Annotated in this window: 111 protein-coding genes; 50 read left to right on the forward strand and 61 right to left on the reverse strand. The window is 59.2% G+C overall.

Annotated features, from left to right (window positions below; all coding sequences use genetic code 11):
• Positions 1-32: 32 nt before the first annotated feature.
• The 3 genes from ACR0NA_RS10885 to ACR0NA_RS10895 form a co-directional block, all read right to left on the reverse strand.
• Entirely contained in the window at positions 33-395 is a 363-nt protein-coding gene (locus ACR0NA_RS10885) for a RidA family protein (RefSeq protein ID WP_480728805.1), read from the reverse strand.
• Positions 396-613: 218 nt separating this feature from the next.
• Complete coding sequence (gene clpX / locus ACR0NA_RS10890) at positions 614-1,882, reverse strand: ATP-dependent Clp protease ATP-binding subunit ClpX (protein ID WP_170651495.1); 1,269 nt, start codon at positions 1,880-1,882, stop codon at positions 614-616.
• A 139-nt stretch (positions 1,883-2,021) separates the two neighbouring features.
• Positions 2,022-2,654 carry an ATP-dependent Clp protease proteolytic subunit gene (locus ACR0NA_RS10895; protein WP_480451026.1) on the reverse strand — a complete coding sequence of 211 codons (633 nt, stop codon included), beginning with the start codon at positions 2,652-2,654 and terminating at the stop codon, positions 2,022-2,024.
• A 356-nt stretch (positions 2,655-3,010) separates the two neighbouring features.
• Between ACR0NA_RS10895 and ACR0NA_RS10900 the strand changes: the two genes are divergently transcribed.
• The 3 genes from ACR0NA_RS10900 (at position 3,011) to ACR0NA_RS10910 (ending at position 5,068) form a co-directional block, all read left to right on the forward strand.
• Positions 3,011-3,352, forward strand: coding sequence for an ArsR/SmtB family transcription factor (locus ACR0NA_RS10900; RefSeq protein ID WP_480728808.1), 342 nt, complete (start codon positions 3,011-3,013; stop codon positions 3,350-3,352).
• A 338-nt stretch (positions 3,353-3,690) separates the two neighbouring features.
• Positions 3,691-3,828 (forward strand): entericidin A/B family lipoprotein, encoded by a 138-nt coding sequence (locus ACR0NA_RS10905; protein WP_480728810.1) that lies wholly within the window; start codon positions 3,691-3,693, stop codon positions 3,826-3,828.
• Between the two features lie 823 nt (positions 3,829-4,651).
• Positions 4,652-5,068: a type II toxin-antitoxin system Phd/YefM family antitoxin gene (locus tag ACR0NA_RS10910; protein ID WP_480728812.1), complete on the forward strand. Its 417-nt coding sequence runs from the start codon at positions 4,652-4,654 to the stop codon at positions 5,066-5,068.
• A 100-nt stretch (positions 5,069-5,168) separates the two neighbouring features.
• On the opposite strand, the gene ACR0NA_RS10915 is transcribed toward ACR0NA_RS10910, so the two are convergent.
• From ACR0NA_RS10915 to lepA, 5 genes are all read right to left on the reverse strand, one after another.
• Positions 5,169-5,621 (reverse strand): hypothetical protein, encoded by a 453-nt coding sequence (locus ACR0NA_RS10915; protein ID WP_480728814.1) that lies wholly within the window; start codon positions 5,619-5,621, stop codon positions 5,169-5,171.
• 180 nt (positions 5,622-5,801) lie between these two features.
• Positions 5,802-6,155: a hypothetical protein gene (locus ACR0NA_RS10920; protein WP_480728815.1), complete on the reverse strand. Its 354-nt coding sequence runs from the start codon at positions 6,153-6,155 to the stop codon at positions 5,802-5,804.
• 144 nt (positions 6,156-6,299) lie between these two features.
• Positions 6,300-6,542: a hypothetical protein gene (locus ACR0NA_RS10925; RefSeq protein ID WP_480728817.1), complete on the reverse strand. Its 243-nt coding sequence runs from the start codon at positions 6,540-6,542 to the stop codon at positions 6,300-6,302.
• 224 nt (positions 6,543-6,766) lie between these two features.
• Positions 6,767-7,816 (reverse strand): hypothetical protein, encoded by a 1,050-nt coding sequence (locus ACR0NA_RS10930; RefSeq protein ID WP_480728819.1) that lies wholly within the window; start codon positions 7,814-7,816, stop codon positions 6,767-6,769.
• 4 nt (positions 7,817-7,820) lie between these two features.
• The gene (lepA, locus tag ACR0NA_RS10935; protein ID WP_170651486.1) at positions 7,821-9,620 is read right to left on the reverse strand and encodes a translation elongation factor 4; all 1,800 of its coding nucleotides are present in this window, start codon (positions 9,618-9,620) and stop codon (positions 7,821-7,823) included.
• A gap of 163 nt (positions 9,621-9,783) precedes the next feature.
• Between lepA and ACR0NA_RS10940 the strand changes: the two genes are divergently transcribed.
• From ACR0NA_RS10940 to ACR0NA_RS10950, 3 genes are all read left to right on the forward strand, one after another.
• Entirely contained in the window at positions 9,784-10,884 is a 1,101-nt protein-coding gene (locus ACR0NA_RS10940; protein ID WP_480728822.1) for a Hint domain-containing protein, read from the forward strand.
• A gap of 2 nt (positions 10,885-10,886) precedes the next feature.
• Positions 10,887-11,198, forward strand: coding sequence for a hypothetical protein (locus tag ACR0NA_RS10945; RefSeq protein WP_480728824.1), 312 nt, complete (start codon positions 10,887-10,889; stop codon positions 11,196-11,198).
• Positions 11,199-11,328: 130 nt separating this feature from the next.
• On the forward strand, positions 11,329-12,294 hold the full coding sequence (locus ACR0NA_RS10950; RefSeq protein ID WP_480728826.1) for a LysR family transcriptional regulator: 966 nt from the start codon (positions 11,329-11,331) through the stop codon (positions 12,292-12,294).
• Here the strand turns inward: ACR0NA_RS10950 and ACR0NA_RS10955 are convergent.
• Complete coding sequence (locus ACR0NA_RS10955) at positions 12,291-12,734, reverse strand: low molecular weight protein-tyrosine-phosphatase (protein ID WP_480728828.1); 444 nt, start codon at positions 12,732-12,734, stop codon at positions 12,291-12,293. The genes ACR0NA_RS10950 and ACR0NA_RS10955 overlap by 4 nt on opposite strands.
• A gap of 27 nt (positions 12,735-12,761) precedes the next feature.
• On the opposite strand from ACR0NA_RS10955, the gene ACR0NA_RS10960 reads away from it, so the two are divergent.
• Both ACR0NA_RS10960 and ACR0NA_RS10965 read left to right on the forward strand, forming a co-directional pair.
• Positions 12,762-13,457 carry an NAD-dependent deacylase gene (locus ACR0NA_RS10960; protein WP_480728829.1) on the forward strand — a complete coding sequence of 232 codons (696 nt, stop codon included), beginning with the start codon at positions 12,762-12,764 and terminating at the stop codon, positions 13,455-13,457.
• A 77-nt stretch (positions 13,458-13,534) separates the two neighbouring features.
• Positions 13,535-14,143 carry an HdeD family acid-resistance protein gene (locus tag ACR0NA_RS10965; RefSeq protein WP_480728831.1) on the forward strand — a complete coding sequence of 203 codons (609 nt, stop codon included), beginning with the start codon at positions 13,535-13,537 and terminating at the stop codon, positions 14,141-14,143.
• A 105-nt stretch (positions 14,144-14,248) separates the two neighbouring features.
• Here the strand turns inward: ACR0NA_RS10965 and ACR0NA_RS10970 are convergent, their stop codons facing one another.
• The 4 genes from ACR0NA_RS10970 to meaB form a co-directional block, all read right to left on the reverse strand.
• Entirely contained in the window at positions 14,249-14,722 is a 474-nt protein-coding gene (locus tag ACR0NA_RS10970) for a copper chaperone PCu(A)C (protein ID WP_480728833.1), read from the reverse strand.
• Positions 14,723-14,764: 42 nt separating this feature from the next.
• Entirely contained in the window at positions 14,765-15,109 is a 345-nt protein-coding gene (locus tag ACR0NA_RS10975) for a hypothetical protein (RefSeq protein ID WP_480728835.1), read from the reverse strand.
• Positions 15,110-15,617: 508 nt separating this feature from the next.
• Positions 15,618-15,905, reverse strand: a complete 288-nt coding sequence (gene rpmB, locus ACR0NA_RS10980) for a 50S ribosomal protein L28 (protein WP_039532366.1) — start codon at positions 15,903-15,905, stop codon at positions 15,618-15,620.
• Between the two features lie 245 nt (positions 15,906-16,150).
• A complete protein-coding gene (meaB, locus tag ACR0NA_RS10985) occupies positions 16,151-17,128 on the reverse strand; it encodes a methylmalonyl Co-A mutase-associated GTPase MeaB (RefSeq protein WP_480728836.1) in 978 nt (325 codons plus the stop codon).
• A gap of 115 nt (positions 17,129-17,243) precedes the next feature.
• Here meaB and ACR0NA_RS10990 point away from each other — a divergent pair, with 115 nt between their 5' ends.
• Entirely contained in the window at positions 17,244-17,927 is a 684-nt protein-coding gene (locus ACR0NA_RS10990) for a DUF3108 domain-containing protein (protein ID WP_480728838.1), read from the forward strand.
• Between the two features lie 42 nt (positions 17,928-17,969).
• A complete protein-coding gene (gene hrpB, locus ACR0NA_RS10995) occupies positions 17,970-20,420 on the forward strand; it encodes an ATP-dependent helicase HrpB (RefSeq protein WP_480728840.1) in 2,451 nt (816 codons plus the stop codon).
• 46 nt (positions 20,421-20,466) lie between these two features.
• Here hrpB and ACR0NA_RS11000 read toward each other — a convergent pair whose 3' ends face one another.
• Entirely contained in the window at positions 20,467-22,077 is a 1,611-nt protein-coding gene (locus ACR0NA_RS11000) for a GMC family oxidoreductase (protein WP_480728842.1), read from the reverse strand.
• Between the two features lie 260 nt (positions 22,078-22,337).
• Here ACR0NA_RS11000 and ACR0NA_RS11005 point away from each other — a divergent pair, with 260 nt between their 5' ends.
• Both ACR0NA_RS11005 and ACR0NA_RS11010 read left to right on the forward strand, forming a co-directional pair.
• Positions 22,338-22,796 (forward strand): NUDIX hydrolase, encoded by a 459-nt coding sequence (locus tag ACR0NA_RS11005; RefSeq protein ID WP_480451054.1) that lies wholly within the window; start codon positions 22,338-22,340, stop codon positions 22,794-22,796.
• Positions 22,797-22,890: 94 nt separating this feature from the next.
• The gene (locus tag ACR0NA_RS11010; RefSeq protein ID WP_480728844.1) at positions 22,891-24,369 is read left to right on the forward strand and encodes an inorganic phosphate transporter; all 1,479 of its coding nucleotides are present in this window, start codon (positions 22,891-22,893) and stop codon (positions 24,367-24,369) included.
• An 18-nt stretch (positions 24,370-24,387) separates the two neighbouring features.
• Here ACR0NA_RS11010 and ACR0NA_RS11015 read toward each other — a convergent pair whose 3' ends face one another.
• From ACR0NA_RS11015 to ACR0NA_RS11025, 3 genes are all read right to left on the reverse strand, one after another.
• Positions 24,388-25,362, reverse strand: coding sequence for a 2-dehydropantoate 2-reductase (locus ACR0NA_RS11015; RefSeq protein ID WP_480728846.1), 975 nt, complete (start codon positions 25,360-25,362; stop codon positions 24,388-24,390).
• 85 nt (positions 25,363-25,447) lie between these two features.
• Positions 25,448-26,374, reverse strand: coding sequence for an ornithine carbamoyltransferase (argF, locus tag ACR0NA_RS11020; RefSeq protein ID WP_480451057.1), 927 nt, complete (start codon positions 26,372-26,374; stop codon positions 25,448-25,450).
• A gap of 73 nt (positions 26,375-26,447) precedes the next feature.
• Complete coding sequence (locus ACR0NA_RS11025) at positions 26,448-27,635, reverse strand: acetylornithine transaminase (protein ID WP_480728848.1); 1,188 nt, start codon at positions 27,633-27,635, stop codon at positions 26,448-26,450.
• Positions 27,636-27,937: 302 nt separating this feature from the next.
• Between ACR0NA_RS11025 and ACR0NA_RS11030 the strand changes: the two genes are divergently transcribed.
• Together ACR0NA_RS11030 and ACR0NA_RS11035 are read left to right on the forward strand one after the other, a co-directional pair.
• Positions 27,938-28,822, forward strand: coding sequence for a DMT family transporter (locus tag ACR0NA_RS11030; protein WP_480728849.1), 885 nt, complete (start codon positions 27,938-27,940; stop codon positions 28,820-28,822).
• 115 nt (positions 28,823-28,937) lie between these two features.
• The gene (locus tag ACR0NA_RS11035; protein WP_480728851.1) at positions 28,938-30,173 is read left to right on the forward strand and encodes an MFS transporter; all 1,236 of its coding nucleotides are present in this window, start codon (positions 28,938-28,940) and stop codon (positions 30,171-30,173) included.
• Here ACR0NA_RS11035 and ACR0NA_RS11040 read toward each other — a convergent pair.
• Complete coding sequence (locus ACR0NA_RS11040) at positions 30,170-30,973, reverse strand: ABC transporter permease (protein WP_170651465.1); 804 nt, start codon at positions 30,971-30,973, stop codon at positions 30,170-30,172. The two genes, ACR0NA_RS11035 and ACR0NA_RS11040, sit on opposite strands and share 4 nt — an antisense overlap.
• A gap of 128 nt (positions 30,974-31,101) precedes the next feature.
• Between ACR0NA_RS11040 and ACR0NA_RS11045 the strand changes: the two genes are divergently transcribed.
• The 3 genes from ACR0NA_RS11045 (at position 31,102) to ACR0NA_RS11055 (ending at position 33,082) form a co-directional block, all read left to right on the forward strand.
• Positions 31,102-31,680: a GcrA family cell cycle regulator gene (locus ACR0NA_RS11045; protein ID WP_170651464.1), complete on the forward strand. Its 579-nt coding sequence runs from the start codon at positions 31,102-31,104 to the stop codon at positions 31,678-31,680.
• Between the two features lie 9 nt (positions 31,681-31,689).
• Positions 31,690-32,334 carry an NUDIX hydrolase gene (locus tag ACR0NA_RS11050; RefSeq protein ID WP_480728853.1) on the forward strand — a complete coding sequence of 215 codons (645 nt, stop codon included), beginning with the start codon at positions 31,690-31,692 and terminating at the stop codon, positions 32,332-32,334.
• A 226-nt stretch (positions 32,335-32,560) separates the two neighbouring features.
• Positions 32,561-33,082, forward strand: a complete 522-nt coding sequence (locus ACR0NA_RS11055) for a hypothetical protein (RefSeq protein ID WP_480728855.1) — start codon at positions 32,561-32,563, stop codon at positions 33,080-33,082.
• 1 nt (position 33,083) lies between these two features.
• Here the strand turns inward: ACR0NA_RS11055 and ACR0NA_RS11060 are convergent, their stop codons facing one another.
• Positions 33,084-34,160, reverse strand: coding sequence for a DUF2235 domain-containing protein (locus ACR0NA_RS11060; RefSeq protein ID WP_480728857.1), 1,077 nt, complete (start codon positions 34,158-34,160; stop codon positions 33,084-33,086).
• Positions 34,138-36,429: a xanthine dehydrogenase family protein molybdopterin-binding subunit gene (locus ACR0NA_RS11065; RefSeq protein WP_480728859.1), complete on the reverse strand. Its 2,292-nt coding sequence runs from the start codon at positions 36,427-36,429 to the stop codon at positions 34,138-34,140. The genes ACR0NA_RS11060 and ACR0NA_RS11065 overlap by 23 nt, the downstream gene beginning before the upstream one ends.
• Before the next feature lie 61 nt (positions 36,430-36,490).
• On the opposite strand from ACR0NA_RS11065, the gene ACR0NA_RS11070 reads away from it, so the two are divergent.
• The 4 genes from ACR0NA_RS11070 to ACR0NA_RS11085 all read left to right on the forward strand — a co-directional run bounded on the left by ACR0NA_RS11070 (position 36,491) and on the right by ACR0NA_RS11085 (position 42,199).
• Positions 36,491-37,285 (forward strand): dienelactone hydrolase family protein, encoded by a 795-nt coding sequence (locus tag ACR0NA_RS11070; protein ID WP_480728861.1) that lies wholly within the window; start codon positions 36,491-36,493, stop codon positions 37,283-37,285.
• A gap of 80 nt (positions 37,286-37,365) precedes the next feature.
• Entirely contained in the window at positions 37,366-40,521 is a 3,156-nt protein-coding gene (locus tag ACR0NA_RS11075) for a valine--tRNA ligase (protein WP_480728863.1), read from the forward strand.
• A 142-nt stretch (positions 40,522-40,663) separates the two neighbouring features.
• Positions 40,664-41,827, forward strand: coding sequence for a benzoate/H(+) symporter BenE family transporter (locus ACR0NA_RS11080; protein WP_480728865.1), 1,164 nt, complete (start codon positions 40,664-40,666; stop codon positions 41,825-41,827).
• Positions 41,828-41,866: 39 nt separating this feature from the next.
• Positions 41,867-42,199 carry a DnaJ family domain-containing protein gene (locus tag ACR0NA_RS11085; RefSeq protein WP_480728867.1) on the forward strand — a complete coding sequence of 111 codons (333 nt, stop codon included), beginning with the start codon at positions 41,867-41,869 and terminating at the stop codon, positions 42,197-42,199.
• 40 nt (positions 42,200-42,239) lie between these two features.
• Here the strand turns inward: ACR0NA_RS11085 and ACR0NA_RS11090 are convergent, their stop codons facing one another.
• Positions 42,240-43,520, reverse strand: coding sequence for a hypothetical protein (locus ACR0NA_RS11090; protein ID WP_480728869.1), 1,281 nt, complete (start codon positions 43,518-43,520; stop codon positions 42,240-42,242).
• Positions 43,521-43,647: 127 nt separating this feature from the next.
• A complete protein-coding gene (locus ACR0NA_RS11095; protein WP_480728871.1) occupies positions 43,648-44,430 on the reverse strand; it encodes a crotonase/enoyl-CoA hydratase family protein in 783 nt (260 codons plus the stop codon).
• Between the two features lie 122 nt (positions 44,431-44,552).
• On the opposite strand from ACR0NA_RS11095, the gene ACR0NA_RS11100 reads away from it, so the two are divergent.
• Positions 44,553-45,659, forward strand: a complete 1,107-nt coding sequence (locus ACR0NA_RS11100; RefSeq protein ID WP_480728873.1) for a pyridoxal phosphate-dependent aminotransferase — start codon at positions 44,553-44,555, stop codon at positions 45,657-45,659.
• Here the strand turns inward: ACR0NA_RS11100 and ACR0NA_RS11105 are convergent.
• The 6 genes from ACR0NA_RS11105 to ACR0NA_RS11130 all read right to left on the reverse strand — a co-directional run bounded on the left by ACR0NA_RS11105 (position 45,656) and on the right by ACR0NA_RS11130 (position 54,495).
• A complete protein-coding gene (locus tag ACR0NA_RS11105) occupies positions 45,656-46,846 on the reverse strand; it encodes a pyridoxal-phosphate-dependent aminotransferase family protein (RefSeq protein ID WP_480728875.1) in 1,191 nt (396 codons plus the stop codon). The two genes, ACR0NA_RS11100 and ACR0NA_RS11105, sit on opposite strands and share 4 nt — an antisense overlap.
• 51 nt (positions 46,847-46,897) lie before the next feature.
• Positions 46,898-47,533 (reverse strand): bifunctional 4-hydroxy-2-oxoglutarate aldolase/2-dehydro-3-deoxy-phosphogluconate aldolase, encoded by a 636-nt coding sequence (eda, locus tag ACR0NA_RS11110; RefSeq protein ID WP_480728877.1) that lies wholly within the window; start codon positions 47,531-47,533, stop codon positions 46,898-46,900.
• Between the two features lie 3 nt (positions 47,534-47,536).
• The gene (edd, locus tag ACR0NA_RS11115) at positions 47,537-49,342 is read right to left on the reverse strand and encodes a phosphogluconate dehydratase (RefSeq protein WP_480728879.1); all 1,806 of its coding nucleotides are present in this window, start codon (positions 49,340-49,342) and stop codon (positions 47,537-47,539) included.
• Position 49,343: 1 nt separating this feature from the next.
• Positions 49,344-50,789: a glucose-6-phosphate dehydrogenase gene (zwf, locus tag ACR0NA_RS11120; RefSeq protein WP_480728881.1), complete on the reverse strand. Its 1,446-nt coding sequence runs from the start codon at positions 50,787-50,789 to the stop codon at positions 49,344-49,346.
• 178 nt (positions 50,790-50,967) lie between these two features.
• Positions 50,968-53,211, reverse strand: coding sequence for a phosphoenolpyruvate--protein phosphotransferase (ptsP, locus tag ACR0NA_RS11125; RefSeq protein WP_480728883.1), 2,244 nt, complete (start codon positions 53,209-53,211; stop codon positions 50,968-50,970).
• Positions 53,212-53,256: 45 nt separating this feature from the next.
• A complete protein-coding gene (locus ACR0NA_RS11130; RefSeq protein ID WP_170651450.1) occupies positions 53,257-54,495 on the reverse strand; it encodes an aspartate kinase in 1,239 nt (412 codons plus the stop codon).
• Between the two features lie 165 nt (positions 54,496-54,660).
• On the opposite strand from ACR0NA_RS11130, the gene ACR0NA_RS11135 reads away from it, so the two are divergent.
• Positions 54,661-55,017, forward strand: a complete 357-nt coding sequence (locus ACR0NA_RS11135) for a hypothetical protein (RefSeq protein WP_480451086.1) — start codon at positions 54,661-54,663, stop codon at positions 55,015-55,017.
• On the opposite strand, the gene ACR0NA_RS11140 is transcribed toward ACR0NA_RS11135, so the two are convergent.
• The 5 genes from ACR0NA_RS11140 to ACR0NA_RS11160 all read right to left on the reverse strand — a co-directional run bounded on the left by ACR0NA_RS11140 (position 55,011) and on the right by ACR0NA_RS11160 (position 58,061).
• Positions 55,011-55,649, reverse strand: coding sequence for an SDR family oxidoreductase (locus tag ACR0NA_RS11140; protein WP_480728885.1), 639 nt, complete (start codon positions 55,647-55,649; stop codon positions 55,011-55,013). The genes ACR0NA_RS11135 and ACR0NA_RS11140 overlap by 7 nt on opposite strands.
• A gap of 3 nt (positions 55,650-55,652) precedes the next feature.
• On the reverse strand, positions 55,653-56,096 hold the full coding sequence (locus ACR0NA_RS11145) for a DUF1178 family protein (RefSeq protein WP_170651447.1): 444 nt from the start codon (positions 56,094-56,096) through the stop codon (positions 55,653-55,655).
• Between the two features lie 60 nt (positions 56,097-56,156).
• A complete protein-coding gene (locus tag ACR0NA_RS11150) occupies positions 56,157-56,630 on the reverse strand; it encodes an NUDIX hydrolase (RefSeq protein WP_480728888.1) in 474 nt (157 codons plus the stop codon).
• A 121-nt stretch (positions 56,631-56,751) separates the two neighbouring features.
• A complete protein-coding gene (locus ACR0NA_RS11155) occupies positions 56,752-57,510 on the reverse strand; it encodes an EcsC family protein (protein WP_170651445.1) in 759 nt (252 codons plus the stop codon).
• Between the two features lie 56 nt (positions 57,511-57,566).
• Positions 57,567-58,061 carry a GNAT family N-acetyltransferase gene (locus tag ACR0NA_RS11160; RefSeq protein WP_480728890.1) on the reverse strand — a complete coding sequence of 165 codons (495 nt, stop codon included), beginning with the start codon at positions 58,059-58,061 and terminating at the stop codon, positions 57,567-57,569.
• A 72-nt stretch (positions 58,062-58,133) separates the two neighbouring features.
• Here ACR0NA_RS11160 and ACR0NA_RS11165 point away from each other — a divergent pair, with 72 nt between their 5' ends.
• Entirely contained in the window at positions 58,134-58,739 is a 606-nt protein-coding gene (locus ACR0NA_RS11165; protein ID WP_480451095.1) for a flavin reductase family protein, read from the forward strand.
• On the forward strand, positions 58,739-59,380 hold the full coding sequence (locus ACR0NA_RS11170) for a CatB-related O-acetyltransferase (protein ID WP_480728892.1): 642 nt from the start codon (positions 58,739-58,741) through the stop codon (positions 59,378-59,380). Before ACR0NA_RS11165 ends, ACR0NA_RS11170 begins: the two co-directional genes overlap by 1 nt.
• Positions 59,381-59,411: 31 nt before the next feature.
• Here ACR0NA_RS11170 and ACR0NA_RS11175 read toward each other — a convergent pair whose 3' ends face one another.
• Complete coding sequence (locus tag ACR0NA_RS11175) at positions 59,412-61,046, reverse strand: SulP family inorganic anion transporter (protein ID WP_480728894.1); 1,635 nt, start codon at positions 61,044-61,046, stop codon at positions 59,412-59,414.
• 224 nt (positions 61,047-61,270) lie between these two features.
• Here ACR0NA_RS11175 and ACR0NA_RS11180 point away from each other — a divergent pair, with 224 nt between their 5' ends.
• Entirely contained in the window at positions 61,271-62,143 is an 873-nt protein-coding gene (locus tag ACR0NA_RS11180) for an S-methyl-5'-thioadenosine phosphorylase (RefSeq protein WP_480728895.1), read from the forward strand.
• On the opposite strand, the gene ACR0NA_RS11185 is transcribed toward ACR0NA_RS11180, so the two are convergent.
• Positions 62,140-62,802, reverse strand: coding sequence for a hypothetical protein (locus tag ACR0NA_RS11185; protein ID WP_480728897.1), 663 nt, complete (start codon positions 62,800-62,802; stop codon positions 62,140-62,142). The genes ACR0NA_RS11180 and ACR0NA_RS11185 overlap by 4 nt on opposite strands.
• A 272-nt stretch (positions 62,803-63,074) precedes the next feature.
• Between ACR0NA_RS11185 and ACR0NA_RS11190 the strand changes: the two genes are divergently transcribed.
• A complete protein-coding gene (locus ACR0NA_RS11190) occupies positions 63,075-63,704 on the forward strand; it encodes a LysE family translocator (RefSeq protein ID WP_480728899.1) in 630 nt (209 codons plus the stop codon).
• Positions 63,705-63,710: 6 nt separating this feature from the next.
• Here ACR0NA_RS11190 and ACR0NA_RS11195 read toward each other — a convergent pair whose 3' ends face one another.
• Entirely contained in the window at positions 63,711-63,884 is a 174-nt protein-coding gene (locus ACR0NA_RS11195; RefSeq protein ID WP_170651437.1) for a hypothetical protein, read from the reverse strand.
• Positions 63,885-63,991: 107 nt separating this feature from the next.
• Between ACR0NA_RS11195 and ACR0NA_RS11200 the strand changes: the two genes are divergently transcribed.
• Positions 63,992-64,126, forward strand: coding sequence for a hypothetical protein (locus ACR0NA_RS11200; RefSeq protein ID WP_480451103.1), 135 nt, complete (start codon positions 63,992-63,994; stop codon positions 64,124-64,126).
• A gap of 78 nt (positions 64,127-64,204) precedes the next feature.
• Entirely contained in the window at positions 64,205-64,744 is a 540-nt protein-coding gene (locus ACR0NA_RS11205; protein ID WP_170651436.1) for an adenine phosphoribosyltransferase, read from the forward strand.
• Between the two features lie 5 nt (positions 64,745-64,749).
• Here ACR0NA_RS11205 and ACR0NA_RS11210 read toward each other — a convergent pair whose 3' ends face one another.
• From ACR0NA_RS11210 to coxB, 11 genes are all read right to left on the reverse strand, one after another.
• Complete coding sequence (locus ACR0NA_RS11210; protein ID WP_480728902.1) at positions 64,750-66,162, reverse strand: FAD-binding oxidoreductase; 1,413 nt, start codon at positions 66,160-66,162, stop codon at positions 64,750-64,752.
• A gap of 38 nt (positions 66,163-66,200) precedes the next feature.
• On the reverse strand, positions 66,201-67,019 hold the full coding sequence (locus ACR0NA_RS11215) for an MBL fold metallo-hydrolase (RefSeq protein ID WP_480728904.1): 819 nt from the start codon (positions 67,017-67,019) through the stop codon (positions 66,201-66,203).
• Between the two features lie 99 nt (positions 67,020-67,118).
• On the reverse strand, positions 67,119-67,703 hold the full coding sequence (locus ACR0NA_RS11220; protein ID WP_480451108.1) for a GNAT family N-acetyltransferase: 585 nt from the start codon (positions 67,701-67,703) through the stop codon (positions 67,119-67,121).
• Positions 67,703-68,965, reverse strand: a complete 1,263-nt coding sequence (locus ACR0NA_RS11225; protein WP_480728907.1) for a M16 family metallopeptidase — start codon at positions 68,963-68,965, stop codon at positions 67,703-67,705. The genes ACR0NA_RS11220 and ACR0NA_RS11225 overlap by 1 nt, the downstream gene beginning before the upstream one ends.
• Positions 68,962-70,350 (reverse strand): threonine synthase, encoded by a 1,389-nt coding sequence (thrC, locus tag ACR0NA_RS11230; protein WP_480728908.1) that lies wholly within the window; start codon positions 70,348-70,350, stop codon positions 68,962-68,964. Before thrC ends, ACR0NA_RS11225 begins: the two co-directional genes overlap by 4 nt.
• Positions 70,347-71,024, reverse strand: coding sequence for an SURF1 family protein (locus tag ACR0NA_RS11235; RefSeq protein WP_480729214.1), 678 nt, complete (start codon positions 71,022-71,024; stop codon positions 70,347-70,349). The genes thrC and ACR0NA_RS11235 overlap by 4 nt, the downstream gene beginning before the upstream one ends.
• A gap of 168 nt (positions 71,025-71,192) precedes the next feature.
• The gene (locus ACR0NA_RS11240; RefSeq protein ID WP_170651430.1) at positions 71,193-72,008 is read right to left on the reverse strand and encodes a cytochrome c oxidase subunit 3; all 816 of its coding nucleotides are present in this window, start codon (positions 72,006-72,008) and stop codon (positions 71,193-71,195) included.
• Positions 72,009-72,030: 22 nt separating this feature from the next.
• Positions 72,031-72,606: a cytochrome c oxidase assembly protein gene (locus ACR0NA_RS11245; RefSeq protein ID WP_480728911.1), complete on the reverse strand. Its 576-nt coding sequence runs from the start codon at positions 72,604-72,606 to the stop codon at positions 72,031-72,033.
• Positions 72,606-72,767, reverse strand: a complete 162-nt coding sequence (locus tag ACR0NA_RS11250) for a hypothetical protein (RefSeq protein WP_170651428.1) — start codon at positions 72,765-72,767, stop codon at positions 72,606-72,608. The genes ACR0NA_RS11245 and ACR0NA_RS11250 overlap by 1 nt, the downstream gene beginning before the upstream one ends.
• Complete coding sequence (gene cyoE, locus ACR0NA_RS11255) at positions 72,764-73,720, reverse strand: heme o synthase (RefSeq protein ID WP_480728913.1); 957 nt, start codon at positions 73,718-73,720, stop codon at positions 72,764-72,766. Before cyoE ends, ACR0NA_RS11250 begins: the two co-directional genes overlap by 4 nt.
• Before the next feature lie 90 nt (positions 73,721-73,810).
• Positions 73,811-74,722, reverse strand: coding sequence for a cytochrome c oxidase subunit II (gene coxB / locus ACR0NA_RS11260; protein ID WP_480728915.1), 912 nt, complete (start codon positions 74,720-74,722; stop codon positions 73,811-73,813).
• A 176-nt stretch (positions 74,723-74,898) separates the two neighbouring features.
• On the opposite strand from coxB, the gene tldD reads away from it, so the two are divergent.
• The 5 genes from tldD to ACR0NA_RS11285 all read left to right on the forward strand — a co-directional run bounded on the left by tldD (position 74,899) and on the right by ACR0NA_RS11285 (position 81,989).
• Positions 74,899-76,320, forward strand: coding sequence for a metalloprotease TldD (gene tldD, locus ACR0NA_RS11265; protein ID WP_480728917.1), 1,422 nt, complete (start codon positions 74,899-74,901; stop codon positions 76,318-76,320).
• Positions 76,321-76,525: 205 nt separating this feature from the next.
• Positions 76,526-77,674, forward strand: a complete 1,149-nt coding sequence (gene dprA, locus ACR0NA_RS11270) for a DNA-processing protein DprA (protein ID WP_480728919.1) — start codon at positions 76,526-76,528, stop codon at positions 77,672-77,674.
• Positions 77,675-77,888: 214 nt separating this feature from the next.
• A complete protein-coding gene (gene topA, locus ACR0NA_RS11275) occupies positions 77,889-80,525 on the forward strand; it encodes a type I DNA topoisomerase (protein WP_480728920.1) in 2,637 nt (878 codons plus the stop codon).
• A 133-nt stretch (positions 80,526-80,658) separates the two neighbouring features.
• The gene (locus ACR0NA_RS11280; protein ID WP_170651422.1) at positions 80,659-81,363 is read left to right on the forward strand and encodes a CoA transferase subunit A; all 705 of its coding nucleotides are present in this window, start codon (positions 80,659-80,661) and stop codon (positions 81,361-81,363) included.
• A complete protein-coding gene (locus ACR0NA_RS11285) occupies positions 81,363-81,989 on the forward strand; it encodes a 3-oxoacid CoA-transferase subunit B (RefSeq protein ID WP_170651421.1) in 627 nt (208 codons plus the stop codon). Before ACR0NA_RS11280 ends, ACR0NA_RS11285 begins: the two co-directional genes overlap by 1 nt.
• 50 nt (positions 81,990-82,039) lie before the next feature.
• Here the strand turns inward: ACR0NA_RS11285 and ACR0NA_RS11290 are convergent, their stop codons facing one another.
• Positions 82,040-82,897: a lytic transglycosylase domain-containing protein gene (locus ACR0NA_RS11290; RefSeq protein WP_480728922.1), complete on the reverse strand. Its 858-nt coding sequence runs from the start codon at positions 82,895-82,897 to the stop codon at positions 82,040-82,042.
• Between the two features lie 354 nt (positions 82,898-83,251).
• On the opposite strand from ACR0NA_RS11290, the gene ACR0NA_RS11295 reads away from it, so the two are divergent.
• The 16 genes from ACR0NA_RS11295 (at position 83,252) to pdeM (ending at position 99,686) form a co-directional block, all read left to right on the forward strand.
• Positions 83,252-83,500 carry a hypothetical protein gene (locus ACR0NA_RS11295; RefSeq protein WP_480728924.1) on the forward strand — a complete coding sequence of 83 codons (249 nt, stop codon included), beginning with the start codon at positions 83,252-83,254 and terminating at the stop codon, positions 83,498-83,500.
• 308 nt (positions 83,501-83,808) lie between these two features.
• Positions 83,809-84,060, forward strand: coding sequence for a hypothetical protein (locus tag ACR0NA_RS11300; protein WP_480728926.1), 252 nt, complete (start codon positions 83,809-83,811; stop codon positions 84,058-84,060).
• Between the two features lie 232 nt (positions 84,061-84,292).
• Positions 84,293-85,174 carry a Flp pilus assembly protein CpaB gene (gene cpaB / locus ACR0NA_RS11305; protein ID WP_480728928.1) on the forward strand — a complete coding sequence of 294 codons (882 nt, stop codon included), beginning with the start codon at positions 84,293-84,295 and terminating at the stop codon, positions 85,172-85,174.
• Positions 85,175-85,371: 197 nt separating this feature from the next.
• Positions 85,372-86,778, forward strand: coding sequence for a type II and III secretion system protein family protein (locus ACR0NA_RS11310; protein WP_480728930.1), 1,407 nt, complete (start codon positions 85,372-85,374; stop codon positions 86,776-86,778).
• Positions 86,779-86,794: 16 nt separating this feature from the next.
• Complete coding sequence (locus ACR0NA_RS11315; protein WP_480728932.1) at positions 86,795-87,424, forward strand: OmpA family protein; 630 nt, start codon at positions 86,795-86,797, stop codon at positions 87,422-87,424.
• Positions 87,425-87,608: 184 nt separating this feature from the next.
• Positions 87,609-88,844: a CpaE/TadZ family protein gene (locus ACR0NA_RS11320; RefSeq protein ID WP_480728934.1), complete on the forward strand. Its 1,236-nt coding sequence runs from the start codon at positions 87,609-87,611 to the stop codon at positions 88,842-88,844.
• A gap of 21 nt (positions 88,845-88,865) precedes the next feature.
• Positions 88,866-90,314: a TadA family conjugal transfer-associated ATPase gene (locus ACR0NA_RS11325; RefSeq protein WP_480728936.1), complete on the forward strand. Its 1,449-nt coding sequence runs from the start codon at positions 88,866-88,868 to the stop codon at positions 90,312-90,314.
• 10 nt (positions 90,315-90,324) lie between these two features.
• On the forward strand, positions 90,325-91,293 hold the full coding sequence (locus tag ACR0NA_RS11330; protein WP_480728938.1) for a type II secretion system F family protein: 969 nt from the start codon (positions 90,325-90,327) through the stop codon (positions 91,291-91,293).
• A 9-nt stretch (positions 91,294-91,302) separates the two neighbouring features.
• Positions 91,303-92,283, forward strand: coding sequence for a type II secretion system F family protein (locus ACR0NA_RS11335; RefSeq protein WP_170651412.1), 981 nt, complete (start codon positions 91,303-91,305; stop codon positions 92,281-92,283).
• Positions 92,284-92,293: 10 nt separating this feature from the next.
• Positions 92,294-92,875: a tetratricopeptide repeat protein gene (locus ACR0NA_RS11340; protein ID WP_480728941.1), complete on the forward strand. Its 582-nt coding sequence runs from the start codon at positions 92,294-92,296 to the stop codon at positions 92,873-92,875.
• 29 nt (positions 92,876-92,904) lie between these two features.
• Positions 92,905-93,753 carry a tetratricopeptide repeat protein gene (locus ACR0NA_RS11345; RefSeq protein ID WP_480728943.1) on the forward strand — a complete coding sequence of 283 codons (849 nt, stop codon included), beginning with the start codon at positions 92,905-92,907 and terminating at the stop codon, positions 93,751-93,753.
• Positions 93,754-93,757: 4 nt separating this feature from the next.
• The gene (locus ACR0NA_RS11350) at positions 93,758-94,303 is read left to right on the forward strand and encodes a prepilin peptidase (protein ID WP_480728945.1); all 546 of its coding nucleotides are present in this window, start codon (positions 93,758-93,760) and stop codon (positions 94,301-94,303) included.
• 118 nt (positions 94,304-94,421) lie between these two features.
• Positions 94,422-95,729: an ATPase gene (locus ACR0NA_RS11355; protein ID WP_170651408.1), complete on the forward strand. Its 1,308-nt coding sequence runs from the start codon at positions 94,422-94,424 to the stop codon at positions 95,727-95,729.
• Entirely contained in the window at positions 95,726-96,526 is an 801-nt protein-coding gene (locus ACR0NA_RS11360; RefSeq protein WP_480728947.1) for an NAD(P)-dependent oxidoreductase, read from the forward strand. The genes ACR0NA_RS11355 and ACR0NA_RS11360 overlap by 4 nt, the downstream gene beginning before the upstream one ends.
• Before the next feature lie 42 nt (positions 96,527-96,568).
• Positions 96,569-98,980 (forward strand): ligase-associated DNA damage response DEXH box helicase, encoded by a 2,412-nt coding sequence (locus tag ACR0NA_RS11365; protein ID WP_480728949.1) that lies wholly within the window; start codon positions 96,569-96,571, stop codon positions 98,978-98,980.
• Between the two features lie 43 nt (positions 98,981-99,023).
• On the forward strand, positions 99,024-99,686 hold the full coding sequence (gene pdeM / locus ACR0NA_RS11370; RefSeq protein ID WP_480728951.1) for a ligase-associated DNA damage response endonuclease PdeM: 663 nt from the start codon (positions 99,024-99,026) through the stop codon (positions 99,684-99,686).
• A gap of 1 nt (position 99,687) precedes the next feature.
• Here the strand turns inward: pdeM and ACR0NA_RS11375 are convergent, their stop codons facing one another.
• From ACR0NA_RS11375 to tolQ, 13 genes are all read right to left on the reverse strand, one after another.
• Entirely contained in the window at positions 99,688-100,275 is a 588-nt protein-coding gene (locus ACR0NA_RS11375; protein ID WP_480728953.1) for a LytTR family DNA-binding domain-containing protein, read from the reverse strand.
• Positions 100,276-100,670: 395 nt separating this feature from the next.
• Positions 100,671-101,561, reverse strand: coding sequence for a bifunctional methylenetetrahydrofolate dehydrogenase/methenyltetrahydrofolate cyclohydrolase FolD (gene folD, locus ACR0NA_RS11380; protein ID WP_480451154.1), 891 nt, complete (start codon positions 101,559-101,561; stop codon positions 100,671-100,673).
• A 54-nt stretch (positions 101,562-101,615) separates the two neighbouring features.
• Positions 101,616-101,921 carry a chorismate mutase gene (locus ACR0NA_RS11385; RefSeq protein ID WP_480451155.1) on the reverse strand — a complete coding sequence of 102 codons (306 nt, stop codon included), beginning with the start codon at positions 101,919-101,921 and terminating at the stop codon, positions 101,616-101,618.
• Between the two features lie 57 nt (positions 101,922-101,978).
• The gene (locus ACR0NA_RS11390) at positions 101,979-103,655 is read right to left on the reverse strand and encodes a formate--tetrahydrofolate ligase (protein ID WP_480728955.1); all 1,677 of its coding nucleotides are present in this window, start codon (positions 103,653-103,655) and stop codon (positions 101,979-101,981) included.
• Positions 103,656-103,820: 165 nt separating this feature from the next.
• Entirely contained in the window at positions 103,821-104,396 is a 576-nt protein-coding gene (locus tag ACR0NA_RS11395; RefSeq protein ID WP_480728957.1) for an MOSC domain-containing protein, read from the reverse strand.
• Positions 104,397-104,493: 97 nt separating this feature from the next.
• A complete protein-coding gene (ftsH, locus tag ACR0NA_RS11400) occupies positions 104,494-106,410 on the reverse strand; it encodes an ATP-dependent zinc metalloprotease FtsH (RefSeq protein WP_170651399.1) in 1,917 nt (638 codons plus the stop codon).
• Positions 106,411-106,487: 77 nt separating this feature from the next.
• A complete protein-coding gene (tilS, locus tag ACR0NA_RS11405; RefSeq protein WP_480728960.1) occupies positions 106,488-107,741 on the reverse strand; it encodes a tRNA lysidine(34) synthetase TilS in 1,254 nt (417 codons plus the stop codon).
• Positions 107,738-108,565 (reverse strand): tol-pal system protein YbgF, encoded by an 828-nt coding sequence (gene ybgF, locus ACR0NA_RS11410; RefSeq protein ID WP_480728962.1) that lies wholly within the window; start codon positions 108,563-108,565, stop codon positions 107,738-107,740. Before ybgF ends, tilS begins: the two co-directional genes overlap by 4 nt.
• A gap of 4 nt (positions 108,566-108,569) precedes the next feature.
• Entirely contained in the window at positions 108,570-109,073 is a 504-nt protein-coding gene (gene pal, locus ACR0NA_RS11415; protein WP_170651396.1) for a peptidoglycan-associated lipoprotein Pal, read from the reverse strand.
• An 85-nt stretch (positions 109,074-109,158) separates the two neighbouring features.
• Positions 109,159-110,478, reverse strand: coding sequence for a Tol-Pal system beta propeller repeat protein TolB (tolB, locus tag ACR0NA_RS11420; protein WP_170651395.1), 1,320 nt, complete (start codon positions 110,476-110,478; stop codon positions 109,159-109,161).
• Entirely contained in the window at positions 110,475-111,563 is a 1,089-nt protein-coding gene (locus ACR0NA_RS11425; RefSeq protein WP_480728964.1) for an energy transducer TonB, read from the reverse strand. Before ACR0NA_RS11425 ends, tolB begins: the two co-directional genes overlap by 4 nt.
• Positions 111,564-111,572: 9 nt before the next feature.
• On the reverse strand, positions 111,573-112,046 hold the full coding sequence (gene tolR / locus ACR0NA_RS11430) for a protein TolR (protein WP_480728966.1): 474 nt from the start codon (positions 112,044-112,046) through the stop codon (positions 111,573-111,575).
• A 1-nt stretch (position 112,047) separates the two neighbouring features.
• The gene (gene tolQ / locus ACR0NA_RS11435) at positions 112,048-112,743 is read right to left on the reverse strand and encodes a protein TolQ (RefSeq protein WP_170651392.1); all 696 of its coding nucleotides are present in this window, start codon (positions 112,741-112,743) and stop codon (positions 112,048-112,050) included.
• Positions 112,744-112,787: the final 44 nt, after the last annotated feature.

Here is a 112,787-nt window from a genome sequence, read left to right on the forward strand (position 1 = left end):
GACCAAGGTCCAGTGCCACAAGGGCGCACTGTCTATTCCGGTAAAACAGCGGTGACTTCGATTTCGATCCGGTATTTGGGGTCGATCAGGCCACACTCGATCATGGTCGTAACCGGAGGATTGGCGCCAAACGTTTCGGCAAGAATAGGCCAGCAGGGCTCAAACTCGGATCGGTCCGGCAGCATGTAGGTAACACGAACCGCATCCGCAAAGGACGCGCCTGCCTCGGTCAGTGCCTTTTCGATGATATCAAGCGCGGATCGGCATTGTTCAACGACACCCTCACCCTGTCCGACCGTGCCGGCCACATGAACAAAGCCACCAGCTACAACCGCCCGGCAATAACCGACCTTGGCTTCGAATTCTCCGCCTGAGGAAATACGCTTGATTGTCATTTGTACCTCATATTTTCGGCTCACACTTTGCAAATGCGGGATTTATCATGCGAGGTTCAGCCTCGCCATCCGGAGTATTTTCAGCCAGTTGAACAAGGGATCCGCATCTTCATCTGGCCCCAAATGCTTCGGGGAGTCGCGATCTGCCGCGTCGGGGCAGAGCCCCCGCAACAGACCCATTGTTTGAAACATCATAAAAAGGTGCAACCGCCGCGCGGTCACCCCGCCGAGGCAGACTCTTTACCTGCATCCGCGTAAATGATCAGCGGTTGAGCCTCCGAGGTCACGGCCTCATCGTTCACCACAACCTTGGTCACATTCTTCATACCGGGCAATTCGAACATGGTGTCCAGCAGAATGTCTTCGAGGATCGAGCGCAATCCGCGGGCACCGGTCTTACGTTCGATGGCTTTTTTGGCAATCGAATTGAGCGCATCATCGGTAAAATCCAGTTCGGCATCTTCCAGCTCGAATAGGCGCTGATACTGTTTGACCAGTGCATTCTTCGGTTTGGTCAGGATCGTTACAAGCGCATCCTCATCCAGATCTTCCAGCGTCGCCAGAACCGGCAAACGGCCGACGAATTCCGGGATAAGACCGAATTTCAGCAGGTCTTCCGGCTCCAGCTCTTTGAAGATCTCACCCACGCCGCGTTCGTCATTGTCACGTACATCGGCGCCAAAGCCCATGGCCGAGCCCTTGCCGCGCTGCGCGATGATCTTGTCCAGACCCGCGAAAGCCCCACCGCAGATGAACAGGATATTGGTGGTATCCACCTGCAGGAATTCCTGCTGCGGATGCTTGCGCCCGCCTTGTGGCGGCACGCTGGCCACAGTGCCTTCCATCAGTTTCAGCAGCGCCTGCTGAACACCCTCACCCGATACGTCGCGCGTGATCGATGGATTCTCGGACTTGCGCGTAATCTTGTCGACCTCGTCGATATAGACGATGCCGCGCTGTGCGCGTTCGACGTTGTACTCGCTGGCCTGCAGCAGTTTGAGGATGATGTTCTCGACATCCTCACCCACATAACCGGCTTCGGTCAGTGTGGTCGCATCTGCCATGGTGAACGGAACATCCAGAATTCGCGCCAGCGTCTGCGCCAGCAGGGTCTTGCCGCAACCGGTTGGACCGATCAGCAGGATGTTGGATTTCGCAAGCTCGATATCACCACCCGATTTCTGCGCGTGATTCAGTCGCTTGTAGTGATTGTGCACCGCAACCGAAAGAACCCGCTTGGCGGTGGCCTGACCGATCACATAATCGTCCAGCACCTCGCAGATATCCTTGGGCGTCGGCACCCCGTCCGAGGATTTCAGGCCGCTGGCCTTGGTTTCCTCGCGGATAATATCCATGCAGAGTTCGACACATTCGTCACAGATGAACACGGTCGGACCCGCAATCAGCTTGCGCACCTCGTGCTGGCTCTTACCGCAGAAACTGCAGTAGAGCGTGTTCTTTCCGTCACCGCCTGAATTCGTCGCCATGATCTACCTTTCGGGCTCCGTCTGAGCGGCCCCATTTCCCCGGGACCGCGCTCTGCCGATTGTCGTCGCAGCTTAGGCCAGCGTTCCGGCCGCTACAATCGCAAAATATGCCCGGACCGCGTGTATCCGGGCCTTGTCGTCATTCCTCGTCCGCGCTCAACTTGGTGCGGTTTTCGACGATCTCGTCGATATGGCCCCACTCCTTGGCTTCTTCCGGGCTCATGAAGTTGTCACGATCCAGCGCTTTTTCAACCGACTTTTTGCTTTGGCCGGTGTGCTTGACATAAATGTCATACAGACGGTCCTTGAGCTTTTGCGTCTCGGCTGCGTGAATCATGATGTCGCTCGCCTGACCCTGATAGCCGCCGCTGGGCTGATGCACCATGATGCGGCTGTTGGGCAGTGAAAAGCGCATTCCGGTCTCGCCACCGGCCAGCAGAACCGATCCCATCGACGCCGCCTGACCGATTACAAGCGTTGAACATTTCGGCTTGATGTACTGCATTGTGTCGTAAATCGACAAACCGCTGGTCACAACGCCACCGGGCGAGTTGATGTAGATCGAGATTTCCTTTTTAGGATTCTCTGCCTCAAGGTGCAGCAACTGCGCGACGACAAGATGGCTCATCCCGTCGTGGATCGGACCGTTGATGAAGATAATCCGCTCCTTCAGCAGGCGCGAGAAGATGTCATAAGCGCGCTCACCCCGACTGGTCTGTTCGACCACCATCGGGACAAGTGTGTTCATGTAGGTGTCAACTGGATCGAACATGCGGAACCTGCCTGCTTTTCAAGATGGACCGGGACAATACCCGACGAAAGGTTACACGAGTCTTAGTGTCGCCCTCGGGGGGCTGCAAGGGGTCGGAAACGATCTGTTGCTTTAGCGGGGCACAAGTGCCGCCTAGCGCACCCTGTCAGGTCGAAATTTGCAGAGTGATTGGGCAGCCGCGCCTGTGGAATTCGAGGCCGTTTGGGAGGGAATCCGAAATATTCCCCTGTAAACTTCACATCATTTTGATGCATGCATATAGAAATACGTGGTTGAAAGGTGTATCGCAGATGATCGGTTTCATCGAATAAGCACAGTCAGAAAGACCGCCCGCAGGGCAAGCAAGGAAAAAGAAGATGGCACTCCCCCAATTCTCCAGCGACATGGACGCGGCAGGCCTTGACCAAATGGTCGAGAATGCAACGCGGGCCTCAAACTTCCTGAAGGCGATCAGCCACGAGGGGAGGCTCATGATCCTGTGTCACCTTGTTTCGGGAGAAAAATCCGTGACAGAGCTGGAAGAATTGCTATCGGCACGGCAGGCGGCGGTATCCCAGCAACTCTCCCGCCTGCGACTGGAAGGGCTGGTTGTCCCTCGTCGGGAAGGAAAGGCGATTTACTACCGCCTCGCCGATGATCGACCGCGCCGCATGCTGGAAACCGTCTACGAACTCTTCTGTGATTCCGGCGACCAGTAATATTATTGGGTATATTCAGGCGTTTAGGTTGGCGTTTTTGCGCTTCGGGGAAGGCAATGTTGGGCCCGCGTCACTGGCCTGATACACAGCTGGTTCTAATGAATACAATCTGATCTTGATCCAAACGCTCGCGTCGATTGCAAATGACACAGAGGCTAGTGCTGTGTTGACTGACCGCTGGATCGTATGCCCGTGAACGCTCTTGTACCAGAGTACCGTTTGTGCCGGCCTGAGCATAAAGACCGCTTGATGCGCAGACCGTGATCCCATTCTGAACCTCTGGCCTGTGTCGCCCAATAGTGGTACCCGAGCAGTGTCGAGCACAGAAGGAATACACTATGATCCGCGCTACTCTTGTTGCACTGGCCCTGACTACACTGGTTGCCTGCGAAACGGCCAAAGGCGCCGGGCGAGACATCGAAAAAGCCGGGGACGCCATCCAGAATGCGGCTACAGACGTACAATCCAAGTTCTAACCCACCTATATTGCGGGTGCGTGCGCCACAAGCTCAATATCTTGTTGTATTTTGAGCGACTACCGGTATCCTGTACATACAGGTGCATAGACGCGGTATTGCATCAGCTGACGCTGAAAACGGGGTTCCAGTGCAACGCAATGGAACCCCGTTCCTCGTTGAGAGGGTGAGTGGTGGTCTTCGTGAATTTCGACTTCGACAAAAGGAAAAGGCGTCAGGTGCGCAGACGCGGTCTTTGCACGTATCCAAGCGGACACTCCTGACGCCTTGCCGGTCCGGGACACCCTGAGGCACCCGATCCAGTTACTCCGGCTCCGAGGGAACCGCAGCTGCCGCGCCGCGCCCTAAAGCACTTTGCAGCACGCATTGACCTTCTGAGAAACCGATCACCCGGCGCGAGTACGAAACCCGCCTGCGGCTAACCCGTCACCGGTAAGTCATTGCAGTTCAACGCAAATCCTAGGACCCGCCTCTCCCCGCTTCGACCCCCTGGCCTTTGCGTCCCGCCCTGGTTCCTAAGAACCGTTGCAGTGTTTGGACTGTTGCATCTGACCCGCCACCGGACAAGAAAATAGCACTGCAGCATAAAATTTAGGCGGGGATAACATGTTAATATCCTGCGGGAAAACGATGTGGATAACCCGAGAAATCGCGCATCCGTGAAGGTTTGAATGCGGATAAGTTCACACGTGAACGTTCACCCTGAAAATACCGCGTTTCTGCGGGTGCAAAGGCTGCGTACGCCCGGTTAGCCGCAAATTTGTCCGGTTTGTACAAGAATCACAGCACCCATCTTCCGAATCGTACAAAAGGAAAACCACCGATGCGCTACACGATTTCCGAGGCCCGCGCCCAGCTGGGACACCTGATCACCCGCGCGCAGGACCCCCGTGAGGTGATCGTGGTGACGCGGCACGGCGAACCGCTGGCCGCGGTCGTGTCGATTGCCGAGGCGAACCGGATCTGGGATCTGGACTCGGACGAGAAGGTGGGATGGAAACATCCGCTGAGCGGCATTCGCGGATGGTGGTCACAGGGGCGAAACATCCCCGGACTGGAACCTGGACCGGACGGCACCTATGTCACCGCGCGCGAGGCAGCGCTGAAGGTTCGAGAGATCCAGATGACCCGCGCCGAGGAACGCCGCATCCTGGCGCGTGGCGGTCTGGACCCTGTCGAGGGCGGTGAGGTTGCCGCCCGGCCCGTCTCCTCCCTGTGGAGACGCTGGTTCCGTAATTGAGAAGCGTTCCGGCCCGGTCGGCGTACCCTTTAACCGGCTGCCGCATTTTGTGGACAACGGCAGAACATACCCCCTACCGCCGGTCCAGGCCGGAAACACTTCAGTTCACCTGACGTTCCAGAACGGTGCTATAGGTCGTTCCGTTCCGCAGGCTACGGAAATCGGCAAAAATCTTGCCGTCTTCGTATCGGGCGTCGATCAGGGCATTCACGCCGATTGTTGGATCAGCCGAGCTTTCGACGATGCCGATATTGCCCGAGCCATCCATGCTGACGGTGCCGGTGGCGTCATAGACGGTCCAGTCATCATTGGCCGCGCGCCGCCATTTGCTGGGGCCCCAGAACACGTTGTCCTGCTGCTTTTCGATATGCAGCACCCACTCGGCATTGCCAAAGCGCGGTGCGTCACCGGTTGCTGTACGCGAGGGCGATACAGTGGTGTAGCTGCCTGCCCATGTGCCGCGCAGATCGGGCGTGGCGTCGGCCAGTGCAGCGGTTCCGAGGGCAAGGCTCGTGGCCAAAGCGGCTGCTCCGGCAGTCATGTATCTGGTCATGGGCTCTCCTCCTGAATGCGACCCCTTGGAGTTCAAAAGCGAACTTCCGTCGTTGTGGCATACAGATTGGGAGAGGGTGGCGGGGTTACAAGTTACCTAAGGGAAACTTCATATTTGGTTAATCTGGGCGTTAGATGAAGGCCGTTTGAGCAGAGCAATGAGTGCGCGCCCCTTACGCGATCAGAACACAATCGCGATAATTTCTGCCAACCCAATCAAGCCAAGAAACACGTTCGACGCCATGATCAGCGCTTTCATGTTGTGTTTCCGGACGCCCCTGCCAAAATTTGATTGTGCCGTGGCTTCATCCATGTCGTCGCGCAGGTTTTCAACATCTGCAAGCGCAGTGCTGCCTGCCAGAATGCCAAAGGCCGCAGTGGAGATCACCAAAACGATCAGAACCAGCGATATACCCTGCGCCCCGAAACCGATGAGCGCTGCGAGAGCCACATAGGCAAATATGGTTGTCCGCAAAATGTAGTAGTAATGGTTCAGACGGCCCATCGAGGTTTCAGAGCGCAGTCTCTGGTCCATAACACTTCCCCCTGGAAATTATTGTTTTCATTGAAGGGAGTGTATCACTTCTCGGGTGGATTCAGAAGATTGCAATGGTTCGGAGAGTTGAGGCAGGCGGCCAACCCGCCTGCCCCGGACGCTAATCACTGGAAAATCACAAGATCAGTTGAGGCCAAGCATCTCTTTGGCCTGAGCCAGCGTCTGAACGGACGCGTCATGGTCGCCCGCATCATGCAGCTGCTGTCCCTCGTCGCGCCAGGCCTGAACCTGCACGACCTGTTCGTCGGTCAGGTCGGTGCCCGCAGCCAGCGCATCATCAATGGCGGCAATGTCGGTGGGGCACTGCCCGGCAAAGGCAGGAGCGGCAAAGAGACAGAGTGCGGCGGCAATAGTCAGATGTTTCATCGCAATATCCTCCTACGATGGTGAGAGGAAAATACCACAAATCCGGGGGCATTTCAGCGGAGTTGACCGGCGCGTAATGCAACTGGCGGGAGATGGCCGATAGTGCGCTGGGTGGCGCAAATGCGCCGCCAGTTTTGCCACAGGAAACCTTTTGTTTGACGGGGGGCGGGTCGGCGCGGCCCGGGGTGCCACCGGGCAGGTGGGGTGAGGTTTAGTTACTCCAACTAACTTAAAGTGCCTGATCCCAAACTAGAACTCGGAACTGCGTTCCCGCGTCCAAGCGTGGCTTCTATCCTGGCCTTGATAAATTCAAGGTTGCTTTTGTGATCTTGCTTCCAGCGGATTTGGTTGTACTGCCTAACATCGAAATGCACGACGTTTTCTGTTTCAGCTACTTCTTCTTGAACGCACCAGATAATTGGCCGCCCCATTCCCGCTGCGAAACCTGCTTCAAAATAGACGCCACCTCTCGGCGCGCCCACTACCGTAGATTGTGACCATTCAAGGGGCTTAGCCAAACCGCAAGTCACATCGACCAACACTGCCTTTGATTTACGAATTTCAGCCAATATCATCTCATCGATACGCTCATTGTGATGCGTCTGATCAATCCTGACGCAATTGTAGCCGGCGCCTTCGATAGCTGGTTTCACGGCATTCTCATAAAATGCGTTTACCTCAGAACTCCCGAACCACATCGCAACAAATATTGAGTCACTCGATCTGCTGCTTATCCCCAAATCTTCTACAAACTCATAGCCTTCGAGCGTCAAGTAGCATTCGTCTTTTTCAATTCGAGCTAGCCCACGTCGTGCGGCAAATTCAAAATACTCCAAAACAAAAGGTTCAAATCGCTCATCGACTGACGTTTCTTGCCAACCCAAGGCGACGACATAATCCCAATTTGGATCACTAAAGTCATAACCGTGAGTCAGTACTGTCTCGCCCAAAATTGGAACCTGATATACCGCCGTTTTTAGCAGTAGATTTAATTTCTCTCTATAAGTTCTTGGCTTTAAGATACTGGCCCCGGCCTTAAGATCATACGAGTTGATCAGGGGTACTGCGCCGTTGATGTTTGCCTCCAATATAGCCTGAGACAATGCAGCTCTGTGACTGTCCTTGTCACTACCCCAGCCTCGAAGCATTGCTTCCGCGGTACCCGTCAGCTTGTAGTGACCACCAGCCCTGAATGACTCGATTTCGGTGTAGTCGCCACCTCCACTTTTAGCCGTCGCGTGCGTACGCCAGATAGGACAGCGAAAATTTTCCATCGATCTAGGAATCCATCTTCAACGCTGAAATAAACGCCTCCTGCGGGATATCCACCTTCCCGAACTGGCGCATCTTTTTCTTACCTGCCTTCTGCTTGTCCAGCAGTTTGCGTTTCCGCGTGGCGTCGCCTCCGTAACATTTCGCGGTCACGTCCTTGCGCAGGGCCGAGAGGGTCTCGCGCGCGATGACCTTGCCGCCGATGGCCGCCTGGATCGGGATTTTGAACATGTGGCGCGGGATCAGGTCTTTGAGCTTTTCGCACATCGCCCGGCCCCGCATCTCGGCCCGGTCGCGGTGAACCATGGTGGACAGCGCGTCGACGGGCTCGTCATTCACCAGCACCGACATCTTGACCAGATTATCCTCGGTATAGCCGGTCATCTGGTAGTCGAAGCTGGCATAGCCCTTGGTCACCGATTTCAGGCGGTCGTAGAAGTCAAAGACAACCTCGTTCAGGGGCAGGTCATAGACGACCATGGCGCGGGAACCGGCATAGGTCAGGTCCAGCTGGATGCCGCGGCGGTCCTGACAGAGTTTCAGCACGTCGCCGAGGAATTCATCAGGCACCAGGATGGTCGCCTTGATGCGCGGCTCCTCGATATGGTCGACCTTGGAGGGGTCGGGCATGTCGGCGGGGTTGTGCAGCTCGATCATCTCGCCGTCTTTCATGTAGACGTGATAGATCACCGAGGGGGCCGTCGTGATGAGCTCGATATCATATTCGCGTTCGATGCGGTCGCGGATGACCTCGAGGTGCAGCAAGCCCAGGAAGCCGCAGCGGAAGCCAAAGCCAAGCGCGGCAGAGGTTTCCATTTCAAAGCTGAAGCTGGCGTCGTTCAGGGCCAGCTTGTCGATTGCGTCGCGCAGGTCTTCGAATTCGGAACTGTCGACGGGGAAGAGGCCACAGAACACCACCGGCTGCGCGGGTTTGAAGCCGTCCAGCGCCACTTCAGTCCCGTTGCGGTCATTGGTGATGGTGTCACCAACGCGGGTGTCGCGGACCTGTTTGATCGAGGCGGTGAGAAAGCCGATCTCACCGGGGCCGAGGCTGTCGACCATCTCCATCTCGGGGCGGAAGACGCCAACGCGGTCCACATGGTGCAGGGTATTGTTCGACATGAACTTGACCCGCATGCCCTTTTTCAGCGTGCCGTCCATGATGCGGACCAGAACGATGACGCCGAGATAGGCGTCGTACCACGAATCCACCAGCATCGCCTTTAGCGGTGCATCCAGATTGCCCTGCGGGGCGGGCAGTTGCTGAACGATAGCCTCAAGCGTTTCGTGGATGCCCTGCCCGGTCTTGGCGCTGACCTGAATGGCGTCGGTCGCGTCGATGCCGATCACGTCCTCGATCTGTTCCGCCACTCGGTCACAATCGGACGCGGGCAGGTCGATCTTGTTCAGCACCGGGACGATCTCATGATCGGCGTCGATGGCTTGGTAGACGTTGGCCAGCGTCTGCGCTTCGACCCCTTGAGTGGAATCGACGACCAGCAGCGAGCCTTCGACCGCGCGCATGGAGCGGCTGACCTCATAGGCAAAGTCCACGTGGCCGGGCGTGTCGATAAGGTTCAGAACGTACTGCTCGCCATTGTCGGCGGTATAGTCGATGCGAACCGTGTTGGCCTTGATGGTGATGCCACGCTCGCGCTCGATATCCATGCTGTCGAGCAGCTGTTCCTTCATGTCGCGATCCTTGACCGTTCCGGTCTCCTGGATGAGCCGGTCAGCAAGAGTGGATTTGCCATGGTCGATATGCGCGACGATGGAGAAATTGCGGATATGGGCGAGGTCTGTCATGGGTTGGGATATGTCCGGAGTTTGGGGCCTCGTCAAGCGTTGAAGCGTTGCAATAAAGGCTGCACCAACGTCTTTCTGCCCCACGGCATTTACCCGATTTTTGCGAATGGGTAAGATGTTGGAGGCAAATGACCTAACCAACAACAAGAAAGCAGTTTAAACGTTGGCCGATTATTCAATCTTTGTTCTTGGCGAAAGCCAGCTGACGATCTCGGTCACGCAAGGGTTGGACGGTATCAACCAGGGCACCGGGGTACATCTGATCGGTGAGACCATTACGATTGACTCGCGCGCAGCCACTGAAGTTTTCATAACTGACAGCGGAAGTGACACGGATTTTGCTGACAACGACGGCAATCAGCGCCTAGACGGCGATCAGACGATAGACGGAACACTTTTCACCAGCGGCACAAGGGTTGAGGCCGAATATGGCATCACCCTGACGGATGGCACGAATACGTGGCAGGCCGTCGCGTTCAACGTGAACAATTCCTCTCCGTCCTTTGCCACAGTCGAAGGGATCGCGTTCATTGGCGGTCCGGGCGCATTTCCTCCGTTAGGAGTGCCGCTGACTGTCGTCGACACACAGGAAGGGCCCAGCTTTGACGAGGGAGATTATGTCACTCCGATCTGCTATGCCAAAGGGACCCTTATCGAAACTGAAAACGGCAGCATCCCGATCGAGACTTTGGCAGTAGGCGACAAGGTCTGGACACAGGATCACGGGTATCTTCCGGTGCAATGGACAGGATCACAAGATGTCATCACCGCCGGACGGTTCAGGATGGTCGATGTCCCAACGGGTGTCCTGTCTAACCATGCACCGCTGATGATTTCACAACAGCACAGGGTGCTGATTTCACATCCGATTGCAGAATTGCTGTATGCCAGCGCCGAAGTATTTGTGCCGGCAATCAGTCTGGTGGATGCAGGTGTCGCAACCCTGTCTGACCACAAGATGGCCTGCTATCATCATATTTTGCTAGAGCACCACAGCGTTATCCGCGCAAATGGCGCTGCGTCCGAGAGTCTTTTGACCTCATCCCTCACTGCCCTGCAAAATCCGGACATCCTGTTCTTCCCACAACTCGCCGGGCGGATTACGTCGGCAACAAGAACAGCAAGGCCGGCCCTAAAGCGGCGGGAAGCGGCGCATTTGGTGCAAACGGTCTTGTGCATTGATCCTGAGCGCCAATTGATTCATACTCGCGCGCAGCCGAGAGGGGCGTCAGATCTCTCCGGGCAGGCAAAATACGAGGCATGAGCATGAAACAGTTCCTCATCATCGCACTTTGTGCAACGTCGTTTACGGCGATGGCTCCGCAATCCGCAGACGCGGCGCAGATCAGACGCGCCTGTATGGCGTCGGATCGTGAGGCCGCAACGCGGCAGCGGTGCAGTTGCATTCAGAAAGTGGCGAACGACGCACTGTCGCGCAGTGATCGCAAGGTCGTGGCCAAGTGGTTCACCGATCCGCATCAGGCGCAGGTGCTCAAGATGTCGACCACCGCGCGCGACGATGCGCTGTGGGACCGGTATCAGGCGTTCGGTAAGCTGGCGCAGGCCGTCTGCCGCTGATCCCCGGCCCTTTTGATCTGTAAAGCCGATGAACCGCCCGGGCACGTGCCCTGGGCGGGGTCTTTTTGTCTGAGCGCTTGACCCCGCGTGAGGCTGGCCGCAGAAATGGCGCAGCAGAAAAGGTGCCGGAATGGTGATGAAAGGGATAACCCTGCGCGGGCTTGAGGTATTCGAGGCCCTGGCGCGGACCGGGTCGGTGGCGCAGGCCGCCGAGATCACCGGACTGAGCCAGCCTTCGGTCAGCCAGCAGTTGCGCAATCTGGAAAACGCTCTGGGCACCGAGCTTGTGGATCACGGGCGGCGGCCGATGCGGCTGACGCAGGCCGGGCGCGGCTTTCTTACCCGCGTGCAGGCGGTGCTGGCCGAGTTGCAGATGGCCCAGAGTGAACTGGCCGTGATGGATCTGGGTCATCTGAGCACGCTATCCATCGGGTTGATCGACGATTTCGACAACGACCTGACACCGCGTCTGGCCACATTGCTGGCCGACAGCCTGACCCGGTCAAAGTTCAAGCTGATCACCCTACCCAGTCTCGAGATTTTCGAGGCACTGGATTCGCAGCGGCTGCATCTGGCGGTGTCGGCCCATAGCGGCGAAGTGCTGGAGGGGGTGGTCGAGTACCCTCTGGTCCGCGATCCGTTCATTCTGGTCGCGCCGAAAGAGGTTGTGCCGGGCGGGAGCGATGTGATCGCCGGGCTCAGGGACCTGCCGTTTCTGCGCTATGCGCGCGAGCAGTTGATCAGCCGCCAGATCGAAACCCATCTGGCCCGGCATCAAATGGAATTCGAGGAGAGGTTCGAGATCGGATCTCACCTTGCGCTGATGGCGATGGTGGCCCGCGGGCTGGGCTGGGCGATGACCACGCCGCTGGGCTATATGCGGGCAGCGCGGTTTCACGATGAGCTGGACGCGTTTCCCGCCCCGTTCGAGGAATTTTCACGCACGATTTCGCTGTTCACTCGGTCGGACTGGCCGGATCAAGTGCCGCGCGACGTAGCCGGGATGATGCGGCGCCTGATGCAGAGCCAGATAATAGACCCGGCGGTGGCGCGCCTGCCTTGGCTGAACGGACGCTTGAAGGTGATCGGCGACTAGCGGTCCAGATGCGCCTGCAGCCCGTCGACGGCTGCTTCGATCAGATCGAGCGCACCGTCGAAGTCGCGGGTATAGTACGGGTCCGGTACGTGATCAGCCTGATTTTCGGGGGCAAAATCCGTCAGCAGGCGCACGGGGGTTTCGCTGCCGTGCGGGCGCAGGGCCTCGATATCGGCGAGGTTGGAGGCATCCATCCCCAGAATCAGGTCGAAGCGGTTGAAATCGGCGGCTGAAAACTGCCGCGCGCGTAGATCGCTCAGGTCGATATCTCGGTTGCGCGCGGCCTGCTGCATCGGGCCGTAGGGCGGCTTGCCGACATGCCAGCCAGCGGTTCCGGCGCTGTCCGTGGCGTGATGCGGAGCGCGGGCGCGAAAGACGCCTTCGGCGGCGGGGGAACGGCAGATGTTGCCGAGACAGACAAAGAGGATACGGTGGGTCATGGGCTTGGTGTATCGCGCGGAGGGGAAATGGAAAAGATCGTCATTCTGACCGGGGCCGGAATTTCGGCGGAAAGCGGGCTGGGCACGTTCCGCGACGAGGGCGGGCTGTGGGCGCAGCATCGGATCGAAGATGTGGCCACGCCTGAAGGATTCGCGCGCAATCCGGCGCTGGTTCACGGGTTCTACAATGCCCGGCGCGTACAGGCGGCAAAGGCGCAACCCAATGATGCCCACAAGGCGCTGGCACGGCTGCAACGGGAATGGCCGGGCGAGGTCATCATCGTCACGCAGAATGTAGACGGTTTGCACGAGGCGGGCGGGGCCGAGGATGTGATCCACATGCACGGTACTCTGTCCGGGGCGCTTTGCGGGGCTTGCGGACATCGCTGGACATCGCCCGATGAAATGGCGGTGGGTGAGCCCTGCCCGGTCTGCGCCAATGCCAGCGCGCGGCCGGATGTGGTCTGGTTCGGCGAGATGCCGTATCACATGGATGCGATTTATGACCATCTGGCCGGGGCATCGGTCTTTGCCGCTATCGGCACGTCGGGGCAGGTTTATCCGGCGGCCGCCTTTGTCCACGAGGCCATTGCAGCGGGTGCACGCACGATCGAGTTGAATCTGGAACCTTCGCAGGGCGTTTCGAGCTTTGACGAAACCCGATTTGGCCCGGCCACCGAAACCGTTCCGCTGTGGGTCAACAAGCTGCTTGGCAGCCGTTAGCGGGCGGGCAAAGAAAGATTGCAGACATCGCGCCGAATTCTCGTTTATGCTGTGAAGACAACAAGCTGGGGAGCGTCATGACAGAGAACGAGACACGACACGGCGAGATCGTCGACGATGGCAGCATGGCAGATCGGGATGCGCTTGGCGAACATCTGGCGGGCTTGTGGTGGACTTTCCTGTTGCGCGGAATTCTGGCCGCGCTTGTGGGTATCGCGGCGCTTTTCTGGCCGACAGGCAGCATCTCGCTGCTGTTGCGGCTGGTCGGAGTGCTTTTGATACTGGATGGCGGGCTGACCTTGCTTGGGTTCGGCCGCCGCGGGCTGATCGGTGGTATCGGACTCGGCGCCGTTGTGATCGGTCTGGTTCTGCTGATCTGGCCGGAAGGCGTTGCCAGAATTACCTTTTTCCTGCTAGGCGCGTGGGCGCTGATCATCGGTATCGGCTCTCTCATGGCGTTGGGGCAGATGCACACGCTGGACCCCGAGCGTGCGACGGTGCGCAATTCGGGCATCGTGGCGCTGGTCATCGGGCTGGTGTTGATCTTTTGGCCGGGTAGCGGCCTTGTGGCGCTGGGATGGGCAATCGCCTTCTCTGCGTTGGCGTTTGCCATCGTCATGTTTTTTATGACTGCACGCTTCAAACGCGCGGCGGACCGTCTGGCGATGCGTGTCGTCAATCGGTAGCGGTACAAACATCCAACCGCTGACAACAAAGCGACAACAGGCCGGGCATTGCCCGGCCTGACGCATGGATGATGGCCGCAGAGCGGCCTGAAGACAGGGGTAACCTCAGTTCGAATGCCCGCTGTGCGCGCCGCTGTCCTGACGCTCCAGATCGACCGGGATCTCAACCTCGATTTCTCCGGCGTTTTCGAAGATCAGAGTGACGGGGACTGTCGCGCCCTGTTCGAAGGACTGCTTTAGCCCCATGAACATCACGTGATCACCGCCGCGCTGCAGCGGGTGGGATTCACCTGCGGGAATGGCAAAGCCCTCCTCGACATGCACCATCTGGGCCACGCCTTCGTCATTGATCTTGTGCGTATGCAGTTCGACCCGCGCCGCGACATCTGATTCCACGCCGATCAGGCGATCATCTGCGTCGCCGTGGTTCATGATCATCATGAAGGCTGCCCCGGCCTTGGCATTTTTACCAGATGAGCGTGCATAGGCGTCATCGACCATGATGGCGCCTTCCGCCAGTGCGGGACCGGCAAGGGTCAGGGTTGCAAGGGTTGCGAACAGGGTGGATTTGAGGGTCATCGTGCCTCTCCTTTCAAATTTGGCTGAATTTATTGAGAAAATTCAGCCAGCAGGAGGCGCGCGCGCAGGTGTCTGCGGCTGCGGCAATGAAATAAGGTTGTGCGCAACAGTGGCCGGTCCGGGCAGCGCACGGTCCGGTGGTGCCGGAAGGGATGGCTCGGCCTGCAGAACGGCACCCAGAAGGCTGAGCGCATAATCCGGACAGTAATGAGGTGGCTGAGTCGGCTGACCGTCTTGGTCCATATAGACAACAACGGGGCCCGTGCCCGTGCACAGCACCATCTGGCCAACTGCCTCGCCAACACCGCGCGAGGCGGCAACCCCCTGCCCGGTCAGAACCAACAGCACAGACAGAGCAAGTGCCAGATATCCGCGAAGAACCATCATGTTGGGGATTCTATAGGCTGGTCCGGAAAAGCGCTTCAAGCGCATTCGACTGACTGCGACAGGATAGCCGCGCACCATGTCCGGAAACCGGGGTGCCGAATGCAGGTTCGGCCCTGCATTCGGCGATGGGACCGATTACCGATCCAGATTGGGGCGCGACGTCGTATCGGTTGTCATGCTTGTGTGCAGACGGTTCACGCGCCGCTGTATCTGAGTGCATTTCCTGATTCCGCTCGCCGCGAAATCAATCAGAATTCCTAAAAATGCATATTGTTTGAAAGGCATAGGCGAAGCCTCCGATCTACTAATATGCACAAACGTATTCGCATTTTTGCGAGCAGTATGTGAACAATGTCACGCCAAAACACGAATTAATATTAAATTTAAAAACAATTTTGGCGGTTCGGTTTTCACCCCGACAGAGGCGGATTTTCCAACTCACCGATCTTAAACAGGAAAACCCCGCACGATGTCGCGCGGGGTTCCGAAAATCGAAATGTAAGGCGGATCAGGCCGAGGCTTGTGCCTTGGCGATTTCCTTTTTCACCTTCAGTGCGTTTGCCGACAGCTCTTCGTCCTTGGCTTTGGCCAGGAACGCGTCCAGACCACCGCGGTGGTCGACCGAGCGCAGGGCAGCCGCCGAGATGCGCAGCTTGACGCCACGGCCCAGGGTTTCCGACTGCAGGGTGACGTCGTTCAGATTCGGCAGAAAACGACGACGAGTTCTGTTTTTGGCGTGGCTGACATTGTTGCCAGTCATCGGGCCTTTTCCGGTCAGTTCGCAACGGCGCGACATGGTTTCTTCCTTTGTTTCTGGAGGCCGGGCATCTGCCTGCGGCCAAATCACAAGGGGCGCAACCCGAAGTCGCGCCCGAAAACTGGTTGGATGCGTGTAGTGGGAATCACGGATGGGGTCAAGATGGGCGGGCGCGAAATCTTTGCCGGTGCCGGTGGTTTTGATGTGACCGGGAAATGGCCCGCTCGGGCCATGCCTCCGGCGGTCGTATTTGTCAACGAGCAGAAGGGCGGCACGGCGCAGGATCAGGCGCGGGACAGTGTCGTCAGCATCTTTTCGGCAGCGGCACCCGGGCTGAGGTGGCCCTGTGACACCCGGTCATTGAGTTCGGCCATCTCAGCCTTTGCCTCGGGCGTGTCGAGACGGGCCAGAAGGGCGTGGCGGACCTCCTGATCGAACCAGTAGCGGGCCTGTGCGGCGCGGTTGGCCGCCCAGTGACCGTTTTCCCTGCGCCAGTCCGACAGCGTCTGCATCTCGTCCCAGGCCTGGGCCAGACCCATTTCCTCGACCGCAGAGACCATCATGGCTTTGGGGAAATCGTCGGGATCCTGCGGGCGCTTGCGCAACAGACGCAGCGCACCGGAATAATCGGCGCAAGTGCGGGTGGCGGTGGCTTTCAAATCGCCGTCCGCCTTGTTGATCAGAATCATGTCGGCCATCTCCATGATGCCGCGCTTGACGCCCTGCAATTCGTCCCCGCCGGCCGGAGCGAGCAATAGCAGAAAGAGGTCGGACATCTCGGACACCACCGTTTCCGACTGCCCGACACCAACGGTTTCGATCAGCACCACGTCAAAGCCCGCCGCTTCGCACAGGGCGATCGCTTCGCGTGTGCGGCGGGCGACGCCGCCAAGGTGGCTTTGGCTGGGGGATGGGCGGATAAAGGCGTTTTTCTCGCGACTCAGTCGCTCCATCCGGGTTTTATCGCCAAGGATCGATCCGCCGGAACGGGCGGAACTGGGATCAACCGCAAGGACCGCGACTCGCAGCCCCTGCCCGGTCAGCAGCATGCCGAAACTTTCGATGAAGGTGGATTTGCCAACACCGGGCGTGCCCGACAGGCCGATGCGCAGCGACTGGCGGTCGGCGCGTCCGAGACGCTCCAGCAGCTCAGCGGCCTGGGCGCGGTGGTCGGGGCGTTTGCTTTCGACAAGCGTGATCGCGCGGGCCAGCGCCCGGCGGTCGCCATTCAAAATCTTGTCACTTAGGCTGTCTAATTGCATTCTGACCCCAATTTCTGTGGCACGAATACTTGCAGCCGACCAACCCGGTTTGTCCAGCCCGGACCGCATAGGAATTTTGATCCGTGTTTCGCCTGAACCATGTTTTTTTTGCATTGTGACCCTTCTGGCTCTGCCTGCATCGCTGTCGGCAGAGCAGACGCAGGCGCGTTTTGCCTTGCGGGCGCTGGGTGTGAAGGTGGGTGAGTTCACGCTGGACGGCAGCGCCGACACCTCGCGCTATTCGGTGTCGGCGCAGCTTGCCACGACGGGGCTGGTCGGTGCGATCAAGAAGGTGCGGTTTGTCATTCAGGCGTCAGGGCGGCGCAAGGGGGATCGGTTCATCCCGCAACAGTACCTCGAGGATATGGATACAGGGCAGCGCCAGTCACGCGCGCGGTTGACCTATTTGGGCGGCGTGGCGCGGGCCAGCGGGTCGGAGATCGGGGAAAGGACGGCCTATTCCGTGACCGATCAGGAACAACGCGGTGCGGTGGACCCGTTGACCGCGATCTTCATGGTTCTGCGGGATCAGCGACCCGAAGACCTGTGCAGGTTACGGCAGAAAATCTATGACGGCGAGCGGTTGACCAAGATCGCCCTGACCCGGCGTGTGGATTCCGGTGGCACGGTTCGGTGCAGCGGTGCCTTTACCCGGCTCAGCGGCTATGCACCCGATGATCTGCGCAAGGGCAGCCAATTTCCGTTGACGGTAACCTATGAGACGCAGGGCGGCGTCATGCGGGCGGTGCATGTACAGGCGCAGACGGTCTATGGCGCGGCGACGGTTGTGCGTAAGTAGTGCGATCTGGACGGCGCTGGCGAGTTGGCGGATAAGGGCCGGATGACACTGCGCCTGCCGATTGACGACGCCATTCCCGAACTGCTGGAGGTTCTGCGGACCTCGGGCCGGGCTGTTCTGCAGGCCCCCCCCGGAGCGGGCAAGACCACGCGCGTGCCGCTGGCCATGCTGGAGGCCGGGCTGTGCGACGGGCGTATCGTGATGCTGGAGCCACGCCGGCTGGCCGCGCGGGCAGCGGCGGAGCGCATGGCCGAAACGCTGGGCGAGCGCGCGGGCGAGACCGTTGGGTTTCGTGTGCGGGGTGATGCGAAGGTTTCCAAGGCCACGCGGATCGAGGTCGTGACCGAGGGCATTCTGACCCGGATGCTGCAATCCGATCCCGACCTGCCGGGCGTAGGTGCGGTTATTTTCGATGAGTTTCACGAACGTTCGCTGAATGCCGATCTGGGGCTGGCCCTGTGTCTGGAAGTGACCGGGGCGCTGCGCGACGATCTGATCCTGCTGGCAATGTCGGCGACACTGGATGCTGACCCTGTGGGGCGCTTGATGGATGCGCCGCTGGTGACCTCGGAAGGGCGGAGCTTTCCGGTCGATCTGCGCTGGTTGGAGCGGCCCTTGGGGCAAAAGGCGCGGCGGCTGGATGCGCTTGTCGATCTGGTCGTACAGGCCGAGCGAGAGACGCGTAGCGTTGGCGGCGGAATGCTGGTGTTTCTGCCTGGTGAGGGCGAGATCAGGCGGGCCGAGGCGGCGCTGACCGGACGGTTGCCTGGGGCTTGTGCGATCAGGCCCCTGTTTGGTGCCATGCCGTTTGCCGCCCAGCGCGCGGCAATTGCCCCGGTTGATGGCGGGCGAAAGGTGGTTCTGGCGACGTCGATTGCCGAAACCTCGCTGACCATTCCGGATATCCGGGTGGTGGTGGATATGGGTCAGGCCCGGCGCGCGCGATTTGATCCCGGATCGGGCATGTCGCGGCTGGTGACAGAACGGGTGACGCGGGCCGAGGCCACACAGCGCGCAGGCCGCGCCGGGCGTGTGGCAGAGGGTGCGTGTTACCGGTTGTGGTCGAAGGGAGAGGAAGGCGCATTGGCCGCCTATCCCCCGGCCGAGATCGAGGCGGCGGACCTGACCGGGCTGGCGCTGGAACTGGCGCTTTGGGGGGCTGATCCCGGTGATCTGGCCTTTCTGACCCCACCGCCCGAAGGTGCAATGGCCGAGGCGCGGGCGCTGCTGGCGATGCTTGGGGCGCTGGATGGCAAGGGGCGGATTACCGATCATGGGCGGGCGCTGGCGGCGCTGCCGTTGCATCCGCGGCTGGGGCACATGCTGGTCGAAGCAGGCCCGCAGGCCGCGCCCTTGGCGGCGCTGATGGCCGAGCGGGACCCGCTGAAGGGCGCGCCGGTTGATCTGGCGTTGCGTCTTGAGGCGCTGCGGGACCTCCGCGCGTTTCAGCGCAACCGGCCGTGGCAGGTAAACCCAGGCGTTGTGGACCGCATCAGGGGCGAAGCAAAGCGGCTGCAAAAGCAGGCTGGTGGCAAGACCCGCGACCTGAGCCCGGCGGCCATGGCGGCGCTGGCTTATCCGGATCGGATCGGACAGCGGCGCAAAGGGGATGTACCGCGATTTGTTCTGTCAGGCGGCAAGGGTGTCGTGTTGGAAAGCGGCGATACGCTGGCGGGTGCGCCCAATCTGGTGGCGATCGATACCGATGGAAACCCGCGAGAGGCGCGTTTGCGGATGGCGGCGCAGATTTCCGAAAACGAAATTCGCGATCTCTTTGCCGATCAGATTGAATGGGCCGACAGTTGCGGATGGTCGAAACGCGAACGGCGCGTCGTGGCGCGGCGGCAGGAGCGGTTCGGCGCCATTACTCTGGACGACCGCATCTGGAAGGATGTGCCGGACGAGGATGTCGCGCGCGCGATGTTGGACGGGGTGCGCGATCTGGGCATCCGGCTGGATGGCGCGGCGGCGCGGTTGGCGGCGCGGGTTGAGCTGGTGCGTTCCGAAGGCATTGATCTGCCTGACTTTACTGTCGAAGGGTTGACGGCCACGGTCGAAGATTGGCTGCTGCCGATGCTGTCCGGCGTCAAAACCGCCGAAGATTGGAAACGTTTTGATCTGTTGCCCACGCTGCAAACGCGGTTGAGCTGGGATCAGATGCAAGAGCTGGACCGGCGCGCGCCGGGGTCTTTCGTGACGCCGCTGGGGCGCAAGGTCCCCATTGATTACGGAGCGGCAGTGCCGGAAATCTCGGTCCGTTTGCAGGAGCTGTTTGGCGTCACACGGCATCCGGTGATCGGGGGTGAGCCGCTGAAGATCACGCTGTTATCCCCTGCACAGCGGCCCATACAGATCACCCGCGATCTGCCGGGGTTTTGGGCCGGGTCTTATGCGGATGTGCGCAAGGACATGCGGGCGCAGTATCCCAAGCATCCGTGGCCCGAAGACCCAACGCAGGCCGACCCGACACTGCGCGCCAAGCGGCGGTCGTAGATGGGGCTTTGCCCCCGCCGCCTTCGGCGTCTCTCCCAGAGTATTTTCAAAAAGATGAAGAGCGGATCATGTCGGCGGCTTTTTCGGCGATCATGATGACGGGTGAGGCGGTGTTGCCGGATACGATTTTCGGCATGATCGAGGCGTCGATGACCCGCAGCCCGTCAAGACCGTGAACCCGCAGGTCCGGCGCGGTTACGGCCATGGGGTCGGTGCCCATTTTGCAGGTGCCGGTGGGGTGAAAGATCGTGGTGGCGATATTGCCGGCCTCGTGCAGAAGTTCGGCATCTAACCGGATGGAGGGGCCGGGCAGGAACTCCTTCGGCTCGTATGGCTGCAGCGCTTTGGCTGTCATGATCCTGCGCGCCTGTTTGACAGCGGTCACCGCGACCTGTTTGTCGCGTTCGGCGCTCAGGTAGTTGAGGCGGATATGGGGCTGTGGATCGGCGGCGTTTTGGGTGATGTGGCAATCGCCGACGCTTTCGGGGCGCAGGTTACAGACCGAGACGGTGATCGCCGGGAACGGGTGCAGCGGGTCGCCGAGGCGGTCTGTGGATAGCGGCTGGACGTGGTATTCCAGATCGGGAGTGGCGAGTGCAGGGTCGGATTTGGTGAACATGCCGAACTGGCTGGGTGCCATCGACAGAGGACCGGAGCGGGTAAGCGCGTATTTGAGGGCGATGCCGATGCGCCCGGTCCAGGAGTTGGCGGTTTCATTCAACGTGCGAGTGTTGCTGACACGGAAGGCGGTGCGGATTTGCAGGTGATCCTGCAGGTTTTCGCCAACGCCCGGCAGGTCGTGAACCGGGCTTATGCCCAGCGCGGACAGGCGGTCGGGCTGGCCGATGCCCGACAGCTCCAGCAGTTTCGGGGAATTGATGGCCCCGGCGGCAAGCAGGACCTCTCGTCTGGCACTGACGGTGCGCACCTGCCCTTTGTGGCGGAAGGCGACGCCGGTGACACGGCGGCCATCAAGGATCAGCCGGTCGGTCATGGCATGGGTCAGTACCCGCAGGTTGGGGCGTTTCATGGCCGGGCGCAGAAACGCCTTGGTGGTGTTCCAGCGCACACCGTTCTTCTGGTTTACTTCGAAAAAGCCTGACCCTTCGTTGGTGCCGGCGTTGAAGTCGGCGGTCGGCATATAGCCGAATTCCTTCGCGCCCTCCTGAAAGGCGCGTAGGATGTCCCAGCCGAGGCGCTGTGTGGTTACCTTCCATTCGCCCCCGGCCCCGTGCAGGTCGGTTTCGCCCTTGTGGTGATCCTCGGACTTGCGGAACCACGGCAGTACGTCATCCCAACCCCAGCCGGTGTTGCCCATCTGTCGCCAGCCGTCATAGTCGGCGGCTTGTCCGCGCATGTAGATCATGCCGTTGATCGAGGTGCAGCCGCCCAGAACCTTGCCGCGCGGATAGACGAGGGACCGGTTGTTCAGACCCGGTTCCTCGGCTGTCTTCATCATCCAGTCCACACGCGGATTACCGATGCAGTAGAGATAGCCGACGGGAATGTTCACCCAATGATAGCGATCATTGCCGCCTGCCTCGAGAAGAAGAACGCGGGTGTCGGGGTCTTCGCTCAGGCGGTTGGCCAGAACACATCCGGCCGTGCCGCCACCAACGATCACGTAATCGTAATCTCCGTCCAGTTGATCTGTCATCCGGTTCCCCCCCTGTGCGTCAGCTTGCCGATTGGCGCGGCGGTTGCAATGGCGAACCTCGGGCAATCAGGCAGGTTTTTGTGCGCCAAACTGTTAGGAACAGGCGGGGACGCACGGACCGGAGCCGTCGAAACAATCCGGTGCTATTGAAAATTCGCGGGAAAGGCCCACGTTCCAGTGCGATTGTTGAAAATTCCAGCCAAATCAGGTATCAAAGCGAACCCACGGAAATATCCGGGCACAAGACAGGCACTTTTGACATGGCAACATGGCTGCGCAATATCTGGGAAGAGGTCGCCAGACCTCTTGTCCTGCGTCCGAAACGGGTGCAGTGCGCGGCGCTGTGCACCAAACAGGTGGACGGGCGGAATACCGTGCTGCTTATCACCAGCCGCGATACCGGACGCTGGATCATTCCCAAAGGGTGGCCGATCGACGGTCTGGACGGGGCCGAGACCGCGTTGCAGGAAGCTTGGGAAGAAGCCGGGGTAAGCAGGGCGAATGTCGACAGCGAGCCGGTCGGATATTATTCCTACGACAAGATGATGAAGGATGGCTCGGCTCTGCCGATCCAGACCAATGTTTATCATATCCATGTCTCGGAACTGGCGGATGACTATCCCGAGGCGCATGAACGTAAACGGTGCTGGGTAAGTGCCAGCGATGCGGCAGATCGGGTGAGAGAGCCCGAATTGCAGGCCATATTGCGGCAAATGTAACGGTTTTGTAAAAACTGCATGACAACCCCTTGCCCCATCCGGCGCAAGGATGTAGCGCGCTGGCGCCTGAAACAGTAAGCATTGCGCAAAGCAGATGACCGACAGCCAGACTGAACCGCGCTGGAAAGCGCTGGATAACGACCTGCATCGAATTTCGCGTGTAGAACGCGCGAGCGCCTATGTCGCGCGCCCGCTGGTGGCGCCGGGGATCGCGCTGGCCTTTATCGCTTTGGCAGGGCTGGTCGCAGCCGTGTGGTTCGGGCAGGCAAACGGCGGTCTGGTCGTTGTCGCCGCCGCCGCTTTTGGCGCGTATATGGCGATCAATATCGGCGCAAACGATGTGGCCAACAACATGGGGCCGGCGGTGGGCGCGAATGCGCTGACTATGGGTGGTGCCATCGTCATTGCGGCCATTGCCGAAAGCGCCGGTGCGCTGCTGGCTGGGGGCGATGTGGTATCGACCATCTCGAAGGGGATCATCGATCCGGCCTCGGTGCAGAACAGCGAGGTCTTTATCTGGGCGATGATGGCGGCGCTGATTTCGTCCGCCATGTGGGTCAATCTGGCCACCTGGATCGGCGCGCCGGTTTCAACCACGCATTCCGTCGTGGGCGGTGTGATGGGCGCGGGCATTGCCGCGGCGGGCATGAGCGCGGTCAGTTGGGGAACGATGAGCAAAATCGCCGCCAGCTGGGTGATTTCACCGGTTTTGGGGGGCGTAATCGCCGCTGCGTTTCTGGCGCTGATCAAGGCCAGGATTCAATATCAGGATGACAAAATCGCCGCGGCCCGGCGCTGGGTGCCGATACTGGTGGCGCTTATGGCGGGGGCCTTTGCCTCGTATCTGGCGGTGAAGGGCCTGAAGCGGATCGTGAAGGTTGATCTGGAGCTGGCGTTGCTGATCGGTCTGGGTGCAGGCGTGGCGGTCTGGGCCATCACCGTGCCGTGGGTCCGCCGCAAGTCCGAAGGGATGGAGAACCGGACCCGTTCGCTGAAAACCCTGTTCGGTCTGCCACTGGTGATTTCCGCTGCCTTGCTGAGCTTTGCGCATGGCGCCAATGACGTGGCCAACGCGGTCGGGCCGCTGGCCGCCATTGTCTATGCCGCCGAGTTCGGGGATTTCGCCGCCAAGGTAACGATCCCGAGCTGGGTTATGATCATCGGGGCGTTCGGAATTTCCTTTGGTCTGTTCCTGTTCGGCCCCAAGCTGATCCGCATGGTCGGCAGCCAGATTACCAAGCTGAACCCGATGCGGGCCTATTGCGTGGCGCTGTCGGCGGCGATCACGGTGATCGTGGCCAGCTGGCTGGGGCTTCCGGTCAGTTCCACCCACATCGCAGTGGGCGGCGTGTTTGGTGTCGGGTTTTACCGCGAATGGCATTCGGAACGGCGGCGGCGCGGTCTGAATCTGAAACGCCAACCCGAATTGCGGCTGGCGCAAGAAGAACGCCGGCGGCGCAAGCTGGTGCGGCGGTCGCATTTCATGACTGTCGTGGCGGCCTGGATCATCACGGTTCCGGCGGCTGCCTGTATGTCGGCGGTGATTTTCCGGGTTCTGACTGCATTCCTCTGACGCTGGTGCGTTCTGCGGTCAGCTGTAAATCTGATCGGGAGAAAGGGGTTCATTCGGGGATTGCGCGATCAGGGCCGCGACCCTTGAACAGATCGGGGTCGGGACGGCGTTTGCCTGTCCGATCCGTATGATCTCGCCCTGCAGGCTGTCAATTTCTGTGGGGCGCCCGTCCTTCAGATCATAGGCCATTGACGTGCGGGCACTGGGATCGATGGTCAGCATGCGCGCCGCGATGCGGGAAAACAGCGGTGTCGGCAGGCGCAGGATATGTGGCGTCATCCATGCCGGGAGAGGCGTCGTTGAGGCGACCGAGTGCCCGGCGGATTTGAGCACGCCCAGCGCCTCGGCCATCTGGTCGGCCATGAGGCGGCGCCAGCTTGGGTCCAGCAGTTGTTCCCTGAGGGTCAGGCCGGACAGCGCATTGAGCGCGTTGTTGAGGTTGATCACCAGTTTGCCCCACTGAACCGCCTCGATCCGGTCGCTTTCGGTGACGGGCAGCGCGGGCGATGAGAGCGCGGTTGCCAATGCGCCCTGCCCCGTCTGGATCACGATATCGCCGGAGGTCGCGCGATGATACGCGGCCAAAGTGGTCGGAACGACGTTGAAGGGTACCATACCGGCACGAACATCGCGATCATGCAGGCCCGCACGCAGTATTCGGGCGTTATCCATCCCGTTTTGCCAAGAGAGGACCGGCGCGGTTTTGGGGCCGTGCCGGGAGATCAGCTCGGCCATTGTTTCGGTGGCACCGGATTTGACCGTGACGATGATCAGATCGGCCGAGGCGAGACATTCCGGGTTTTCCGCAAGGGTCAGACGGTCTGGGGAAACCGTGCAGCGCAGGCCCGAGAAATCGGTGACTGTGAGACCCTGTGCACGGATCGGATCCAGGATGCGGGCACGCCCCAACAGGGTCACATCATGCCCGGCCTCTGAAAGCAAAGCACCGCAATAACAGCCGATGCTGCCCGCGCCAGCGATGACAAGTTTCATGGCGCCCCTTTCCTTTTGCGGAAAGGATGCGCCGGGATGAACCGCTGGGGCAAGAGCGGTGCGGAATGACGTGGCGCCGCCTCGGTCAGAGGCCTAGGCACCAGCGCATGACGGCCTTTTGCGCGTGCAGGCGGTTTTCGGCCTCGTCGAAGATGACCGAGTTGGGTCCATCCATCACTTCGGACGTGGCCTCTTCTTCGCGGTGCGCGGGCAGGCAGTGCATGAACAGCGCGTCCGGTTTCGCGTGGGACATCAGTTCGGCGTTGACCTGATAGGGGCGCAGCAGGTTGTGGCGGCGTTCCTTGGCCGATTGTGCGTCATGCATCGAGACCCAGGTGTCTGCGACCACCAGATCGGCCCCTTCGACGGCTTTGAACGCGTCCCGTTCGACGGTGACTTTCGAGCCTTTGGAGCGGGCGAACCCCATGAATTCCTCTTCGGGGTCGAACTGGGCCGGGCCGGTGAAGGTGAAGTCGAACCCGAACTGGCCTGCTGCGTGCAGGAACGAGGAACAGACGTTGTTGCCATCGCCGGTCCAGACGACTTTTTTGCCAGCGATGGGGCCGCGATGTTCCTCGAATGTCAGCACGTCGGCCATGATCTGGCAGGGATGGGTGCGATCGGTCAGGCCGTTGATCACCGGCACATCGGCAAACTCGGCCATCTCGGTCAGGATGGTTTCATCGAAGGTGCGGATCATGATCATGTCCACGTAGCGGCTGAGCACACGGGCGGTATCGGCGATGGTTTCGCCATGGCCAAGCTGCATGTCCTTGCCGCTGAGCACCATGGTCTGACCGCCCATCTGGCGCACGCCGACGTCGAAAGACACGCGGGTCCGGGTCGAGGGCTTTTCGAAGATCAGCGCCACCATGCGGCCTTCGAGCGGCTGATCGTCATCCAGAGCGGCCTTGGGGCGACCCAGGCGATCCTGTTTCATCGCCGCGGCCTGATCGATCATGGCCCGCAGATCAGCGGGATCGGTTTTGTGAATGTCGAGAAAATGGTTCATTGGATATCGCTTTTGGCTATCGGCGGGTGGGGACCAGCCCCACACCCCCGGGATATTTTTAGCAAGAGGAAGGTCAGGCGGTTTCGAGATTGGCTTCGACCTGCGCGGCGGCCTTGTCGAGGCGGATCATGGCCTGAGCGATGTCATCCTCGGTCAGGGTCAGCGGCGGCAGCAGGCGGATCACGTTGTCGGCGGCGGGCACGGTGATGACGAGGTTGTCATAGCCTGCATTGACGACATCAATATTGGGCGCCTTGCATTTGAGGCCCAGCATCAGGCCCGCGCCGCGCACTTCTTCGAACACGTCGGGGTGGTCGGCGATCAGGCCTTCGAGCTTTTGCCGCAGCAGGCCGGACTTGCGGTTGACCCCTTCGAGGAACGCCGGAGTGGACACCTGATCCAGAACCGCGCAGCCCACGGCGCAGCCCAGCGGGTTGCCGCCATAGGTCGAACCATGGGTGCCCGCGGTCATGCCGCTTGCCGCGTCCTCGGTCGCCAGGACCGCGCCCAGCGGGAAGCCGCCGCCGATGCCCTTGGCAACCATCATGATGTCGGGCGTGATGCCCGCCCATTCATGGGCAAAGAGTTTTCCGGTGCGTCCGACACCGCACTGCACCTCGTCCAGGATCAGCAGCAGACCGTTGTCGTCACAGATCTGGCGCAGGGCCTTCAGCTCAGAATCGGGCACCGGGCGGATGCCGCCTTCGCCCTGTATCGGCTCGATCAGGATGGCCGCTGTCTTGTCGGTGATGGCGTTGGTGACGCCATCAAGGTCACCGAAAGTCACATGCACAAAGCCGGGCAGCAGCGGGCCGAAGCCTTTGGTCATCTTTTCCGACCCGGCAGCCGCGATGCCCGCCGAGGAACGGCCATGGAAAGAGCCGTCGAAGGTAATGATCTCGACCCGCTCGGGCTGATCTTTGTCATAGAAATACTTGCGCGCCATCTTGACGGCCAATTCGCAGGCTTCGGTGCCGGAATTGGTGAAGAAGACGGTGTCGGCAAAGGTGTGTTCGACCAGCTTGTCGGCCAGCGCCTGCTGCTGCGGAATCTGATAGAGGTTCGAGACGTGCCACAACGCATGGGCCTGATCCGACAACGCCTTGACCAGTGCCGGGTGGGCATGGCCCAGCGCGTTCACCGCAATACCCGCGCCGAGGTCAAGGAAACGTCGGCCATCCGCCTCGGTCAGCCAGGCGCCCTCGCCCTTCACAAAGCTGAGGGGCGCACGGTTATAGGTCGGCAGAACGGACGGGATCATCGGATCATCCTTTTTTAAAGTTTGAGCCCAAGTGAGTGATACACCAAGGGCGGGTTCGTCAACTGGTTTGGAGGGGGATGCGCTGATTTTGCAGCGCAAATGGATCAAACGGGCCGGTTACGCAAAAATGCGTCGGCGTCGGAGCAAAGAGATATGTGCGTGTCTGATCATGCGTGCTCTATAACGGCGCAAAGTCGGTCTGAAAACCCGGTATTTTAACAGGCCCGTAATTTTCGTGATCCCGATGCCGGGTGCGGTTTTCACGCTTGTCATTTGGCCTGCCGTGGCGCAGGGCTGTGGGCATGTATGTTCAGCAGCGTCAGAACCCGGCATTTGCGGCAACATTGATATTCGTCGCCAGCGCTTTCATTGCGGCCACGACGCTGCTGGCGAAGGCATTGGGGACCGAGGCGCTTGGTCCGCCCCTGCATCCGATGCAGATCAGCCACGGGCGGTTTCTGTTTGCGTTCATCGTGATTGTCAGTGCGGTTGCAACACTGCGTCCGCAGCTGCGCCGCCCACATTGGGGTCTGCATATCGGGCGGACCAGTTTCGGCTGGGCCGGTGTGACGCTGATGTTCGCCTCGGTCGCGTATATTCCGATGGCCGATGCCACGGCGATATCATTCCTGAATCCGGTCTTTGCGATGATTCTGGCCATCCCGTTGTTGAAGGAAAGCGTTGGGCCGTGGCGCTGGCTTGCGGCGGCTGTGGCACTGTCCGGCGCGCTGATCCTGTTGCGGCCGACACCTGAGAGTTTTCAGCCCGCGGCGCTGCTGGCACTGACCGCGGCGGCGGTGATCGGGATGGAGCTGATTTTCATCAAGAAGCTGTCGGGGCGCGAAAGTCCCATCCAGATATTGCTGGTGAACAACGCGATGGGGTTGACGATCGCCTCGGTCGCGGTGCTGGCAGTCTGGCAACCGCCGACGGCCCAGCAATGGGCGGCGCTGGCAGGGATCGGCGTGCTGATGGCCTGCGCGCAGGCCTGCTTTGTCAACGGGATGGCGCGGGCGGATGCGTCTTTTGTCGCGCCCATCAGCTATGCAACGCTGATATTTGCCGCGCTCTATGACTTCGCAATCTTTGAGGTGATCCCGGATTCGGTCAGCATCCTGGGGTCGACCATCATCCTGACCGGCGCGCTGATCCTTGTCTGGCGGGAAGCGCGGGCCAGACGCAGATGAGCGCCATCAAAAAATTTTGTGAGGCAGGTCCAGCCGCGACCTGCGTGTCGCATTTCCTCATGAAGGTGAGTTAAAAAGGCGCAATTTGAGGGCAGTTGATTAGCGAGATTGTCCCATGCACGAGCGTCGAATTCCCGAATGGGTCCGCCATGCCCCTGCCCCGTCCGTCCGCGATTTCGGCATTCTTGCCGGGCTCGAGGCGGTGGTGCGTGGCATTCTGATATCGGTCTTTCCGTTGGTGATGTACCGGGCGCTTGGCGACGCGGCGACGGTTTCGTTCTTGTACTTTCTGGTCGGCCTGATCTCGCTGGGAGCCGGGCTGATGGTGCCGTTCTTGATCCGGTTCATACCGCGCCGCTGGGCCTATACCGGGGGGTGCCTCATGTTCATGGGCGGCGCCCTGCTTGCGCTGGAGGGCAGCCCCGAGGCCGTTGTGGGCGCGCTGGCGCTGAACACGGTCGCGGCAGTAGTGACCTTTATCTGTTTCAACGCCTATGTGCTGGATTACATCAGCAAGATCGAATTGGGCCGGTGCGAGACCAGCCGCATGTTCTACAGTGCACTGGGCTGGACCGCGGGCCCGATGGCAGGCGTGCTGCTGATGGAGATCTGGCCCCCGGCCCCCTTTGTCATCAGCGCAGTTGCGTCGGTAGTCATGCTGGTGGTGTTCTGGGCCTTGCGGATGGGCAATGGCAAGCTGATCACCAAGGCGCGCGGCCCGGCAAAAAACCCGCTGGCTTTTCTGCCGCGTTTCTTTGCCCAGCCAAGGCTGGTGGCGGGCTATTTGTTTGCGATGATCCGGTCCTGCGGCTGGTGGATTTATGTGGTCTATCTGCCGATTTTCGCGATCGAGAACGGATTGGGCGAGCAACTGGGCGGCATCCTTCTTTCGGCAACGAATGCGATGCTGTTCGTCGCGCCGCTGATCCTGCGCTGGGTGCAGGGGCGGTCTCTGCGCTCGGCCGTTCGGACCGGTTTTGCCGCATGCGCGATCTGTTTCATCGCGGCCGGAGGGCTGGCAGGATGGCCCGTGGCCTCGGTCGCGGCGCTGGTGCTGGGATCGGTCTGCCTGATCGTGTTGGATATCTGCGCGGGCCTGCCCTTCCTGATGGCGGTGAAGCCGTCCGAGCGGACCGAGATGTCGGCGATCTATTCCAGCTACCGGGACGTATCGGGGATCATCACGCCGGGCGTCGCGTCGCTGGTGCTGATCGTCACACCGGTGGCCGGGGTCTTTGCAGCTGGCGGGCTGGCGCTGTTCGGGGCGTGGGCCATTGCATCGCGGCTGCATCCGCGACTGGGACGGCCACGGGTGCCTTTGCAGCCCGGATCACTGGCCGAAGCGGCTTAGGACTTGAGCCGGTAGCCAGTGCGTAGCATCTGCCATGTCAATGCGCAGACCAGCAGGGTTGCGACAGTGCAAACCAACACTCCAAGGATGGGCGAGCTGTCGGATACGCCGATCATGCCGTAACGCAGCCCATCGATCAGATAGAAAACCGGGTTCACGTGGCTGAGCCGGTTCAGCACGGTCGGTAGGGCGTCGACCGAATAGAAAGTGCCCGACAGGAAAGCCAGTGGAGTGACGATGAAATTGGTGATTGCTGCCATCTGGTCGAACTTGTTGGCAAAGATGCCCGCGAACAGGCCCAGCGCCCCCATGAACGCACCGCCGAGGACAACGAATGTCAGTGCCACCAGCGGATGGTGCGGTGTCAGGCCAAGCACCAACGCCAGAGCGATGCCGACAGCAAAAGCGATGAAAACTCCGCGCGCGATGCCGCCCGCAAGATAACCCAGCAGAATTTCCAGCGGAGACAGCGGCGGCATCAGCGTGTCGACAATATTGCCCTGCACCTTGGCGATCACCATCGAGGACGAAGTGTTGGCAAAGGCGTTCTGGATCACCGTCATCATCATCAGGCCTGGCGCCAGAAAGGTCAGAAACGGCACGCCCATGACATCCGGCCTGCCGGGGCCGATGGCAATGTTGAAGATCAGCAGGAACAGACCGGCAGTCACCAGCGGCGCCAGCAGGGTCTGCGTCCAGACAGCCAGAAACCGCAGCACCTCGCGCTGAGCGAGCGTATAGAGCCCCATCCAGTTGACCGCGCCGAAACCGCGCGGGTCTTTATCCGACAGAATCTGCATTGCTGCCCCCAAACCTGATTCGAAGACAGCTTGTAACTCGGGCCGCAGTGTTTAGAATAGGGGGCTGAGACGAATTCCGAAGGCGGCCCGAATCCGGGGCCGCTTTCCCGCTTTTTGAAAGGCTACCCATGTCCTGGACTGACGAGCGCGTAGAACTGCTCAAGAAAATGTGGGGCGAAGGCCAGTCGGCCAGCCAGATCGCCAAGGAACTGGGCGGTGTGACCCGCAACGCGGTGATCGGCAAGGTGCACCGTCTGGGCCTGTCGAACCGCGCCACCGGTGCAACTCCGGCCAAACCGGAACCCAAGGAAAAACCCGCGCCCGCCGCCCCCAAGGCCGAGGCCAAGCCGAAACCCGCGCCCAAGACCGAACCGGCGCGTCCCGCCCCCGCCCCTGCGGCCGAGGCGAAACCGGCCACCCCGGCACGGCGTCAGATCATCCCGGCGGGCCAGCCGCTGCCACCGCAGCCCTCCGCCAACGAGATCAGCCCCGAGGCGCTGGCCAAGGTCAACGAGGTCGAGAAGAAGGCCAAGAAACTGACTCTGATGGAATTGACCGAGCGCACGTGCAAGTGGCCGGTCGGCGACCCGGCAACCGAAGATTTCTGGTTCTGCGGCCTGCCGGTTGAGGCGGGCAAACCTTATTGCGAAGCCCATGTGGGCGTCGCCTTCCAGCCGATGAGCGCACGCCGCGACAGACGGCGCTGAGGCCAGCCGGTGCGCCAGGACCCCACAGCGTTGGAGGATACCTGGCTTGCCCGGGCCAAGCGGTTGCTGGCGCTGGCCGAGACCGGCCAGCATTTCACCCGCGATCCCTTTGACCGCGAACGCTATGACGAGATCGCCGGCATGGCGCGCGCTATGCTGGCCGATCTGGGCCGTGTTCCCGTATCCCGGATCGAGGGGCTGATTTCGGACCACGCGGCGGGATATGCCACCCCAAGTCTGGACATTCGCGGCGCAGTGATCCGCGACAACCGCATTCTGCTGGTGCGCGAACGCAGCGACGGGCGGTGGTCGATGCCCGGCGGCTTTGCGGATATCGGCAGCTCTCCGGCAGAGAATATCGAACGTGAGGTTTGGGAAGAGGCCGGGCTGCGGGTCCGAGCAACGCAGCTTTTTGCGCTGCGGCACAAAGCGCGGCACCCATATCCTGCAGATGCGCGGGATTTCTACAAACTGTTCTTTCTGTGTGACGAGATCGGACCTCAAACACCGATGGCCGGGGCCGAAACCAGCGAGGCGGCATTTTTCACACTCGACGCCCTGCCCGAGCTGTCACTGGTTCGTAATCTGTCGTCGGACATAGAAGCGGCTTTTGATTGGGTGGAGACGAGTTCTTTCAGCACCCATTTCGACTGACCGCATTATGAAATTCAAACTTCTTTTCTGTTTCTATGCCGCACTGATTTTCGCGGCCTATTTTCACCCGCTTGATAGAAACATCTTATTGACGCCAGATGGTCAACCGATCCCTCTTTTTTTGATCGTCTCAATTCTTCTCGCTTGGGCCGCTCCGCTTGTACCAGCTCTGATTGCTTGTTCTGCCATTTTGGGAATGAACAGGATTTCCCCGCTTCTTGCAAAATTGCTTGCTACGCTCTCGATCTGCGCAGGTATTTTCCTGACGCTGCTGTCTGGCGTAGTCACTCTGCCATCGGATACGCAACGCTTGCACGGCGTCACGCTGACAATCGCCGTTGCGGCAAGTTTTCTGATCTGGTCAGGCAATGATGACCAGGCGCAACCGTCACTGTGGGCCAAAGTATGGCTGTCCGTGGCAACAACCGCGGCGCTTTGGTCTGTTCTGACCGTTCCAAATATTCTGCTACAGGCACGATGGATCGCTGACGGGTCCCCGTTTTGTATCGCACATCATCGCCCCCACACAGAGATCAGTTCATTGCAGGAACTTCGTGGGTTCGCGTTCTACACATTGGAAACGGGCTACAAGTCCACGTCCAAATGGTACTTTCATGGCCTGATGATTGTTGACCGCGAGAACGAGCAAATGATTTACAACTGGTCACCAAGGCGATGGCGGTTCGATCTCGTCGCCAGACCGGACATTTTGGTGAGACCTGTCAGAGACGTCTGTGTTCCGCACTGATCTACTGAGCCGGATGTGATGGCAGGTCCGGTTCGGGCAGCCAGTTTGGTAGGTCCTCCGGTGACACCGAGACATGCAGGTGCTCTGACCGGTCACGCCCGACCTTTCGATGCCCGCGCAGCAGAAAGATCTTACCCCAGCCACGCCATGTTCCAACCGACGATGCGTTTGGGTCGGTCGGGAAACGGGAGCGCCAGTCGGCGGGCAAAGGCAGGCCGTGACGTTCGGCCTTGTCCAGCATCCAGATCAACGGGATGTTGCCCAGCGGGCGCGCCTCTTCAAACCCGCCCAACTGACCACCGACATCGCCATGGGTGCCCCTGAACCAGACCTGTTCCACATGGCCTTTGAAACCGGGCGTGCAATCCCAGAGCACCGGTTCGAACACCTCGCGCGTCTCGTCCAGCGCCAGAGCGTGGTATCCGTGCCGGGTTGAGGGGCCCAACTGGTGGTTGTGAAAGGCGTGGCGTTCCTCGGCCCAGCGCCACAGCAGCGGCAGACGCAGGCCCAGCGCCTTGACGGTGTCCCAAACACCGACCATTTCGATTGCCAGTTCCTCGTGGCAGAATTTGCGGCGAAACACGGCGGCCGCCTCTCCGCCGGAATTACACTCGTAATGGCGGTAGGCCTGTTTGATGTTGCGCTCAGTCGCATGTTCAGCCTTGAGCAAACCGATCATGTCGATCACACCCGCAAGGCTGCGCACGCCATAGGCGCCGCGCGAATAGCCAATGAAGAAAATCCTGTCACCCGGTTTGTAGCGCGAGGCGAGATAGCCATAGGCGCGGCGAATCTGGCGGTTGATGCCGCGCCCCATCAGCACGTCCAGCGTGGTTTTCCAGCTTTCCCACTGCACCCCAGCCTCATAAAACACCGAAACCTGACTGCCCATTTCGCAGGCCAGTCGATAGGTCATGCCCGCATGGGTTTCGCGCCCGGCCTCGAGTGTGGACATGGTGCCGTCTAGGATGATGACATGGCTAATGGGTTCGCGATGGCGTGTTTCGGCGGAATGCTCGGAGCGCAGTGGCCGCCCGAGCCATCCCAGAACCTTTTTAGTGAGCCGCGACAGTACCATCCTTCAACAATTCCCATACCTTGTGGGGTGTGAAAGGCATATCCGCCTGCCGCACCCCGTAATCCCAGAGCGCATCCTGAACCGCGTTTGCCACAGCGGCCAGCGCGCCCACGGTACCTGCCTCGCCACAGCCTTTCATCCCCATCGGGTTGGCCGTTGACGGAACCGGCGCCGAGGTAAACTTAATCATGGGTACGTCCGCCGCGCGCGGCAAGGCGTAGTCCATGAACGTTGCCGTGAGCAGTTGTCCATCTGCATCATGTACAACATGCTCGGCCAGTGCCTGACCAATGCCCTGCACCACCCCTCCGTGCACCTGCCCCTCGGCAAGCATCGGGTTGATCAGGTTACCAAAATCATCGACCACTGTATAGCGGTCAACGGTCACGACACCGGTGAAAGAATCGATCACGACTTCGGCAACGTGGGCTCCGTTCGGGAAACTGCGATCCGGCAATGTCGCCCGCGCCTCGTGTTGCAGCAGATCGGCGCGGCCTTCGGCCCGCGCCATCTCGGCCGCCTCAATCAGCGTCGGCGTCAGGTTGGAGCCCGGCGCGCGGAAGGTTTCGTGATCGAACGTCACCCTGTCTTCCTCGACCCCCATCTTATCCGCAAGATAAGGCGTGAATGCGGCGACAATGGTGTCGATGGTGGCCAGAGTGGCATTGCTTTGCGTGGTGACAGATCGCGACCCGCCAGTCCCGCCGCCCTGCGCCAGCCGGTCACTGTCGCCCTGCACCACATTGATAAGCTCTGCGGGAATGCCTGTCTGGTCCGACAAAAACTGGGCATAGACCGTTTCGTGACCCTGCCCGTTCGATTGCGTCCCGACATAAAGGCTCACCGTTCCGTCCCCGCAAAACTCGACCTTTGCGCCTTCGGAAGGATCGCCCAGAATGCTTTCGATGTAGTAACACAAGCCCTGCCCCCGGATCAGGCCGCGTTCGGCATCCGCCGCCTTGCGCGCGGCAAAGCCTTGGGTCTGGTCTGCGGCACGGTCGAGAACCATGTCGAAATCACCGACGTCATAGGTCTCACCCGTCGCCGTCTTATAGGGAAACGCATCGGAAGAAATGAAATTCCTGCGCCGCAATTCCCACGGATCGATGCCCAGTTCCCGCGCCGCACGGTCGATGGCGCGTTCAAGGACATAGATCGCCTCGGGCCGCCCGGCGCCGCGATAGGCATCGACCTGCGTTGTGTTGGTATAGAACCCTTCGACCCGCAGATAGGTGGTCTGCACATCATAGACGCCCATCAGAACGCGGCTGAACAGGTTGGTCTGGATCGCCTGACCGAAGTGGCTGTTATACGCGCCCAGATTGCATCGGGTGTGCACGCGATAGGCGGTGATCTTGTAATTCTCATCAAAGGCCAACTCGGCCAGCGAGGTCAGATCGCGCCCGTGATGATCCGACAACATCGCTTCGGTCCGCTCGGACATCCAGTGGACGGGCTGGCCCAGTTTCATGGCGGCAACGGCAACCGAGAAGTATTCAGGGTATGGCATCGCCTTCATGCCGAAACCGCCGCCCACATCGGGGGTCGTGACCCGGATCGCATCGGCATCGAGTTTCAGTTTCTGTGCCAGCTGAGCCTTCATGCCCCAGACGCCCTGTCCGCCATAGGCAAAATGCAGGCGCCCATCGGACCAGTCGGCCTGACAGCCGCGCGGTTCGATCGAATTCACGATCACCCGGTTGTCGTGCACGTCAAGCGAGACCGTGTGCGCAGCAGCCTGAAACGCCGTCTCGGTCGCCTGTTCATCCCCCAAGCCCCAGTCAAAGGCGCGGTTGTCGGGTGCCTCGGGGTGAAGCACCTCTCCACCGGGCCCGATATCGGTTTTGGCGGGCAGGTCATCGGTGTCCATCCAGATCAGCTCGGCCGCATCACGCGCCTGCGCCAGCGTGTCGGCGACCACCACCGCAACCGGCTCGCCTACAAAGCGGACACGGGTTTTGGCCAGCATGTGCCGTTCAGGTGCAGCCCCTTGTGATCCGTCGCGGTTCGGAACCACGGAGGCGTTCATCACCGTGTCGACCCCAGCATTCGCCAGATCGTCTATTGTCATGACCAGACGAACGCCGTCAGCAGCACGCGCCGCGTCCAGATCAAGCAAGGTGATTTCCGCATGGGCAACCGGGCTGCGAAAAAATACCGCGTGTAATGTGCCCTGCGGAATGGTGTCGTCCATGTACTGGCCCTGCCCAGTCAGAAACCGCTGATCCTCGACCCGTTTGACGGGTTGGCTTTTGCCGAACTTTTCCATGCCTTGCCCTCGCTCTGCGGTTTGGGGCGAGCCTAGCCCGTGCGCGAGGGAAGTCCAGAGAATGACCGAGAAAAACGCGTTTACCTTTCCGCCGGGCTTCGTCTATCGTCCCGGCATGACCTGGACCCATGAAACCGTTTTTCCGTTCACCGCGAAACTGTCCTCCGGTACCGAGACGACGCATGACGTTTATGTCGGTGGTGAGGGCCCGCCGATCATGATCCTGCAGGAATTACCGGGGATCGGGCCGGAAACACTGGCATTGGCTCAACGGCTGAACGACTCGGGGTTCCGTGTATATCTGCCGCATTTGTTCGGAAAATTCGGCAAAATCACAATGGCCGGAAACCTGTTCCGTCTGTTCTGCGTGCGCCGTGAATTCAACATGTTCCTCAAAGGCAAGCAAAGCCCGATTTCGGATTGGATGCGGTCCTTGGCCCGTCACATCCGAGAACGCGAAGGCAGCGATGGCGTCGGTGCAATCGGAATGTGCCTGACCGGCAGTTTTGCCCTGCCCCTGATGGCCGAAGACGCGGTAGTGGGCGGCGTTGCCAGTCAACCGGCCTTACCCCTTTTTGGCGGAGATCAGTTGCACATGAGCGCCGAGGACATCGCGGACGCCTGTGCAGGCATGGCGCAAAAAGGGCCCGGTCTGGCCATGCGATACAAGGACGACTCGATGGCGCCCGAAAAGCTGATGCGCGCGCTGGAAAACGCCTTTGGCGATCATCTGGAAACCGAGGAATATCCGGGCAAGCAACACTCGCTCCTGACCCTGCACTTCCACGAGCCCGCCTATCAGCGGGTCGAAGAGTATTTTCGGGCGCGTTTTGCGCAAGCGGCGCAGGCCGAATAACGCTTACGCGCCCTTCCCCTTCCCGCATCCATTCGCTATTGCAGGCACCGACCCGAATTCGATGACGCAGGACGCACCCCATGGCGATGGAAAAGACATTCAACGCGGCCGAGGCCGAGGCCCGCATCTACAAGGCCTGGGAAGAGGCCGGAGCCTTTAAGGCAGGCGCGAACAAATCGCGCGACGAAAGCTTTACCATCATGATCCCGCCGCCCAACGTAACGGGCGCGCTGCATGTGGGCCACGCGTTCAACAACACGCTGCAGGACATTCTGATCCGCTGGCACCGGATGCGTGGGTTCGACACGCTGTGGCAGCCTGGTCAGGACCACGCAGGCATCGCCACGCAGATGCAGGTTGAAAAGATGCTGGCAGCAACCCAGCAGCCCGGTCGGCGCGAGCTTGGCCGCGAGAAATTCCTTGAGAAAGTCTGGGAATGGAAGGGCGAATACGGCGGCACGATCATTGAACAGCTAAAGCGGCTGGGCTCTTCCTGCGACTGGTCGCGCAATGCGTTCACCATGGCCGGAGCGGCGGGCGATCCGCGCACGGGGCACGAAAATTCTGCGAGTTTTCATGACGCGGTCATCAAGGTCTTTGTGGAGATGTACAACAAAGGCCTGATCTATCGCGGCAAGCGACTGGTCAACTGGGACCCGCATTTCGAAACCGCGATCTCGGATCTTGAGGTCGAGAATATCGAAGTCGCGGGCCACATGTGGCATTTCAAGTACCCGCTGGCGGGCGGCGCGACCTATACCTATGTCGAGAAGGACGAGGACGGAAATATCGTGCTTGAGGAAGAGCGCGATTACATCTCGATCGCCACGACCCGCCCGGAAACCATGTTGGGCGACGGTGCGGTTGCGGTTCATCCGTCGGATGAGCGTTATGCGCCAATCGTTGGGAAACTCTGTGAAATCCCGGTTGGTCCGAAAGAGCATCGCCGTCAGATTCCGATCATTACCGATGATTACCCCGATCCCGACTTTGGCTCGGGTGCGGTGAAGATCACCGGGGCGCACGACTTCAACGACTATGGCGTTGCAAAGCGCGGAAACATCCCCTGCTATCGCTTGATGGACACGCGCGGCCACATGCGGGCCGATGGTGCGCCGTATTCGAACGAGGCCTACAAGGCCGGGCAATACGCGCGCGGCCAATCCTTTACCGAAGGTGAGATCGACGCGATCAATCTGGTGCCCGATCACCTGCGTGGCCTCGACCGGTTCGAGGCGCGGGCGAAGGTCGTCGAAGAGATTACAAGCGAAGGGCTGGCTGTCATGACCCGCGCCGATGATGCGCGTCTGGGCGCAACGGCGCTGAAGCCTGATCACGAAGACGCGGACAACGCGGTTCCGCTGGTCGAATCCAAGCCGATCATGCAGCCCTTTGGCGACCGCTCGAAGGTTGTGATCGAGCCGATGCTGACCGATCAGTGGTTTGTTGACGCCGAAAAGGTCGTCGGCCCGGCGCTGGATGCGGTCAAGGATGGCACGGTCAAGATCATCCCCGAGTCAGGCGAAAAGACCTATTATCACTGGCTGGAAAACATCGAGCCCTGGTGTATTTCGCGCCAGTTGTGGTGGGGGCATCAGATTCCGGTCTGGTACGGGCTGGATCTGTCGGCAGAAGATTTCCGGGGAGCGAACGACGGCGAACTGGATCTGGTCCAGCTTGGCCGACTGCTGAACGATGGCGGGATGCTTCATCGCGGCCATGTGCTGCATGCGGCTGCCAATTTCGACGGCGTGATCGAGAAATTCCTGGACGACAACGCCAACATCCCCAGCCCGCTCAGCCACTCCACCGTGATTGAGGTGGCGGACAAGCACGAGGCCATCCACCAGCTTGCGGAAAGCCTTGCGCAATACGCGCTTGATCAGGACCCGACCAAGCTGGTTTATCCGGTCTGGCGCGACCCCGACGTCCTCGACACATGGTTTTCCTCCGGGCTCTGGCCCATCGGCACGCTCGGCTGGCCCGAGCAGACCGAGGAGCTGGAACGCTACTTCCCCACGGACGTTCTGATCACCGGCTTCGACATCCTGTTCTTCTGGGTCGCCCGGATGATGATGATGCAGCTGGCCGTGGTCGATCAGATCCCGTTCCACACCGTCTACCTGCACCAGCTCGTCCGTGACGAAAAGGGCAAGAAGATGTCCAAGACCACCGGCAACGTCATTGACCCGCTGGAGATCGTGGACGAATTCGGTGCCGACGCGCTGCGGTTTACCAATGCTTCGATGGCAGCGATTGGCGGTGTGCTGAAACTGTCCAAGGAACGTATCACCGGTTACCGTAACTTCGGCACCAAACTGTGGAACGCCGTCCGTTTCGCCGAGATGAACGAGGTCTTTACCGACGCCGTCCCGCAGATGGATGTAGCCGACCTGAAGCCAAAGGCGGCCGTAAACCGCTGGATCATCGGCGAAACCGCCCGCGTGCGGGAAGAGGTCGACGCGGCGCTGGAAAGCTATCGCTTCAACGACGCCGCGAACGGACTTTATGCCTTTGTCTGGGGCAAGGTTTGCGATTGGTACGTGGAACTCTCCAAGCCGCTGCTGCAGGGCGATGACGCCGAAGCGCAGGCTGAAACCCGCGCCACCATGCGCTGGGTTCTGGATCAGTGCATGGTCCTGCTGCACCCGATCATGCCTTTCGTCACCGAAGAGCTGTGGGGCCTGACCGGCACCCGTTCCAAGATGATCGTCCACGCCGACTGGCCCACTTACGGCTCTGAACTGGTTGACGCCGACGCGGACCGTGAGATGAACTGGGTGATCTCGGTGATCGAGAACACCCGCTCGGCCCGCGCCCAGATGCGGGTTCCGGCGGGTCTATATGTGCCGATGCTAGTGACAGACATCGACGCCCACGGACAGGCCGCCTGGGACCGCAACGAGGCGCTGATCAAACGTCTGGCGCGCATCGACAGCCTGACCAAGGCGGATGAGCTGCCCAAAGGCACCATCTCGATCGCGGCCCCGGGCGCTTCTTTTGGCCTGCCGCTGGCGGATATCATCGATATCGGCGCGGAAAAGGAACGGCTTGAGAAAGCCAAGGGCAAGCTGGCCAAGGAACTGGGCGGTCTGCGCGGACGGCTGAACAACCCGAAATTCGTGGCCTCGGCCCCGGAGGAGGTTGTCGAGGAAGCCAAGGCCAACCTCGCGGCCCGCGAAGAAGAAGAAGCAAAGCTGAACGAGGCGCTTGCCCGCCTGTCTGAAATCGCCTGATCTTCATCTTTTATCAAATACTCAAATTCCGAACCCCGCCGCGTTTGCTCCGGCGGGGTTTTCGTTTCGCGGCAAGGATTTTCCCACTGTTCACGGAAGCCGCCGGTTGTTAGCAAGTTCACTAGGTAAACCTGAGGCTGAGATGGCGCGTCCCTACCCCCCAATGCAAACCGTATCCACCGGTCTGGTGGTGGCTGTGGTCGGATTTTTCAGTTCTTTTCCCATCGTTTTGCACGGGCTGGATGCCATGGGGGCGTCGCCGCAACAGGCTGCCTCGGGCCTGATGACCGCAGCGGTAACGATGGGCCTTGCCGCTATCGTGCTGAGCCTTTGGTACCGGATCCCTGTCAGCATCGCGTGGTCCACGCCGGGCGCGGCCTTGCTGGCGGTATCGGCCACTCCGGCAGAGGGATTTTCCGGCGCAGTCGGAGCGTTTCTGTGCGCAGGTGCGCTGACGGTGCTGTCCGGGCTGTGGAGACCGCTTGGCCGTCTGGCGGCGGCCATTCCGACGTCGCTGGCGCAGGCCATGCTGGGGGGCGTGCTGCTGCCGCTTTGCATCGTTCCGTTCAAGGCGGCGGTCGATCTGCCATGGCAGGCGCTGCCGGTCATTCTGACATGGTTCATTGCCGGTCGGATCAACCGTTTGTTCGCAGTACCCGCCGCCGTTGTCGCCGCCGCCATCGTGGTGGTGCTGAACGCGCATGGGCAATCGGTTGCACCGGCGCACATCCTTGCTGTCCCGGTCTGGACCAGCCCTACATTCTCGCTTGCATCGGCTATCAGCATCGGCATCCCGTTGTACGTGGTCACCATGGCAACCCAGAACATCCCCGGCGTCGCGGTAATGCGCAGCTTTGGATTTACGCCCCAACCCAGCCCGCTGTTTTCTGCCGTGGGTGGCGCGAGCATTTTGTCTGCGCCTTTCGGCGCACCTGCGACCTGCCTCGCTGCAATCACCGCGGCCATGTGTTCGAACGAAGACAGCCACCCCGACCCGAAACAACGGTATTGGTCGGCCATCATGGCGGGTGTGTTCTACTGCGTCTTCGGGGTTTTCGCCGTAGCGATCACCGGCTTTGCCGCTCATGCCGACCCGATGCTGATGGGCACACTGACCGGCGTTGCGCTGATCGGTGTGATGGCCAACGCGACCTTCGCGGCGCTTGAGGTGCCCGCCGAGCGCGAAGCGGCCATTCTGACCTTTGCCATAACCGCTTCGGGCATCACGGTTTTTGGATTGGGGGCCGCCGTCTGGGGCTTGCTTGCAGGGGGCATCGCTTATCTGGTTTCACACAAGGTACGCTGAAACCTATCGCTGAGGCATTGCGCGGGGTATAATCGCATCATGCTTAGATCGCTCGGAATACTGATAGAACGTCAAATCCAAAAAGCGCAGGCCGAGGGTCAGTTGGAGGGCCTTGAAGGCGAAGGCAAGCCCCTGCCCGACCGCTCGACAGAGGCCCAGACCGATCCCGCATTGGCGGCCGGTCATAGGATCATGGCGCAGGCCGGAGTTCTGCCCGAGGAATTCCAGATCAAAAAAGAACTGGATGCGGCCAGAAAGCACTATGCGACCCTCAACGACCCCGAGGAGCGCAAGGCCGCGATGGCGCGGCTGGCTGATCTTGAGATGCGGTTCAGTATGGCCCGCGATGCAAGGCGGGCCTTTATGCGTTAAGTGTGTTGCGCAAAATTCAGGCTGGTCAGCTTAAAAGCGATCACTGCAGGAGCCCTGAAACCATTAACAGAACACCAGCCGTGTCCTCATCAATCGTGCGTTCGATGGCCTCTGCCGGATCAGAGCCGTAGTCATTCTGAAAGAAGGATTTTTTAGCCAGAAGAGAGCTTTTGGTGATGGTTCTCATTACAGATTGCAAATCGCGGCTATTACGGGGGATTGCGAGCTCGGCGTACCCACCCAATTCCTCCACGGCGAGCTGCGGCCCGAGGTCCTGAAAATAACGGGCCGCTTCTGAGGGATCACCGGCTACGAATTGGTAGGTCACCATTGCCATGGTCGCTTTTTCGCCAAGCTCTGCCTTTGTACTTTCGTATACACTCAGGAAAGCCGGATCTCCGGTTATGCTGAGACCATCAAGCAAATCCAACTTGGAGTATTCGTCCAGTTCAACCGAGTTTCCGAAATCGGATTTGAGCTTTTGCAGATCATCGAATGATGGACCGCCAAAATAATAAAGTTGTTCATACACAGAATTCCTGGCCGTTTCCAAATCTTCGATCAGCCCCTCATCAGCGAGTACTTCCAGATAGTCCTCGGAAAGCTGCGGCATTCCGACGGCAAGGGCCCGTATTGCTGGGACAATACTGTTGGGTTGTTGAACAAGCTCGCTCATTTTTTTGAACACTGTCTTAGGCTTTTCGTGGTAAATGCCATGCGCAACCATGAATTCCAGTTGTTGCCTGACGCTGGCCTCGGCCTCGCCCGCCGCCGCCAGCACGTCATTCACCTGACGCTCGAACGCCCTTGAATATCCGTTATGGAGAACTTCGAAATAGACGTGGGAAAGCGCTATAATTTCGGGCGGGCGTCCAAATTTTTCCGACTCCTGAACAAACAGGTCGCGGGCGCATTCAATATCCTCGACGCACTCCATAACCTCTTTGATCCATTGCGTTTCCGCCGCTTTGGCATCGGCAATGGCCTGCTGTTCCGACAGCAAAACCTGAACTTCGGCGTCAAGCTTGTCGCGTTCCTGTTTCAAAAGGGTCGGATTGACGTTTCCGATGGATTGCCCGGTCACAAGCGATACCGCCAGACCCGAAGACGGGTGGGCCGAAACGATTTCGTCCAACTTGCTGATCGCGTCGTTCAGCGAGGCGAGTTTTTCTATCGGGTCCTCGTGTTGTTCCGCCGCCTGAACCAGCTGCACAGCCTCAACCAGCAGTGCATTTGCTTCGGCATCGCCAGCTATACCCGGAGTTGCTACTGAAAGGAAAACACCTGCGGCAAGCGCCGCCAAACTATTCGTTTTGTTCATTATTTCACACAGATTCCACTAACTACGGTAATAACCGCAGCTTCACTGAGCAGATTACAGCTTGTCAACTGCGGGAATCCGGTAAAACCGTGCGAAATCAACCAGAACACGCCTTAAGCGGGCGAGTTTACTTGAACTCGGGCTTGCGGCCCTGCATCTGTGCGGCGATGACCTCCATCTGGTCCGGCTTGCCGATCAGCTTGACCTGTTCGGCGGATTCTTCCAGCAGGACTTCCTGACGCGATCCGGCCTCGGCCACATCAATCAGGCGTTTTGCCGCCCGGATGCCCGAGGGGCTTTTGCCCGCGATCTCTTCTGCAAGGGCAATCGCCTCGGTCAGGGGGTCGTCGGACAGCTTTGTCACCAGCCCCCAATCGGATGCCTGCTGCGCGCCGATGGGCCGGGCGGTGTAGGTCAGCAGGCGCAGGACGTCCGAGCGGATCAGTTGCGGCAGCAGCACCATGCCGCCCATGTCCGGGATGATGCCCCATTTCATCTCCATCACCGACCATTTGCTGTCGGGATGCGCGATGCGAATATCCGCACCCAACGCGATCTGCAGGCCGCCGCCATAGGCCACGCCCTGCACCGCGCAGATCACGGGGACCGGGACGCGGCGCCAGACCATCGCCAGTTCCTGAAAGTCGTTGGTGTCCCCATGTGTACGCCCCATCAGCCATTCTTCGGGATCGACAGTGGCCATTTTGGCAAAGCTGGCCATATCCAGCCCGGCGCAGAAACTTTTGCCTTCGCCCGACAGCACGACGGCACGGGCGTCCGAGGCCGCTACCTCCTGCCCGGCGGACAGGATCGCCTGGATCATCGCATCATCCAGCGCATTCATCTTGTCACCCCGCGTCAGCGTGACATGGGCGATGTGGTCCTTGTATTCGACAGAAACGCGTGACATGCGGGTTCTCCTGCTGATGTTTGGTCAACCATGCCCGCAAGTTGCAGTGGTTTCCACCGCAACGTCGGGGCAGATGGACAGTGCGGCTTGCCGGAACCCGTTCCTTGCGTTTATCTGCACACATGAGTGATCCGCGATATACCCCGCTTGCCCAGTCCCTACCCGCAACCGTGCCGTTTGTCGGACCCGAAACGCAGGAGCGCGATCGCGGCGCACCCTTTGCAGCGCGGCTGGGAGCAAATGAAAGCGTGTTCGGCCCCTCACCCCGTGCCATCGAGGCCATGGCAGGAGCGGCCAGCGACATCTGGATGTATGGCGATCCCGAAAATCATGATTTACGCCATGCTCTGGCCAACCATCATGGGGTTGAGGCAAAGAACATCGTGGTGGGCGAAGGGATCGACGGGTTGCTGGGCTATCTGGTGCGGTTGATGATCGGTCCCGGTGATGCAGTGGTAACGTCCGCCGGGGCTTATCCGACATTCAATTACCACGTCGCCGGGTTTGGTGGCGCTTTGCACAAGGTTCCGTACACCGGCGATCACGAAGATCCCGCCGCGTTATTCGCAAAGGCGGCCGAGGTGGACGCCAAGCTTGTCTACCTCGCCAACCCCGACAATCCGATGGGCAGCTGGCACAAGGGTGCGGATATCGTCCGGGCCATGGAGAACCTGCCGGAAGGAACCTTGCTGGTACTGGACGAGGCTTATGTGGAATGCGCGCCGGAAGGGACTGCAGCACCGGTGGGCGCGGATGATCCGCGTGTAATCCGGATGCGGACCTTTTCCAAGGTTTACGGCATGGCGGGTGCCCGGGTTGGCTATGCAATAGGCGCGCCCGGGTTGATTTCGGCGTTCAACAAGGTGCGCAACCATTTCGGCATGAACCGTGCCGCTCAGGCCGGGGCGCTGGCCGCGTTGCGGGACGACGCTTGGCTGCACCAAGTTCAGGACCAGATCGCCGAGGCACGAGAGCGCATCCGGCAGATCGCCCGCGATAACGGGCTGAAGCCCTTGCCCTCGGCCACTAATTTCGTGGCCATCGACTGTGGGCGGGATGGCGCGTTTGCCAAGGCGGTGTTGGACTCGCTGGTGGCGCAGGGTGTATTCGTCCGGATGCCCTTTGCGGCACCGCAAAACCGCTGCATCCGAGTCAGTTGTGGGGAAGAGAGGGATCTGGACGCCTTTGCCGCCGCCTTGCCCAAGGCGTTGGCGGCAGAGCGCGGTTAGCCTGCAAGCACCGCCGCCGCCGCGTCCAGTGCGCCCGATCCCCGCGGAATGTTCAGCGCGGCCATGGCGGTTTCAACACCACCCAGCATTCCCATGACCATATGGCCATTCACGTGCCCCATATGGCCCAGCCGGAAATAAGAATCCTCGTCATCCATTCCCAGTCCGATGCCGAGCGTCAAGCCCAGATTGTTTTCGGTATATTCCCGCAGCGGCGTGCCCTGTCCCTTTGCAAGACGCAATGCCGTAACTGCGTGACTGCGGTGGGCACGGTCGGCGACATTCAGGCTAAGCGCGCCGCCTTCGGACCAGGTTTCGCAGGCGGCCCAGACGGCCTGAGCAAGGCGTTCATGGCGAGCCCAGATCTGCTCCATCCCTTCGGCGTGCATCATGTCCAGTGCCGCCCTGAGACCATAGAGGTGATGGGTGGGCGCAGTGCCGCCGAAATACTGATAGAACCAGCCGGGTTCGGCCCGCGGCTGCCAGTCCCAATAGGCCGACACACGGGGCATTGCCGCCCGTTTCGCCTGCGCCTTTTCGTTGAAAAAGACAAAGCCCAACGCCGGCGGCGTCATCAGCCCCTTCTGGCTGGCCGAGACCATCACGTCGACGCCCCATGCGTCCATCTCGAACCGGTCGCAGCCAAGTGAGGCGATGCAATCGGCCATCAGCAGCGCCGGGTGGCCCAGATCATCAAGCAGCGCCCGCAAGGCCGGAATATCGTTGCGGACCGAGGTGGAGGTATCCACATGCACGGCCAGAACCGCCTTGATCCGGTGGGCATTGTCCGCACGCAGCACTTCGGCAATCCGGTCAAAATCCCATGGCGCGGATTTGCCGAAATCGATCAGTTCAACCTCTGCCCCGATCCCTTGGGCCATTTCTGCCCAGCCATGCGTGAAGCGGCCCGAAGCCGGAGCCAATACGGTTTCACCCGGCGCGATCACGTTGGAAAGGGCAGCCTCCCAAGCGCCGTGGCCGTTGGAGATATAGATCGCCACGTCGTGCTTTGTTTGGGCCACGCGGCGCAGGTCGGCTGTCAGCGCAGGCATCATGTCGACCAGTTCACCCGCATAGATATTGGGGGCCGGGCGATGCATCGCCTGCAACACCGCATCGGGCATGACCGAAGGGCCGGGGATCGCAAGATAGTCGCGCCCCTGCGCGAGAGAGATTTTGTTTTTCATGAGGGCAACCTGCGTGAATTCGGGCTTACATTAGCGCCCGCGCAGGCCGCGTCAATGCATGAGGCTGGCCGCCTCACGCGCCAGCGTCTCAATCCCGGCCCAGTCGCCACTGGACACCATCTGTTTCGGCGCGACCCAGCTGCCGCCGGCGCAGATAACGTTCGGCATGGACAAATAATCCGGTGCATTTTCGGGCGAGACACCGCCGGTTGGACAGAACCCGATCTGCGGCAGGGGCGCGCCGATGGCCTTTAGTGCCGGAGCGCCACCTGATGCCTCGGCCGGAAAGAACTTGAGCATGTCGTAGCCCTTTTCCAGCAAGGCCATCGCCTCGGTCGCCGTGGCGGCCCCCGGCAACAGCGGAAGACCTTCGGCCTCGCAGGCAGCAATCAGGGTGTCGGTTGCCCCCGGCGAGACACCGAATTGTGCGCCCGCCTCTTTTGCGGCCCGGACATCTTCGGGGGTCAGCAATGTCCCCGCCCCTACTACTCCACCCGGCACCTGCGCCAAGGCGCGGATGGCATCAAGGGCCGCTGGTGTGCGTAGCGTGACCTCAAGCGCGGGCAACCCACCTGCGACCAGAGCCTCGGCCAGCGGTGCGGCCTGAGCCGCATCGTCGATGACAAGAACCGGAACAATCGGCGCAAGAGCACAAATTTCGCGGGTACGGTGCGATTTTGAGGGCATGAATCAGGCTCCAAACACGCTGGCGCCGGTATCTGCCGACCCAACGGAATTGCGGAAAGTGGCGAAAAGTTCGCGTCCGACGCCGAACTGGTTCGCGGTCAGGTCAGCCGAGGCGGGCGTACGGTCGAGGACACCTTCGGTCAGGATCTCCAGCTCACCGTTCACCGCATCGACGCGCACCAGATCGCCATCGCTCAGATAGGCAATCGGGCCGCCCTCGAGCGCCTCGGGGCAGACGTGGATGGCAGCGGGAACCTTGCCGGACGCGCCCGACATGCGACCATCGGTAACCAGCGCCACCTTTTGCCCACGCCCTTGAAGGATCGACAGGATTGGGGTTAGCGAGTGCAACTCGGGCATACCGTTGGCTTTTGGCCCCTGAAAGCGGACGACGACGATCACATCACTGGTGAATTCACCTGCCTTGAAGGCGGCCTTGACCTGATCCTGATCGTGGAAAACGCGCACGGGTGCCTCGACCACGTGATGCTCGGGCGCAACCGCCGAGACCTTGATCACTGCGGTACCCAGAGACCCAGTCAGGCGCGACAGCCCGCCGGTGGGTTGGAAGGGGTCCGATGCCGGGCGGAGAATTTTCTCGTTCAGGCTTTCACCCGCGCCATCCTGCCAGATCAACTGACCATCAATCAGTTTGGGTTCCTGCGTGTAGTGGTGCAGGCCCTGCCCAGCGACGGTGAGTGTATCGGGGTGCAGCAACCCCTCGTCGAGCAACGTGCCGATGCAATAGCCAAGCCCGCCTGCGGCGTGAAAGTGGTTCACGTCTGCCAGACCGTTGGGATAAACCCGCGCGACCAAAGGTACCGCGGCAGAAATATCGGAAAAGTCCTGCCAATCCAGCACGATGCCACCGGCGCGGGCCATGGCGATCAGATGGATCAGCAGGTTGGTCGATCCACCCGTTGCCATCAGACCAACGATACCGTTCACAAAGGCGCGTTCATCGAGGATCTGATAAACCGGCGTGTAGTTGTTGCCCAGCGCGCTGAGCGACAGGGCACGGCGGGCGCCTTCCTCGGTCAACGCATCGCGCAGAGGCGTGTTCGGGTTGACAAAGCTGGAGCCCGGCAGGTGCAGACCCATGAACTCCATCAGCATCTGGTTGGTGTTGGCGGTGCCGTAGAATGTACAGGTGCCGGGGCCGTGATAGGCGGCCATCTCGGCGGCCATCAACTCCGCTCGTCCGATCTCACCGGCTGCGAATTGCTGGCGTATTTTTGCCTTTTCATCATTGGGCAAGCCACTGGTCATCGGCCCAGCGGGCAGGAAGACGGCCGGAAGATGCCCAAAGCTTTGCGCTGCGATGACCAGACCCGGGACGATCTTGTCGCAGACACCAAGGAATACGGCAGCGTCATAGGTGTTGTGGCTGAGCGCCACCCCAGCGGCCAGAGCGATCACATCGCGGGAAAACAGCGACAGTTCCATCCCCGCTGCACCTTGCGTGACCCCGTCGCACATCGCGGGAACACCGCCCGCGACCTGAGCCGTGCCCCCTGCCGCCCGCGCGGTCTGGCGGATCAGTTCGGGGTAGCGTTCAAAAGGTTGATGCGCCGAAAGCATATCGTTGTAGCTGGTGACGATGCCCAGATTGCCCGCATGTCCGGTGGCCAGCGACTGCTGATCCTCTCCTGCGCCGGCATAGGCGTGGGCTTGACCGCTGCACGACAGATGACCGCGGGCCGGTCCTGATGAGCGGGCCTGTTCCATCCGATCCAGATGGGTCTTGCGCAATGACGCGCTGCGTTCCGTGATCCGGTTTGTGACTTGGGTGATGACGTTGTGAACCATCTCAACCTCCGATCTGGCGCCAGCGGCGCCCGTCGCGGTGCATTAGCATCAGGGCCTCTTCGGGGCCCGAACTGCCCTGATCATAGGGGGCGGGCTTGTCGCGGCTTTCTTCCCACTCGCTTATGATGGGATCGACCCAGGCCCAGGCGGCCTCGACCTCGTCCCCGCGCATGAACAGGGTCTGATCGCCGCGAATGACATCCATCACCAACCGTTCATAGGCGTCCTGCGCCCGAACGTCTGCGCCCAGCGCCTCGGCAAAACTCATGTCCAGCGACACGTCCGCAAGACGGAAACCACCCGGCCCAGGGTCCTTGATGGTGGTGCGCAGGGTTATCCCCTCGTCCGGTTGCAATCGGATCACCAGAACGTTGCCGCGCAACGGGCCGACATTGGGAAAGATCGTGTGCGGCGGGTCACGGAAGAACACGGCAATCTCAGACTCGCGGGCGCGCAGACGTTTGCCGGTGCGTAGATAGAACGGCACGCCGGCCCAGCGCCAGTTGCCCACATGCACCTTTAGCGCGATGAAACTTTCGGTGCGGCTGTCGGGGGTGCCCACGTGATCCAGATAGCCGCCGCCACCGTCTTCGGACCGGTATTGACCGCGCGCAATGTCAGAAGGCGCGACCGGTTCCAGCGCCTCGATCACCTTCACCTTTTCGTCACGCACCGAATTGGGCGCGAACTTCGAGGGTGGTTCCATGGCTGTCAGGCACAGAAGCTGGACAAGGTGGTTCTGGATCATGTCCCGCGTTGCACCGGACTGATCATAATAGGTCTCGCGCCCTTCGACACCGACGGTTTCCGCAACCGTGATCTGAACATGGTCGACATGAGTAGCGTTCCATAGCGGCTCGAACAGAGAGTTGGCAAAGCGCAGCGCCATGAGGTTCTGCACGGTTTCCTTGCCCAGATAGTGATCGATCCGATAAATCTGATGCTCTTCGAAAAATTCCCGCAACTCGCCGTTCAGGGCTTTTGCCGAAGCCAGATCGTGGCCAAAGGGCTTTTCCACGACAATCCGGCTATCCGGCGTCGCAAGGCCGTGATCGTGCAACCGTTGCGCAATGCCGGAGAACAGATTTGGCCCGACAGACAGGTAAAACGCCCGAATAGTGTCAGGCCGCAGAGATTTAGCCAATTCGGGCCAGCCGTCGCTGCCCAATGCATCCACCGAAACATATTCGACCTGTTTCAAAAAACGGTCCAGTACCTGAGGTTTTGATTCCGGCGCGAATTCCTGAATTGCGTTTCGGGCGAGCGTTCGGAATTCATCATCGGACATTTCGGATCGGGCCGAAGCGATGATGCGGGCCTCATCCGGCATCTGGCCGACCTCGAAACGGTGATAGAGACCCGGCAGGATCTTGCGATGCGCCAGATCACCCGTGGCGCCGAACAACACAAGGTCGAACGGATGCACAGGTATTACGCGTGAAACCATCGCCAGGCTCCTTTGAATTTGCCCCGCCCTGTCTAGCACAAACTGTTGGTCGGGTACGAAATGCATCTATAGGTGTTAACGACAATGTTATCGCTAACATTCGAGAGCTGGATAAGAAAAACCCCGACAAAATGCAAGTCCGGAAGTCAGATTAAGGCCATCACCGGGAAATTTCACCTCAGTCCTGATTTCGCAGCCATTCCATGACTGCAGGGCGCACGGTTTGTTCACCCCGATGGCGGGCATCAGTGATGATCTTGCGCACCTCTTGCAGGTTGGACCGCAACAGCAGGCTTTTGACAGGGCCAATGGAGGCCGGGCGCATCGAAAGTGTCCGTATGCCCATGGCCGCAAGGCACAGCGCCTCGATCGGGCGGCCCGCATCCTCGCCACAGAAACTGAGGGGCGTGTCGGAAATGCCGCAGCGTTCGACGATCCGCTCGATAAGGCTCAGGAAGCTGACATTCAGCGTGTCATACCGGCGGCGCACAAGTTCGTTTTCACGGTCCGCCGCAAAGAAGAATTGTTTCAGGTCATTGCCGCCGATTGAGATGAAGCCGACATCGTCAAAGAACTTCTGTGGCGCAAAGACAAGAGACGGCGTTTCAAGCATGGCGCCCACGTCGAGCGTTTCCGGAAGGACGTGCCCGAGGCGTTTTTCCCGTTCGATCGTTTTGTCCACTTCGGCGCGGGCGGCGCGGTATTCCTCGGCCTGCGCCACGAAGGGGAACATGATGGTCAGCGGGCGGCCGTTGGCCGCGCGGATCAGCGCCTGAAGCTGCATGCGCATGACGCCGCGCTTGTCCAACCCGACGCGGATCGCGCGCCAGCCCAAGGCCGGGTTCGGCTCGGCCACATGTTTCATATAGGGCAGAACCTTGTCCGACCCGATATCCAGCGTGCGGAAGACAACCCTTTTGCCATGGGCCGCGTCCAGAACCCGCTGATACAACGCCACCAGCTCGGAGCGTTTGGGCATCTGGTTCCGGATCAGAAACTGCAACTCGGTCCGGAAAAGCCCAACGCCTTCGGCACCCGAGTTTTCCAGCGATGGCAGATCGGCCATCAGGCCCGCGTTCATCACAAGGTTGACCCGTTCACCATCCCTCGTGACGGCAGGGCGTTCGCGGATCGACGCATAGCGTTCCTGCGCCTTGGCCTGCATCGCGATCTTGTCACGAAATGCACCGACAACCGTATCTTCTGGACGCAGGTGCACGACGCCCTGGTCCCCGTCCACAAGGATGTGGTCGCCGTTCAGTGCCTCGGTCGTGATCCGGCCGGTATGAACGACAAGAGGGATCGCCAATGCACGGGCGACAATGGTGGCATGGCTGCCAACCGAACCCTCCTCAAGCACGATGCCCTTGAGGGATCGCCCATATTCCAGCAGATCGCCCGGGCCGATGTTGCGGGCGATCAGAATCGGGTCGGGCGGCAGTTCCAGCCCGGTATTGTTGCCCTGACCCGTCAGAATGCGCAGCAGACGATTGCTGAGATCATCCAGATCGGCCAAGCGTTCGCGCAGATAGGGGTCGGTGACCTGACTCATCCTTGCGCGGGCCTGTGACTGCTCTTTCTCAACCGCAGCTTCGGCACTGAGGCCGCGCGCGATATCCTCTTCCATGCGCCGCATCCAACCCTTGGAATTGGCAAACATTCTGTAGGCTTCGAGAACCTGCAATTGTTCCTTGTCGCCGCCCTGCGATATTTCGAGCATCTTGTCGACGCCGACGCGCAGTTCCTCGACCGCTTCCGTCAGGCGCTGAAGTTCGCGTTGCGGGTCGTCCGCGATCGGATTGGTGACAACGACACGCGGCTCGTGCAGCCAGACGTGGCCCTCGGCAGAACCTTCCTGCGCCGGGCCGCCCTTGAGCACAACGGATTGCTGGTGCAATGGGGACAAGGCTGCGCCTTCGCCGATAAAGGCGCCAAGTTCGGCCATCTCGGCCAGAACCATCGCTACCACTTCCAGGGCATAAACCTCGTCCGAGGAGAATTCCCGCGCCTCGCGGGACTGCACGACCAGAACGCCCAGCTTTTCGCCCAGACGCTGCACCGGGACACCAAGAAAGGAAGAGAACCTCTCTTCTCCCGTCTCCGGCATATAGCGGAACCCTTTGGCCGAAGGGGCATCCGCGGTGTTGACCACCTTGCCGTATTTGGCAACGCGTCCCACCAGCCCTTCGCCCATGCGCATACGGGTCTGGTGTACCGCCTCGGGTGCCAGACCTTCGGTCGCGCAAAGCTCCAGCGTTTCTTCGTCGCGGAACAGATAGATCGAACAGACCTCGCACAGAATGCTGTCCGCAATCAGATGCGTGATCCGGTCAAGACGTTCCTGACCGGCGGCCTCGCTCGCCATTTCTTCGCGCAGCCGCCCCAGCAGCTTGCGGGATTCTGATTCTGTGCCGTCTGCCATGGCCCAATCACATTCAGGTGTCAGGCAAGTCCCTGGCAGAAATGCTCAGGCCGCCTTGTCCAGTTCAAAGGCATCATGCAGTGCTTGAACGGCAAGTTCCATGTATTTCCGATCTACGAGAACGGAAATTTTAATCTCGGAGGTTGTAATGACCTTGATGTTGATCCCCTCATCCGAGAGCACCTTGAACATTTTGGCCGCCACACCGGATTGAGAGCGCATTCCGATCCCGACCACGGACACCTTGCAGACATCGTTGTCGGCAACCAGATCAGCATAGTTCAGCTCGCCACGCTCCTTGATTCCCAACAGCGCTTTTTCCGCGCGCGCAACCTGATCGGTGGGGCAGGAAAAGGTCATGTCCGTGCGCCCCTCGTCCGAGATGTTCTGAACGATCATGTCCACATTCACGCCCTCGTCGCTGAGCGCGGTAAAGATCGTCGAGGCGATACCGGGGCGGTCGGCGACCGACACAACGGTCATCTTGGCCTCATCGCGGGAATAGGCCACACCGGAGACTACGTTGGATTCCATGATTTCCTCCTCGTCGACGACCAGCGTACCGGCCTCGTCGGATTGTTCCTCAAAGCTTGAGAGGACGCGCAATTTCACCTTGTACCGCATCGCCAGCTCGACCGAGCGGGTCTGAAGTACCTTGGCCCCCAGCGAGGCCAGTTCGAGCATTTCCTCGAACGAAATCTTATCGAGCTTGCGGGCCTTTTCACAGATGCGCGGGTCGGTGGTATAGACACCGTCCACGTCCGTATAAATATCACACCGCTCCGCATCAAAGGCCGCCGCAAAGGCCACCGCAGTGGTATCCGAACCGCCCCGGCCCAGCGTGGTAATGCGCCCCTCGGGGCTGATCCCCTGAAAGCCCGCGACCACGGCAACCTTCATGCCTTCGGCGAATTTCTGGTTGATGTTGTCGGTCGGAATCTCTTCGATCCGGGCAGCCGAATGCGCGCCGTTGGTGATCAGCGGCACTTGCCAGCCCTGCCAGCTTCGGGCCGGGATATCCATTTCCTGCAGTGTCAGCGACATCAGACCGGCAGTCACGTTTTCACCCGACGATACAACGGCATCATATTCGCGCGCATCATAAAGCGGCGAAATTTCATCGACCCAACCCACCAGTTCGTTGGTCTTGCCCGACATGGCCGAGACAATGACGATCACGTCATAACCCTTGGCCACTTCTACGCCAACGCGTTTCGCCGCACGGCGGATGCGGTCAGGATTGGCAACAGAGGTGCCGCCAAATTTCATCACGAGTACGGGCATGGGGCCAGTGTCTCCGCGCCTTGGAATTCCGATCCCGTGCCTCATATGCGAGGGGGGCCTCAAGGGCAAGTGGCCAAACAGGTTCTGCCTGCGGCGCAGGGCCGCTTTACATTGCCCGGCAGGGGTGCGAGCGTAACGGAAATACTGTTTACCAAAAGGTTACACATGTACCGCTTCATTCTTGCCCTTGCTTTACTGTCTTCCCCGGCCACCGCACAGGTTGCCACCCTTTCTGGTACGGACGGACAGAATTCACTGGGCACGGTTCCCTGCACCGCGCTGGCGGGCCAGCCGCTGGAAAACTGCCCCGCCGAGCTGCGCCGCAAGGATGACGGCACCGCAACGCTTGCCGTGCAGCTTGGCACCGGCGAAGTACGACGCATCTATTTCGAAGGTGCCGAGGCGGTCTCGACCAGTTCAACATCACCCATCACCTCGGAATCGCGTGGCGACATTCTGGTGATCTTCATCGATCCCGGCGAGGTTTACGAGATTCCAAAGGCCGCACTGACCAGTCAGTAGGCGTGTGCCTGTCCGTCCCAGGTTTCAAAACAGCCCGTGCTTTCAAGCGAAAGCCCATCGAACCGTTCGGCAAGGCCTGACACGGCCTCGCTGACGTGGATGTCGGCGGCTGCTCCGCCCATATCTGTCTGCACCCAACCGGGGTGATAGATCCCGACGGCAATCCCGTCGCCCCGCAAATCCGTTGCAAGGTTGCGCCCCAGATTGAGTGCCGCCGCCTTTGAAGCGCGATAGATATAACTGCCGCCCGGCGCACGGGTATGAGACGCCATCTGGGAAGAAATGATCACGATTTTGCCGCCGGCCATGCGCAGGTTGGGCAACAGGGCCTGAACGGTCAGAAACACACCCGTCACATTCGCTGCAAAGGTCTGCGCCCACATTTCCGCCGGATAACCGTCGATCCCCTGCCCCTTGTCCAGATAGACACCGGCATTGCACACCAGCAAATCCAGCGGCTTGCCTTCCAGCTTTGCCGCCATTGCTGCTTGCTGGGCCGGATCTGTGACATCCAGCACAATGTCTGCCGCATCATCCCGTGCGGTGCCGGTGACATCATCCCCACGGGCGCGCAGGTGTTCCGCCAGAGCCTTGCCGATCCCGCGATTGGCCCCGGTAATCAGTACATGCATGGATCAGTTTGTCTTTCTGCTGGGCATGAACGGCAGCGGTGCCACTGGCACGCCATCGTCAATGAGCGCCTTAGCCTCGTCAGGTTTGGCTTCGCCATAGATCGCCCGTTCAGGCGCCTCGCCCAAATGAATCTTTCGGGCCTCGGAGGCGAAATCCTTACCGACATAGTCGGAATTCTCTTCGACTTTGCGCCGCAGTTCAGCCAGCACCGTCGAAACATCCCGGGATTGAGCCAGTGAATCTTCTGCCTTCTCCGCAACCGGGGCAGCCTCAATCCGGCGCGCAGGTCGCACGCTGGGCGTCATAATTGCCTTGGTGACTTCCGCGCAGCCGCAAACCGCACAGGACACCATCCCGGCCGCCGAAAGCTTGTCGTAGGCTTCGGCAGATTGAAACCAGCTGTCAAAGCTGTGTCCGTTGCTGCATTTCAACGCGTATTGAATCATGGTTTGTCCAAAATGGATGGTTGCGAAATAGATACTGACCAAAAAGGCGAGATCAAGACATCATAGCCGATAGATCCCGCAATTTGCAGTGAAAATCGAGTAAAACTCTGGCGAGGTCCTGTTGGTGTACGCGTGCTGCCGCTTTTTTGGCGAAAACCACTTGCGTCTGCGCTCGGTCCGTTCCGGGAAACTTTCCGCCAGACTTTCAACCCGAACGGGAAACAATTCGACCGCACACAGCACATTTCCCTTGCTCGGGCGCCGTTTCAGGTAGGTATAGCGGCCAATACTCTGCGCCTCGCACGATCCTACGACCCCGGCTTCTTCCCACGCCTCCCACTCGGCTGTTTTGGCGGGTTTAAACCCGTCGATTGGCCAGCCCTTTGGCACGATCCAGCGCCCCGTTTCACGTGTGGTGATCAGAAGGATACGTAAATCCCCATGATCGAACCTGTAACAAATCGCACCATATTGCGGCTGAACCGGGTAGGCACCAGGCTTTTGCAACATATCCGCCGGCAGTCTGGCGTTCATCGTACTTTCCGCAGAATCGTGTTGATCAAAGGCTCGGCCCCTCAAGACACATACCGACCGGATATCGCGGCCAGACACTGGCACCATACCATATATTGAGGAATCAACCAAATATGTTGATCTAGATCGCCCTTTCAGGCAGGCGCCTGACCAGTCTTTGAACCAACTCGTCATGCGGTATGTCGGCATCTATGGCCAGACGACGCAGGCCAAAATGCACCCGAGCAATCTGTTGGTAATAGCGCGAGTAGACGTAATTCGTGCCACCCCCGGCAAAGGCCCCGAGAACGGGAACCGACTGAGCCGCAAGCTTTTGCCCCAGAACCACCGACAGACGCGGCGCTACAACGGAGATCAGACGCTGGACGGCAGGGCCCGTCAGCGTCAGGCGCACCGAGTAGAACCCCAGATCGGCCCCATCATCGTCGGCCAGCGGCCCCGCGGCGGAAAGCACCCGGATGCAGTCAAACCGCACGCTGTCGGACGCCGGGTCAAAGCCTTCTTTTGCCGCAGCGCCCTGAATTGAGCGCAACAACATGGTTGTGGTTGCCGGAAGCTCCATCAATGCAGTTGAAAAGCCGCCAAAGCCGCCTGCTGCACCCATTGCCGTTGTAACGGCGGTATTCACCCAAGGCTGCTGATCCGGAACCGCGCGCCGCGACGTCTGGGCTGCATGCAGGGCGATACGCAACGCACCTTCGGTGGCATCGTACAGGCCGTTGCGCACCTGCGGCGGAAGTTGTTCCAGCAGAGATTCAGCCTTGCCGCCCAAATGGTTGAGCAACTTGACACCCGATCCGCCAGCCGATCTGTAGCGATCCGCCAACCGGTCAAGCTCTGCTTCCGTATCCACCGTTTCGACCAGAACAACATCCTGCACGTCGCGTACCTCCGTCTATGAAAGACATCGTGTCACGAGGGCACGGATTCAATGTTTTATTTGCTCCAGCGGGTCACGGCGCCGCAAATATCGCGCCATGAACCGGATACCAGTTCCATCCCCAGAACCCGGTCAGGGTTGGTCGGCGGCGGCATCTCCACACCGCCCAACCGATCGAAACCAAAGCGGGAATAATAAGGGGCGTCACCCACCAGAATCACGCGCTGCCAGCCCTTGTTGCGGCCCGCTTCGACACCTTCGCGGATCAGAAAACCGCCCAGACCCTCGCCCTGATGGGTCGGGTGCACGGCAACAGGTCCAAGCAAAAGGGCGTCATGTTCCCCGACATGCACCGGCCAGAACCGGATGGCCCCCGCCAATATCCCGCCAGTATCACGAGCGACCATGGACAGGCCGGATACGGGCGGCACGTCATCCCTCAAACGGTATGACGACAGCGCCTCGCGCCCCGGCGCAAAGCACAGGTCATAGAGGGCCTCGACCTCCCACCAATCACCCGGCTCTTCCGGCCTGATTACGAATTGCTGCACCCCTGCCCTCTTTTCCTTGCTGGAATTCGCCCTAGCACTTCGTTACGCCTTGGGCAAACGCTTGGAGAAAAGATGTTCTATCGCCCCGAAGACGGCCATGGTTTGCCGCACAATCCGTTCAATGCGATCATTACCCCCCGGCCCATTGGCTGGATATCGAGCCGGGATGCGGACGGGATCAACAACCTGGCCCCCTATTCCTTTTTCAACGGTGTCGCCTACACCCCGCCACAAGTGATGTTTGCCACAACAGGCACCAAACACGATCAGGATGGGGGAAAGGACAGCATCGCCAACATCAAGGCCACCGGGGTGTTTTGCGTAAATGTCGTGGCACATGCCCATCGGGATGCGATGAACGCCAGTTCCGCAGGCTTGCCCAAACATGTGGACGAGTTCGAACACGCAGGCCTGACCCCGATTGAGTGCGAAACCATCCCTTGCGCACGGATCGAAGGCGCGCCCGCGTCGCTGGAATGCAAACTCACACAAATCGTGACCCTCCCGGGAGAGGCGAACCGCGTTGTCTTTGGCGAGGTCACGGGGGTACACCTGCGCGACGACTGTTTGCAGGACGGAAAGTTTGATGTCACCAGATTTCAGCCGCTGGCCCGGCTTGGATATCGCGACTATTCGGTTGTGACCGAGTTATTCAGCCTGTCCAGGCCTGACGACTGATGCCACTGCCTGATCCTTATCGCAGATACCCGGTTACCCTGCCCGATGGGACCGACCACAAGGGCACGGTGTTTTTGTCCGAGGCGGTCGATCATCCAAGGTTTGAGGCCGGGGCGTTCAGCTACGCATCAGACTTTGACCCGCCCGAGGATTGGGGGGCACGGCTGGCTCCTTATCTGTTTCCGTTTTCGAAGGAAAAACTGAGCTTGGGCAAATTTTGCCAGATTGCTCATGGCGTTCGGTTCATTACATCTTCGGCCAATCACGCGATGGCGGGACTGACCTGTTTTCCTTTTCCTGTCTTCGATCCTGACAGGATGTCGGGATACCAGCCCGATACGCGGGATACGATCATCGGGCATGACGTGTGGATCGGATATGGCGCATTGATTCTGCCCGGAACACGGATCGGCAACGGATCAATCATTGGTGCCGGATCGGTTGTCCGAGGTGACATCCCACCTTACGCAATTGTCACGGGAAACCCCGCAGAGGTGCGGCGTTACCGTTTTGAAGCGGATGTGATCGCCAGACTGGAAGCCCTTGCCTGGTGGGACTGGCCGCCACAATCAGTTGGAGCCGCCGAAAGCGCCCTTCTATCCGGTGATATCGATAGGTTGGATCGCCTGGCTCCAAATTGAAAGGCGACCCTCGGGCCGCCTTTCCAATATGTCAGTGACCGCCCAGAATTCCGGTCCGGACTGAATAATCCACGGCAAGCGCGTAATCCGGGTCGTCGTCGCTGTCGACCATAAGATGACCCGCCTTGTTCAGCAGCTTGTGGCAATCCCGGCTGAGGTGCCGAAGCATGACACGCTTACCCGCCGCCTCGTATTTCGCTGCAATCGCTTCGATAGCCTGCAACGCGGACTGATCCACCACGCGGCTTTCGGCGAAATCAACGATTACAACGTCAGGGTCATTAGGCACGTCGAAAAGTTCCACAAAGCCTTCGGAAGATCCAAAGAACAGCGGGCCCTGAACTTCGTAGACTTTTGCGCCCTTTTCAGTCTCAGATTCACGGGTGATCGCGTGGATGCGTTTGGCGTTGTTCCACGCATATGCCAGCGCCGAGACGATCACACCGACGACGACGGCAACCGCGAGGTCCTCCATCACGGTCACGACGGTCACCAGCACGATGACGAACGCATCCATCAGCGGCACCTTGCGCATGATCTTGAACGAGTTCCAGGCAAAGGTCCCGATCACCACCATGAACATCACACCAACCAGAGCGGCCAGCGGAATCTGTTCGATCAGGGGCGAGGCGAACAGGATGAACACCAGCAGGAACAGGGCCGCAGCGATCCCGGCGATACGGGTGCGGCCCCCGGATTTCACGTTGATCATCGACTGGCCGATCATGGCGCAGCCGCCCATGCCACCGAAGAAACCAGTGGCGACGTTGGATACGCCCTGAGCGATGCATTCCTGCGAGGCCCCACCACGTTTGCCGGTGATTTCGCCGACAAGGTTCAGGGTCAGCAGGGATTCGATCAGACCAATGGCCGCCAGAATGACGGCGTAGGGCAGGATGATTTCGAAGGTTTCCCAGTTCAGCGGAACCATTGGGATGTGGAATGTGGGCAGGCCACCCTCGATCGATGCCAGATCACCGACGCGAGGCACTTCCAGACCAAAGCCGATCACCAGCGCCGCCACGACAACGATCCCGGCCAAAGGTGCGGGCACGATACGCGTGATACGCGGCATCACCCAGATTACGGCCATGGTCAGCGCGACCAGACCCAGCATGGTGTAAAGCTGCATGCCCGAGAGCCATTCGCCACCACTCATGCCATGGCCGGTGTTTTCCATCGTTCCCGGCACCTTGAACTGGCCCATCTGCGCCAGAAAGATCACGATGGCCAGTCCATTAACAAAGCCCAGCATCACCGGATGCGGCACCAGCCGGATAAACCGTCCCCAGTGCATGGCACCCGCGATAACCTGCAGGATGCCCATCAGAACAACAGTCGCAAAGAGGTATTCAACCCCATGCTGCGCCACAAGCGCCACCATCACCACAGCCAGAGCACCGGTCGCGCCCGAGATCATGCCCGGCCGTCCGCCAATCAGTGCCGTGATCAGGCCGACCATGAAGGCCGCGTACAGACCAACCAGAGGGTGAACACCGGCGACAAAGGCAAAAGCCACCGCTTCAGGCACCAAAGCCAGCGCCACAGTTAGGCCCGACAGCAGTTCGATCCGCAGGCGGGAAAGGGTCAACCCCTCGTCCGGCATCCAGCGCAGATCGGGAATGGCTAGGCGATTGGCAAAACTTGCCAGCAAGGCTCGGGGCATGGGGCTGTCCTGTGGATCTGTCGTGTTCGCGCGAAAGCGCCCTTTTACAGGCGTATCGCCCTGCGAGCTACTGCATCAGGCGGGACACTGCCATGCGAATTGTGCATGCCCTGGAGCGCTTTTTCCGGACTCGTGCAACTTTGCCACGGTGCACACCCTTGCCAAACCGGCCGTTAACTCACAGATTTTCCGGCAACAACAAGGATTCAGCAGGGAGCGCAAAGGTGGCTCAGACAAAAATTGCCGTCATCGGCGGATCGGGTATCTACGACATCGACGGATTGGAAAATTCCGAATGGGTTACGATTGAAACACCGTGGGGCGATCCGTCGGACCAGATTCTGACCGGATCACTGGGCGGCGTCGACATGGCATTTCTGCCCCGCCACGGACGTGGTCATGTCCATTCACCGACCGAGGTGCCCTATCGTGCCAATATCGACGCGCTCAAGCGGCTGGGTGTCACGGATGTAATCTCGGTTTCGGCCTGCGGATCGTTCCGAGAGCATATGGCGCCCGGGGATTTCGTGATTGTCGATCAGTTCATCGACCGCACCTTTGCGCGCGACAAAAGCTTTTTCGGCACAGGCTGCGTCGCCCATGTCAGCGTTGCCCATCCCACCTGCCCGCGTCTGAGCGATGCCTGCGAAACCGCAGGCAAGGCCGCTGGGGTCACCATTCACAGGGGGGGCACCTATCTGGCGATGGAGGGACCGCAGTTTTCCACCCTGGCCGAGTCCAAGATGTATCGCGAGCAATGGGGTTGTGACGTGATCGGCATGACCAACATGCCCGAAGCGAAACTCGCCCGCGAGGCCGAGCTTTGTTACGCCTCGATCGCCATGGTCACGGATTATGACAGCTGGCATCCCGATCACGGCGAAGTGGACGTGTCTGCCATCATCGCCACACTGATCGGCAACGCCGAGAAGGGGCGCGCGCTGGTCAAGGGCCTGCCTGCGCTGCTTGGCGCGGATCGTGCGCCCTGCCCGCATGGCTGTGATCGCGCTTTGGAATACGCAATCCTGACCGCGCCGGAAAAACGCGACCCGGCACTGCTGGCCAAGCTGGATGCGGTGGCAGCACGCGTTCTCTAATGCACCTCGAGCAATTGCAACGCCAGTTTTCTGGACGTGCTCCAATGCGGCCGGATCAGCGTGTCGAGCGTTGCGCTTTTCACGCATTCGGGCGGGCACGGATCAGGCGTCAGGGGCTTTGGCTTGAAACGCACGAAGTCGACGGGCTCTTCCCGGTTTGTATCGAGATAGACGGTCTCAACTATGAAAATCAGGAAATCACCCTCGGTCAATTTGTCTTCGACGTCGTCCCAGCAGGCCGGATCGAACACGCTTTCGAATGACTGATCTACACGGGCGGTCCGCAGCCAGCCCCTTTCGACGTTCTTTTCCTTGAGGAATGTCAGAGAGATGACCTTTATGCTGTCGGATATTGCATCAAGCGCGGAGTTGTAACTGACCCCGGCCATGTTGATCACGCGCATTGTCCTTGGCGGTTTTTTGTCCACAATTTCGGAATCCACTTTCTGGCACAGCCGCTGTTCCTCAAACTTTCGGCTGCCCAGATGGAACGCATAGGCGTGACCGGGCATGGGATCGATGACGGTTTTGCCGCTTACATACTTCTTTTCAAACTGCAAATCCCGTTCATGCACGCCCAGCAAATGTGTCTTGCCATAGGCAAAAGTGGTCATAGCGATAACGGCCGCCCCTATGGCGGCATTTCTTTTCCACGACATGTCATCACCTCAATTCGGGCAGCAGATACTCCCGCCACAATTGTAGTAGCCGGAGGGGCATGCCGCCAAAGCGGGTGCTGACGAGCCAATGATAATGGAGACGGATATGATGAATACCTTCATAATAAAAAACTCCGAATCGAATAAAATAAGAACAATCATATCACGATTACCGCATTCTTTCGAATCAGCGGCACAGGCGGCTAAAATTCTCATTGACGTGGACGCGTACCAAAGCCTTTATGTGACGGAACTCAAATTCGGAAATTCCAATGTCACTTGATCTTTGGCTGACGTTTGTCGCGGCCTCGACCGCTTTGCTGCTAATCCCCGGCCCGACCGTGTTGCTGGTGCTTAGCTATGCTCTGTCCAAGGGGCGCAGCGTTGCGGTTGCGTCAGCAAGCGGTGTGGCGCTGGGAGATCTGATTGCGATGACGGCATCGTTGCTAGGACTCGGGGCACTTGTTCTGACCTCGGCAACATTGTTTTCGGTTTTGAAGTGGATAGGCGCGGCCTATCTGATCTGGCTAGGCGTAAAACTGTTGTTCAGTGCACCGTCCGAGGCAACGGAGGCGGCAGAAGCTAATCAGGATATCTCGGCCAGAGGCGTGTTTGGGCACGCTGCCGCCGTTACCGCGCTGAACCCCAAATCCATCGCCTTTTTCATCGCATTTGTTCCGCAGTTCCTGCGCCCCGATGACGTGCTGGCCCCCCAGTTCGTCATCCTGATCGCCACATTTGTCGGTCTGGCATGGATCAATGCGCTGGCCTATGCCCTGCTGGCTGACCGCCTGCGGCGCGTTGTGGGCAGCGCGAATGTCGTATCCGCCCTGACCCGCTTTGGCGGCCTGACGCTGATCGGGATGGGGATTGCAACGACAGTACTGCGCCGCCCTGCCTAAGACGGTTCAGTCGCCGGCGTTTTCCTTCATGAAACCGCGAATGAAACGGCGGATTTCCCGCGCCGCAGAGGTATCCAGTTCCTTGCAGAGCTCCACGAACGCATCCCGTTCGTCCTTGTCGAGCCGCAAGACCAACTGACTGTTTTTCTTGGTCGAACCTTTGCCGTCTTTCTTTGCCACGCGCCTTTGCTCCGCCTAATACTTGATTCTCCGAGAGATGCATTGTATATACATCGCATAGAGAATGTAGATATCGAGCACCTAACAATAAAACGGAGGATAAGGCAATGAACCTTCATGCAGCTCAGGCATTTCTTCTGCGTGATCAGCGCAACTGGCGCAAACCGCATCTGTCGTGGTTGCCGGGTACTCTGTACCGTTACTACGGACTGCCGAATGTGATCTCGAAGCGCCAAAGATAGTTTCCCGTCCCCCTCTTGCGTGCGCGGACCCGATGGGCGAAACACCCGTTGGTAACGCGATGCATCAGGGGATGAGCCATGCCCAAAAACAAAACGGTCAAGGATTACATCCGGACCATCGTCGATTTCCCTCACGAAGGGATCATGTTCCGGGATGTCACCACATTGTTCGCGGACCCACGCGGATTCCGGATGGCAATCGACCAGATGCTGCACCCCTATGCGGGCGAAAGGATCGACAAGGTCGTCGGGCTTGAGGCGCGCGGCTTCATTCTGGGCGGTGCGATTGCGCACCAGCTGAGCGTTGGATTTGTACCGATCCGCAAAAAGGGCAAGCTGCCCGGAACGACCATCAGTCAGGATTACAAACTGGAGTATGGCGAGGCCATCGTGGAAATCCACGATGACGCCATCCAACCGGGCGAAAAGATTCTGGTGGTGGACGATTTGCTGGCCACAGGCGGTACAGCCGCTGCGGGTATCAAACTGATCGAGCGTCTGGGTGGCGAGATTATCTCGTGCGCCTTCATTGTTGATTTGCCAGAGCTTGGCGGTCGCAAGGCACTTGAGGCGATGGACATGGACGTCCATGTCCTGTGCGAATTCGAGGGCCTCTGAGCAATTCAGCGCAGCACGGCGCCGGGGTTCATGATCCCAACAGGGTCAAGCGACGCCTTGATGGCCCGCATGGCCGCCAGCCGCACCCGATCGCCATAGCGTTCCAGATCGGTCACTTTCAGCCGCCCCACCCCGTGCTCGGCACTGACCGAACCGCCGAATTCGGCGACAAGATCGTGCAGCGCGTGCTTAACTGCCTCGCGCTGATCATCAAATTGCGCACGATCGTGCCCTTGTGGGGGAAATACGTTGTAATGCAGGTTTCCGTCGCCCAGATGGCCGAAGCAATTAATACGGAACGGCCCGAACCCTGCGACAACACCAGCCCCGCGTTCAATGAACTCGGGTATCCGGGAGATCGGGATCGAGATATCGTGGCTTGAGACCGAACCGATCAGCCTGTTTGCCTCGGGGATGTTCTCGCGCACAGACCAGAGCATCTGGCGTTGCGCCTCGCTGTTGGCGATCACGCCGTCCGTGGCCAGATCTTTGTCAGATGCGCGCTGAAACAGGGTTTCCAGCAGGGTCAAAGGGTTCTGCCCCTCAAACACGCCGATCTCGATCAAAACGCTCCATTCTGGCGCGCTGTCGAATGGCTGGCGAATATCGGGCAGAACCTCGTCCAGAAACTGCAATCCCTGCCGGTGAATCAATTCGAACGCGCTGACGTCTTCGCCAACCAGATCGCGGGCCAGCGCCAGCAGAGAGATTGCCGCGTCGGGCGACGGAGTTTCGATTAATGCGGTGCCGATCCCTGTGGGGCGCGGATGCAGCTTCAGCGCCGCCGCGGTAATGATGCCCAGCGTCCCTTCGGACCCGATCAGCAGGTTGCGCAGGTCATAGCCCGTGTTGTCCTTTCGCAGTCGGCTGAGCCCATGCCAGATCTCGCCATTGGGCAAGACCGCCTCAAGCCCAAGGCACAGATCCCGCGCATTGCCATAGCGCAGGACGTTTACGCCACCCGCGTTTGTCGCAAGGTTACCGCCGATCCGGCATGAGCCCTGCGCGGCAAGCGACAGGGGGAACAGCCGGTTCGCGGTCTCTGCCGCCGCCTGCACATCGGCCAATACGGCACCAGCTTCGGCCACCAGAATGTTCTCGGTTGGATAGACTGCCCGAACCGCAGACATGCGTTCCAGTGAAATCACAAGCGGCGCGGGGCCATCCGGCATGACCTGCCCGCCGACCAATCCCGTCCCGCCGCCATAAGGGACCACCGGCACCTGGGCGTCCAAAGCCAGCTTCACCAGTGCGGCGACCTCGTCCACATTTTTTGGCGAGGCCAGCACCCCCGCCTGCCCCGCAAAACGCCTGCGCGGTTCTTCCAGATAGCGCGCTTCGACCGGGCGCACGAGGTCGTCGCCGATCTTGTTCCGGATACTCTGAGCAATTGTTTCGTCGGCTGGTCTGAGGGTCATGCCTATTCCTTGCCCAAGCTGCGGCGCGTCGACAAGTATTATTCCTGTTCAATGAGATATTGTGGCTCCAGCACGACGACTGTGGGCCGGTCGGGCAGAGATCGCAGCGAAACCTCTATTTCCGAGACCCCATCGCGCACGACAGGGAAGTCATCGCGAATGCCTGCCAAAAAGCGATCAAGGGAATAACCAGAGAACCAATGCATCGGAATGATGACGGAACTTTTCAACCGTTTGAGCACTGAGATCATTTCAGGCAGCGGCATTGTCGTGCCACCATCCACGGCCGCCATGACCACGTCCATCCGGCCAAGCGCCGCAAACTGTTCATCGCTCGGGATATGGTGCAGATGCCCAAGGTGGCCGATACACAACCCTTCGACTTCGAAAACGAATATCGAATTGCCCTTCTCTTCGACACCCCCATAGAACGAGCGAATGTCGGTCGAGACATTGCGGATCAGCAGCTCTCCCAGATCGAGGTGGTGGTCTATGCCCTGCCCGAACTCTCCCCAGCCTTCCAATACATGGGGAATCGCGGGATCGGGATGCGCCGTCCAGTGCGTGTCATGCGCGTGGTTCATCGTCACGATGTCGGGGATAAGGGTCGCGCTGCCGATGAACCCGGTGAAATCGGTCACGGCATTTAGCCCACCTTGGGTTTGAATAAGAAAGGACGCATGCGCGATATAGCTGATCCGGACCGAGAATTCGGGAACCGGGTCCTGCCAGGCAACCTTCTGCAGAAATTCGATGCCCGGTGCTGCGTCGGCAATGGCGATGCAATGGCTGGGTCGCCGCTCTTGCGCAGCCGCCCCACCCGCGATCACCATCAGTCCCGTAACAATCCACCGCATGGCCCAAGTGTAGCGCACCTGCCGCCCAAGTCATGCCCCTTCTTCTGTATGATGTGGAATGGTGTTCGGGGCCGCGACCAATGACCCCTGCAGGGGCCGCTATCCGGCGTCCGTCCGTCCCCGCCGGTCAGACCGCAGACTGGCGTACAGAACATGCGTCCGCCAGCGCCCATCGATCTGAAGATAGGACTGCGCCACGCCTTCGTATTTGAAGCCCGAGCTTTCCAGCAGCCCCCGAGAGGCGGCGTTCTCGGGTAGGCAGGCGGCCTCGATCCGGCTCAGGTCGAGGCGCGTAAAGGCATGGTGTACCAGGGCGCCAATGGCTTCGCGCATGTATCCCTGTCTCGAAAACGCCTGTCCCGTCCAATATCCCAGCGTCCCTGCCTGTGCCGGGCCGCGGCGAATATTGTCCAAAGTGATCGCCCCCACCAACACATCATCACTGCGGCGAAACAGGAACATCGGAATGGCCGTTCCGCTGACAATTGACCTCTGCGCCCAGTAGACCCGGTTGGTAAACGACTTGCGGCTCAGATGGTCATGCGCCCAAATCGGCTCCCAAGGGGTCAGATATTCTTTGGACGACCGTCGCAACGCAGACCAATCGCGAAAATCGGAATGCACCGGCGGACGCAGGCTGAGCCGCTCGGTTTCGAGTTTCAGCTTGCGTCTGCCTAACAGCATCACGCGGCGCGCCTCTCCTGCAGTTCGGTCAGTGTGGGTGCGCCGGAAACCGGACCGTAAAGCGCCAGAGCGGTCGGAGCATTAACAGCCATCTGTTCGGCGAATTTTCGCACTTCTGCCGTGGTCACAGCGTCGATTTTAGCCACGGTGGCCTCCAGCGGGGGGACCTTGCCCCAGATCTGCACGAGCCGGGCCAGACGTTCGGCGCGGTTAGACGGGCTTTCCAGCCCCATCAGCATTCCGGCCTTCATCTGGGCGCGGGCGCGGGCAACCTCTTCGGGTGTCATGTCTTCGGCTGCGCGCTTCATCTCGTCGATGGTGATGTTGGCAAGTTCCGCCACCTGATCGGCAGAGGTACCGGCATAGATTGTCGTCGTCCCGGTATCGGCATAGGCGCCGGTCTGTGCAAAGATCGTATAGCACAGACCGCGCGTTTCACGCACTTCCTGAAACAGGCGCGAGGACATGCCACCGCCCAGTGCGGTCGAATAAATCTGCGCGGTATAGATCGCGTCATCGCGATACCCGGGGCTTTCCAGAGCCAGCGCGAAATGCGCCTGTTCCAGCTCTTTCTCCTGCCGCGCCTCACCGCCGGTGAAGCGACCCGGTTCGGCGACCAGCCCTTTGCGCGGTTGCAGGTGGCCAAACATCTCTTCGGCCATTTTCATCAACGCATCGTGATCCACTGCACCAGCCGCAGACAGGATCATCTGCTCGGGGCCATAGTGTTCTGCCACAAAGCCGGACAAATCCTCACGCGAGAACGCGCTGACCCGCTCGGTCGGCCCCAGAATGGTCCGCCCCAATGGCTGATCGTGATAGCTCTGCTCTTGCAGCCAGTCAAAGATCACGTCGTCCGGCGTGTCATAGGCCTGACCGATCTCTTGCAGGATTACGCCGCGCTCAACCTCGATCTCGCGCGGGTCGAAGACAGGGTTCAGAACGATATCGCCGATTACATCCATAGCCAGCGCCACGTCACCCTTCAGGACGCGCGCGTAATAGGCCGTCACTTCGCGCGAGGTGTAGGCGTTGATGTATCCGCCCACATCCTCAATCGCCTCGGCGATTTGCAGCGCGGAACGCCGCTCGGTTCCCTTGAAAGCCATATGCTCAAGGAAATGGGCGATGCCGTTCTGCTCGATCCGTTCATGCCGCCCGCCGGCGGTTACCCAGATGCCGATGGCCGCCGATTGCAGCCCCGGCATATGTTCACTGACGATACGAAAGCCGTTCTTCAGTTGGTCCTGTCTGACAGTCACTCAGCGATATGCCTTCTGATATGATCCTCGAGGGCACCCAGATCATTGGCAATGCGGGTCACCCGTTCCGGACGTTCATACAGATCAGACATGCGGGATGGAAGAGGCGGATGCACGTCGCTCGCCTTCTCGACCGCTGCCGGGAATTTTGCCGGATGCGCGGTGGCCAGCGTGATCATCGGCACATCGGCGGCACGGTGTTCATCGGCGACCTTGATGCCGACAGCGGTGTGCGGGCAGACCAGTTCCGCGCTGTGGGCCAGCGTGGATTTGATCGTGGCAAGAGTTTCCTCTTCGGACACCCTACCTGAGTCGAAGTTTTCGTGCAGCGCTCCCATCGCACCCTGGCTGACATTGAAGCCGCCGTTTTTCAGTTCATCCATCAACTGCGCCACGGCGCCGCCATCCTCGCCATAGGCATAATACAGCGCCCGCTCAAAGTTCGAGCTGACCTGAATATCCATCGACGGGCTGATCGAGGGGATGGTGTCGCCCTTGAAATACCCCTCGCCAGACAGGCAGCGATGCAGGATGTCGTTCTGGTTGGTCGCGACCACCAGCCGGTCGATGGGCAGTCCCATGCGCTTGGCGAGGTAACCTGCAAAGATATCTCCGAAATTGCCGGTCGGAACGGTAAAGCTGACTTTGCGGTGCGGAGCCCCGAGGCTTACCGCGGCGGAGAAATAATAAACGATCTGCGCCAGAACGCGGGCGAAGTTGATCGAGTTCACACCGGCCAGTTTCACGCTGTCGCGGAAATCGAAATCGTTGAACATATCCTTCAACGCGGCCTGACAATCGTCAAAATCACCATCCACGGCCAAAGCGTGCACGTTACTGTCCGCAGGGGTGGTCATCTGACGGCGCTGCACTTCGGACACGCGGCCATGCGGATACAGGATGAACACGTCCACCGCGTCCAATCCCCGGAACGCCTCGATCGCCGCCGATCCGGTGTCGCCGCTGGTGGCGCCCACGATGGTCACTCGGTCCCCACGCCGTTTCAGCGCCACCTGAAACAGTTGACCGATCAACTGCATCGCAAAATCCTTGAAGGCCAGAGTGGGCCCGTGGAACAGTTCCAGCAGGAAGTGGTTTTCGTTCAACTGCTTCAGCGGCGCGCGAGCGTCGTGGCCGAACCCTTCATAAGCACGGGCGATGATTTCTTTGAATTCATCCTCGGCAAACGATCCGCTGACATAGGGCCACATCACGCGGAACGCTATTTCCTCGTAGGGCAAACCGGCCAGTGCCGCGATTTCTTCCTGCGACATCACCGGAATTTCGGCAGGCAGGTACAGGCCACCGTCACGGGCCAGCCCGGTCAGCATCGCCTCTTCAAAGGTAAGTTCAGGCGCTTGGCCACGGGTCGAGATGTATTTCATTGCTCATCACTCTCTGAAGGGGCGCGGTTGCGCCACAGGAAATAACCAGTCATCGCGGCCCAGACCAGAGCCAGACCAAACCATGTGATTGCATATTGCAGGTGATCGTTCGGAATACCTGCGGCATCCACAGGCAGGGGCGTTATACCGGGGTCGGTTTGTGTTCGTGCAATCAACAACACCGGTTCCGTCCCAAGCGCCGCCGCCAGATTGGGCACGTCGCGGGCAAACCAGATGTTTTCATCGATGTCGGGATCGGGCGTGTAGCCGTCGATCTCATCCGGCCAGTGCAGGTTGCCTGTCACCGTCATCTGCCCCGTCAACCGTTCGGATTGTTTGGCTGTGGTCGGAACAAAGCCGCGATCCACCAGAATGGTCCGGTCTTCGGTGCTGAAGGACTGGATGATGCGATACCCTGCCCCGACCTGCTTGACCGAGACCAGAACGTGGATTTCACCCGGCTCCATCACGCCGGACACTGTAACCGGTAGGTACTTGTCACCCTCGGAAGAGACGGCCCCCGGCAGGCCCCCGGGATCAGCTGAAATGCGGTCTTCGATCTCTGCCAGAACGCCTTGCTTCCACGCCAGACGCTGCACCTGCCAGAATCCCAATGACAACAGGATCGCCAGACCGGCGAAGCCAAATATCAGCAGGAACAGGATGCGGCGCATATCGGGACCAGATCTCTTCATTTTTCGGCTCGGGCTGAACCGGCGTCTTGTTAAGAGGGACACGGGTAAAATTGCAACCATGCAATTGTATCGGGCGCAATCTTGCACCCTGATAAAGAAAAAGCCGCCCCAAAGGGCGGCTTTTGCAATTGATCAGTCTGACCGGCGTTACATCAGCGGGGCCTGACCCCAGATGTAGACGGCGAAGAACAGGAACAGCCAGACAACGTCAACAAAGTGCCAGTACCAGGCCGCGGCCTCGAACCCGATATGTTTCTCGGGGGTGAAATCACCGCGCAGGGCACGGATCAGGCAGACCGACAGGAAAATCGTCCCGATGATGACGTGCGCGCCATGGAAACCGGTGGCCATGAAGAAGTTCGAATAGAACTGATCGTCGCCGAATTTCCAGCCTTCATGGGCCAGCAGTTCGTAATACTCAAACGCCTGCAGGAAGGTAAACGCGATACCCAGCGCGATACCGATGGCCAGACCGTTGATCAGCGCCTTGCGATCGTTGTCATGCACAAGCGCGTGGTGCGCCCATGTGATCGCACAGCCAGACAGCAGCAGAACCAGCGTGTTGATCAGCGGCAGGTGGAACGGATCGACCGCGTGGATGTCCGGCTGGATGTATTCGGTGCCGGCATAGTCGTACATCGGATACATGCGATGTTTGAAGAACGACCAGAACCAGGCGAAAAAGAACATCACCTCGGACATGATGAACAGGATGAAGCCATAACGCAGGCCGATACGCACAACGGGCGTATGATCGCCAGCGCGGCTTTCGGCCACCACTTCGGACCACCATGCGAACATGGTGTAGAGCACGGCCACCAGCCCTGCCCAGAACATCCACGGAGTGATTCCGTGCATCCAGAGAACAGCTCCGAACAGCATCACAAAGCCGCCGATCGCGCCGATCAGCGGCCAGATCGAGGGGTTCAGAATGTGGTAGTCATGGTTTTTAGCGTGTGCCATCAGCGTCCCTCACCTACAGGCATTAGTTCGTTGTTGTTTCCGCCTGCGCGTCAAGGGCGGCATAGCCCTCGGGCAGGTCGATTTCGTAGAATGTATACGACAGTGTGATCGTATGAACATACTTGGCTTCCGGGTCGTCGACGATTTCCGGGTCGACGAAGAAGGTCACGGGCATCTCAACCCGTTCACCGGGTTGCAGAACCTGCTCATCAAAGCAGAAGCAGGCGATTTTCTGAAAGTAGCCGCCCGCCGAATAAGGCGTCACGTTATAGGACGCCTGACCGGCAATCGGTTTGTCGGTCGGGTTGTAGGCCTCGTAAAAGGCCAGCCCGGTCTCGCCGATGCGAATCTTCATCTCGCGCTCGATCGGCTTGAACTCCCACGGCATTTCCCGGGCCTTCGAAGCATCGAAACGAATGGTAACCGTCTGCTCCAGAATGTCATCGGGGGCCTGCTGCGCCACACCGGTGGTGCCGCCGAACCCGGTGACACGGCAGAACCAATTATAGAAGGGGACTGCCGCCCATGCGAGGCCGCCCATCAGCACAACAACGCCGACAAGCTGCATGACCGTTTTCTGGGGGCCCGACACTGCCATCAGTTCTGCACCTCTGCACGCGGCATCTCGAAGTCGCCACGCGTGACTTTGACCACGGTCAATCCAAAGATGATGACGATCAGCGCGGCCAGTGTCAGGGCTACGCCCAGATTACGGCCGAACCGGCGGTTATGCAGTTCGTGGGTTTTGCGCAGACTCATCCCCAGCCTCCCAGCCCATAGGGCTTGAGCAGCGCCTCAACCAGAATGGCGCCGAAATGCAGGAACAGATAGAGCAGCGAAAGCTTGAAGAAACCACGCTCGACCTTGAAGTTGTCGGCCTCGGCGTCGTCTTCGTTCCGACGCGAGATTTTCCATGCACCACGCAGGAACAATGCGTTCAGCACCAAAGCGACTGCCAGATAGATCGGACCACCAATGCCCGAGAAGGCGGTGCCAACTGCCAGCAGCGAAAGCAAAGCTGTATAGACCAGAATGTGCACCCGAGTGGCTCGGCGGCCATGGGTCACGGTCAACATCGGTACACCTGCATCGTCATAGTCCGAGCGCATGAACAGCGCCAGCGCCCAGAAATGCGGTGGCGTCCACATGAAAGTAAGGGCGAACATCAGCCACGGCTCAAGTGTCATCGAACCGGTTGCAGCCACCCAGCCAATCACCGGCGGGAACGCTCCGGCGGCGCCACCGATTACGATGTTGTGCGGCGTCGAACGCTTGAGCCACATCGTGTAGACGACGGCGTAGAAGAAGATCGTGAAGGCAAGGAACGCGCCTGCGAAGACGTTGGTGGCCAAGCCCAGCATGATTACCGATAGACCGGACAGGCCGAGGCCCAGCGCCAGCGCCTCGCCCGCTTCGATCTTACCCGCGGGGATCGGGCGGCCTTTGGTGCGCTTCATCACCTTGTCGATATCGGCATCCCACCACATGTTCAGCGCGCCTGAGGCACCGCCGCCGATGGCGATGAACAAAATGGCGCAGAATCCAATGAACGGGTGCACAGGAACCGGTGCGGCCAGCAGGCCGACAAGCGCGGTGAACACAACCAGCGACATGACACGGGGCTTCAGCAGGGCGAAATAATCGCCAAAGCTGGCCTCGTCCTCGTGTCCCTTCGCGGTCACGGTGCTGGCGTTGATGCTTGCGTCGCTCATTTTCGGTCCTTCCGGGGCGAAAGGCGCGCGGACCCCGCGCACCCTGCGTCTTTCGTCGGGCGAGAGTTTACCCCGCCCCCAGTGGCATCATCAGTTCGATGCGACCTGATAAGGCTGCGGAAGACCTGCATATTCTTCCTTGGCACTTTCCAGCCACTGTTCATATGCCTCTTCGCTGACCACTTTGACGGTGATCGGCATATAGGCGTGATCCTTGCCGCACAGTTCCGAGCACTGACCGAAATAGATGCCCTCTTTTTCGGCCTTGAACCACAGTTCTGCCAGACGGCCCGGTACGCCATCCTGCTTTACGCCAAAGGCGGGGATGGTCCAGGAATGGATCACGTCGGATGCGGTTACCTGCATCACCACGATCTTGTTCACAGGCACGACAACTGCGGTGTCGGTCGCCAGCAGAAACTCGTCTTCGCCGTAGCCTGCGTCGGCAAGCTTGGCGCGCATCGCGTCGTCCAGAACAAATGCCGATACATCAGCATCCGCAGGGCGGGCATCTGCATCCAGTGTCGCCGGGTGGCCCAGCATGTAGCTGTCGAATGCAAAATCATGGTCGATATATTCATAAGTCCAGTACCACTGGTTGCCGACCACCTTGATGACCACTTCGCCTTCGGGGATTTCCTGCTGTTTGAACAGAACCGGCAGCGAGAATGCACCGATGAACACCAGAATCAGAATCGGGCCAATCGTCCATGCGATTTCGACCGGTGTGTAATGCGAAAAGCGCGATGGGGTCGGGTTGGCGCGCTGGTTGTAGCGCACGATGCAATAAACCAGCAGCCCGGCGACCAGCAGACAGATTGCCGTGATGATAACCAGAATCATCCCGTCCAGCCGCTGAATTCCCTCGGCAAGACTGGTTGCTGCGGGCTGGAAGCCCACGCCGCCATCAACCGGTTTGCCGATAATCTCAAGCTCCTGAGCCATTGCGGGCAGGCTGGAGAGGGCTGCGAAAAGCCCCGAAAGCATCAAAGCATTCTTCATATTCTGTCCTGATCGTTTGATCTTTGCGTCCCTGGCGATAAGGCGTGAATCGGTCACACCTCTCCCGTTGTCTTTGACCGCGTTAAAAACCATATTCCGGAGGGTAGATAAAGCAAAATGCTTGCGTCAAACAGACGCTATTTTTGATCTGGATCAAACCGGAAAGGTTCCAACCGATGGCTCAAGCCCCGTTTCGCCCATTTGAAACCGCTTTACCGCATGACGAGGCGCTTGCCGTTCTAAGGTCGGCCACCGACGGCGCGGAAGATGGCGAGCTGTTCGTCGAACGGCGAAAATCCGAAGCGTTGGTATTCGATGATGGCCGTTTGCGTACTGCGTCCTATGACGCGTCCGAGGGGTTTGGCCTGCGCGCGGTTCAGCGCGATGTAGCGGGTTATGCCCATTCGACCGAGGTTTCGATACCGGCCCTGAAACGCGCAGCCGAGACCGCGCGACTTGCGGTGGGTGACGGGGGCGGCACACTGGCCGAGGCCCCCCGGGCGACCAATACGCGGCTTTACACGGACGAAGATCCGATCGAATCCGCCAGCTTTCCGGTCAAAATCGAAACCCTGCGCGAGATTGATGCCTTTGCCCGCGATCTTGACCCTCGGGTCGTGCAGGTCAGCGCCACCATTGCCGCGGCGGTACAGGAGGTCGAGATTCTGCGCCCGGACGGGGTTCGCGTGCGTGATGTGCGTCCGATGACGCGGCTGAACGTCTCGGTCATTGTCGAACAGAACGGCAGGCGTGAAAGCGGATCCGCCGGGGGCGGCGGGCGCGTTGGCCTGGACGGGCTGATTGATCCGACAGACTGGCAGGGCAAGTCGCGCGAGGCGTTGCGGATTGCTCTGGTCAATCTGGATGCGGTCCCTGCCCCCGCTGGCGTGATGGAAGTTGCGCTTGGCCCTGGCTGGCCCGGCATTTTGCTGCACGAAGCCATTGGTCATGGGCTGGAAGGCGATTTTAACCGGAAAGGCAGCTCGGCCTTTGCCGGGCTGATGGGGCGGCAAATTGCATCGAAAGGCGTCACAGTCGTGGACGACGGCACAATCGCTGACCGGCGCGGTTCGATCTCCGTGGATGATGAGGGAACACCAAGTTCCCGAACAGTGCTGATCGAGGACGGCGTTCTGACCGGGTACATGCAGGACCGCCAGAACGCGCGCCTGATGGGTGTGGCCCCCACTGGTAACGGGCGGCGGCAAAGCTATGCGCACAAACCAATGCCCCGCATGACCAATACGATCATGCTGGGGGGCGATGCCGATCCGACGGAACTGGTGGCCGAGATCAAGGACGGAATATGGGCTGTCGGCTTCGGTGGCGGCCAAGTCGACATCACCAACGGGAAATTCGTCTTCTCCTGTACCGAAGCCTATCGTGTTCAGAACGGCAAGATCGGAGCGCCGGTGAAAGGGGCCACCCTGATCGGCGACGGACCTTCGGCCCTGAAACGCATTCGCGGGCTTGGGAATGACATGGAGCTGGACCCTGGCATGGGAACCTGTGGCAAGGATGGCCAATGGGTGCCCGTGGGCGTGGGACAGCCGACCGTTCTGATGGATGGGCTGACGGTAGGCGGATCGGCAGCCTGATTCGAGATCTGCCTGCGGCGCAGGATTTTTCTGCGCCGCAACCCAAGCGATAACCTGCAAGCCGGGATTGTTTATCTACCGTTTTGCCAAGGCATAACTGGAACTTCGCAGTAGTTTTGCAGAAATTTTCGTAGATTTTTCCTCGATTCACCGAGCGTTAACCTCACCACCCGTAAACCGGTTCTGCAATCAGGCGGAGCGACGGATGACCGAGGAACAGCTTTCTTCCAATCACCCCACACTCCCACCCACCACGGAAGAGGATCGGTTTTCCTGGCTTCGTCTGTTGCGCTCACGCAAGGTCGGCCCGGCGACGTTCCGGCGGATGCTGCGTGAACATGGGACAGCGCAGAAGGCGCTTGCCGCGCTGCCGGAAATGGCGCGCGCTGCCGGGATAGAGGGTTATGAAATCTGCCCTCCCGGCGTTATTGAAGCGGAACTTAGAGCGGCGAAAGCAGGCAATGCACGGCTGTTGTGCCTGTTCGATCCCGAATTTCCGGATGCCCTTACTGATTTGCAGGATGCACCGCCGCTTTTGTGGGCGGTTGGCGACCCGGGATTGCTGCAACGCCCCATGATATCGATTGTCGGTGCCCGCAATTGTTCTTCTCTTGGCGCGCGCATGACCCGGGCTCTGGCGAAAGAGCTGGGAGAGGCGGGCTATGTCGTCGTTTCAGGCCTGGCCCGCGGCATCGATACCGCAGCGCATATGGCAGCACTGAACTCGGGAACGGTGGCCGTTCTGGCGGGCGGCGCTGATGTCGTCTATCCGGCGGAAAACGCCCATCTGGCAGCGGAAATCTCAAACAAGGGCCTGCGGCTTTCGGAACAACCTATGAAGACCGTTCCACAGGCCCGTCACTTTCCCCGCCGGAACCGGATCATTTCGGGGCTGGCTCAGGCTGTCGTCGTCGTCGAAGCGGCCGCAAAATCCGGCAGCCTCATCACGGCGCGGGATGCGCTTGATCAGGGGCGCGAGGTTCTGGCGGTTCCCGGACATCCTTTTGATGCGCGCGCCGCAGGGTGCAACCTGCTGCTGAGGGATGGGGCCACGCTGATCCGATCCGCACAGGACGTGATTGATGCCCTGCCGAGGCAACAATCAAATCTGCCGATGAATTCCCGCAGCAAGCCAGAAACCCCGACTGAAACGCAACCGGCGAAAGCCCCACGCGACGCCCACGTATTGCATAGCCGCATCCTCGGACTTCTGGGGCCGTCACCTGTGGCAGAGGATCAACTGATCCGGGATTTGTCGGTCTGTGCCGGAGAAATCGGTCCCGCTCTGGTGGATCTGGAACTTGACGGGCGGATACGACGGCAGGCGGGTGGTTTGCTGTCGCTTGCCAGCTGACGCAAAAACCCTGTCGGAATCACGATGACCGGCGCAACAAGGAACACACTCTGCACGCTGACAGCCGAACATGTGATAAAAACACCGAGCCATCGTGTTGATCTTTAGGCGAAAATCCAATTTCAAACGGAACGCATTGACAATCTGCCCTTGCCCCACACATTTTGCACGGCCATACAAGGCGCCAATTCCGTCGAGCGAGGTTTTTCACTAAATGCCTGTAGTTGTTGTAGAATCCCCGGCCAAGGCAAAAACGATCAATAAATATCTCGGCCCTGACTACACGGTTCTGGCCTCATACGGCCATGTGCGCGACCTGCCCGCCAAGAACGGATCAGTCGATACCGACGATGATTTCGCGATGACATGGGAAGTGGGTGCCGACAGCCGAAAGCATGTCAAAGCCATCGCCGACGCACTGAAAGAAGACAACGCGCTGATCCTCGCAACCGACCCCGATCGCGAGGGCGAAGCGATCAGCTGGCACCTGCAGGAGGCTCTGACCAAGCGCCGCTCGATCAAGAAGGACACGCCGGTCAGCCGCGTGACATTTAACGCGATCACAAAGGATGCGGTGACGCAGGCAATGCAGAACCCGCGCGAGGTGGATATGCCACTGGTCGAGGCCTATCTGGCCCGACGCGCGCTGGACTATCTTGTCGGATTCAACCTCTCGCCTGTCCTGTGGCGAAAGCTGCCTGGCGCGAAGTCGGCGGGCCGTGTGCAATCCGTCTGTCTGCGCCTGATCGTCGAGCGCGAGATGGAGATCGAGGCGTTCAAACCGGTCGAATACTGGTCGGTTAAGGCACTTTTTGAAACACCACGCGGTCAGACCTTTGAAGCGCGGCTTGTCACGCTGGCAGGCAAAAAGCTGGACAAGCACGATCTGGCCAACGCCACTCAGGCGGAACTTGCGGTTCAGGCGATCATCAGCCGCGCGCTGAGCGTGACATCGGTCGAGGCCAAGCCCGCTGCACGAAACCCCAGTGCACCATTCATGACCTCGACCCTGCAACAGGAAGCCAGCCGCAAGTTCGGTATGGGCGCCCGCCATGCGATGCAGGTGGCGCAGCGGCTCTATGAGGCGGGCTACATTACTTATATGCGGACCGACGGCATCGACATGGCCCCCGAGGCGGTTGCGGCCACGCGCGATGCCATCAGTGACCGTTACGGCGCGGAATATGTGCCGGACAGCCCGCGTATCTACAAGAACAAGGCCAAGAACGCGCAGGAAGCCCACGAATGTATCCGCCCGACGGATATGAACCGCGACGCCAAGGCGCTGAAAGTTACCGATGACGACCAGCGCAAGCTGTATGACCTGATCTGGAAGCGTACCATCGCCTGCCAGATGGCTGCAGCGCGGCTGGAGCGGACCACCGTCGAGATTGGCAGCGACGATAGTCAGGTCGGATTGCGGGCCACCGGACAGGTGGTGATGTTCGACGGCTTTATGCGTGTCTATGAAGAAGGCCGCGACGATGTGGCCGATGACGATGAAAAGCGTCTGCCCCAGATCATGCAGGGCGATCCGGCCCGTTTTGCAAAGACTTCGCTGCGTGATCAGTTTGCCAAGGCAACCGGCGACAGCACCGGCAAGACAGCCGCGATCCTGTCCGAAAACGAAGCCGTTCTGGCCTTGCAGCACCACACTCAGCCCCCCCCGCGCTATACCGAGGCGACTCTGGTCAAGCGGATGGAGGAACTGGGGATCGGGCGGCCGTCGACCTATGCCTCGATCGTGACCACGATTCAGGACCGCGAGTATGTGCGCAAAGACAAAAACCGGCTGATCCCCGAGGAAAAGGGGCGGATTGTCACCATCTTTCTGCTGAATTTCTTCCGCCAATACGTGGGGTACGAGTTCACCGCGAATCTGGAAGGACAGCTGGATGACGTGAGTGCCGGTGAGCGTGATTATAAGGACCTGCTTGGCAAGTTCTGGCGCGATTTCTCGGCCGCCATTGGCGAGACGTCGGAACTGCGCATCTCGGAAGTGCTGGACAAGCTGGACGAGGTGCTTGCGCCGCAGCTGTATCCGCCACGCGAAGACGGCTCGGACCCGCGCATTTGCCCGAAATGCGGAGTGGGTCAACTGCACCTGAAAACTTCACGAACCGGCGGGTTTGTGGGATGTGGCAACTATCCGGAATGCAATTACACCCGCCCGATCGCAGGCGAAGGCGCCGAAGGCGATGAACGGCTGCTGGGCGAGGATGCGGGGGACGAGATCTGGCTGAAATCGGGCCGTTTTGGTCCGTATGTCCAGCGGGGCGAACCCACGCCCGAGAACAAGAAGCCGCCGCGCGCCTCGTTGCCGCGTGGGTGGAGCAAGGATGACATGGATCTGGCCAAGGCGCTGACGCTGCTGAGCCTGCCGCGTCAGATCGGCGAGCACCCCGAAGGCGGAATGATCAGCGCCAATTTTGGCCGCTTTGGCCCCTACCTGATGCATCAACTGGCAGATGAGGCCAAGCCGGTCTATGCCAACCTCAAGGACCCCAACGACGTCTTCGAGATCGGCATGAACCGTGCGGTGGAGTTGCTGGCAGAAAAGCGCGCCAACCCGGGGCGCGGGCGGCGCGCGGCGGCGAAACCGCTGAAAGAACTGGGCGATCACCCCGATGGTGGTGCGGTTCAGGTCCTGGATGGACGCTATGGGCCATATGTCAAATGGGAGAAGGTGAATGCCACGCTGCCCAAGGATGTGGAGCCGGCAAATGTCACAATGGAAATGGCGCTGGGCCTGATTGCGGAAAAGGCCGCAAAGAAGGGTACCAAAAAGAAAGCCGCACCAAAGAAAAAGGCAGCACCCAAAAAGACGGCCAAGAAGGCGGCCACCGAATAACAATGACGCGGGCCCGGCAACCTACCCGGCCCGCGTCATTAGGTAGAAATACCATTGCCCCTTGGTTTCATTGACTTCCTCGTGACGTGGCGGCACAACCTGCGCCATCACCAAGTCATTGGGGGAGTATTCCATGAAAAAAGTCTATGCCAATGCCACCGAAGCGCTCGATGGGGTGCTGAAGGACGGCATGCTGATCGCAGGGGGCGGGTTTGGCCTTTGCGGTATCCCGGAATTGCTGCTGGAAGCCATCAAGGAGTCGGGGGTCAAAGACCTGACATTTGCATCGAATAACGCAGGTGTGGACGACTTCGGCATCGGTATCCTGCTGCAGACGAGGCAGGTCAAAAAGATGATCAGCTCGTATGTCGGTGAAAACGCAGAGTTCATGCGCCAGTACCTGTCCGGCGAACTTGAGCTGGAATTCAATCCGCAGGGCACGCTGGCCGAACGTATGCGCGCCGGTGGCGCGGGCATCCCCGGCTTCTACACCAAGACCGGCGTTGGCACCGTGATCGCCGAAGGCAAGGAGCACAAGGACTTCAACGGCGAGACCTATATCATGGAAGAAGGTCTGTTTGCCGATCTGGCCATCGTCAAGGCCTGGAAGGCCGACGACACCGGCAACCTGATTTTCCGCAAGACCGCACGTAACTTTAACGTACCGGCGGCAACCTGCGGCAAAATCTGCATCGCCGAGGTCGAGGAGATCGTACCGCGCGGCGAGCTGGACCCGGATAACATCCATCTGCCCGGCATCTATGTGCATCGCATCATTCAGGGCGAGCACGAAAAGCGCATCGAACAGCGCACCACCCGTAAGAAGGAGGAAGCATAATGCCTTGGGACCGCAATCAGATGGCCGCCCGCGCGGCTGAGGAACTGGAAGACGGCATGTACGTGAACCTCGGCATCGGGATTCCGACGCTGGTGGCGAACTATGTCGGTGACAAGGACATCACTCTGCAATCCGAAAACGGCATGCTGGGCATGGGCCCCTTCCCTTACGAAGGCGAAGAGGATCCCGACCTGATCAATGCCGGTAAGCAGACCATCACCGAACTGGCCCGGACGGCGTATTTCGACAGCGCCACGTCTTTTGCCATGATCCGTGGCGGCAAGATCGCCGCTGCGATTCTGGGTGCCATGGAAGTGGATGAAAAGGGCGATCTGGCGAACTGGATGATTCCCGGCAAGCTGGTCAAGGGCATGGGCGGTGCCATGGACCTGGTCGCAGGCGTTGGCCGCGTGGTGGTTGTGATGGATCATACCAACAAACATGGCGACTCGAAAGTGCTGAAGGAATGCACCCTGCCATTGACCGGAAAAGGTGTCGTTGATCGCATCATCACCAATCTGGGTGTTCTGGATGTGGTCGAAGGCGGTCTGAAAATCGTGCAGCTGGCCGATGGCGTCAGCGAGGACGAGATGCGCGCGGCAACTCAGGCAACCATCGTCAACTGAGCACGCTCACCGATCAGAAAGGCCCGCCGGTTATGGCGGGCCTTTTCATTTTACTGGCCGTTCATGGACTGAAACACACACCCGTCAGAGATAAGTTCGGGTGGCGTGGCGCACAGAGCCTTCGCTACCTGAAACGCGGCCAGAACCTTTGGAACGTAATCGCGGGTCTCGGAATATGGGGGAACGCCGCTGTGCTTGCGTACCGATCCCTCGCCCGCGTTATATCCGGCCAAAACCAGAATCGGATCGTTGCCGAACTCCTCCATTAGCCAGCTCAAATACTTTACGCCCCCGGCAATGTTCTGGGCTGGCACCAGACTGTCTGAGACGCCGAACCGTTTGGCAGTTGCCGGCATCAGCTGCATGAGCCCCTGAGCACCCGCCGAACTTACAGCATCGGCGCGGCCGGCTGACTCGACCGAAATGACCGCCAGAACCAAGGCGGGAGACACATTGGTTCCTACCGTTGAGCGAAGAATGTCTATTCCACGTTCGGTTGCGATGTTCTGCAAAGACTGAAGGCGCGGCGAGGTTACCCCGGCATCGGTCAGCGCCCGCATCGCCCGGTTCAACCGCCCAGCGCTTGCACTGGTCAGTTCAGGCGACACCCTGTCCCAGAATGTTCCATATTTGCTCGTCGGCGCGGGAAGTGCCGCCGGTATCGGTGGTGCGACACTAGCTACAACATTGGCCGAGGGTATTTCAGCACCTGTACTGGGTGCGAAGGGGGCTGCTGCGTGCTCCTCCGCGGTAATCTGAACTGTTACTTTTGGCCTGGTGCCTGGTTTTGGTGCCTTGATCCGCTTGTAGACCCCATTGGTTTCGGGTTCTGTGGCGGTAACCTGTTGAGCACCAACAAGAAGCAGCGCCAGCATGCCGGCGCAAGTGATCGCGTTCCGGAGGTACATCTGCCTGCCTCACTATTATTGTTTTAAGGCGAGTTGATACCGATTTCCTCCCGCAACACCAGAGAAACAAAGCGAAATGGGGCGGTTTTGCCTCATTTGATACCATTTTGCACCGCATGATTTGCCCAGAACAAGTTGTTCAAAACTTTTTATCATTGTTTTTCAATGGTTTGAAAAAATCGTAACTAAAAAATTAAGGTCCGGGCAAAAAATTCCTGATTTGGCCCAATTCCTGCCACGCCTGATAGGCAATCTCTGTTTCATACCGAGACGGACAGGGACCGACGAGAGAGATGGTTCCGAATGTCGCCGAGGTTAGTATTTTTAAGTTTGATCCTTTAGGAGGGACGTAACATGATCAAGTTCATCAAGAACTTCCGCAAAGACGAAGACGGCGCCGTAACTGTAGACTGGGTCGTTCTGACCGCAGCCGTTGTTGCTCTGGCAGCAGTTGCATACCAGGGTATCTCGGGTGGTGCAGAAGGTCTGGCCAACAACGTTGACACAGCTCTGTCTGGCGCGACCGTCAGCACCGGTACCATCACCGGCACCGGCACCGACACTGTTGCAGGCGGTATCACCACAGCTGGCACCAGCAACTAATATTTGCCGACACGGCAGAAACAGAAGCTACGCCTCATCCAGAGGCGTAGCTTTTTTGATTCCAAATCCCCGTACCGCGTGACTGTCAAAGCCTGGCGACACGTCTCGCATTTGCCAAATTGGCAAAACCCATTGAAAAGGCGTTTAAAATCCCGACTTTTCGGCAAATCCAACCTGATTTGGTCAAATTCTTGCCACGCATCTCTGGCTAAGATGACCTAATGCCACGGTATCGGAACGCGTGAGAGAGACGCAGCCGAATGCACGACAGGGCTGAAGCAAGCTCGCGCCACCAGGAGGGACGCAAATTGATTACATTTTTAAGGAACTTCAAAGACGAAGACAGTGGTGCTGTGACGGTTGACTGGGTGGTGCTGACCGCTGCGGTCGTTGCCCTTGCAGCGCTTGCCTATGTGGGAATCGCCGGCGGTTCGGAAACTTTGTCCAGCAGTGTCGGCAACGCTCTGGACCGTACGACCGTCAGCAGCGGTACGGCGACAGGCACAACCTCGACCTCTGGCGGTATCATCGTCGGTGGAAGCAGCACCGGCGGCAGCTAAACCCGCTATTCCCGAGAAATCCCGCCGCGATCCGATCCGGGTCGCGGTTTCTTTTCGATCAGTACGGCTTGCGAGGAAATATTTTTCAGTAAGTGTGCCAGGATATCGTATTTGCAACCGTCATTTTGGGCATTTGTCCCTTATTTCGACACAATTAGGATATAGGAAATACTCTGTTTAATGCACTGCGCCAGCGGCTGCACGTTTGACGGAATACGAACGAGGTGTGTGAATGCGAGCTGTTTTTGGTCTTGTCCTGATTTTTGGGGTCGCGTTGGCGGGGGGTGCCGTTTACATGGCCCGAAACTATATTTCGGCCCATCAGGCCGAACTGGCGCGCGAGCGTCAGGCGCGCGCTGAGGCGTTGGCGAACGCGCAGGTCGAAACCGTCCCCACTGTTAATGTCATTGTGGCGAACCGCCCCCTGAAATACGGAGAGCGCCTTACCGAGGAAGATGTACGCGTGGTCGGATGGCCCGAAACCGCGATTCCCGAAGGAACGTTCACGGAAATCGCCGTTCTGTTCCCCGATCAGGCGGACAACGAGCGTTTCATTCTGCGGACAATGGAAAAAGACGAGGCGATTATGGCCGTCAAAATCACCAAACCCGGTGAGGCGGCAGGGCTGACATCGCAACTTGAAAAAGGCATGAGGGCGTTCGCCATCAGCGTGGATGTGGCGTCGGGCGTATCCGGTTTTCTGCGCCCCGGGGACACTGTTGACGTGTATTGGACGGGATCCCTTCGCAATATCTCTGCTGAAGTGGAAGGTGAGATCACGCGCCTAATTCAACCCAATATCCAGCTGATTGCAGTTGACCAATCGGCGGGCTCAGACGTAACCGGTACGACCATCGCCAGAACGGTGACCGTCGCAGCCACACCAGAACAGATCGCGGCCCTCGCCCAAGCGCAAAACACAGGGCGGTTGTCCCTGGCGTTGGTCGGTATTCAAGACGACACGATCGCCAGTGCGATTGAGGTCGACCAGCGTAAACTTCTGGGGATTGAGGCCGCTGCACCGGTCATCAAAAAGGTCGAAGAAAAGGTCTGCACCAACCGTGTTCGCAGAGGCGGTCAGATTCAGGTCGAACAGATCCCCTGCACCAACTAACTGACTGCTATTCAGCTGTTAAACTTTCCTGGGCCGCGCAATTTGCGCGGCTCAAGTTTTTTGCATGTTGCCCATTATCCACATAAGGAACCTTCCGGAAACCCTTGATTATTGCATAAAATCGGGAAATCGCGCACAGTCTGGCATCATAGGGCGTAAGACCCAAAAAACGAGGCGTGATCGGAGAGGCAGGTCACATGACATTAAGTTCCTGGATCAGGTCAACCCTGTTGGGGTTGGCACTTGTTATGAGCCCGGTCGGCCATGCCGCCTGGGCTGAAAATCTTCGAATCGTGAAGAACGGGACGGCGGAAACGCTCGAAGTTCCGATGAATCGCGCGATCGTCGTAGAAAGCGAGCAACCCTTTGCTGAGCTCAGCATTGCAAACGCTGGGATTGCTGACATTTCTTCCCTGTCAGACCGGACGATCTATGTCCTTGGTAAGTCACCCGGGTTGACGACACTGACCCTGTTCGACCCCGGTGGAAATCTTATCACGAACGTGAAAGTTCGCGTTGCACCGGATGTGACCGAATTCAAGGAGCGTCTGAGACAGATCCTGCCGAACGAGCCTATCGAAGTTCGCACGGCAAACGATGGCATCGTCCTGTCCGGCACCGTTTCCAGCGGCGCGCGACTGGATCGTGCACTGGAGCTAGCCGAACGTTATGCGCCTGAGCGGGTTTCGAACCTGATGAATGTGGGCGGCGTACAGCAGGTGATGCTGAAAGTTCGGTTTGCCGAGATGAATCGCGCCGTTGCAAAATCACTAACAACCTCGCTTGGCTTCTCTGGCACCGATGTTACAGCCGGTTTCCAGTCGCTGAACACGCAAGGCGCGCTGAACAGAGCGTTGAACGGCAACATTCCGAATCTGCAAACCAATACCGGTGCGATTCTGTTTGGCTTTGGTGTCGGGTCCACCCAGGTCGCGCTTATGTTGGAAGCCCTGGAAACCAAAGGACTGGTTCGCAGTCTGGCCGAACCGAACCTGTCAGCCCTGTCCGGGCAGGAAGCGACATTCCTGGCGGGTGGCGAGGTTCCAATTCCGGTCCCGCAGGAAGACAACGTAATCACCATTGATTACAAGCCCTTCGGCGTAGAAATGAAGTTCGTTCCACGGGTTGTAGATGGTGATCTGATCAACCTGGAAATGGTCGCGTCGGTTTCGGCTATTGACCCCAACACCAGCTTTACATTCAACGGCGACACTATCCCCAGCTTTATCAGACGGGAAACCGCCACAACCGTTGAACTGCGAGACGGAGAGAGCTTTGCCGTTGCGGGTTTGATCCAGGACGACTTCAGGGACCTCAACTCGCAAGTCCCATGGGTTGGCGACGTGCCGGTTCTGGGTTCGCTGTTCCGCAGCGCAAATTATCAGCGTGAGCAAAGTGAACTGATCATTATCGTCACCGCCCATCTGGTATCGCCCACACGCGGAGAAGCACTGGCCTTGCCAACGGACCGCGTCAAACCGCCAAGCGAACTTGATCTGTTCCTGAACGGCCACGTGTCCAGAACCGTTCGCGCCGGAAGCGGAGCCGCCGCAGAAGTCGCCAAGCAGGACTTTGGCGGGTCCTACGGTTATGTTCTGGACTGATAGGAGGATAGGACCAATGCAGAAGTGGATCATCACACTGGGCCTAACGGTCGCAGTCGCCGCCTGTTCTCGGGAAGCTGGATACGAGATTGATCAGGGAACGTTTGGCAACGCGAATCTGAACAATATCCAGGTCATGAACGGTGAACTGACCTATGGGCAAATTCTGAATCAACGCTTCTCCAATGAGGTGCCGACACAGATCAACTTTGCCTTCGACAGCACAAAGCTTGATGCTTCGGCGCAGCAGACGTTGATTCAGCAGGCAAATTGGATCCGGCAGTTCCCCGAAGTCCGCTTCCGGGTTTACGGGCATACGGATTCGGTCGGCTCCGCAGCTTACAACAAGAGCCTCGGCTTGCGTCGGGCCCAAGCGGTTGTAGCATTCTTTGCCAGCCAGGGCATTTCCCGGTCTCGCCTTGAAGCCGTTGTTTCCTATGGTGAAAACAGGCCGCTGATCTCAACCCCAGATCGCGAACGGCGCAACCGCCGGACTGTGACCGAGGTATCGGGTTTCGTCGATCGGCATCCGAATATCCTGGACGGAAAATACGCGCTTGTCGTCTATCGAGAGTATATCGAAAGCGCGACGACGGTTTCCAGCGTCACCGTTCAAAGCCGTGCCGGAAACTTCGCTGACGAATAACAATACTGTGTAATTGGGCGGCATCGTCGCCCAATTCCCTACAATTGGTTCTTTTGCGCCAAATTCTCGCCAAACTTCCGGGCAACATTTTCAACAATGGGTGACTTGCGGCCATTTTGACCGCTTTGGGGCGACTGTGTTTGCTCGGATGGCCGGCCAAGTCTCTACAACGAGGATTCTGTTAATGACCAGCGCTACGCCGCAAAACGACGCGAATTCAATTCTGGCCTGTACGGTTAGCCGGGATGTGCAGAATTTTGATCTGCTGATCGAAGATATGGAAGCCGCGTTGGGGGAAAGTTGGGGCGATCTGGGTTTTGCCGAGGCGCTTGCCTTTTTTAGTCAGCCCGAAGCGGAAACCCTGCAATTCATTGCGCTGGCCATAGATGGCGAAGACGAAGACAACCTTTCACTGATGGGTGAGATCATTTCTCAAGCCAAAGCGAAAGGTATCAAGGTCGTTCTGATCGCCGAGGACGTTTCTCCTGCCTCACTTCACCAGCTGTTGCGCAAGGGCGCCGACGAATTCGTCCCCTACCCTCTGCCGGAAAAAGAGCTGCAGGAAGCGATCGAACGTATGAATCGGCCCGAACCTGCGGCAGCGGCGCATCCGGAACGTGCCAACCTAGCCGCTGGTGAGTCCAAAGAGGGCGCCATGTTCGTCGTTCAGGGTCTTGCGGGCGGCGTTGGCGCAACAACGATGGCGGTGAATTTGGCCTGGGAGCTTGCCACGGTCTCGGCTAAGGAACCGCCAAGCGTGTGCCTGCTGGATCTCGACCTGCAATACGGCAGTGTCTCCACGTATCTGGACCTGCCGCGACGCGAGGCGGTCTTTGAAATGCTGTCCGAAACCGAAACAATGGATGACGAAGTTTTCGGAGCCGCGCTGCAAACGTTCGAAGACAAGTTGCACGTATTGACCGCGCCGACCGACATGGTCCCGCTGGACATCATCACCCCCGAAGACGTCCAGCGCGTCATCGACGTGGCCCGTGCGCAATTCGACTATGTGGTTGTCGACATGCCCAAGACCCTGGTGCACTGGTCGGAAACCGTGCTGCATGCCGCACATGTCTATTTCGCACTGATTGAACTGGACATGCGTTCCGCCCAAAACGCCCTGCGCCTGAAACGCGCGCTGCAGGCCGAGGATTTGCCCTTTAACAAACTTCGCTTTGCGTTGAACCGTGCGCCAAAGTTTACCGATCTCAGCGGTAAAAGCCGGGTCAAGCGTATGGGAGAAAGCCTGGGTATTTCGATCGACCTTCTGCTGCCGGACGGTGGCAAACAGATCATGCAAAGCGGCGATCACGGGCTGCCACTGGCCAGTTCGGCCGCGAAAAATCCGCTTCGCCGTGAAATCGCAAAACTCGCACAATCACTTCACGTCCTGGGAACCAGTGACGCCGAAGCCGCCTAAACCCAACCCGAGGGGGGAGCCGTGTTTTCAAGATACAAAAAACAGCCTGCTGCGCAGCCTGTAGGGGCTACCGCCAAAACCCCAGCGGCCGAAAAGCCGGCAACCACGCCCGAAGCGGCGGCCAAGCCAACGGCCATTGTCCGCAAGCCGGTGGCGAAAAAGTCCGCCGAGGTAACCTCTTCTGACCGTGATCGAAAGCGGAAAGAGCGCCTGGGTGAAATCAAGATCGAACTTCATCGGGAACTCCTTGAAAACCTGAACCTCGCAGCGCTTGAAAACGCGGCGGAGGCAGAATTGCGCGCCGAAATCAGCTCGATTGCCAGCGAAGTTCTTGAAGCGAAAAATATCGTTCTGAATCGCGAAGATCGCACGCAGCTGAATAAGGAACTGTATGACGAGGTGACCGGCCTTGGCCCGCTGGAAACACTGCTTCAGGACGATACGATCAACGATATTCTGGTGAACGGGCCGCAACAGATTTTTGTCGAACGCGCCGGTAAGCTGGAACTCAGCGATATCACCTTCAAGGACGAAAAGCACCTTCTGCGCATCATCGATAAAATCGTATCCGCGGTGGGTCGTCGTGTCGACGAATCCAACCCTTACGTGGACGCGCGTCTGGCTGACGGGTCTCGTTTCAACGCCATGGTGCCACCAATTGCCGTGGACGGATCGCTTGTCTCGATCCGGAAATTCAAAAAGGACAAGCTGGGCATTGACGATCTGGTCAATTTCGGCGCCTTCACTGAGGAAATGGCTGCCTATTTGCAGGCAGCAGTCTCGACCCGCCTGAACGTGATCGTTTCGGGTGGTACCGGTTCCGGTAAGACGACCACGCTAAATGCCCTGTCCAGCTTTATCGACGATGCCGAACGCATCCTGACCATTGAGGATACGGCGGAACTTCAGCTTCAGCAGACGCATGTGGGCCGGATGGAAAGCCGCCCGCCGAACGTCGAAGGCAAGGGCGAAGTCAGCCCGCGAGACTGTCTGAAAAACGCCCTGCGTATGCGTCCTGACCGTATCATTGTCGGTGAAACGCGGGGCTCCGAGGTGATCGACATGTTGCAGGCGATGAACACTGGCCACGACGGTTCGATGACCACAATCCACGCCAACTCGGCTCGCGATGGTATATCGCGTCTGGAGAACATGATCGCCATGGCTGGTATCGAAATGCCGATCAAAGCCGTGCGCAGCCAGATCGCCAGCGCTGTGAATCTGATCGTACAGGCCAGCCGTTTGCAGGACGGTTCACGCCGCATGACTTCGATCACCGAGATCACCGGCATGGAAGGTGATGTGATTTCCATGCAGGAAATCTTCCGCTTTCAGCGCTCGGGCCTGACGCCCGACAACAAGATCATTGGCCACTTTACGGCAACCGGCGTTCGCAGCCACTTTTCCGAACGCTTCCGTCTGTGGGGCTTTGACCTGCCCGCTTCCATTTACGACCCGACAACGATGTAGGAACACAGTTATGCAAATCAGCATGGAGCCCCTCATCTATGGCCTTATCTTCATCGGGGTATTTGCCCTGGTCGAAGGTATCTATCTGGTCGCATTCGGAAAATCGATCAGCCTGAACAGCCGGGTCAATCGGCGCCTGGATATGCTCGACAAGGGAGCCGGACGCGAACAGGTGCTGGAACAGCTGCGCAAGGAAATGCAGCAGCACATGAAATCGCAGACCATCCCGCTGTATTCGCTTTTGGCTGATAAGGCACAAAAAGCGGCAATTGCGTTTACGCCTAGGCAACTGATCATGATCATGGCGCTGGTCTCGGCGCTTGCATTTGTGGGCCTAAGCGTGGGTACCAACACGGAAACGCCGATCCGGGCGGCGCTATCTGTCGCAATCGGAATCGGTGCCGTTTACATGTGGGTCAGCAAAAAGGCCAAAACACGTATGGGCCTTCTGGAAGAGCAGCTGGCCGATGCCGTGGAACTGATGGTCCGCTCCTTGCGTGTTGGCCACCCCTTCATCTCATCCATCCAGATCGTCGCCCGGGAAACGCAGGACCCTATCGCGACCGAGTTCGGTATTATTTCTGATGAATGCTCGTACGGGCGCGATGTTGGTGAGGCACTCAAGGAAATGGCGACGCGTCTGGATATGCAGGATCTTCGCTTTCTGGCTGTGGCCGTTGCCATTCAGCAGCAATCAGGCGGTAACCTGGCTGAAATTCTGGCAGGGCTGGCCAAAGTGATCCGGGCACGCTTTCGCCTGTTCCGGCGCGTCAAGGCAATCACGGCCGAGGCGCAATGGTCGGGTAAATTCCTGTCCGCCTTCCCCCTCGTCTGTCTCGGCGTCATTCTGATTAACGACCCTGGGTATTATGACGATGTCGTCGACCATTACCTGTTTATCCCCGCCTGTTTCTTTGTTGGCATCATGCTGACGGTAAACCTGATCGTCATGCGCGTGCTGACCAACATTAAGGTGTAAGGACAAGCCATGGAATTTCTTACCCGTATCAACGACATTCTGACAGAAAACTTTGGAGAGTTCGGACCACTGATCGTCGTCGGCGTTCTGGGGCTGTTCATGATCCTTCTGACCCTTCCGTTCTTGCTGAACCAGCCAGAGGATCCGTTGAAAAAGCTGCAGCGTAGCAATGCAGCTTCGAACAAATCCAAGAAGTCGGACAAAAAAGACAGGCTGCGTACTGCGGGCCGGAACGAGCAACTTGAAAAGTTCGCGACGTTTCTTGAGCCGCAGAACGAAGAGGAGCTGTCTGCCGTACAGCTCAAGTTGCGCCAGGCGGGATATCAGTCCAAGGATGCGGTCCGTTTCTATCACTTTGCCCAGTTCGCATTGGGGATCGGCGGCCTGCTGTTCGGCGTTCTGCTTGTAACAGTGTTTTCAGGCGGACAGGAATTTACGGGCCAGCAACTGCTGCTGCGCGTTCTCGGCCCGGGCATCGCGGGGTATATGGTTCCAAAATACTGGGTCACGCGTCGCGTCGCTGAGCGCAAAGACAACATCACGGCCGGTTTCCCGGATGCGCTGGACATGATGCTGGTTTGTGTCGAAGCGGGCCAGTCTCTGGATCAGGCGATTGTTCGCGTGGCCGCGGAATCGCAGGCCTCATATCCCGACATCGCTCAGGAGTTCGAAGTCGTGGCTCATGAAATGAAGGCGGGCAAGGACAAGGACACCGTTCTGCGCGACATGGGAACGCGTTGCGGTGTTCAGGACGTAAGTTCGTTCGTGACCGTGATGATCCAATCGGCGACATTTGGTACGTCGATCGCCGAAGCACTTCGCGTCTATGCGGGTGAAATGCGTGACAAACGTGTGATGCGCGCGGAAGAGGCCGCTAACAAGTTGCCAACCAAGATGACACTTGCCACAATGATGCTGACGGTGCCGCCGTTGCTGATCATTCTGGTCGGTCCTTCAGCGAAAGGCATCATGGACCTGCAAAACATGTGAGCGACCTGAAATGAAAAACCTGGGCGAGCGAACATATGCACGCCTCCGAAATTCCCTGAAAGCCATCGCAGTTCTTGCTGCGGTGGCTTCGTGCACTGAGCCCGGATCACAAAATGGCCCCTTCCCTCCCGGTGTGGATCCGCAAGGCCAGTCGGAAGACGGCGTGGAAGTCGGCAACAGGCTGATGGAAGCCGGCCAATTTGAACTGGCGCTCGACGCTTTTACGCGGGCGGCGTTGGAAGACGGGATGACGACGGAAATCCTGACCTCGATGGGAACCGCCAATCTGGGTCTGAATCGGCTGGGGCAGGCGGAAACCCTACTGCGTCGTGCTGTGGAAGATGACCCGGACTGGCCCGTTGCATGGAACAACCTGGGCGTCCTGCTGATGGAAACTGGGGAATACGCAGAAGCCGCGCAGGTGTTTCGAAGGGCGTATGCACTGGACAATGGCGAAAGTGACTCAATCCGGGACAATCTGCGGTTAGCACTCGCAAAAATGGAAAATCCTGTTAATAATGATGTCCAAGAAGAAGAATTTAAATTGGTGCGGCGGGGTGAAGGCGATTTCGTCATCCGCAAGACACCTTGATTGAGGCAAGTGCAGTAGGGGACGCAAAAATGCGCCATCCATTCCTGATTACGACCATCGTGACATGCGGGCTGCTGGTTTCGGCCTGCGCGGACAAATCCGAAGATACAGTTGAACGCACATTTCAGGATGTGAACGTCATCGACGAAACCAACCTGAATGACGTCATGCTAAGCGCGGCAGACCCGAACGAAGCGGTCACCTATTTTCACGGTGCCGCAAGCAAGAACCCGGGGCGGGCGGATTTGCAGCGCGGTCTTGCGATCTCATTAACCCGCGCCAGAAGGTATACCGAGGCTTCCTCAGCCTGGGCCAAGCTGGTTGGCATGAAGGGCTCGAACGTTGCTGACAAGGTCGACTATGCCGATGCGCTGGTCCGCGGTGGAGAGTGGGACCGCGCCAAGGAGGTGCTGAACTCAATTCCACCCACGCATGAGACGTTCAAACGCTACCGGCTTGAGGCGCTTGTGGCCGATTCCAACAAGGACTGGAAACGGGCGGATCACTTTTATGAAACAGCGGTTGGTCTAACCACGCGCCCGGCGGGTGTCATGAACAACTGGGGATACTCAAAACTCACACGCGGGAACTATTCCGACGCCGAGCGCCTGTTCTCAGAGGCTATCCGTCAGGACAAGTCACTGTTCACGGCCAAAAACAACCTCGTTCTGGCCCGCAGCGCGCAGGGAAACTATGCCATGCCGGTCATTCCCATGACGCAGGCGGAACGCGCACGGTTGCTGAACACGATGGCGATTTCCGCAGTAAAACAAGGCGATGTGACAACAGCCAAAAACCTGCTGCGTGAGGCGATAGCAACGCACCCGCAACATTTCGATGAAGCGGCACGGGCGCTGAGCGCGCTGGAAGAAGCCTAAGTCCATGGCCATCCCCGCTGCGGCGGCACTGTGGTTTTTGCCGTTTGTGCTGCCAATTTGCTTTTACGTCGCCTTCACCGACATGCGTGAAATGCGGATCAAGAACCACGCGGTTGTTGCGTTGGCGGTCGTGTTTCTGGTCGTTGGACTTTTCGTTCTGCCGCCGTGGTCTGATGAATGGAGCCAGGGGCACATTGGTCCACTGGCGGTGTCCCTGCCGTCTTATGCTTGGCAATTGTTGCATCTGGTTGTCATTCTGATCATCGGCATTCTTCTAAACGCCGGAGGCGCAGTTGGTGCTGGCGATGCCAAATTCGCTGCCGCAGCGGCGCCGTTCATCTGGACCGCTGACTTTCGGCTGCTCATGGCAATTTTTACCGCGACGATTCTGGGCGCCTTCGCCGCGCATCGGATCGGCAAACATACCGGATTGCGCCGGATCGCGCCCGAGTGGGAAAGCTGGGAAAAAGGCAAACTTTTTCCGATGGGCCTGACGCTCGGGGGAACACTCTCCATCTACCTGATACTGGGCGCAATGTTCGGTTCGTAAACCACCATTTACGCGCCTTGCCTGCGCCTTTGTCCTGCCACAAATCTGCGACAGATTTTCCACAAGCGGCCTCTACCGTATTGAATTGACGTGCAACCTTGACAGACGAGCGACGCTCATGAACATGCAAACCACTTCCGTTCTGGCCCCCCCTGCCCCGAAGGGCCTTGAGGAAATGCAGCTTCCGCTCGTGATGATGCGGGACATTCTGCTCAAGACTATTTTCCGCAAAAACGTATCGATTGTCAGCGAGATCGCAGAAGCCATCTGTCTGCCCGGTTCCGTGACACAGGAACTGGTCGATATTGCGCGAGAACAAAAGCTGCTTGAGGCTACCGGTACGCTGAACGCAAACAGCGGCAACGAAATGGGGTATCAGCTGACGGATGCGGGCAAGGCGCGGGCGCTGGATGCGCTGAGCCAGTCCGAGTATTTCGGAGCCATGCCCGTTCCGCTGGCTGTCTATCGCGAACAGGTCAAACGCCAATCGATCCGCAACATTCAGGTCACGCGTGATCAGCTGGTCGGGGCGATGGGGCATCTGGTTCTGCCAGACAGCCTGCTGGATCATCTGGGTCCCGCAGTCAGCGCAGGTCGTTCAATCCTGATGTACGGACCGCCCGGAAACGGTAAATCCTCGATCTCGAACGGGATCCGTGATGCGTTGGGCGACAATGTCTATGTTCCACGCGCCATCGAATATGCAGGTCAGGTCATCACCGTATATGACCCGATCGTTCACAACGCGATTGAGCAGGAACCCGACGACCCGAACAGCCTGCGCCGCCGCAAACGTTTCGATACCCGATACGTGATGTGTGAACGACCCACAGTTGTGACCGGTGGTGAATTGTCGCTGAACATGCTGGATCTGGTTTATAACCCGACCGCGCGAACGTATCAGGCGCCACTGCAGTTGAAATCCACCGGCGGCATCTTCATCGTCGATGACCTTGGACGTCAGGCGGAACCGCCACAGGCGCTGATCAACCGCTGGATCGTTCCTCTGGAAGAGAACAAGGACATTCTGGGCCTGCAATCCGGTGAAAAATTCGAGGTTCCGTTCGACACGCTGGTCATCTTCTCGACCAACTTCCATCCGAACGAGATCTTCGACCAGGCGGCTTTGCGGAGGATTTTCTTCAAGATCAAGATCGACGGCCCGAATCAGGAGAACTTCCTGAAAATCTTTGCCATGGTCGCTCGTAAACGTGGCATGCCGCTGGACGAGGCCGCGCTGGTTCACCTGCTCAAGGTCAAATACCCGACGATCAACAATATCTATGCGAACTATCAGCCGATCTTTTTGATCGATCAGATGATCGCGATCTGCGAGTTTGAGGGCATTCCCTATCAAATGAGCCCTGACCTGATAGATCGGGCGTGGGCCAACATGTTCGTAAAGGACGAGCATATCGTCAAATGATCGGCCTTGCAGGATGTGGACGCATGGGCGCGCCGATGCTGGCAACCCTGCTGCGCGCGGGGTTTGAAGCCAGAGGTTTCGACACGCGCCCGAGTTCCGAATTCGGGGTCCTGTCCACGTATGTCAGCAATGATGTAACTGCTTTCGCATCCGGCTTGCGGACATTGATTACGGTCGTGAGGGATATTCCTCAGACCGAAGATGTTCTGTTTGGCACTCAGGGCTTTGCAAGCATCAGTACGCTGGAACAGATCATCATTTGCTCGACGCTTTCCCCACGATATGTACTGGATCTGCGCGATCGGATACCACCAACCGTCAGTCTTATCGATGCCCCGATATCCGGTGCACAAATCGCCGCGCAAGAGGCGCGTTTATCGTTCATGCTGGGTGGGGCCACTGCTGATCTGGACGCCGCGCAACCGCTTTTTGATGCGATGGGTGCGCATTTCCATCGGATGGGCCCGTATGGCTCAGGCATGCAGGCAAAAGTGCTCAACAATCTGCTGGCAGCTTCGAACACTGCGATGACGCGGCTGGTGCTGGAGTGGGCGCAGAATTCCGACCTCGACGAAGGCAAGCTATTGCAGTTGATCCACACAAGTTCGGGCCAGAACTGGTTCGCGTCAAATTTCGACCAGATCGAATTTGCCCGGGATGGATACTCTATTGAAAACACGATTGGCATTCTGGAAAAGGATGTCGAGAGCGCGCTAGACGGTGTACCGGAAGAGTTGGATAGGTCACTGCCGTTGGCCGTCAGGGACGCAATCAGAAACCTGACGGAAAAGCGCTGAGAAGCCGTTTCCGTCCCGCTGGGACACGGGTATCCTGCGTGTATGACGCAGATTCCCGCCTCGATCAGAAACTGGTTCACATCAAGGGGCTGGACTGTTCATCCCCATCAAAAGGACCTGTACGCGCGCGCGGCCGATCCTGCCACGCTACTGATTGCGCCAACCGGCGGTGGCAAGACAATGGCAGGGTTCCTGCCAACGTTGGCAGAACTGGCGGACGGTTCCCATACCGGCTTGCACACGCTTTATGTCTCACCCCTGAAGGCGCTGGCCGCTGACATAAAGCGCAATCTGCAAACTCCGGTGGATGAGATTGGCCTGCCCATTCGCATCGAAGACCGGACTGGCGATACCTCGGCCACGCAGAAAAAGCGTCAGCGCGCAGACCCGCCACATATCCTGCTGACAACACCTGAAAGTCTGGCATTGCTCACCTCATACGAGGACGCGCCCCGCATGTTCGACGGACTGCAGCGCGTGATCGTCGATGAAATCCACGCCCTTGCAGAAAGCAAGCGTGGCGATCAATTGATGCTGGCGCTGGCGCGGCTGCAAGCGTTATGCCCGCAGCTCAGGCGCGTTGGGCTGTCGGCTACTGTCGAGGATCCAACGGCGATCGCACAGTTCCTGGCACGCCACCCGGACTCTTGCGCGATCGTTCAGGCCGATCCCGGCCCAGATCCCGATATCTCGATGCTCAAGACCGATGAGAAACCACCCTGGTCAGGGGGCGGCGCGGCCTATTCGATCCCCGCGGTTCTGGATCAGATCAGGCGACACCAAACGACACTGATCTTTCACAACACCCGCGCGCAGGCCGAAATCTTTTTTCGCAACCTCTGGCTGGCCAACGACGACGGACTGCCAATCGGCATTCATCATGGAAGTCTTGACCGGCAACAGCGCGAGCGGGTTGAAGGCGCGATGGTGCGTGGCGAACTGCGGGCCATCGTGTGCACAGGTTCACTGGATCTGGGCATCGACTGGGGCGATGTGGATCTGGTGATCCAGATCGGTGCGCCCAAAAACGTCAAGCGTCTGGTGCAGCGCATTGGCCGTGCAAACCATCGGTACAACGCCCCCTCCAAGGCGCTACTGGTTCCGGCGAACCGCTTTGAGGTTGTCGAGTGCGTGGCGGCGCTTGAGGCCGTCAAAGAGCATGATCTGGACGGAGACCCGCGCGGCCCCGGACCTCGCGATGTACTGAGCCAGCACATCCTGATCGCCGCAGCGGCTGGCCCGTTCGATGCGGACGCGCTTTTTCACGAAATGGTATCAGCCGGACCATACGCCAACCTGACCCGCCCCGAGTTCGATGCCTGCCTCGAATTCTGCGCCACTGGCGGGTACGCCCTGCGCGCCTATGACCGCTGGCAGCGTTTGCAGCAGCGCCCCGACGGGCGATGGCAATTGCGCGATCCACGCGCGGTACAACGGATTCGCATGAATCTGGGGACCATCCAGGATACGGACACGCTGAAGGTTCGGTTGAAACGCAACCGGGGCGGCAAACCGCTGGGAGAGGTCGAAGAAGCGTTTGCCGCATCGCTGACCCCCGGCGATACTTTCCTGATCGGAGGGCAGATCGTCCGCTACGAAGGCTTGCGCGAAATGGTGGTCGAGGTGACCCGGCGTGCAGACAAGAAACCCAAGATCGCTACCTTTTCCGGCACGAAATTCGCAACCTCGACACAGCTGAGCGACCGGATATTGCGAATGTTCGCCCAGAACGACTGGCCGCAACTGCCGCAGCACACCGCAGACTGGCTCGCGCTGCAGCGGGACGTCTCGCGCCTGCCCCGGCGCGACCGTTTGCTGATTGAAAGCTTCCCCGAGGACGGGCGCGAACATATCTGTGTCTATGGGTTTGCAGGGCGCAACGCACAGCAGACCCTTGGCCTGTTGCTGACCAAACGCATGGAGGAATTGGGGCTGGCCCCTCTTGGATTTGTCGCAACGGATTACGCCACATTGATCTGGGGGCTTGATGCGGTCACCGACCCACGCCCTCTGTTTCACATCGACGCGCTGCGCGAGGGGTTGGAGACATGGCTGGCAGGAAATGCGGTGATGAAACGGACCTTTCGGGCATCCGCCACCATCGCCGGCCTCATCGAGCGCAACACTGGTGGTCAGCGCAAAACCGGGCGGCAGGCGACGTTTTCTTCCGACATCCTGTACGACACGCTGCAAAAATACGACCCCGACCATTTGCTGATGCAGATCACCCGCGAAGAGGCCATGCGTGGTCTGGTGGATTTCGGTCGCATCGAAGCAATGATCGGGCGGATCAGCGGCCAGATTGATCTGATACGTCTGGATCGAGTGTCTCCACTGGCCGCACCGCTGTTTCTGGAAGTTGGCAAGGTGCCGGTCAAAGGCGACGCCGAAGAACGCCTGCTGGCCGAAGAAAGTGAGAAGCTGCTGCAAACTGCGGGATTAACGCCAGGCTAGAAATGGCCTTGAAAAAACAGTCGAAACCAGCAAAGAACGTAACATGAACGGATGGGATTTTTCTTTTGCCGAAACGCGGCTGCGCGCGCTCGGCTCGGGTGCGCTTTGGTGGCCCGGTCAATCGGCGCTCTGTGTCTCGGATCTGCATCTTGGAAAATCCGAACGTATCGCACGCAGGGGTGGCCCATCGCTGCCCCCGTACGAAAGCCGCGACACACTGAACCGGCTTTCTGATGACATCGACCGCACGGGCGCCGAAACGGTGATCTGTCTAGGCGACAGCTTTGACGACCTCATCGCCTCGACTGCTATCCCCGAGGCTGAGAGGTTGCAGATTTCGGCCCTACAGGCGGGGCGGCGATGGATATGGATCGAAGGCAATCATGATCCCGGCCCGGTTGAGCTTGGCGGGGCGCATTTGGCCGAGTGGAAATGCGAAGGTCTGGTTTTCCGTCACATCGCGGGACCCGGTGCCACCGCAGAGGTGTCGGGACACTATCACCCCAAGGCGCGCATCCGGGCCCGTGGGCGATCCATCAGTCGCCCGGCCTTTCTGGTCGACGAAAATCGGCTGATATTGCCAGCATACGGCACCTATACCGGCAGCCTGCGCAGTTCAGAACCGGCGCTGACCAAACTTATGCAATCCAACGCGATGGCCATTCTGACCGGCGCGCAACCCCGCGCCGTTCCAATGCCGCGCTGATCTATAACACACCCGCCTGTTCCAACATCGGTCGGTACTTTCGGCTGACAGGAACAAGATCACCGTTTTTCAAACGCAGATGAGTTTTGCCTGCCGCGCGCTCTGCACCGACGATCGCGGCCTCAGTCACCCAATGGGACCTATGCGTGCAATGCCCCGGCATCGGCTCCATTTCGTCAATTGCGTCTGTGAACCTTGAGCGAATGGTAAAGGTTCCGTCCGAAGTGACGATGTCCACGTTGTGATCACGGACCGTCAGCCGGTAGATTTCGCCATTGAAGGACGCCGGTAACCGCTTTGTCATACGCGGTTGGATTTCGACATCTTCACGCGGCGCATATGCTTCGCCCCGCCGAATCAACAACAAGCCCGCCGCAAACAAGGCGCCATAAGGCGCTACGGTTAAAAACGCAGGACGGTTCAAACCTTCGTATGTCAGGAGCAACGAAACCAACGCCCAAAGCAACGGTGTAAACAAAACGGCAATCAATACGGCAAATGTCAGGTCCTGAGCGACCTGCTTCAGGTTACCCCACCGCCGTTTAACCAAATCTCCGGATGTCCACGTCACCCCTACCGCCAAGAGCATCACGCAGCTCCAGAACAGGAATCGGCACCCAAAGGAAAGTTCCACATGATGAAACGGCGGCACGGCGTAGCTGAGCAAAAGTACAAAAACTAACCCGGAAACCAGCCTGAGTGGACCATGTACAAACAAAATTGATTTCAGTTTTGACCGCATGTCAAAATTGCTAACCACCTTCCCGATTGCCGGTCTAAATCTTCGGGAACCGTTACAGCACCAATTGCTCGACCGGAAATTCTGTATAACATTCAATGGAATGCAAGAAAACCGTTTGTTGGCCTCACTACGGAACCAGCCGAGTTTTTCGATGGTAAATTCACGTGGTCTCGGGTGAAAGGCGCGATGGCTGCGCGCGGCAGGCTTCACCGGGCCGCAAAAACTGCGGCCCGGGATATTACTCAGGCTGTCAGACCTTCGGGTTCAGGCAGGCCGTTGGCACGGCAGCAGGCCGTCAGGGTATTGGCCAGCAGGCAGGCAATGGTCATCGGACCGACACCACCGGGAACAGGTGTGATTGCGCCGGCAACCTGCGAAGCGCTTTCGTAGTGAACGTCGCCAACCAACTTGTTCTTGCCGTCACGCTCGATCCGGTTGATGCCGACGTCGATGACGGTGGCGCCTTCCTTGATCCAGTCGCCTGGCACCATCTCGGGGCGCCCAACAGCCGCGACAACAATATCCGCGCGACGGACAACGTCAGGCAGGTCCTTGGTGCGCGAATGCGCGATGGTTACGGTGCAGCTGTCACCCAGCAGCAGCTGTGCCATCGGCTTGCCAACAATGTTCGAACGTCCCACGACAACCGCATCCATACCGGAAAGCGAACCGTGGTGGTCACGCAGCATCATCAGGCAGCCCAGCGGCGTGCAGGGCACCATCGATTTCTGACCGGTACCAAGCAAGCCCACATTCGAGATATGGAATCCATCGACATCCTTGGCCGGGTCGATGGAATTGATCACCAGATCTTCGTTCAGATGCTTGGGCAGCGGCAGCTGCACCAGAATGCCGTGGACCGCCGGATCATTGTTCAGCTTGTCGATCAACGCCAGCAGATCCTCTTCCGAGGTCTCAGGATCAAGCTTGTGTTCGTACGAGTTCATACCGACTTCGACGGTCATCTTGCCCTTGGAACGAACATAGACCTGGCTTGCGGGGTCTTCACCAACAAGAACCACGGCAAGGCCCGGCGTGATGCCGTTTTCTTCTTTCAGTTTCGCAACCTGATCCGCCACTTGGGCGCGCACCTTGGCCGCAAAGGCCTTACCATCGATGACTTGGGCTACCATCCATTGATCCCTTCTTTCAAAAGCTGATCGGGCGCGATCATCGCGCCCGGTCGTTCAGTCCGCGCCGATCACACGTTCTTCACGCGCAATCGACCAGTCAATCAAAATTCGCCAGAGATTTTCGGCCAAGTCGGGGTCCATCCCCGCCTCGCCCGCGCTGGCGCGAACATTCTGCACCACTTGTTCGACCCGTTCCGGAATACGGGCTGGCAGTCGCTCACCCGGTTTCAACTCAGCGGCGCGGTCGATGTAACCTGCGCGCGTAACCAGCATGTCGATCAGATGCCGGTCAAGTTTGTCGATCTGAACTCGCAGTTCCCGCATCGTGGCGCAATCCTGCGGCGGTGTCAGAGTGGGCATGTCGGTCTCCTCATGGCCCGGGGATTCCCCGGACCACGAGATGTCGTATTCAGCGGCTTAGAACAAGCCCTCGATCTCACCTGCGTCATTGAGGCAGATGGTTTCAGCAGCCGGCTTGCGCGGCAGGCCGGGCATGGTCATGATCTCGCCGCAGACAACCACGATGAAACCTGCACCTGCGGACAGGCGGACCTCACGCACCGGAACCGAGTGGCCGGTGGGTGCACCACGCAGGCTGGGATCGGTCGAGAACGAGTATTGGGTCTTCGCCATGCAGACCGGCAGGTTGCCATAGCCTGCTGCTTCCCACTCGTGCAGTTGGTTGCGAATCTTGGCATCGGCCAGAACTTCGTCAGCACGGTAGATGCGCTTGGCGATGGTTTCGATCTTTTCGAACAGTGGCATGTCGTCCGGGTAGATCGGCGAGAAGTTCGCGGTGCCTGCATCGGCCAGCTCGACAACCTTGTGAGCCAGATCTGCAGAGCCTTCCGAGCCCAGTTCCCAGTGACGCGACAGAATCGCTTCGACACCATGTTCCGCACAGTAGTCACTGACGGCCTTAACTTCGGCATCCGTGTCGGTGACGAAGTGGTTGATGGCAACAACAACCGGCACACCGAACGATTTAACGTTCTCGATGTGGCGGCCAAGGTTGGCGCAACCGCTGACAACTGCATCGACGTTTTCCGCGCCCAGATCGGCCTTGGCAACGCCGCCGTTCATCTTCATCGCGCGCACGGTGGCGACCAGCACCACGGCCGACGGGGCGATGCCCGCCTTGCGGCACTTGATGTTCATGAACTTCTCGGCACCCAGATCGGCACCGAAACCGGCTTCGGTCACGACATAGTCGGCGACTTTCAGAGCTGTCTTGGTCGCGATGACCGAGTTACAGCCATGTGCGATGTTGGCGAACGGGCCACCGTGGACGAAGGCCGGGTTGTTTTCCAGCGTCTGCACCAGGTTCGGCTGCATCGCGTCCTTCAGCAGAACGGTCATTGCGCCTTCGGCCTTGATGTCGCGGCAGTAGACCGGGGTCTTGTCGCGGCGGTAGGCAACGATGATGTCACCCAGGCGCTTTTCCAGATCTTTCAGGTCGTTTGCCAGGCACAGGATCGCCATAACTTCGGACGCCACGGTGATGTCAAAACCTGCTTCACGCGGGAAGCCGTTCGATACACCGCCCAGCGAGCAGGTGATCTGACGCAGGGCGCGGTCGTTCATGTCGACCACACGGCGCCATGCGACGCGGCGCATGTCGATCTTCTGCTCGTTACCCCAATAGATGTGGTTGTCGATCATTGCCGACAGCAGCGAGTGGGCCGAGGTGATGGCGTGAAAGTCACCTGTGAAGTGCAGGTTCATCTCTTCCATCGGAACAACCTGCGCGTAACCGCCACCTGCAGCGCCGCCCTTCATGCCGAAGTTCGGGCCAAGCGAGGCTTCGCGGATACAGATCATCGCGTTCTTGCCGATGCGGTTCAGGCCGTCGCCCAGACCAACGGTGGTGGTGGTTTTGCCTTCACCTGCCGGGGTCGGGTTGATCGCGGTCACAAGGATCAGCTTGCCATCTTCGCGGTCCTGAACCGAGTTGATAAAGTCCTGGCTGACCTTTGCTTTGTCATGGCCATAGGGCAGCAAATCCGCGGATTCGATGCCGATTCTTGCGCCGATTTCCTGAATCGGCTTCTTGTTCGCCTCGCGGGCGATTTCGATGTCGGATTTGTAGCTCATTGGGCAGGGTCCCTGGTTGAATTCCGTGCAAAACCGACGCGCAGCGTCGGCGCTGTGCAATCCATACCGTTGTGTACAATTGAGATGGATATAGATTCCGACATAATCATGCCGTGAAGCGGCGTCGCCTCGATTCGGTGTGTTCTAATCCGCCGGACTAAAGCACTATGGCGCCCAGTTTCGCTGATCTGGCACAAACAAAGTCAATGCATCACCAACAGCCAGCGCGCCCGGACGTTCAACCCAAGCTGTGATGCCCCGGCGATTTTGGGCTGCCGGTTTGAATGCTGCCCCGTATCCCGGTGAAACCGACTCGATCTCGCGGCCGGGAATGACGCAGGGGCGGTTTTCCATATCCACGGTCAAAGTCAGACCGCCCGATGCCTGCAGCCGGGACGATGGTGGGATATGGGTGAAATCAGGTATTCCCCGCACGACGACGCTTGCCCCCAGCAGCGCCGGGTCAAGCCGGTCCAGCCCCATCTCGGCAGCGATTACATCCAGTTCTTCTGCCGACAACACCGTAAGTTGGCGGACATTCCGGATTTCGGTCCCCACCGGGTAAAGGTTTTTCACACGCACGCAGGAAGCGCGATTGACACCCTCGTGCCGGGCACCCCGATCACCCGGGAAATCCAGTTCCAGCGTATCAACAGGCGTCGCGCGCAACGATTGTCCATGTGGGACATGTCCAAGCCAGACAACTTCGCCCGAGAATTCCGTTTCGCGCAATACCGGCATGCGGTCCCTCATTCCATTCGATGATCACCGCGATACTAATAATCGGTACCAAAGGATTGAAAAGTAAAAAGACCCGGGAAATCCCGGGTCTCTTGGATCAGGCCGTCGGTTCAGGCTCCATCCCGCCTTCGGGTGGTGCCTTCTTGGGCTTGGTCTTGGGAATGGCGGTTACGCTTGGCGCGCTACCCTCATCCGGCTTGTCGCCTTCGTCATCACCATCGCCGGGCGACTCGCCGTTCATAACGCGTTTGATCTCATCGCCAGTCAGGGTTTCATATTCCAGCAGACCCTGCGCAAGACGCTCCCACTCTTCATTGTGGTCGGTCAGAATCTTGTGGGCGCGTTCATACCCTTGCTGAATAAGGTTTTTGACCTCTTCTTCGATCAGCTCTTTTGTATGAGCGGAAACCGAGAAGCCCGCCGTGTTGCCGGAATACCCTTCATGCGCTTCGGCATAGTCGATATTGCCAACCTTGTCGGACATACCCCAACGCATAACCATGGCGCGCGCCAACTGGCTTGCTTGCTGAATGTCACCCGCCGGACCGTTCGAGACGTGGTCTTCACCGTATTTGATGATCTCGGCAGCCTTGCCCGCCATGGTCATCGCGAGTTTTTGCTCGCACTCGTCCTTGTGCCAGTTCAGACGGTCGATTTCAGGCAGGGAAACAACCATACCCAACGCACCACCGCGCGGGATGATCGTTGCCTTATAGACCGGATCGCATTCGGGAAGAACCAGACCAACAACAGCGTGGCCCGCTTCGTGATAGGCGGTCTTTTCCTTCTGGTCCTGTGTCAGCACCATCGAGCGACGCTCGGCCCCCATCATCACCTTGTCTTTCGCGTTCTCGAAATCTTCCATGGTGACAAAGCGACGACCAACACGTGCAGCCATCAGTGCGGCCTCATTCACGAGGTTGGCCAGATCAGCACCCGAGAAACCAGGTGTACCGCGCGCGATGATGCGCAAATCGACGTCGGGGCCCAAGGGCGTCTTTCGGGCGTGGACACCCAGAATTTTCTCGCGGCCCTTGATGTCGGGATTGCCAACAGTGACCTGACGGTCGAACCGGCCCGGACGCAGAAGCGCGGGGTCCAGAACGTCCTTGCGGTTGGTGGCCGCCAGAATGATCACGCCTTCGTTCGCCTCGAACCCGTCCATCTCGACCAGCAACTGGTTGAGGGTCTGTTCGCGTTCGTCGTTACCACCGCCATAGCCTGCGCCACGATGGCGGCCCACAGCGTCGATTTCGTCGATAAACACGATACAGGGCGCGTTCTTCTTCGCCTGTTCGAACATGTCACGGACACGGCTAGCACCGACACCAACGAACATTTCGACAAAGTCCGAACCCGAAATGGTAAAGAACGGCACTCCTGCCTCACCTGCGATCGCGCGGGCCAGCAGGGTCTTACCAGTACCCGGAGGGCCAACCAGCAACGCGCCTTTAGGAATCTTGCCGCCAAGGCGCGAGAATTTCTGCGGGTTACGCAGGAATTCGACGATCTCTTCCAACTCTTCCTTGGCTTCGTCGATCCCAGCCACGTCATCAAAAGTCACGCGGCCATGCTTTTCGGTCAGCATTTTCGCTTTGGACTTGCCAAAGCCCATCGCGCCGCCTTTGCCGCCACCCTGCATCCGGTTCATGAAATAGACCCAGACGCCAATCAGCAGCAGGAAGGGCAACAGAGTGATGATGAAGGACTGGAACCCCGATTGTTGCTGCTTTTCGGCCCGAACGGGGATGTCCTTGTCGATCAGCAGTTTCGTTACCTCGGCATCGGTCGGCTTGATGGTCACATAGTCCTTGCCGTCATTGGTTCGATACCGGATTTGTTCGCCGTCCAGCGTCACATTCTTAACTTCGCCCGCATCTACCGCGCTGACAAAATCAGAATAGGTTCTTTCATGGCTCTGGAGCGTTCCACCGGTGCCACTGAACAGGTTGAACAGTGCCAGGATCAAAAGGAACAAGACGACCCAGAAGGCGATATTTCGAGCGTTGCCCAAGGAAATTCTCCCAAAACGTTTCGGCAATTAAGGGGACTGCCGGGTTATCCCTTAAAATAGAGATGATTGAGGCAGGTTCAATGCGATAAAAGCGATGCGTAAAACTCTTCGGCTTCGGCTTGGGTTTCGACCCGCCAACCGTTGGGAAATCCGGCCAGCGGTGCGGACAGCAGTTCCTCTCCGTCCCAAACTGCCGGAGTGGAAATCAGCGCGGCCCTTGGCCTTCCGGTCTCACGCCAGTCCGGAATGCGGCGCAATCCGTCTTCTCCCAAAGCTTTTACCCGGGCAGTATCAGAGCCTGCACCTGTCACAATCCACCTGCCATCCCAGCATTGCCCGGGGCGACAGATTTCATCGCGAACCGCGTTAAATTCCCTGAAAAACCGCACTTTACCGTTGGCAGGCACATACACACAGCCACCGAATACGCCTGACTCTCCGTTGCGCACTGACGCTAAGGCTTGCTCGACTGCGCCCTTGCGTGGCGGATATTCCTTACGGCCCATCCATGAAACGATTCCGGCGATCAACCGCCGAACGATTTCGTCTGGCAAGCCGGCAAGGCCATCGACGTCAACCAACACATCACCCGCATCCACCTGCGTTACCTTGCGTGCGGATTTCTGCGCAAACTGCTCCAAAGCTTCACGGGCTTGTGTCAGATTGTCGGCTACGCGTGAAAGTGTTTCCGCGGTAATTCCCAGCGGCGCGAGCCCGGCAAGCGCCTCGCGCGCCTTAATCCGGTCAAATCTGGTGTCCTGATTCGACGGATCCTCGACCCATCCAATACCTTCAGACTTCAGAAAGGTGCGCAAGCGCGCGCGCGTAATTCCAAGCATCGGGCGCAACAACTGCACGCCGTCCTGAAGACGCGTAACAGGCATGGCCGCCAAACCGGTGACACCGGCCGAACGCCCCAGCCGCATCAACACCGTTTCGGCCTGATCATCGGCGGTGTGCCCCAACAAAATGGCACCAATTCCGTTGCGCTCTGCCCAGTCGGCAAGCAACCGATACCGGGCGCGTCTGGCCTGATCCTGCAGGTTTCCCGATCCGTCCCATCCGCCCCAGTTCAGGATTTCGTGTGGAACATTCAGCCGCTCGGCGAGCTCGGCCACAGATGCTGCTTCTGCCGCGGAATCGGGTCGCAACCCATGGTCTACGGTCGCCGCCAGAACTTCGGTGCCTTCCTGTTTCGCGATTCCTGTGATCAGGCACAGTAAGGCAACGGAATCTCCGCCGCCGGACACGGCAACACCCAGCATTTTTGGTAACACCGAGGCAAGCCGCACCCGAATTTCGGCCCGAAGTGTATCTGCCTGTAAGGTCAAGAACAGCCCAGGGATGCCATCTCTTGTGTCGCATCCGCCACCGAAGTCGACGACGGGAAGCGAACCCCTACCTCGCCCAACGTTATGCAGGCCTGATCGGTTTGGCCCAACCGCCCAAGTGCCGCGCCAAGTTCAAACAGAGCCTCAGGCGCCACCGGACCTTCCGATGCGCCTGTAAAACTGGCAAGGAACGCCCGGGCTGCTTCGCGCGTGTCACCCAGACCTTCCAAAGCCTGCCCTCGTTTCAGATGCGCTTCGGGCGCCAGAGGACTGCCGGGATAAGAGGTGTCAAATTGCGCAAACATGTTTGCCGCAGTCTGGAAATCTCCATCGGCAAGAGCCTTTGCAGCGGCATCGAAATCTACCCGCTCTCCAATCGCCAGCTCACCTTGTTCATCACCGGCGGGTTGCGCGGGGTTCGAGGGATTTGCCGCCACCACGGGCGCATCACCACCACCCAGCGTCGAGGTTTCGCCAAGCGTGCTCAGGTCACCGCCTTCAAGTTCAACCAGCCGGAACTCTAGGTCGCCAATCCGGTTGGTTCCATCGGCCACGATGTTCTCGATGCGTTGGTTCATCTGCTCCGTCTGGCGCGTCAGGCGCTGCAACTCGGCCTCAATGGTATTCACCCGTTCCAGAACGGTATCGCCGGACAGGTTTGGCGCCGGAGAACCTGTGGTTGAAAACTCGCGCTTCAGACGCTGAATTTCGACATGCAGAATTGTCAGCTCCTGACGGATATCCGCCAGTGTCTGCTGATCCTGCGCCTGTGCAACACCAGCGGTCGCGATGACCGCCGCCAGAACCAAACCTGCAATTCGCATTCTGTTACCCCGTCGTTGAACCCGTCAGCACGGTCACGGCCCGACGGTTCTTGGAATAGCACTCCTCGGTGCTGCAAATCTCAATCGGGCGTTCCTTGCCATAGCTGATGGTCTGAAGGCGGTTGCCAGCAACACCGCGCGAAATCAGGTATTCACGCGCCGCATTTGCACGCCTTGCGCCAAGGGCCAGGTTGTATTCCCGCGTACCCTGTTCATCCGCGTGCCCTTCGATGGTCGCGTTGAAATCGGGGTTCGCCATAAGCCACTCGGCCTGCCCCTGAAGGGTCGTCTGCCCCTGTGCCGTCAGCGTCGACTGATCCACCTGAAACAGAACCCTATCACCGACCGCCTGCTGGAAATAGGCGGGTGAGCGCGGATCGCTGGGCGAGCCCGGCACAACCGAGCCACTGCCGGTTCCGCCTCCGCCAAGTCCGGATGGATCGTTGTTGCTGCAGGCGGCGATCAGCGTCAGCGCGCCCAGAGCAGCTATTTTGCCCAATACGTTCATTCCAATGCCTCGTGTTCGGTTTGTTATTGGCCTCTCTCTACCACAGCGACCGGACCTTGTGAACGCTGCCGGTAATCGGGCCAGATCAATTCTGCAACGGCGACCACGAGGGGTCGCTGGCCCCATCTGGCGTCCGTACAGGTCGCAAGTTCCGTCCGGTGATGTCCACCGAATACAGCGAGGACCGTCCGCTTGCCCCCTGTGTTTCCCGCGAGAACATGATGACCCGACCGTTGGGCGACCAGGTTGGCCCTTCGTCAAGGAACGAGGCCGTCAGCAAGCGTTCCTCGCTTCCATCCGTGCGCATCACGCCAATGTGGAACCGACCCTGATTCTGCTTGGTAAACGCCACCAGATCACCACGCGGTGACCAGACCGGCGTTCCATAGCGCCCCTGACCAAAACTGATGCGGGTCGCCTCACCTCCGTTGGCGGACATAATGTAAAGCTGCGGCGTTCCCGAACGGTCGCTTTCAAACACGATCTGCGTTCCATCCGGCGAATAGCTTGGCGCGGTTTCAATCGCCGGTGTGTTGGTCAGGCGCGTGCTCTGACCGGATGCCAGATCCATTTTCCACAGGTCGGTATTTCCGCCCTGCGTCAGCGAATAAACGATCGAGCGGCCGTCCGGCGAGAACCGCGGCGAAAAGCTCATCGTGCCTTCCTGTGTGTTCAAAACCTGCCGCTTCACCCGTCCGACATCCAGAACATAGATGCGTGGCGTGCCGCTTTCATAGCTGGTGTACAGCAGCCGGTCGCCAGAGGGTGAGAACCGGGGCGCCAGAACGATTGCCGCGCTGTCAGTCAGGTACTGAACATTTGCCCCGTCATAGTCCATGATCGCCAGTCGCTTGCGCCGCTGATCCTTGGGCCCGCTTTCAGAAACAAAGGCCACGCGGCTGTCAAAATAGCCTCCTTCGCCGGTGATCCGGCTATAGACCTGATCGGCCACCTTGTGGGCCATACGGCGCCAGCCATCGGTGGTTCCGGCAAATTGCAGCCCGTCCCCCATCTCCTGACCCGAAAAGACATCCCAAACGCGGAACCGGACCGTCAGGCGCTTGCCCGATACATTGACAGCGCCAGTGACCAGAGCCTGCGCGTTGATGGCCTTCCAGTCCGCAAACTGAACAGGCGCATCGAAACTGCTGACACGACTGATGAATGCATCTGATGATATTTCGCGAAACAGTCCCGTTCCGGTCAGATCCGCTGCGATGACACGGGATATATCGTTGGCATATTGCGTTGCCGCCGGACCGTCAGGGACGAAACTTGGCACCGCGAAAGGCAGCGGCTCGATCACGCCCTCGTCTATCTCAATTCGAAGCGGCGTGTTTTGTGCATAGGCCGGAGCCATCAACAGCGTCATGCCAACAAAGAGGCTGGTCAGAAATTTCATCATTTGATCCGCATCCTCTCGGGATTGAATGTCATTTCAATATCCTGCCACTGAGCAAATTTGTCAGCAGGCAGGTCATATCCTTTTGCGCCGCACCGAATAATTGCGCGACGCGCTGCCCCAAACGCCTGTTGTGCGGCCCCGGATGATCCGCCGGAGCTGCTGAGCAGACGAATACTCTCATTAATCGGGGTGCCGTCACGGTTCATTGCAACGCTGACAACCACGGTTGTCTTCAACGCGTCCGTCGAAAGAGAGCCAACATTCCAGCAATTCGAAACCGCCACGCGCAGCGCGTCTTTTTCGCCGCCGGTCAGCGGCGGGCCTGCGGGTGCTGTCGCTTGCTGTCCGCCCAAAGCTTCCTTGAGTGCATCATTCACGGCATCGCTTGTATCGGGTGTAGTATCCTCGGCCACTTCGGTTTCGGCAGGTGCCGGAGGTCGCGGTCGACGAACCTGCGGGCGCGGCGAGCGTTCCGGGGCCAGATCATCACTTTCTTCGGCTTCGGTCACGATCTGATCCGTTGCTTCCTCGGGCGCGGTCTGTTCCTGCTGATCCTGCTGCGTCTCGGCCCCTTCGTCTTGTGACACCGGAGGGGTTTCCACATCGTCAGGTTTCGCCTCCGGCGGTGGCGGGGCAACCGGCTGCGGCGCGACCTTGTCCGCTTGGCGTGGATTGGCCTCGGGACCGGGCGGAACCGGAAGCGCGGCTACCTGGGTGTCGGGCTCATCCAACGCCGGGGGTTGGTCAATCACCTCAGGTTCAGGGGGTGTCACAACCGGCTCGGGTTCGACCTCCGGCTCAGGCTCGGCAGGAACCACGGGATCGGGACGGGACTGTTCGTCCTCTACCGGTTGCGGCGCATTCACGTCTTCGGCAGGTTCCGGCGGCTGTTGCAGGTCAGGTAGCGCATTCGTCACATCCGGCACCTGCTGTGCCGTAGTCATCGCCGCAAATTCCTCAGCCGAAATCACGGATACATCCTGCGTGTCGAACGGCAGCGGTTCGGATCGGAACGTACCGCCAAACAGCGCCCATCCGACCAGTGTCACATGGGCAATCGCCGAGATCTTGGTGCCGGTCTGCAAATCGCGGCCTCACTCTCCACCTTCGTCCAGCGTCGGCCCGCCCGTATCTGTCACCAGACCCACATTGGAAAACCCGCCCGAATTGAGCGCGCCCATTACCTGCATCACCTGCGCATAGGGGATGGCGCCGTCGGCGCGCAAAAACACCCTGTCACTTGTTCGTTCAGCCGCAATTGCGCGCAGCTTGCCAATCAAATCTTCGCGCGCGACATCCGTCGTCTGGATCTGCACGCGGCCATCGGCGGTCAACGTCACGGTCAGCGGCTCTTCGTTATCACCGGGCAGCGCGTTTGCCGCCGTCTTGGGCAACTCAACCGGAACACCGACCGTCAACAGAGGTGCAGCCACCATGAAAATGATCAGCAGCACCAGCATGACGTCCACAAATGGCGTCACGTTGATTTCGGCCATGGGCTGCGCCCGGCCCCGCCGCCTGCCGCGCCTGCGACCGTTGCTCCCGTTCTGCTGTACCGCCGCGCCCATGTCAGCCGTCCAACTGACGCGACAGGATCGTGGCAAATTCGTCGGCAAAGGCTTCGTACCCCGCGACGATGCGATCACTGTCCGCGCTCAGCTTGTTGTAAAAAATAACTGCCGGAATAGCCGCCAAAAGACCAAGGCCAGTAGCCAGCAAAGCCTCGGCAATACCCGGTGCGACAACAGCCAGATTTGTGTTCTGCTGCTCGGCAATCTCGATAAACGCGTTCATGATGCCCCAGACCGTACCGAACAATCCGATAAACGGTGCGGTCGAGCCAACTGTCGCCAATACAGGCAGACCCTTTTGCAAGGTCTCGGCCTCTTTTGCGATGGCAACATCCATCGATCTGTCGATCCGCGCCTGCGCACCGGCGATCATGCCGCCATCGTTTCGGTGTGATCGTCGCCATTCGATCATGCCCGAGGCAAAAATCTTTTCCGAACTGCCATCGGGCTGAGTGCCAATCTGTTCAAACAGCTCATCCAGCGGATTACCGGACCAGAAGCTCTCATCAAAGTTCTGCGCCTCACGCCGTGCGGCGCGGTAGTTGATCAGCTTTTGGACAATGATGGCCCAGGACCAGAAAGATGCGATCAGAAGGATCAGCATCACCACTTTCACGATAAAGGTTGCGCGGGCAAACAGCCCCCACATGGAGAAATCGATCTCCTGCGCCAGCGCCAGCGTTTCAGCTTCCATAAACCTGCTCTTTTTTGCCTGATGGCCGTTCATTCAGCCTTGTT

Source organism: Ruegeria sp. C11 (assembly GCF_056537725.1).

What these genes read in the sequence shown, in the direction of transcription:
- ACR0NA_RS10885 (WP_480728805.1), bottom strand. Translation starts at nt 395, where the DNA reads ATGACAATCAAGCGTATTTCCTCAGGCGGAGAATTCGAAGCCAAGGTC.
- clpX (WP_170651495.1), bottom strand. Translation starts at nt 1,882, where the DNA reads ATGGCGACGAATTCAGGCGGTGACGGAAAGAACACGCTCTACTGCAGT.
- ACR0NA_RS10895 (WP_480451026.1), bottom strand. Translation starts at nt 2,654, where the DNA reads ATGTTCGATCCAGTTGACACCTACATGAACACACTTGTCCCGATGGTG.
- ACR0NA_RS10900 (WP_480728808.1), top strand. Translation starts at nt 3,011, where the DNA reads ATGGCACTCCCCCAATTCTCCAGCGACATGGACGCGGCAGGCCTTGAC.
- ACR0NA_RS10905 (WP_480728810.1), top strand. Translation starts at nt 3,691, where the DNA reads ATGATCCGCGCTACTCTTGTTGCACTGGCCCTGACTACACTGGTTGCC.
- ACR0NA_RS10910 (WP_480728812.1), top strand. Translation starts at nt 4,652, where the DNA reads ATGCGCTACACGATTTCCGAGGCCCGCGCCCAGCTGGGACACCTGATC.
- ACR0NA_RS10915 (WP_480728814.1), bottom strand. Translation starts at nt 5,621, where the DNA reads ATGACCAGATACATGACTGCCGGAGCAGCCGCTTTGGCCACGAGCCTT.
- ACR0NA_RS10920 (WP_480728815.1), bottom strand. Translation starts at nt 6,155, where the DNA reads ATGGACCAGAGACTGCGCTCTGAAACCTCGATGGGCCGTCTGAACCAT.
- ACR0NA_RS10925 (WP_480728817.1), bottom strand. Translation starts at nt 6,542, where the DNA reads ATGAAACATCTGACTATTGCCGCCGCACTCTGTCTCTTTGCCGCTCCT.
- ACR0NA_RS10930 (WP_480728819.1), bottom strand. Translation starts at nt 7,816, where the DNA reads ATGGAAAATTTTCGCTGTCCTATCTGGCGTACGCACGCGACGGCTAAA.
- lepA (WP_170651486.1), bottom strand. Translation starts at nt 9,620, where the DNA reads ATGACAGACCTCGCCCATATCCGCAATTTCTCCATCGTCGCGCATATC.
- ACR0NA_RS10945 (WP_480728824.1), top strand. Translation starts at nt 10,887, where the DNA reads ATGAAACAGTTCCTCATCATCGCACTTTGTGCAACGTCGTTTACGGCG.
- ACR0NA_RS10950 (WP_480728826.1), top strand. Translation starts at nt 11,329, where the DNA reads ATGGTGATGAAAGGGATAACCCTGCGCGGGCTTGAGGTATTCGAGGCC.
- ACR0NA_RS10955 (WP_480728828.1), bottom strand. Translation starts at nt 12,734, where the DNA reads ATGACCCACCGTATCCTCTTTGTCTGTCTCGGCAACATCTGCCGTTCC.
- ACR0NA_RS10960 (WP_480728829.1), top strand. Translation starts at nt 12,762, where the DNA reads ATGGAAAAGATCGTCATTCTGACCGGGGCCGGAATTTCGGCGGAAAGC.
- ACR0NA_RS10965 (WP_480728831.1), top strand. Translation starts at nt 13,535, where the DNA reads ATGACAGAGAACGAGACACGACACGGCGAGATCGTCGACGATGGCAGC.
- ACR0NA_RS10970 (WP_480728833.1), bottom strand. Translation starts at nt 14,722, where the DNA reads ATGACCCTCAAATCCACCCTGTTCGCAACCCTTGCAACCCTGACCCTT.
- ACR0NA_RS10975 (WP_480728835.1), bottom strand. Translation starts at nt 15,109, where the DNA reads ATGATGGTTCTTCGCGGATATCTGGCACTTGCTCTGTCTGTGCTGTTG.
- rpmB (WP_039532366.1), bottom strand. Translation starts at nt 15,905, where the DNA reads ATGTCGCGCCGTTGCGAACTGACCGGAAAAGGCCCGATGACTGGCAAC.
- meaB (WP_480728836.1), bottom strand. Translation starts at nt 17,128, where the DNA reads ATGCAATTAGACAGCCTAAGTGACAAGATTTTGAATGGCGACCGCCGG.
- hrpB (WP_480728840.1), top strand. Translation starts at nt 17,970, where the DNA reads ATGACACTGCGCCTGCCGATTGACGACGCCATTCCCGAACTGCTGGAG.
- ACR0NA_RS11000 (WP_480728842.1), bottom strand. Translation starts at nt 22,077, where the DNA reads ATGACAGATCAACTGGACGGAGATTACGATTACGTGATCGTTGGTGGC.
- ACR0NA_RS11005 (WP_480451054.1), top strand. Translation starts at nt 22,338, where the DNA reads ATGGCAACATGGCTGCGCAATATCTGGGAAGAGGTCGCCAGACCTCTT.
- ACR0NA_RS11010 (WP_480728844.1), top strand. Translation starts at nt 22,891, where the DNA reads ATGACCGACAGCCAGACTGAACCGCGCTGGAAAGCGCTGGATAACGAC.
- ACR0NA_RS11015 (WP_480728846.1), bottom strand. Translation starts at nt 25,362, where the DNA reads ATGAAACTTGTCATCGCTGGCGCGGGCAGCATCGGCTGTTATTGCGGT.
- argF (WP_480451057.1), bottom strand. Translation starts at nt 26,374, where the DNA reads ATGAACCATTTTCTCGACATTCACAAAACCGATCCCGCTGATCTGCGG.
- ACR0NA_RS11025 (WP_480728848.1), bottom strand. Translation starts at nt 27,635, where the DNA reads ATGATCCCGTCCGTTCTGCCGACCTATAACCGTGCGCCCCTCAGCTTT.
- ACR0NA_RS11030 (WP_480728849.1), top strand. Translation starts at nt 27,938, where the DNA reads ATGTATGTTCAGCAGCGTCAGAACCCGGCATTTGCGGCAACATTGATA.
- ACR0NA_RS11035 (WP_480728851.1), top strand. Translation starts at nt 28,938, where the DNA reads ATGCACGAGCGTCGAATTCCCGAATGGGTCCGCCATGCCCCTGCCCCG.
- ACR0NA_RS11040 (WP_170651465.1), bottom strand. Translation starts at nt 30,973, where the DNA reads ATGCAGATTCTGTCGGATAAAGACCCGCGCGGTTTCGGCGCGGTCAAC.
- ACR0NA_RS11045 (WP_170651464.1), top strand. Translation starts at nt 31,102, where the DNA reads ATGTCCTGGACTGACGAGCGCGTAGAACTGCTCAAGAAAATGTGGGGC.
- ACR0NA_RS11060 (WP_480728857.1), bottom strand. Translation starts at nt 34,160, where the DNA reads ATGGTACTGTCGCGGCTCACTAAAAAGGTTCTGGGATGGCTCGGGCGG.
- ACR0NA_RS11065 (WP_480728859.1), bottom strand. Translation starts at nt 36,429, where the DNA reads ATGGAAAAGTTCGGCAAAAGCCAACCCGTCAAACGGGTCGAGGATCAG.
- ACR0NA_RS11070 (WP_480728861.1), top strand. Translation starts at nt 36,491, where the DNA reads ATGACCGAGAAAAACGCGTTTACCTTTCCGCCGGGCTTCGTCTATCGT.
- ACR0NA_RS11075 (WP_480728863.1), top strand. Translation starts at nt 37,366, where the DNA reads ATGGCGATGGAAAAGACATTCAACGCGGCCGAGGCCGAGGCCCGCATC.
- ACR0NA_RS11080 (WP_480728865.1), top strand. Translation starts at nt 40,664, where the DNA reads ATGGCGCGTCCCTACCCCCCAATGCAAACCGTATCCACCGGTCTGGTG.
- ACR0NA_RS11085 (WP_480728867.1), top strand. Translation starts at nt 41,867, where the DNA reads ATGCTTAGATCGCTCGGAATACTGATAGAACGTCAAATCCAAAAAGCG.
- ACR0NA_RS11090 (WP_480728869.1), bottom strand. Translation starts at nt 43,520, where the DNA reads ATGAACAAAACGAATAGTTTGGCGGCGCTTGCCGCAGGTGTTTTCCTT.
- ACR0NA_RS11095 (WP_480728871.1), bottom strand. Translation starts at nt 44,430, where the DNA reads ATGTCACGCGTTTCTGTCGAATACAAGGACCACATCGCCCATGTCACG.
- ACR0NA_RS11100 (WP_480728873.1), top strand. Translation starts at nt 44,553, where the DNA reads ATGAGTGATCCGCGATATACCCCGCTTGCCCAGTCCCTACCCGCAACC.
- ACR0NA_RS11105 (WP_480728875.1), bottom strand. Translation starts at nt 46,846, where the DNA reads ATGAAAAACAAAATCTCTCTCGCGCAGGGGCGCGACTATCTTGCGATC.
- eda (WP_480728877.1), bottom strand. Translation starts at nt 47,533, where the DNA reads ATGCCCTCAAAATCGCACCGTACCCGCGAAATTTGTGCTCTTGCGCCG.
- edd (WP_480728879.1), bottom strand. Translation starts at nt 49,342, where the DNA reads ATGGTTCACAACGTCATCACCCAAGTCACAAACCGGATCACGGAACGC.
- zwf (WP_480728881.1), bottom strand. Translation starts at nt 50,789, where the DNA reads ATGGTTTCACGCGTAATACCTGTGCATCCGTTCGACCTTGTGTTGTTC.
- ptsP (WP_480728883.1), bottom strand. Translation starts at nt 53,211, where the DNA reads ATGGCAGACGGCACAGAATCAGAATCCCGCAAGCTGCTGGGGCGGCTG.
- ACR0NA_RS11130 (WP_170651450.1), bottom strand. Translation starts at nt 54,495, where the DNA reads ATGCCCGTACTCGTGATGAAATTTGGCGGCACCTCTGTTGCCAATCCT.
- ACR0NA_RS11135 (WP_480451086.1), top strand. Translation starts at nt 54,661, where the DNA reads ATGTACCGCTTCATTCTTGCCCTTGCTTTACTGTCTTCCCCGGCCACC.
- ACR0NA_RS11140 (WP_480728885.1), bottom strand. Translation starts at nt 55,649, where the DNA reads ATGCATGTACTGATTACCGGGGCCAATCGCGGGATCGGCAAGGCTCTG.
- ACR0NA_RS11145 (WP_170651447.1), bottom strand. Translation starts at nt 56,096, where the DNA reads ATGATTCAATACGCGTTGAAATGCAGCAACGGACACAGCTTTGACAGC.
- ACR0NA_RS11150 (WP_480728888.1), bottom strand. Translation starts at nt 56,630, where the DNA reads ATGAACGCCAGACTGCCGGCGGATATGTTGCAAAAGCCTGGTGCCTAC.
- ACR0NA_RS11165 (WP_480451095.1), top strand. Translation starts at nt 58,134, where the DNA reads ATGTTCTATCGCCCCGAAGACGGCCATGGTTTGCCGCACAATCCGTTC.
- ACR0NA_RS11170 (WP_480728892.1), top strand. Translation starts at nt 58,739, where the DNA reads ATGCCACTGCCTGATCCTTATCGCAGATACCCGGTTACCCTGCCCGAT.
- ACR0NA_RS11175 (WP_480728894.1), bottom strand. Translation starts at nt 61,046, where the DNA reads ATGCCCCGAGCCTTGCTGGCAAGTTTTGCCAATCGCCTAGCCATTCCC.
- ACR0NA_RS11185 (WP_480728897.1), bottom strand. Translation starts at nt 62,802, where the DNA reads ATGTCGTGGAAAAGAAATGCCGCCATAGGGGCGGCCGTTATCGCTATG.
- ACR0NA_RS11190 (WP_480728899.1), top strand. Translation starts at nt 63,075, where the DNA reads ATGTCACTTGATCTTTGGCTGACGTTTGTCGCGGCCTCGACCGCTTTG.
- ACR0NA_RS11200 (WP_480451103.1), top strand. Translation starts at nt 63,992, where the DNA reads ATGAACCTTCATGCAGCTCAGGCATTTCTTCTGCGTGATCAGCGCAAC.
- ACR0NA_RS11205 (WP_170651436.1), top strand. Translation starts at nt 64,205, where the DNA reads ATGCCCAAAAACAAAACGGTCAAGGATTACATCCGGACCATCGTCGAT.
- ACR0NA_RS11210 (WP_480728902.1), bottom strand. Translation starts at nt 66,162, where the DNA reads ATGACCCTCAGACCAGCCGACGAAACAATTGCTCAGAGTATCCGGAAC.
- ACR0NA_RS11215 (WP_480728904.1), bottom strand. Translation starts at nt 67,019, where the DNA reads ATGCGGTGGATTGTTACGGGACTGATGGTGATCGCGGGTGGGGCGGCT.
- ACR0NA_RS11220 (WP_480451108.1), bottom strand. Translation starts at nt 67,703, where the DNA reads ATGCTGTTAGGCAGACGCAAGCTGAAACTCGAAACCGAGCGGCTCAGC.
- thrC (WP_480728908.1), bottom strand. Translation starts at nt 70,350, where the DNA reads ATGAAATACATCTCGACCCGTGGCCAAGCGCCTGAACTTACCTTTGAA.
- ACR0NA_RS11235 (WP_480729214.1), bottom strand. Translation starts at nt 71,024, where the DNA reads ATGCGCCGCATCCTGTTCCTGCTGATATTTGGCTTCGCCGGTCTGGCG.
- ACR0NA_RS11240 (WP_170651430.1), bottom strand. Translation starts at nt 72,008, where the DNA reads ATGGCACACGCTAAAAACCATGACTACCACATTCTGAACCCCTCGATC.
- ACR0NA_RS11245 (WP_480728911.1), bottom strand. Translation starts at nt 72,606, where the DNA reads ATGGCAGTGTCGGGCCCCCAGAAAACGGTCATGCAGCTTGTCGGCGTT.
- ACR0NA_RS11250 (WP_170651428.1), bottom strand. Translation starts at nt 72,767, where the DNA reads ATGAGTCTGCGCAAAACCCACGAACTGCATAACCGCCGGTTCGGCCGT.
- cyoE (WP_480728913.1), bottom strand. Translation starts at nt 73,720, where the DNA reads ATGAGCGACGCAAGCATCAACGCCAGCACCGTGACCGCGAAGGGACAC.
- coxB (WP_480728915.1), bottom strand. Translation starts at nt 74,722, where the DNA reads ATGAAGAATGCTTTGATGCTTTCGGGGCTTTTCGCAGCCCTCTCCAGC.
- tldD (WP_480728917.1), top strand. Translation starts at nt 74,899, where the DNA reads ATGGCTCAAGCCCCGTTTCGCCCATTTGAAACCGCTTTACCGCATGAC.
- dprA (WP_480728919.1), top strand. Translation starts at nt 76,526, where the DNA reads ATGACCGAGGAACAGCTTTCTTCCAATCACCCCACACTCCCACCCACC.
- topA (WP_480728920.1), top strand. Translation starts at nt 77,889, where the DNA reads ATGCCTGTAGTTGTTGTAGAATCCCCGGCCAAGGCAAAAACGATCAAT.
- ACR0NA_RS11280 (WP_170651422.1), top strand. Translation starts at nt 80,659, where the DNA reads ATGAAAAAAGTCTATGCCAATGCCACCGAAGCGCTCGATGGGGTGCTG.
- ACR0NA_RS11285 (WP_170651421.1), top strand. Translation starts at nt 81,363, where the DNA reads ATGCCTTGGGACCGCAATCAGATGGCCGCCCGCGCGGCTGAGGAACTG.
- ACR0NA_RS11290 (WP_480728922.1), bottom strand. Translation starts at nt 82,897, where the DNA reads ATGTACCTCCGGAACGCGATCACTTGCGCCGGCATGCTGGCGCTGCTT.
- ACR0NA_RS11295 (WP_480728924.1), top strand. Translation starts at nt 83,252, where the DNA reads ATGATCAAGTTCATCAAGAACTTCCGCAAAGACGAAGACGGCGCCGTA.
- cpaB (WP_480728928.1), top strand. Translation starts at nt 84,293, where the DNA reads ATGCGAGCTGTTTTTGGTCTTGTCCTGATTTTTGGGGTCGCGTTGGCG.
- ACR0NA_RS11310 (WP_480728930.1), top strand. Translation starts at nt 85,372, where the DNA reads ATGACATTAAGTTCCTGGATCAGGTCAACCCTGTTGGGGTTGGCACTT.
- ACR0NA_RS11315 (WP_480728932.1), top strand. Translation starts at nt 86,795, where the DNA reads ATGCAGAAGTGGATCATCACACTGGGCCTAACGGTCGCAGTCGCCGCC.
- ACR0NA_RS11320 (WP_480728934.1), top strand. Translation starts at nt 87,609, where the DNA reads ATGACCAGCGCTACGCCGCAAAACGACGCGAATTCAATTCTGGCCTGT.
- ACR0NA_RS11330 (WP_480728938.1), top strand. Translation starts at nt 90,325, where the DNA reads ATGCAAATCAGCATGGAGCCCCTCATCTATGGCCTTATCTTCATCGGG.
- ACR0NA_RS11335 (WP_170651412.1), top strand. Translation starts at nt 91,303, where the DNA reads ATGGAATTTCTTACCCGTATCAACGACATTCTGACAGAAAACTTTGGA.
- ACR0NA_RS11340 (WP_480728941.1), top strand. Translation starts at nt 92,294, where the DNA reads ATGAAAAACCTGGGCGAGCGAACATATGCACGCCTCCGAAATTCCCTG.
- ACR0NA_RS11345 (WP_480728943.1), top strand. Translation starts at nt 92,905, where the DNA reads ATGCGCCATCCATTCCTGATTACGACCATCGTGACATGCGGGCTGCTG.
- ACR0NA_RS11350 (WP_480728945.1), top strand. Translation starts at nt 93,758, where the DNA reads ATGGCCATCCCCGCTGCGGCGGCACTGTGGTTTTTGCCGTTTGTGCTG.
- ACR0NA_RS11355 (WP_170651408.1), top strand. Translation starts at nt 94,422, where the DNA reads ATGAACATGCAAACCACTTCCGTTCTGGCCCCCCCTGCCCCGAAGGGC.
- ACR0NA_RS11360 (WP_480728947.1), top strand. Translation starts at nt 95,726, where the DNA reads ATGATCGGCCTTGCAGGATGTGGACGCATGGGCGCGCCGATGCTGGCA.
- ACR0NA_RS11365 (WP_480728949.1), top strand. Translation starts at nt 96,569, where the DNA reads ATGACGCAGATTCCCGCCTCGATCAGAAACTGGTTCACATCAAGGGGC.
- pdeM (WP_480728951.1), top strand. Translation starts at nt 99,024, where the DNA reads ATGAACGGATGGGATTTTTCTTTTGCCGAAACGCGGCTGCGCGCGCTC.
- ACR0NA_RS11375 (WP_480728953.1), bottom strand. Translation starts at nt 100,275, where the DNA reads ATGCTCTTGGCGGTAGGGGTGACGTGGACATCCGGAGATTTGGTTAAA.
- folD (WP_480451154.1), bottom strand. Translation starts at nt 101,561, where the DNA reads ATGGTAGCCCAAGTCATCGATGGTAAGGCCTTTGCGGCCAAGGTGCGC.
- ACR0NA_RS11385 (WP_480451155.1), bottom strand. Translation starts at nt 101,921, where the DNA reads ATGCCCACTCTGACACCGCCGCAGGATTGCGCCACGATGCGGGAACTG.
- ACR0NA_RS11390 (WP_480728955.1), bottom strand. Translation starts at nt 103,655, where the DNA reads ATGAGCTACAAATCCGACATCGAAATCGCCCGCGAGGCGAACAAGAAG.
- ACR0NA_RS11395 (WP_480728957.1), bottom strand. Translation starts at nt 104,396, where the DNA reads ATGCCGGTATTGCGCGAAACGGAATTCTCGGGCGAAGTTGTCTGGCTT.
- ybgF (WP_480728962.1), bottom strand. Translation starts at nt 108,565, where the DNA reads ATGCGAATTGCAGGTTTGGTTCTGGCGGCGGTCATCGCGACCGCTGGT.
- pal (WP_170651396.1), bottom strand. Translation starts at nt 109,073, where the DNA reads ATGAACGTATTGGGCAAAATAGCTGCTCTGGGCGCGCTGACGCTGATC.
- tolB (WP_170651395.1), bottom strand. Translation starts at nt 110,478, where the DNA reads ATGATGAAATTTCTGACCAGCCTCTTTGTTGGCATGACGCTGTTGATG.
- tolR (WP_480728966.1), bottom strand. Translation starts at nt 112,046, where the DNA reads ATGGGCGCGGCGGTACAGCAGAACGGGAGCAACGGTCGCAGGCGCGGC.
- tolQ (WP_170651392.1), bottom strand. Translation starts at nt 112,743, where the DNA reads ATGGAAGCTGAAACGCTGGCGCTGGCGCAGGAGATCGATTTCTCCATG.